The sequence below is a fragment of the Rhodoluna sp. genome, assembly GCF_024641065.1.
Taxonomy (GTDB): Bacteria; Actinomycetota; Actinomycetes; order Actinomycetales; family Microbacteriaceae; genus Rhodoluna.
On sequence record NZ_JAHEDV010000003.1, the window covers coordinates 1 to 115343 of the forward strand.

The following is a 115343-nucleotide window of genomic DNA, read 5'->3' on the forward strand; positions in this document are numbered from 1 at the left end:
CTTCAGAACGATACGGTCTGGGTCGTTGCGACGGTTCTTCTTGGTTACGTAGGTGTAACCAGTGCCTGCAGTCGAACGAAGCTTGATGATAGGACGGATGTCCTTGTCCTTCTTAGCCATGAGCTAACTCCTTAGATCTTCTCGCCGCGGGCAAGAATCTCGGCTACAACAGCCTCAATGCCACGTACGTCGATTACCTTGATGCCACGTGCGCTCAGCTGAAGAGTCACGTTGCGCTTCAATGAAGGAACGAAGTAAGTCTTCTTCTGGATGTTCGGGTTGAAGCGACGCTTGGTCTTGTTCTGGGCGTGCGAGACGTTGTGGCCAAACTGCGGCGCTTTCTCGGTGACCTGGCAATAAGCTGCCATTTCTTCTCCTTCAAGGGCAAGCCCTACAGCACCGGAATGGGCTGGCCGTTTAAGGCGGAGGCTTGTGTACAAAAATTGTGGTTGCGCTTGCATTAACTAGGCAACTGCTCAAGTTTAGGCGAGAGGTTAGTCCTTAAGCAAGTCTTGCAACTTAATTTCTAGGATTGACACGCCGTATTTTGCTTTATTGGCAGTTTTGACAGAGCCCAAAGATGTCAATTGTGTGGGTTGGGTTAGCGAATCCGTGCTCTTTTGCAACCTCATCGGCCCAACTTTCAACGCGGTGGGCTTCGATTTCAACGGTCAATCCGCACTTGCGACAAATCAGGTGATGGTGATGTTCGGTGGTGCAGGCGCGATAAAGCACCTCGCCCTCTTTTGATTGCAACGAGTCGGCCTCGCCCTGTTCAGCCAAATCAGATAGTGCACGATAAACGGTGGCCAGGCCGATGGTTGATCCGTGATTGCGCAAGACCAGGTGCAGTTGCTGAGCGCTGACGAAACCGATTGCCTCGGTCAAGGCATGACGTACTGCATCTTTCTGCCAGGTGTTGCGTTTGGCTGGGGTTGCATCCGTGTGTTTTTCGGTCATCTCTTCACCCGCTCAATAACTCGGCAAATCACATAAATCAAAAACGAAATTGTGGTGACGTAGGGGCTGATCGGCAGACCCGCGCCGAGAGCCAGCAAGATTCCACCGAGAACAGAAATCAAGGCAAAGCTCACCGACAAGATTGGTGCCAAAACCTGGGATGAAGTCACGCGCAGCGAGGCTGCGGCTGGAGTCACCAGCAGGCTGAGCACCAGTAGCGCACCAACAACCTGAACGCTGGCTGCAACTGCTAGGCCGAGAATCAACATAAACACAATCGAGAGTGCGCGGGTTGGCACGCCTCGCGCTGCGGCAACCTCAGGGTCTAGGCTGGCAAAACTCAGTGGTCGCCAGACCACTCCGAGGGTCACCAAAACAATTAGGCAAATAGTTGCTAGGCCGGCGAGCTGAGGATCATCCACGGCAATAATTTGACCGGTAAGTAGGCCGAACTTATTCGCCGCGCGACCTTCATATAGGGCCAGTGCCAAAATTCCTAAGCCCAGGCCAGCTGGCATAAGCACGGCAACAATTGAATTGCGCTCTTTAGCCTTAGCGCCAAGAACGCCAATAACTAAGGCGGCCAAAATCGAGCCAACCACCGAACCTAGAACCACGTTGAAACCGGCGAGAAGGGCAAATGCTGCGCCGGCAAAACTAAGTTCGCTAATTCCGTGAACTGCAAAAGACATATCGCGATTCATTACGAAAATTCCGATAAGCCCGCCAACCAGAGCAAGCAGACCGCCGGCGATGAGTGAATTGGTAATCAGCGGAATCAGTTGGTCATAGTCGCTGAAGTTGAAAATCGAGCCCATTAGTTCCACTCCTCATCTGGGTGGTGGTCGTGCTCGTGCGTGCCGACAACAACAATTCGTCCTTGGTTTCGAAGCACATCTACCGGCGTGCCATAAAGCTCGGTTAAAACTTCACTGGTCAGCACTTCATCCGGGGTGCCAATTTTGAACTTGCCGTTGGCGAGGTAAAGCACGCGGTCGACATAGTCAAGAATCGGGTTAACATCGTGAGTTACAAAAAGCACCGCTGCATTGTGCTCGCGTCGCTCGCGGTCGAGCAGGTCGGCAATGGTTTTTTGCTGGTGCAGGTCAAGGGCGCTCAGTGGCTCGTCGGCCAAAATCAAATCTGGCTCACCGATTACGGCCTGGCCCACGCGAAGACGCTGAAGTTCACCACCAGAAAGCTGACCGATGGTTTTCTTGGCGAATGCCTCTGCATCGACCGATGCCAGAACTCGATCAACTTTTTTTCGATTCAACACCGATGGCAGCCCGAACCCAAAGCGCTGACCGTCAAGCCCAAAACGAATTAGGTCTCTGGCTCTAAGGGGAGTGGCACCGTCAATTACGCGGTGCTGCGGAATGTATCCAACCTTGCCATTGCCGCGATGGATTGGCTTCGCGTTGATTTTGATTGTGCCGGAGCTAATTGGTTCTTGGCCGAGAATTGCCTTGAGAAGCGAGGTCTTGCCTGATCCGTTGGAACCAATCACTGCGATGAATTCGTGTGGTTGCACCTCAAGACTCAGGTTGCTCCACAACGTGCGTGATTCGCCCTGAGAGCCATTCACCTCAAAGGTTGCGTTGCTTATTTGCAACACCGGCTTTGTGCTCATCTCATAACCCCAACTTCAAAGTCATAAGACAGCTGTTGATGTAGCCAAAGTAATCTTTGTCACCAATTTCATAGGTGTCTGGGTCTTGACTCAGCAATTCATAGAAGCCCAACGATGCAGTCTTCTCGTTATAAAGGTTGTCAATTGCGGTCGCGCCGACGTTGTTGTGGGCGAATGCATAAATGTCACCTTGCTCAAGCAAAGCTTTTGTCTCGGCGATTGCAGCGGGTGGAATGTCTCGTTCTTCTTCGATCGCGCGTGAGACTTCGATTGGTGTGACGTCGATCAAGCCGATGTCTTCGAGCAAGTACGAAATAAGCGGTTCGCTCTGAATAACTTTCTTGCCGGCGAGCTTCGCTTTTAGTTCGGCTTCGGTTGCCGCCAGGGCATCCATGCTGCTGTTGAACTTGGCTAGGTTTTCGGTCAGAGCGGTTGCGAGCTCTGGGTGCAACTTGGCAACCTCAGCATTCAATGCAGCGCCAAATTGGCGAACTCGATCGATGTCTAGCCAAATGTGCTCGTTGCCGTCTTCTCGCGTGCCAACGGTTTCAAAGGCGTTGACCAGTTGGGGTTTGTTTTCAGCTGCGGCAACCAAGGTTGTCATGAAGTCGTCATAACCGCCGCCGTTCATAACCACTATGTCGGCTCGGTTGATCAGCAGTTGATCACGAGCAGATGCTTCAAACGAGTGCGGGTCTTGATTGATGTTGTAGATCAGGGCGTTTGAGGTGACCAGGTCTTGGCCAAGTGCCTCGGCAGCAATGCTCGCCCAAACGTTTGTGGTGGCAACAATTCTGATTTCACCTGTGCCAGCAACCCAGGCTTTGGGTGCGCTGTCAGAGCAACCGGCCAGGGCCAAGCTCATAAACAGGGCGGCAATCATCGCCACGAATTTCTTCATGGCTCAAGGCTAAGGCTTATTGATAATGAAAGTCAATAGCGATAGCGGCTTCAACTAGTCGAGCAGCAGCGCTGGCTCTTCAATAACCGAAGCTACGTCTTGCACAAATCGCGATGCAACGTCACCGTCAACGACTCGGTGGTCGAAGGTTGCACCAATGGTGGTTACCTGACGAACCTGAATCTCGTTGTTGACCACCCAAGGCTTAGGGCGAATCGAGCCAAGGGCAACAATGCCTACTTCGCCCGGGTTCAAGATTGGGGTTCCGGTGTCAACACCAAATACACCGATGTTGGTGATGGTGATGGTTCCGTCTTTCATGTCTGCCGGAGTCGTCTTGCCTTCGCGAGCAACAGCAGCCAAGTTTTCAATCGCCTTGGCCAACTCAAGCATCGACATCTTGTCTGCGTCCTTGATGTTTGGAACAATCAGGCCTCGCGGAGTAGCTGCCGCGATTCCGAAGTTCACAAAGTTGTGAACGATGATTTCTTCGTCGGTCCAGGTTGAGTTCACCATCGGGTTGCGGCGAACAGCCCAAATCATTGCCTTAGCCATGATCAAAAGTGGGGTCACCTTAACGCCGGCAAAATCGGTGGAGGCCTTGAGGCGCTTCACATATTCCATGGTGCGGGTGGCGTCAACGTCAACAAAGATGCTCACGTGAGGTGCGGTGAAAGCTGAAGAAACCATAGCGTTTGCAATAGCTTTGCGAACGCCCTTAACTGGGATGCGCTCTTCGCGTGCACTTGGTGCCTCAGGGGTAGAAAGGTTTCTGAATACCGATGCCTGCTGGGCCCCGCCCAAAACATCTTCGCGAGTGACTTCGCCAGCGAAGCCCGTTGGGGTGACGCGAGTCAGGTCAACGCCAAGGTCTTTTGCTAGCTTGCGAATAGGCGGCTTGGCAATCACCTTGTCTTCAGCGGTAACCGAAACAACGTTCACGAGTGAAGTTGCTGGGTTGGCTACAACAGGCAATGATGCGCTAGCTGCGGCAACTGCTGCTGCCGGCGCGGTCACTGGTCCACGGCGACGAGAACCCGCGTGGTTTGAAGAACCATAACCAACCAGGTTTGGCTGACGAGATTCAACAACAGCTGCCGCATTGTCGGCAACAGCGGTGTGCGCTGATGCAGCTTCGGCAACCGGATCAACCACTGGAATCGCTGAGGTGTTGGTGCTAACCGCGCCTACTGCGCCATCGGCTACAACGGCAGAAATCAGAGGCTTGCCGACTTCGATGGTGTCGCCCTCGGCTCCGTGAAGTTCTTGAATAACTCCAGCAAATGGGCAAGGCAGTTCAACCAAGCTCTTTGCAGTCTCGATCTCGACGATTACCTGGTTCACAGCAACTGTGTCACCCGGCTTCACCTTCCAAGAAACGATTTCAGCCTCAGTTAGGCCTTCACCAACATCTGGGAGGTTAAAAAATGCGATTTGAGACATGAGTTGATCCTTTGCCGAAACCTAGTAGGCCAATACGCGGTCGACTGCTTCAAGAATGCGGTCGGCGTCTGGCAAGAACTTTTCTTCAAGTTTTGCTGGTGGGTAGGGAACATCGAAGCCACCAACGCGAATAACCGGCGCCTCGAGGTGATAGAAAGCTAACTCGGCCACGCGAGCGGCAATCTCAGAACTGATAGAAACGAAAGTGCTTGCCTCGTGAGCAACGACCAAACGACCAGTCTTCTTTACTGATTCAAGGATGGTTGCAAAGTCGATTGGCGACATCGAACGAATGTCGATGACCTCAAGGCTGGTGCCCTCGCTGGCTGCAATTTCTGCAGCCTGAAGGGCAACGCTAACCATCGGCCCATAGGCGGCGATGGTTACTTGAGACCCCTGGCGAAGCACGTGAGCGGTGTGCATTCCGTCTGGAGCTTCATCCAAGTTCACTGGGCCTTTTTGCCAATAGCGACGCTTTGGCTCAAAGAATAGAACTGGGTCAGAACTCTTGATGGCCTGCTGAATCATCCAATAGGCATCGTTTGGGTTCGAAGGTGAAATTACTCGCAGACCCGGGGTGTGAGCAAAATATGCCTCCGGGCTTTCGCTGTGGTGCTCAACCGCACCAATGCCGCCGCCGAAAGGTACACGAATAACCACCGGCATGGTGGTGTAACCCTCTGAACGGTTCTGCATCTTGGCAAGCTGTGAAGTGATCTGGTTGAACGCCGGAAAAATGAATCCGTCGAACTGAATTTCGGCGACCGGTGAATAACCGCGCATGGCTAGACCGATTGCGGTTCCGATGATGCCCGATTCTGCAATCGGTGAGTTGAAGATTCGGTTCGGGCCAAATTCATCAAGGATGCCCTCGGTCACGCGGAACACACCACCCAGTTGGGCAACGTCTTCACCGAAAACCAAAACCTTCGGGTTGTCAGCCATTGCTTTGCGGATACCCGCGTTGATTGCCTTAGCAATCGACATTTCTACGACGTTAGCCATTAGTGAGCACCGCCTTCGCCAAATGATGCCTCATAGGCCTCTAGCCAAGCTAGTTGCTCTTCGATTAGCGGGTGAGTCTCGCTATAAACGTGCTTAAACATGTTCTCGATTGGTGGTTCACCAAGAGCAAAGGTCTTCTCGCGAATTTCGGCTGAGAGTGCCTCGCCCGCTGCCTCACACTCGGCGAAGAAATCGTCACCGATTCCTTGACGACGCAAGAATTTCTCGAAGCGAATAAGTGGGTCGCGGGCAGCCCAGTAATCAACTTCTGCCTGGTCGCGATACTTGCTCGGGTCATCTGAGCTGGTGTGGGCACCAATTCGATAGGTCAAAGCTTCAATCATGTACGGGCCGGCTCCGTTACGAGCGTCATCCATGTGCTTCTTGGTTACCGCGTAGCTAGCCAGGATGTCGTTGCCGTCGATGCGGATGCCCGGAACACCAAAACCAGAACCGCGCTGATAAAGCGGAACAGTGGTTTGGCTGTTCACCGGGCTCGAAATTGCCCATTGGTTGTTCTGGCAGAAGAACACAATTGGTGCCTGAGTGGTGGCAGCAAATAGGAATGATTCTGAGATGTCACCCTCGGCAGTTGCACCATCGCCGAAATATGAAATTACTGCGAGATCTTCGTCGTGGTTGCCTGAACCGACCTTGCCGTCAAATTTCACGCCCATTGCATAACCGGTTGCGTGCAGAACCTGGGTGCCGAGCACGATGCCATAGAGGTGGAATCGAGTTTCGTCAGGGTTCCAGCCACCGTGGTTTACGCCGCGAAGCATCTTGAGAATCGACATCAGGTCGATGCCGTGAGTTAGAGCAACACCGTGTTCGCGGTAGCTCGGAAAAATGTGATCGTTGTGGCCAACTCCGTGACCAGAACCGATTTGAGCAGCTTCTTGGCCGATCGCGGGAATCCAGAGACCCAGCTGCCCCTGACGCTGAAGCGCGGTGGCCTCGTTGTCAAAGCGGCGAATTCGAGCCATGTCGCGATAGAACTTTAGAAAGTCTGCCTCGCCAAGCTGGTCAATGTATTTGCCATATTCTGCGTATTCCGCAGGCACGCTGTATTGGCCCTCTGGTGAAAGCAATTGCACCATAGGAACGCGCGAAGCATCTTGAGCACTCATCCCCTCTAATTTACTTGCTAGATGGCACAATCGAGTCATGATTCGTTTTCTAGTTGGAACCGTTATTAATGCGATAGGTGTCTGGGCGGTAACTTTGTGCATCCCAGCAATCAAGCTTCAGCCGTATGGCGGCACTGATTTTTGGCAGGTAATTGGGTCATTCTTGCTAGTTGGCGCGGTTTTTAGCCTGGTCAACTCAACAATTGCGCCGGTAATTAAGGTTTTGGCTCTACCGCTTTACATTTTGACCTTTGGGTTGATTTCATTCTTGATCAATGGCGCGATGTTGCTTTTTGTCGCCTGGCTCTCAAGCCTGATTGGCAGCGAGATCTTCACCATTTATGGCTTCACCAGCGAAGGCCTGAACGTTGACTCACTCGGATGGGCAATTCTCGGCGCGATTGTCATGAGCATTACCTCGTTCTTTGGGCGCTGGATTTTCAAAATGCTCAAGTTGCTCTAAGCAAAAAGGTTTCAACTCGCCCTTTGCCGTTGGCAAAACTTGTAATTATTTCGCGCAGGCGCTGAAGCCCTGGGTTGAGGTTTTTGTCGGCAGCCTCGGTGATCTCTTGATAGCCCTTAAGTTCGTGAGCCTGCACTAATGGCGAATCTGAACTTTTGGGATCAATCACCGCCTCACTTTGAACCGTCACCCAATTTGATGCGTCTGGGTTTGGTTTTAAATCTAGTTTTGGCACCGAGTCGTTGGTGTGTTCTATCGAGAGGGTTGGCACCCTAAGGTTTGCCGCTTGCTGACTAACCGGTGCGCCAAAGGTTAAAACGCCGGCAACTTTGAATGGTTGTTTTCGTGATGCAATGTTGGCCGCAATAATTCCACCTTGAGAATGACCAACCAGCACTACTTTTGCACCGGCACCAACACCGGCTGCAACTAACGCCGATCGCACTGCGCGTTCACTTGCCGCTAGTTCAGGCGCTGCCATTGCATAAAGATTCGACCGCAGGTCTAGCGGATTCTCCCCCGGTTTCAGGCTCCAGTTTTGGGTGCCGGGGATGTAGACCAGAAATTTGTTTTCCCCGTAGCTTTCAATGCGAATAGTTGACTTATCGGTTGCGGTGTTTTCTAGTCTGGCGCGAATCGTCTCTAAGTTTGCCGGTGAACTAACGAGAATCTGACTGCCTTGACTGATTGCCTCGACCTGAGGGTTTGCACTGAGGCCAAACAGAGCGCCGGCAGCCAAGACTGTGGTGGCAATAAGCGGTGAGGGTGAATTCACGGCGATGCCACTACCCACTTTCTCGATTCCGGCGGCAACCTGAATTTCGCCGCCGAAATATTCGCTTGCGGCATGTTCGCAGGCGGTGATCAAAAATCTGAGGCGTTCGGCGACCGGTGGAATTTCTATTGCCAGGGCAGCCCGCTTTAGCGGGAGGTTCAGAATCTCGAGCGGCAACAGTTGCGATTCGAGCAGGCCTAAAGCACTGGCAATGCTCGATTGCACACGTTCAATTTCAAGACGAGTGGCAATTATTGTTGGCTGCCCGCCATAAACAATGAGTTCTGACACCTTCTACAGCACCCAAGATTCAAGCCGCTCTCGCAAGTTTTGTAATTCACCTGCCAGTTTTTCGAGGCCTTGGGCCAAACTGCTCGAAGCCAACCCGCCCCAAAGCGTTGGGTTTGGTGTTGCTGCCTGAAGTTGAGTCATGGCCAAAAGCAAACTGTGATCGATTTCATCCATGAATTGATGTTTGCGAATGTGGGCATGGATAACTGCCGAAACCCCTAATCTGTGCAGAACTTACGGCAATATAGAGGGGTGAGTAATCTTTCAATTCAGCCCCTTTCCCCGCTAGATGGCCGTTACCGTGCCGCAGTTTCTGACCTTGGTTTTCACCTGTCAGAAGCCGGTCTAAACCGTGCCCGTATTGCCGTCGAAATCGAATGGCTAATTCACCTTGCTAACCGCGACCTGCTTGGCACCTCAACCAGCATCAGCGAGCAAGAGGCTGCCGCACTTCGTGCAATTGTCACCAACTTCTCTGATGCCGACGTAGCAACTTTGGCCGAGACCGAGGCAACCACCAAGCACGACGTCAAGGCGGTTGAGTACTTTATCCGTGGCAAGCTTTCTGAGCTTGGTCGCAACGACCTGCTTGAACTTACTCACTTTGCTTGCACCAGTGAAGACATCAACAACCTCAGCTATGCAATCACCGTGCGCGATTCAGTCAAGGATGTTTGGTTGCCGCGTGTAGAGAAACTGATTGCAAAATTGCGTGAGCTCTCGGCGCAGTATGCCAACAACGCGATGCTTTCGCACACTCACGGTCAGCCAGCAACACCTTCGACCATGGGCAAAGAACTTGCGGTTTTTGTTCACCGACTTGAACGCCAGATTAAGCGCATCGAGGCCAACGAGTACCTTGGCAAGTTCTCTGGTGCCACCGGAACCTTCTCGGCTCACGTTGTTGCAGCGCCTTCGGTCAACTGGCCAGCAGAGTCTGAGGCTTTTGTTACCGGCCTGGGTCTTACCTGGAACCCGCTAACCACTCAGATTGAATCGCACGACTGGCAGGCAGAGCTTTACACCGCGGTCTCGCTATTTAACGGAATTTTGCACAACCTCTGCACCGACATCTGGACCTACATTTCAATGGGTTACTTCAAGCAGATTCCGGTTCCGGGCGCAACTGGTTCGTCAACCATGCCTCACAAGATCAACCCGATTCGCTTCGAGAACGCAGAGTCAAACCTCGAGCTTTCTAACGCAATCTTGGGCAGCTTGGCTTCAACCTTGATTACCTCGCGTTTGCAGCGTGACTTGACCGACTCGTCTTCACAGCGAAACATCGGTCTTGGTTTGGGCCACTCGCTCTTGGCAATCGATAACGTCACTCGAGGTTTGAATGAAATCGATCTTTCGACTGCGGTACTTGATGCTGACCTAAGCGACAACTGGGAGATTCTCGGCGAAGCGATTCAGACTGTTATTCGCGCAGAAGTTGCCGCCGGCCGCTCAAGCATCAGCGACCCATATGCTCTTTTGAAAGAGCTGACTCGCGGTAAGCGCCTAAGCGGCGATGACATGATCGCGTTTGTAAACGAACTTGAGATTGGCCAAGACGCGAAGGACCGTCTGCTGACCCTTCGCCCACACACCTATGTTGGTGTTGCGGCTGAACTAGCAGCTCGTATTCAAAAGTAGTTGCACCCATTCGGGTAATCAAAAAGGGCAGCCGATTGGCTGCCCTTTTTGTAATTCGCTCGACTTATTGCAGAGAGATCTAAAAATTACTTGAGTCTTGGCTCGTTTGGGTCGCCCGGGTTTTCTTTAACCGAAAGAGCCAAAGTTGCGATGGTTACCAACGAAACAATGAACGTGATTCCGGCCCAAATCAGCGTGCTCTCAATGTTTCGAACACCGCCCCAGACCAAAACGCCGACAAATGCTGCGGCAACGAATGCGAGGGTCAAATAAGTGCGCAAGCTTCGCGCTTCAACGATTTTCTTTGGGGTTTTTGCCATGGGTTAAGCCTACGCCTTCGGAGTTGCGGCTGAGATCCCCAAGTGAACTGCGCTGAAGATCAAAAAGGTGTTGAAAAAGCCCAGGATAGAAACTTCGTCGATTTGACCTGAACCAAACATCAGAACTAATGAAAGTGCGGCAGCAAGAATTACAGCAATTAGATTCTCTCTGCGTTCGGCTTTATTGCTTCGTTCAATGATCAGCAGGGCAACACTCTGGCAGACCACGAGAGTTGCAAATAGATGAGCAGCAAGTTCAAAGGCCTGATATTTGGCATCGAGATTCTGAATAGCAATCAAAACCACTAGTGCTAGGCCAGCAGCAATAACCAGCAACCACCAAGATTGCTTCTTGTTGTTGGAGGTGAAAAAAGCCACGATGTTAGCTGCCAACCAACCAAAGCCCACGATGATTAGTGAAATCAGGCCGATCCAATCGGTTCCAGTAATCTCACGGTTCGGTTGGTTGAAGGTGATGAAGATGGCGCCGGCCAAGGCCGAAGCAGACTGTATGGCCCTAACGATTCGCATAAACCTAGTTTTTCATATCCATGAAGCGTGAATACTGACCCTGGAAGGCAACCACGATGGTGCCGGTAGGACCGTTTCTTTGCTTGGCAAGAATGAGGTCAGCCTCACCTGCGCGCGGATGTTCACGCTCGCCAATAGCTTCACGGTGAAGCAAAATAACCACGTCGGCATCTTGCTCAAGTGAGCCAGACTCACGCAATTGTGAGATTTCTGGCTTTTTGTCTTTGGTTTGCTCTGAATTTCGGTTTAGCTGTGAAATCGCAATTACTGGCACATTCAGTTCTTTTGCCAAAAGCTTTAGCGCGCGTGAGAACTCAGAAACCTCTTGCTGACGTGACTCAACCTTTTTTCCCGAGGTCATCAGCTGGATGTAGTCGATGACAATCATCTTCAATGGCACTCGCTGAGTTAAACGGCGACATTTTGCGCGAATTTCGACCAGTGTCATGTTTGGGCTGTCATCGATGTACAAAGGAGCATCGTTGATCTGGCCGCGAACGGCAGCAAGGCGAGTCCAGTCGCTGTCGGCAATTGAGCCTTTTCGCATGTTCTGAAGCGGAATTTGTGATTCAGCCGAGAGCATGCGCATTGCGATTTCGGCTCGGCCCATTTCGAGCGAGAAAAAGACCGTCGCTCGGTTGTGGCGAACTGCTGCATTGCGGGCAAAGTCGAGAGCCAGGGTTGATTTACCAACTGCAGGGCGGGCAGCCAGAATAATTAGCTGACCTCCGTGAAGACCGTGGGTCATTTCATCAAGTTCGGCAAAACCGGTAGGCACACCAACCATGTCGCCACCACGGCTTTGAGCTTGCTCAATTTCATGGATGGCAGCTTCGATCGAGGTGTTCAGGTCAACGATGTCTTCTTTGGTGGCACCACGGGTTACTGCATAAACATCTGACTGGGCCTGGTTTACGAGGTCGATTACTTCACCCTCGTTGGCATAACCCGATTGTGCGATTTTGGTACCAACTTCTACCAGTCGGCGAAGAGTCGCCTTCTCGGCAACAATCTGTGCATAGAAACCAGCGTTCGCAGCGGTTGGAACGATTGAAGTAAGGGTGTGTAGATAGTCGGCGCCGCCAGCTTTGACCAGGTTGCCTGATTTTGTGAGTTCGTCAGTGACTGTAATTACGTCGGTTGGCTCGCCCTTGGCAAACAAAGCCAAAATTGCCGAGAAGATTACCTCGTGCTTTGGGGCATAGAAGTCTTGGCCGTTGACAACTTCTTGAACCTCGGCAACAGCTTCGCCTGAAAGCAGCATGCCGCCCAGTGCACTCTGTTCTGCCAACATGTCGTTTGGCAACATGCGCTCATTGCCACGACTCGGATCAACCGGTGGCGGTGACAAAAGTGTCATTAAATACTCCTAATTGCTGGCCTTTTTCAGACCTATACCTGTCTAGCATCGCCTACCGACAGCGAATCTAAAAACTGGGTTGTGAACAGTTTTGTGGATAACTACCTCGCCACGCCCTAATAACTTTGGGCAAAGTGTTGATAACCCTGTGCATAATATGTGGAAATACCCTCGAAACCAAATGAAACAAAGGGATTCTTGCGTGTGGATAACTATTCTGGTTAAACCCTAAACCATAACCTTAGGGTTGGGGATAACCGCAGGTAAACCTGCTAGACACGCCAGTGTTGGAGAGTTATCCACCGTTTATCCACAGGCTGTGGCGTGTTTTATGGCGTGTCGCGAACATTCTATTTTGACCACAAACCCAAAGGGGCAGGAACAAAAAAAGGGCCGCCCGAAGGCGACCCTCTTTGATAGCTAGAAGTTACTTCTTGCCAACAACCTGAAGGGTGATGGTAGCTACCACGTCGCCGTGTAGACGAACGGTAGCTAGGTGCTCACCTGCGTTGCGGATCGGAGCAACGAATGCAACCTTGCGCTTGTCTAGTTCACCTAGGCCGGCAGCTGAAACAGCAGCTACGACATCAGAAACCTTGACAGAACCGAATAGACGGCCACCAACGCCAGCCTTGACAACCAGGCGAACAGCCTTGGCCTCAAGAGCAGCCTTTAGTGACTGTGCTTCTTCAACAGTTGCAATTGCGCGTGCGTCGCGAGCAGCCTTGATTGACTCAACCTGCTTCTCGCCACCCTTGGTCCATAGAACTGCGAAACCGCGTGGAAGAAGGTAGTTACGGGCGTAGCCGTTCTTAACCTCTACAACGTCGCCTGCAGAACCTAGACCTGAGACCTCATTGGTCAGAATTAGCTTTGACATTTGATTTCTCCTTAGCGGCCAGCACCGGCGTAAGGCATAAGAGCCATTTCGCGAGCGTTCTTTACGGCACGGGCAATTAGGCGCTGTTCCTGAACAGAAACACCGGTGATACGACGAGCGCGGATCTTGCCGCGGTCTGATACGAACTTACGTAGGGTTGCAACATCCTTGTAGTCAATAACGCCAACCTTGATTGCCTTTGCAGGTACATCTTTAAGGTTCTTTGAGTTGCGCTTTGGCTTCTTACTGTTGCGAGGATCGCTCTTTGCAGCCATGATTTCTCCTAAATTTTTCTCTAAAGTCTTTTAGAACGGGGTGTCGTCGCCAGTTGAGGCGGTGCCTGGGTTTGCCCATGCGTCATCAGCAGGCTTTGAAGCCTTTGATGCGGCAGGTGCGTCACCCCATGGGTCACCGGCTACAGCTGCTGGAGCGCCACCTTCGCGAGCACGACGAGTGACCGATGCAGTTGCGTTACGCAATGACGGGCCGACCTCTTCGATCTCAAGTTCAAGTGATGCGCGTGCCTCGCCGTTTGCTGCCTGGTAGGCAGAAGCTGGCTTTAGGCGACCGGTAACAACAACACGGGTTCCCTTGGTGAGTGACTGAGCGATGTTCTCAGCTACCTCGCGCCAAGCGGTGCAGCGAACCCAAACGGTTTCGCCGTCATCCCATGTGCTGGTCTGGCGGTTGTAAGTGCGTGGAGTTGAACCCACGTTTAGTGAAACAACTGCGATTCCACCCTGTGTGTAGCGAAGTTCAGGGTCGTTACCTAGATTTCCAACGATTGTGACGTTGACTTCCCCAGCCATGAGACTTTACTCAGCCTTCTTGGTTGCGGTCTTTGCTGCAGGAGCCTTCTTAGCAGGCTTCTCAGCGGCAGCTTCTTCAGCAGAAACTTCAGGAACCTCTACAGGCTTGATGTTTACAACTGCCTCGTCTGCGCGTAGCACCTTGGTGCGAAGCACAGCTTCAGAAAGCTTTAGCTGACGGTCAAGCTCAACAACAGCGGCTGAAGTAGCAGTCATGTTAACAACTGCGTAAATGCCTTCTGAGTGCTTTGCGATTTCGTAAGCCAAACGGCGACGGCCCCAGATGTCAACGTTGTCTACAGTGCCTGAAGCATTGCGGATTACGTTGAGGAACTTGTCTAGGGATGGAGCAACGGTGCGTTCTTCGATCGTAGGGTCGAGGATCACCATGAGCTCATACTTATGCATAACTAACCCACCTCCTTTGGACTAGAGCGGCCACGGACTTTCCGTGACAGGAGGGTCTTGCATAGACGTTGTCGAAAACATGGGACATGGCCCAATAGACAACCTCTCTAGCCTAGCGGCTTTGCCACCACTCAAGCAAGCGTTTTTCGGCTTCTTCTGGCTCAAGCGGCCCATTATCCAAGCGCAGTTCCATCATGAATTTATATGCTTCGCCGACATCCTTGGATGGTTTCAAACCCAGGATGCGCATGATGTCTTCGCCAGACAGGTCAGGTCGAAGGGCATTCAGCTCTTCTTCTTCTTGAATTTTGGCAATTCGCTGTTCGAGATCGTCATAGGCGTGGGCCAGGCGATCGGCCTTGCGTTTGTTGCGAGTGGTGACGTCGGCTCGGGTTAGGGCGTGCAGGCGCAAAAGTTGGTCACCCGCATCGCGAACATAACGACGAATTGCCGAATCACTCCAGGCTTGGTCGCTGTAACCAAAAAATCTAAGGTGTAGTTCGATCAGCCTTGATACGGCCTTGATGCTGTCGTTGTCGAAACGCAACGCCTTCATGCGACGGGTTGCAATCTTGGCACCAACCATGTCGTGGTGATAAAACGACACAGCGCCGCCCGGCTCGAGGCGTCTGGTTGCCGGCTTGCCGCAGTCGTGCATCAGTGCAGCAAATCGCAAGATGAAATCAGCCTCGAGGTTGTAATCCTTTTCATAGTCGATTGCTTGCTCGACCACGGTGAGCGTGTGCTCATAAACATCTTTGTGGTGGTGATGCTCATCAGTTTCAAGCTTTAGCGCTGGCAGTTCAGGCAGAACCAGGGCAGCCAAACCACTGTCAACCAAAGCCGTCAGGCCGGCGCGAGGGTTGGCACCCAAAATCAACTTGGTCAGTTCAACCTGCACTCGTTCAGCCGAAATAATTTCAATGCGGTCAGCCATCGCCTGCATGGCTTCGAAAGTTGCCGGTTCAATCTCAAAGCCCAACTGGGATGCAAACCTCGCGCCGCGCATCATGCGCAGTGGGTCGTCGCTGAATGAGTCTTCGGGCTTACCCGGGGTGCGAAGAATGCCGTCGAGCAGATCTTGCAAACCTTTGAACGGGTCAACGAAAACCTTGTCAGGAAGACGAAGTGCCATCGAGTTCACCGTGAAGTCTCGTCTAAACAGATCGTCTTCGAGGCTCTTGCCAAAGGCTACCTCTGGTTTGCGTGAGTCGTGGTCATACTTATCGGCTCGATAAGTGGTGATTTCGATGGTTTCATCGCCCATGCGTGCGCCGATGGTGCCGAAGGCACGACCGATATCCCAGTGGGCGTCGACGTGAGGCTTGAGAATCGCGAGGGTTTCATCCGGGGTAGCCGAAGTGGTGAAATCTAGGTCTGGTGATTTGCGACCGAGGAAGGCATCGCGAACTGGGCCACCGACCAGCGAAATCTCATGGCCGGCTTCAGTAAAAATGCGACCGAGTGTGACAAATAGCGGACTATCGGTTGTCCGTTCAAGATTTGCCAAAGCTTCTGCCACAGTGCGCATGCCTTCAATCGTGCCACAGGGTTTTCTAACTCCCTGCCTTGAGCGCGAAGGTTTAGGCTTGCTTTATGAATGCAACCAGCGCCGCCGCCAACCGTGGTCGACGCTTGACGCGCGTCAACGAGACATCTGCCGGAGGGTTCGTTCTTTCGGCCGACGGCTCTGAGTGTGTTGCATTGATTGGCCGAACCAGCCGCGGCGGCCGTATTGATTGGTGTGTTCCAAAGGGGCATCCCGAGGGTGACGAGAGTCTCGAACAAGCGGCTATCCGTGAAATTGCCGAAGAAACCGGCCTTGAAGTTGAGATTATCGAGCCACTCGGCGAAATAACTTATGAGTTTTCAGCCGGAAGCAAGCTGATCACCAAGACCGTTCACCACTTTCTAATGCGCCAAATTGGTGGTTTCTTGACCGTTGAGAATGACCCTCAGCACGAGGCCGTGGATGTTCAGTGGTTCGAGGTCGAGGGTTTACAAAAATCCCTCGCTCACGATAACGAGCGTCGAATTGCCCGCGGTGTTCAAGAGTGGATTGCGAGACACAAGTAGTGCGTCGTCTGCTCGCTGCCGGCTCGGCAATGATTTTGGCCGCTGGAATTGCCATTGTTGGTTCATCGCCGGCAAGTGCCTTGCCAAGCAAGTCTGTCGTTGCTGTTTCTCCAAGCAGCGAGATTGTCGATGGCCAATGGCAAACTCCAAAAGGCATTTTTGTAGTTCGCGGTTCGAGCATCAACCTGGTTTCACGTGAATCAAAGATTCCGGTGCGTATTCAAAACAACTACGACACCGAGTTGCGCGTGCACGTTCACATCCGAGCTAATAACAACCGAGTTAGCTTGCCTAAAGCAGTTGAAATTGTCGTGCCAGCTTTCACAACCGTGAATGCGCAGGTGCCGGTTCAGGCGATTGCTAACGGTGAGGTCGCGCTTGAGGTTTGGCTAACCACTTTTTCTGGAATCAAGATCGGCGAATCGGTTGGTCTTGAGATGCAGGTTAATGCCGACATTGAATTTGTCATGCTGCTTGGTTTTGGTGCTGCGGTACTAACGCTCGGCACATTCGGCGTGATTAGAACCTTGCGCAAAAACCGTCGAACTCTCGCCGAGGCTTCAGTTTGAGCGTCGCAAGATCATCGATGTTGATGGCCGGTGGCACGGTCATTTCTAGAGTGCTCGGCTTTGCCCGGGCAGTTATTTTGGCATTGGCCATTGGCGTAACCACCGATGCCGCTGATGCTTTTGGTGTTGCCAATCAGCTGCCAAACAACGTCTACGCCATCATTGTTGGCGGTTTGCTAAATGCCGTTCTGGTTCCTCAGATCGTCAAGGCCAGATCTAACCAGGATGGCGGCAAAGGCTACATTGATCGCCTTTTGACACTGATCATCACGGTGTTTTTCGTGGTCACGCTGGCAGCAACCATTGCCGCACCGCTTTTGGTCTCGCTCTATACCAAGGGCTGGTCGGCCGATCAGCTGGCCCTAGCAACAGCATTTGCCTACTGGTGCTTGCCTCAGCTGTTTTTCTACGGGCTTTATGCCATCTTGGGCGAGGTATTGAACGCTCGAAGCGCATTTGGCCCGTACACCTGGGCGCCGGTGTTGAACAACCTGGTTTCGCTTCTGGGCTTGGCTGCCTTCGTTTTGATTTTTGGCGCTGACCCGACCGGTTCTCGCGCTGTTTCAAACTGGGATGCCTCGCAAATCGCCCTTCTAGCTGGCACTGCTACCGCGGGTGTGGCCGCTCAAGCCCTAATTTTGTTATTCGCCTGGCGCCACATTGGGTTGAAACTGAATTTCAACTTCAAGTGGAGGGGCTTTGGGCTTCGTCCTGCTCTTAAGGCCGCTACTTGGTCATTTGGCATGGTTTTGATCACGCAACTCGGTGGTTTGGTGCAAACCATTGTGGCCTCGGGTGCAGTCGAAGCCCGCGCTACCAACCCGGCCGTTGCCGGTGTAGCCGCGGCAGCGATTGCTTGGCTCATCTTCATGCTGCCTCACTCGGTTGCCACTGTTTCGATAGCAACCGCCTATTTCACAAAAATGTCGACTCACGTTCAAGATGGCAAAATGCACCTTTTAAAGGCTGATTTGGCAGCTGGACTTCGTTCGATTGCCGTGATTTCGGTTTTTGCAACCGTAGCGCTAATCGTGATGGCGTACCCGGTTTCGCGCATCTTCGTGGGCGAGTTTTTGGCAACAATCGCCCTTGGCAACGTTTTGATTGCCTTGATGTTTGGGCTCGTGCCATTCAGCTTTGTCTTCATGATGCAGCGCGCTTTTTACGCTCTTGAAGACACCCGCACACCGTTTCTATTCACTTCGATTCAAATCTTGATTCACGTCGCGGGCTCACTAACCATGGCTGTCATTGTTCCGGCTGACTCAATCGTCATGGCTCTTGGCGCCTTGACCAGCTTCACGCTGGTTATTCAGTCGGTAATCGCCTTCAAGTTGCTTACTCGGCAAATCGGGCCGCTGGGTGAACACAAAATTGCCGTAGCCGGGGTTCAATTCATCAGCGCCGCTGCGGTCTCTATGGTTGCGGGTTTCTCAACCATTCAGGTTCTAGGTGGCATCTCAGCTGGTTCGTTCGTGCTCGATTCTGTGATGTCTTCACTTGTTTCAATGATCATCATCGGCACCATCATGCTCGGTGTTTATGTAATGGTTTTGCGTTTGCTCAAAGTTCGTGAAATAGACACGGTCTTTGCTGGCATCAAGGGAATTTTGCGCCGCTAATATTGGCTATCTAAAGCGAATTCATCGTTTTATTACGAGCGAGTGCTCGAGGAGAATATTTTGCGCGACGTCATCATTATTGGTTCCGGCCCGGCTGGTTACACCGCTGGTATCTACACTGCTCGTGCAGGCCTCAAGCCGCTACTAATTGCCAGCTCGGTTGAAGCCGGTGGCGAGCTAATGAAGACCACCGAGGTTGAGAACTTTCCTGGATTTCCTGAAGGTCTTCAGGGCCCAGAGCTTATGGCTAATTTTCAGGCTCAGGCTGAGCGTTTTGGTACCGAAATTCTCTTGGATGACGTTGTCGAGGTAGACCTCAAGGGCGACGTAAAGATCGTTAAGACCGGTGGTGGCGAGACTTTCGAGGCCAAGACCGTGATTTTGGCTACCGGAGCTGCTTATCGCGAGCTTGGTTTGCCTCGCGAAAAAGAACTCAGCGGTCACGGTGTTTCATGGTGTGCGACCTGCGATGGCTTCTTCTTCCGTGAAAAGACCATTGCAGTTGTTGGTGGCGGTGACTCCGCGATGGAGGAAGCCAGCTTCTTGACTCGTTTCGCATCTAAGGTGCACCTAATTCACCGTCGCGACACCTTCAAGGCTTCAAAGATCATGCAAGACCGCGCTTTGGCTAACCCAAAGATCGAAGTCATCTACAACAGTGAAATCGCCGAGCTTCACGGTGACGCAAAGCTAGAGTCAGTGACTCTGCGCAACACCGTTGACGGCAGCACTTCAGAGTTGGCCTTGGATGGCCTGTTCATCGCTGTTGGTAACGACCCACGCGTTTGGTTGGTTGAAAACCAAATTGAACTAACCGCTGAGAAATTCATCCAGGTTGAGGGTCGCAGCTCAAAGACCAGCCTGCCTGGCGTTTTTGCCTGTGGTGACGTAATCGACCCGACCTACCGTCAGGCGATTACCGCTGCTGGCTCTGGTTGCGTAGCTGCCTTGGATGCAGAGCACTACCTGGCTAACCACTAGTTTTTGCAGAAGTTTCACGTGAAACTCTGTTATTAAAGTCGAATAACAAGAAATTTAGAAAAAGGGGCAACAAAAATGGCAAAAGACGTAACCACCGCAAGCTTTCAGGCTGATGTTCTCTCGAACCCAAAGCCAGTTCTAGTTGACTTCTGGGCTGAATGGTGTGGCCCTTGCCGTCAGGTTTCACCGATTCTTGACCAGATTGCTGGTGAATACGCAGACAAGATTGAGATCGTAAAGGTCAACGTTGACAACGAGCCTGGCTTGGCTCAGCAGTACGGCGTTACCGGCATCCCAGCGCTTCAGGTGTTCAAGGGTGGCCAGTTGGTCAAGGCTATGGTGGGCGCAAAGCCAAAGCAGATCTTGGTCAACGACCTTGCTGAATTCTTGGGTTAAGGCCTGTTTTTACTAGACTTATCGAATGAACGATAGCGAGCAGCAAGGAAACAACCTCGATCATTGGTTGGACGCCTACGCTGACCGCGCGCAAACCCTAGCCGTTTCTGAAGTTCGGGCCCTGTTCTCGGTGGTTTCTCGCCCCGAGGTAGTGTCACTTGCCGGTGGAATGCCTTTCGTTTCGGCTCTGCCACAAGAACTGCTTCAGCAGACCTACGAGGGCATGATGTCAAAGCGTGGTGCTCTTGCCATGCAGTATGGCAGCGGGCAGGGTGACCCTGTTCTACGTGACCAGATTCGCGACCTGATGGCTCTTGAGGGAATTACCAGTTCAATTGAAGACATCGTAATCACCACTGGCTCTCAGCACGGTCTTGACCTCCTTTCTGGTCTTTTCCTTGACCTTGGTGACGTGGTTCTTGCCGAAGGCCCTTCATACGTGGGTGCTTTGGGTATTTTCAACCACTACGAAGCACACGTTGAGCACGTGTACACCGATGATGCTGGTATTTCACCTGAGGCATTGTCGGAGGCAATCGACCGAATGAAGGCGCAGGGCCGCAAGATCAAGTTCCTTTATTTGGTCACAAACTTTGCGAACCCTTCTGGTGTGACGCTTTCTGCCGAACGACGCCCTCAAATTCTTGAAATTTGCCGTCGCGAGCACATTTTGGTGCTCGAAGACAACCCATACGGGCTTTTGTACTTTGATAAGCCGGTGCCTGACGCCCTTCGTTCCATGGATGAAGAGGGTGTTATCTACCTGGGCTCATTCTCTAAGATTCTGGTGCCTGGTTTCCGTGTTGGTTACGTGTTGGCACCGCCGGCTATCCGCGACAAGCTTGTTTTGGCCAATGAATCAGCCATTTTGTGCCCGACTTCATTCGGCCAGATGATGATCAGCGAATACCTATCGACCGCTGACTGGCAGGGTCAGATCGACACGTTCCGTGGTGTTTACCGTGAGCGTCGCGATGCCGCGCTGTCTGCAATGCAGGAATACCTTCCGAAACTTGAGACAACTCGCCCAGATGGTGGTTTCTACCTGTGGGTGACACTTCCAGAGGGCATTGACTCTAAGGCCATGTTGCCGCTTGCCGTCAAAGAACTTGTGGCATACACCCCTGGCACCGCCTTTTATGGTGATGGCACTGGCCAGAATAAGCTTCGAATTTGTTACTCATACCCAACGCCAGAGAACATCAACGTTGGAATCAAGCGACTTGCAAATGTCATCAACCTCCAGACCGAACTATTAGAAACCTTTTCTAAAAAAGGAAGCTAAAAATGATCCCCAAGGGCAAAGCCTCAGCCAAACTGAAGATTCAGGTACTCGCTGGAGGAATTTCCCATGAGCGAGATATCTCATTGAAGTCTGGTCGCCGCGTAGCTGACGCACTCACTGATTTTGGCGCGAGTGTTGTAATTCGCGAGCCAGACTCAAACCTGCTCAACAACATTCTTAAAGACAAGCCAGACGTAATTTGGCCTTGTTTGCACGGTGCCAGCGGCGAAGACGGCGCACTTCGCGATGTTCTTAGCCTTACCGGTGTGCCATTTGTCGGCGCAACCGCTTCTGCAGCTCGTCTAGCCTGGGATAAATCAATTGCCAAGGTTTTGGTGGCTAGAGCCGGCATTCTTACTCCTCCATCAATCACCCTTCCGAAAGAAACCTTTCGCGAACTAGACGCTGAGTCGGTACTAAAGGCAGTAACCAGTTCGATTGCTCTGCCGGTAGTGGTCAAGCCAGCCAGAAGTGGTTCAGCACAGGGAGTCACTATCGTGCATGAGCAATCTGAGCTAAACCGGGCCATGATTGACGCCTACGTCTATTGCGATGTGGCCTTGATTGAGAAATTTATCGAAGGTACCGAGCTGGCGGTTAGCGTAATTGACCTTGGCGCCGGGCCAATTGCATTGCCTGCCGTAGAAATTGAACCGGTTGCTGGGCACTTTGGTTATGACGAGCGCTATACCGCTGGTGAAACAAACTACTACGTGCCAGCTCGCCTAGATGGCGTTGCGGCTGAAAAAGCTTCAGCAATGGCAATTGCGGCGCATGAAGAACTTGGCCTTCGCCACATTTCACGAATTGACATGATTATCGATGGGCAGGGTGTGGCCTGGTTCCTTGAGGCGAATGTGCTTCCGGGGCTAACCGACACTTCACTTTTGCCTCAGGCGATCGTGGCTTCGGGCAACTCTTTGGGCGAGGTTTATTACTCACTCGCCGAAGCGGCCAGAAATAACCGCGGATAACCTCGTTTTAGGCTCCACAGGAGCCATTTTGCGGTGAAACCAGCGGGTTTAGTGGTTGGTTTCGATGCCCAATTCGCGCAAAATGCGGTTCAAATCGCCCACGGTTGCAAAATCGATGACCAATTGGCCCTTCTTTTTGCCCAAAACAATGCTGACTTTGGTGTCTAGTCGATCACCAACGCGAACAGCCAAGTCTTTCAAAGTGTCTTGACGACCACCTGGAGTAATCGAGGCCTTACCTGGCTTTGGGGTAGCGGGCTTGTCGAGAGCTACCAGTTCTTCAAGCGAGCGAACCGAGAGGCCCTCGTTGATTACCTTATTAGCAAAATACTCCATGCGGTTTGCGTCAACCACGCTCAAAATAGCGCGAGCGTGACCCGCGCTGAGCACGCCTGCTGCAACTTTTTGCTGAACTGCAACTGGCAGTTTGAGCAAACGAATGGTGTTGGTGATCTGTGGGCGTGAGCGACCGATCTTTTCAGCAAGCTGATCTTGGGTGATGCCAAAATCACTCAATAGTTGCTGATAAGCGCTGGCCTCTTCAAGTGCGTTCAAGTTTGCGCGGTGAATGTTCTCGAGCAACGCGTCTCGCAACATATTGTCGTCAGCGGTTTCACGAATTACCGCTGGGATGTGGGTCTTGCCGGCCTCTTTTGAAGCACGAAGGCGACGTTCACCCATGATCAATTCATAAGTAGGCTTGCCATCTTGCTCGCCAAGCGGGCGTACCACAATCGGCTGCAGCACACCAAATTCACGAACAGAGTGAACCAGCTCAGCGAACGCATCTGGTTCGAAAACCGCACGTGGCTGTTGAGGGTTAGGAATAATCGAGTTCAGTGCGAGGTGTCCGAAGCTGGCTCCAGGAACAGCAACAAGGCCAGAATCCGCGCCATTACTGGCCTCTGGGGTGGTTGATCCAGAGTTTGCGCCAAAGAAAACATCAATTGGGCGATCCGTTGCCGGTGATGCGCTCGGAATCAAGGCACCAATTCCGCGGCCAAGGCCAACTTTCTTATCTGCCATTTTGTGCTCCCTTGTATGCGATTTCGATTGCTGCTTCTAAGTATGAGATTGCGCCCGGTGAAGACGGATCGTGAGTGATCACAGTGCGACCAAAGCTAGGGGCCTCTGAAACTCGAACATTGCGCGGAATAACTGAATCGAGAGTTTGAGCCGGAAAATAGGTGCGAACATCTTCAACTACCTGTGATGCCAGGCGAGTGCGTGAGTCATACATGGTCAAAAGAATCGTTGAGAGAACCAACTGCGGGTTCCAAGCGTTTTGAATGCGCTCGATGTTCTCCATCAGCTGTGACAGGCCCTCAAGTGCATAGTATTCACATTGAATCGGAAGAAGCACCTCGGTCGCGGCTACAAATGCGTTGACAGTGAGCAGGCCTAAGCTTGGCGGGCAGTCAATAAAGATGTAGTCCGGCGCTTGGTGTCCTGAGTCTGGGGAGATGTAGGCATCCAGGGCGTTCTTGAGCAATAAGTGCCAGTTTGGGCGGTCTACCTCGGTGACAATCAATATTTCGGCACCAGCAAGGTCAATGGTTGCCGGAATGCAGGTCAAATTTGGGTTTTCAGGGCTCTGCTGCACAACCTCTGCAAAGCTAGCGCCATCAATGATCACGTCATAAATGCCCTTGGTGCCCTTGGCGTGTGGAATATTCAGTGCCGTAGAGGCGTTACCCTGTGGGTCAAGGTCAATAACTAGAACCTTTAACCCTTTACTTGCCAAAGCTGCGGCAAGGTTTACAGTGCTTGTGGTTTTGCCAACGCCACCCTTTTGGTTAGAAACCGAGATAACGCGAGTGCGGTTTGGCTTAGGCGGTTGCTGTTTAGCCAAGACCTGAAGGCGGCGAGTGGTATCAGCCAGTTCTCTGGCGAGGGGAGTGTTGTCAGCAAAACTCATTACTTGGATGCCCCCGAAGCAGAGATTTCAGATGTTTCACGTGAAACATTGAGCCAGCCAGTTGGCTCTGGGCTGGTTTCTTTTCGATCTGATGGGTAGCCCAAACCGGCAACAACAGTGGCGGCGGTTACTGCCGTGTGCTCTGCTGGCTGGCTGGCTTGCGATGAATTACTCAAAGATTCTCCAAAAGACTGTAAAAAATCAGACTAGCGTAGTTCGAACGACTCGGGTCGGTTCTTCTAGTTGCTGTGCGCCAGTGAGAACAATTTCAATACCGGCGATCTTCAATTTCTTCATCAGACCACGCGAGTCTTCAATTTCTTCTGCGGCCTTAGAGCCCTTTAGTGCAATGATTTCGCCCCCGTGACGGGTTAGAGGAACCGTCATTCGAAGCAATTTAGGCAGAGCGGATACTGCTCGGGCAGTCACAATGTCAAAAACCTCGCCAACTTCTTCGGCACGGGCACGCACCACACGCACATTGTCGAGCCCTAGCTCAGCAACCTGCTGTGATAGCCAATTTGAGCGTCGCTCCATTGGTTCGATTAGGACAAAACTGGCCTGCGGCTGGGCAATTGCCATAGGAATACCTGGCAAACCAGCACCAGAACCCACATCGGCAACACTCGCACCGGGTGGCACCAACTCGGCGACTACGGCCGAATTCAAGATATGGCGAGTCCACAGCTTGGGCATTTCTCGAGGACCGAGCAATCCAAGCTCGTCGCCGTCGCGGACCAGAGCTGCGGCATAACCACGCGCCTTGTCGATTCCGGCGCCAAATATTTTGGCTGCCGCGGCTGGCTCGACTTCAGGTGAAAAATCTTGAGAATCGCTCATAGTTCTATTTTCCTAAGAAAAACAAAGGGCCGGGGGATACCCGACCCTTTGTGAATAAACCGGAATGTTTCACGTGAAACATTCCTAGAAATTACTGTGCTGGCTTGATCACAATGTGACGGTCGCGACCTTCGCCCTCAGATTCTGACACTAGGCCAGCCTCAGAGATGATGTCGTGAACGATCTTGCGCTCGTATGAAGACATAGGCTTCATCGGCACAGTCTCGCCGGTGTCTTTCACCTTGGCGATTAGCTTGTTGACGATGCGGGTTAGCTCATCTACACGCGCCTGACGCGAGCCGCCAACATCCAAGATAAGACGGCTAAAGCTAGTGGTTTTCACCTGAACAGCCAGGCGGGTTAGCTCCTGGAGAGCTTCAACGGTCTCAGGCTCAGAAATCAAGCGCAGGTTGCTGTCTCCGTTAGCGGTTACCTCTAGATAAGCGCGGCCCTGACGAACGTCAATCTCGATGTCGCCATCAAGGTCAAAGATGTCTAACAGCTCTTCCAGGTAGTCAGCGGCAATCTCGCCCTCTTCTTCAAGAGCCTTTACTGAGTTCTCTTCAGCTGGTTTTAGTTCTTCTGCAGTCATGATTCCTACTTCTTGCTCTTGTTTGCAGGCTTCTTAGCGCGGGTTTTGCCTACCGGCTGAGTGCGCTGACGAGGCTTTTCTTCTTCAACTACTTCAACAACCTCGTTCTTGGTTAGCAAGCTGAGCTTGCCTTTCTTAGCGAGGCGCTCTTCACGAGCCTTGTGCGCGATTGAACCAGGGGTTGGCATGTTACGAATAACCAGGTACTGCTGACCCATGGTCCAGAAGTTTGACGCCAACCAATAGAACATAACGCCGAGTGGGAACGAGATACCGGAAATCATGAAGATGATAGGGAACAGGATCAACATGATCTTCTGAGTCTGCATGTACTGAGAGTTCATCACGTCTGGGTTCTGGTTCTTCGACATGATCTGCTTCTGAGTAATGAACTGAGACAGAGTCATCACGATGATCATGATTCCGGCAATCAACTTGACCTCAAGCTCGTTGCTTGAAAGGAAGGTGTCTTTAAGAGGAGCACCAAACAGGTCTGCGCCTGCGAAAGACTGGGCCAGGTCAAGGTTTAGTAGGCCAACGCCACCCTTGCCAGTAGTGGTCGAGTGCTGGGCATCGTTCAAAACAAAGAACAAACCAGAGAAAATAGGCATCTGAATCAGCAGCGGCAAGCATGAGCTCAATGGGTTAGAGCCAGTGCGCTTATAAAGCTCCATCTGCTCTTTGGCCATCTTCTCGCGTGAATCGCGGTCAGTCTTGCCCTTGTACTTCTTCTGAAGCTTCTGAATCTCTGGCTGCGCAGCCATCATGTTGCGCTGGCTCTTGATTTGCTTCACAAACACTGGAATGAGTGCCGCACGAACAACCACGGTTAGACCAATGATTGAAAGTACCCAGGTAATACCCTGAGCTGCATCCATGCCAATTGCGGTGAATAGAGTGTGAAAAGCAACCAGGATGAGCTCAACTGCCCACTTGATTGGCCATAAAAGATCTGGCATTTACTAACCCTTCTTAAGGTTTGGAACTACGAAACCTTTTTCGGTTACCCGAAAAAAGCCTGAACCGGGTTTTACCTCGTCGACGCCACCTTGCGACCACGGGTTGCAACGCAGAATGCGAAAAGCAGTTAGAACTGCTCCAGCAATCACGCCGCGTTGTTGGAATTGACCCAAGCCATATGCCGAGCAAGTCGGGTAGTACCGACAGACATCTCCATAAAGTGGAGAAATTGCTTTGCGATAGAACTTGATGAAAAGCACAACAAGATTTCTTGGCACTAACCAGATGCTTAGCAAAAGCCTCATCTATGCTTGCGCCTTCTTCACCGCTGTGAACACTGCGGATCTGAGTTCGTTTCTGAGCTGTTCCCAGTCAACTTCTGCAGCACCCGGGAGAGCCCGAACCACTATCGTGAACCCAGAGCCAAGCTCTTTGAGCAATTCACGAGCGATTTCGCGCATTCGACGCTTTACAAGGTTTCGCTTGACTGCGCCGCCCACGGTTTTTGCCACAACAAAGCCAAAGCGGGCCTGAGGCAATGCCTCATCCCGCTTCAGATAGATGACTAGGTGGTCTGAACCCGCTTTTCGACCAGTTTTCATAGTCGTACGAAAATCATCAGCCTTGATTAGCCGATTCTCGCGTGCCAACATGTGTTGACCTTTGGGGTTCTTTAGACCGGTTTAGGCAATAAGCCTGGACTAAGCAGAAAGCTCTGAGCGGCCCTTGCGACGACGAGCAGCCAAGATGGCGCGGCCGGCACGGGTCTGCATGCGTAGACGGAAACCGTGGGTCTTTGCACGACGACGGTTGTTCGGCTGGAAAGTACGCTTCGACATGGATTCTTCTCCGTTATTGGATCTTGCAAGTTTGAGGTTGGGAACAAAATTCGCTCGTGTTGGCTAACCAACTGAAGCTGCATCCGCCGTTCCCACTGCAGAGCAACCTGTTAAACCTACGCCACCTATAAAGGGTGGTCAAGTTTTTCAAGGTGTTTTCAGAAAAAAATCAAAAGTATTTCACAAACTAAGAAAAAAACTTAGATTCGACACACCGTCTTAATTTGCTTTTAAGCCACCGCCTTTAGTTGAATCAGTAGTCGAACTAGAAAACAGTTGTGTTTCTAGAAAGTGTGGTTATCCACATAAAGTGCACCTGGTGGATAACCCTGTGGACAACTGGCTATAGAGTAGTCAATTATTGGTAAAGCGCCGAGGGGAAGGAGAGTGCCGAATGCCAGATACTCAAGCAGTCGCCGGACTATGGCACTCACTTACTAACAAGCTAAACGGCGACGATCGCATCACTCCACAGATGCTCGGCTTTTTGAATTTGGTAGAACCAAAAGGTGTTTTGGGTGAAACCCTGTACATCGAGGTTCCAAACGAACTAACACGCGAAATGGTTCACCTTCGCATGCGTCCTTACATCCTTGATGCTTTGGCAAATAACGCTGACTTTGGCGGCCCAACAAACTTTGCAGCAGTGGTCAACCCTGAAATTGAAGCCGCTTTTGAACCTGCAGTCGCCGCGGTTCCAGAAATCAGTCGCCCACAGGCCATGAACCCACTTGGTTCACCGGTGGTTTTCAACGAGTCGGTTTCTGCCGGCGCATCAAACCCTGGAACTCAGGACTCTCGCTTGAACCCGAAGTACACCTTCGACAGCTTTGTTACCGGTGGATCAAACCGCTTTGCCCACGCTGCCGCTTTTGCAGTAGCTGAAGTTCCGGCCAAGGCCTATAACCCTCTATTCATCTATGGAGATTCTGGTCTGGGTAAAACCCACCTGCTTCATGCAATCGGCCACTATGCGCTGAACCTGTATCCAAGAATCAAGGTTCGCTATGTTTCAAGCGAAGAATTCACCAACGACTTCATCAACGCAATTCAGAACAACCGCACCAGTGCCTTCCAGGCTGAATACCGCGACATTGACGTTCTACTGATTGACGACATTCAGTTTCTGCAGGGTAAAGACCAAACCCAAGAAGCGTTCTTCCACACTTTCAACACGCTTCACGATCACAACAAACAGGTTGTAATCACAAGTGACCTGCCACCAAAGCAGATGACCGGCTTCGAAGATCGAATGCTTTCTCGTTTTGAGTGGGGTCTGATGACCGACATTCAGGCACCTGAGCTAGAAACTCGCATCGCGATCCTCCGCAAAAAAGCCGAAAACGACAAGCTACGCGTTGACGACGAAATTCTTGAGTACATGGCAGCTCGCGTATCTTCAAACATCCGCGAACTCGAAGGCACACTCATCCGTGTAAATGCCTTCGCAGCATTGAACCGTCAAAAGGTTGACATGCAGCTGGTTCAAACTGTTTTGAAAGACATTGTTCCGGTTGGCTCTGATCAAGTGATTGCCCCGATTGAAATCATCAATGCTGTGGCCACCTATTACAAAATCACCCCAGATGACCTTTATGGCTCATCTCGTATTGCTGCTATTGCTCTTGCTCGCCAGATTGCTATGTATATCTGCCGCGAACAGACCAACCTTTCACTCCCTAAAATTGGCCAGCTGTTTGGCGGAAGAGATCACACCACCGTGATGTATGCCCAACGCAAAATTGCCGAATTTATGAGCGAACGACGCTATGTCTATAACCAGGTCACCGAGATCATCTCAAGAATAAAGGCTGGCTCACGCGGCTAAATGTCTGCAATTTATCGTGACTCGTTTCACGTGCCACCTAAAAATAGATCTGCAACCACCAGCAATGGTGGTTTTTCTACATTTTGTTGAAAAATAAACATATGAACATATCTGTGGATAACTGTTGATAACTCTCGGATATCAGTGAACTAAAGCTAAATAGCTTGTGACCAGAAAAATTACTACTAACAGGCCAGGTAGTTATCCACAGAATATTCCACAGGTGTATAAACAACTTACATCGATGTGGTTCCGTTGAATCTAAAGCTATTAACAGACTTATCCACATTTTCCACAGGGGTTAATAGTGTTGTTTTAAATATTTAAAGATTTAAATAAATCGATAACTCTTTGGGTTTTCTGAATCTACGGCGCATCCCTGAAAAAAACTCATTTTAAGGCCAATCTGTGCCAAGATTAAGCCCTAGAAACCAATGCGCAACTACCTGCGCAGATTCGGGGAAAAGTCTTGAAGTTCCAAGTAAACAAGGATGTCCTTAGCGAGGCAGTTTCATTCGCTGTTCGTCTATTGCCACAGCGCACAACTTTGCCAATTCTTGGTGGAATTTTGATCGAAGCTGATGCCAATGCACTTCGTCTATCAGTGTTCGACTACGAAGTTTCTGCCCAGGCTGAGATTGTTGCAAAAGTAGAGTCATCTGGCCGAGTTTTGGTTTCAGGTCGACTGCTCTCAGAAATTGCCAGCAAGCTGCCTAACGCACCGGTTGAATTCGAAACCGATGGCTCAAAAGTTACCGTTTCTTGTGGATCAACCAAGTTCTCACTCTTGACCATGCCAGTTGAGGAGTACCCAACTCTTCCTGAGATTCCAGCAATTTCTGGAACTATCACCGGTGAAGCATTTGCACACGCTGTTCAGCAGGTTGCCGTTGCGGCTTCTAAAGATGACGTGACCCCAGTTCTTACCGGTGTTCAAATCGAGGCTGGCGAAAAGTCACTGTCATTTGTTGCTACCGACCGCTACCGAGTTGCTCTTCGTGAAGCTGCCTGGTCAGCAAACAAAGATGCAATCGGTGCTGTTGCATTGGTTCCAGCTCGCACTCTTCAAGAAGTAGCCAAGACTTTCGGTAATCAGGGTGAGATTTCAATTGCCATCGCAAAAAGCGATGACCGCGAAATGATTGCATTCAAGGCCAACAACCGATCAGTTACATCGCTCTTGTTGAAGGGTAACTTTCCTCCGGTTAAGAGTTTGTTCCCAAGTGACATAGAAAACTACGCTGTAGTAACCACTCAAGAACTAATTGATTCAACAAAGCGCGTGTCTCTAGTTCTAGAGCGCGAAAGCCCACTTCGTTACAGTTTCGAAGAGGGTTCGGTTTCACTTGAAGCCACCGGAAACGAAACCGCACAGGCCTCTGAAAACATCAACTCTGAGCTTTCAGGCAAAGAAATAGTTGTTTCTCTAAAGCCTCAGTTCTTGATTGACGGTCTTGGCGGCGTTCACAGTGAATTCGTGAAAATCGCTTTCACAAACAACGACAACCCAAACAAGCCAGGACCAGTTCTTATCTCGAGCCACGGTTCAAAAGAGAAGACTGAGTCAGACAGCTATCGCTACTTGCTTCAGCCAAATCTTTTGGTTCGCTAAATCAACTAGCTGGGCATAAATAAGTTAACGAAAAGGGCGGGCACGGATGTACATAAAGCATCTGTCGCTCGCCCATTTTCGTAACTACGAAACGGCCGAGGTAGAGCTAAAGCCAGGCGTAAACCTTTTGGTTGGCCCTAATGGCCAGGGCAAGACCAACCTGGTCGAGGCTATTCGCTACTTATCAACACTCAGCAGTCACCGAGTTGCTGGGTATGTTCCGATGATTAGGCAAGAGCAGCCGCAGGCGGTAGTCAGAGCATTAGCTAGTTTCGATGATCGAGACATGTTGATTGAGCTAGAACTGAACCGAACCACCCCGAATAAGGCCAGGGTCAACAAATCTCCGGCCGCACGGGTAAGGGACATCCTTGGTTATGTGAACTCGGTCACTTTTGCACCTGAAGATCTAGACATCGTGAAACGCGACCCCAGCAACCGAAGAGCCTTCATTGACGAATTGGTGGTGCAGGTCTGGCCGAGATTTGCCGGCGTTTATTCAGACTACGAACGTGTGCTCAAACAGCGAAACACCCTGTTGAAGACAGCCAGACAAACAGGCGCCAAAGGTTCGGCGCTCAGCACTCTCGATGCCTGGGATCAATCGCTGATCAGTTATGGATCAGAAATCATCGCTGCAAGGCTTGATTTGGTTGAACGACTGCGTCCGCATCTGTTTGAGGCCTACCAATCGATTGCAATTGCAAATAATGAGCCGAAAATTTTGGTCCGTTCGAGTTTGCTTGGCTCGGCGATTGTGCAGAGTGACGAAGATGCTGAAAATCTAGAATTCATCACCATCACAGATCGTCAAGAAATTGAAGAGCTTTATCGCAGCAAATTGACCCTGGTTAGACCTAAAGAGCTTGAGCGCGGAATAACCCTGGTTGGCCCACATCGAGATGACTTGGTGTTGATGCTCGGCACCCTACCGGCAAAGGGTTATGCAAGCCACGGCGAGTCATGGTCTTATGCGCTCGCATTGCGTTTGGCATCAATTGCCCTACTCAGGGCAGAAACCCGCTCGGGTGACCCAATTTTGATCTTGGATGATGTCTTCGCCGAACTCGATGCCGGTAGGCGTGAACGGCTGGCAGCTATGGTTGCTAACAATGAGCAGGTGTTGATCACCGCTGCTGTGGCCGAGGATGTGCCACAGCAACTTATTGCCACTGTTTTTAGAGTTGCGTCGGGTCAGGTAACCAATGGATAAGCGAGATTTCGCCCAAGAGTTTTATTGGCAGATGCGCGAGGCGGTTACCGGCCGATTGACTCGCGAGGCAAAGCGCATCGCCGAAAAAGCCAAGCAAACCAATTCGGTTCCGTTTGGTAAGGGTCGCGACCCGATCAAGGCTGGCGATAGCCTGGACGGCTTGTTGAAGTCATTCAGGTGGGAAAACCAACTGGCCGAGGCCGAACTGTTTTCAAATTGGTCTCAGATTGTCGGTGAGACCAATGCGGCGAACTCACACCCTGAAACTCTGGTGAATTCAACCCTCACGGTTCGATGCAAATCTACGGCTTGGGCGACTCAGTTGAGGCTGATGCAAATTCAGATTCTAGAGAAGATAAACGAGGGGTATCCGAGCCTGAAAATCGATGCTTTAAAGCTGCTCGGACCAGACGCTCCAAGCTGGAAAAAAGGCCCAAGATCGATACCTGGCCGAGGCCCTCGCGACACCTACGGATAAACCTTCGTTGATGTACCCAAAATCCCCGTCGTGACGCGGATTTTTGCCTTTCGACACAGTTCACAAATCAGGGGTTTTGTCACCCCAAAAAGGTAGAATTTGAGGTAGTTAGTTACCCCGAATATCAGCCGGTTTTAACGCCGCTTTTCCTTGGGCCTAACCACGTGAATAAGGAGCAAAACCGATAATGACAGATAACACTTACGACGCCGGAAATATCCAGGTCCTCGAGGGCCTAGAAGCGGTTCGCAAACGTCCCGGAATGTATATCGGTTCTACCGGTCCACGTGGTTTGCACCACCTGGTTTATGAGATCGTCGACAACTCAGTTGATGAGGCTCTGGCAGGTTATTGCGACAGCATCAAGGTGACCATCACCAAAGATGGCTGGATCCGCTGTGTTGACAACGGCCGAGGCATTCCAGTTTCTGTACACCCAACCGAGGGAATCTCAACCGTTCAGGTGGTTTTGACCATTCTTCACGCCGGAGGAAAGTTCGGCGGTGGCGGTTATGCCGTTTCAGGTGGTCTGCACGGTGTGGGTGCATCCGTGGTTAACGCTTTATCAACGAAGTTGAAGGTTCAGGTTGCTCGCGAGGGTTACCTGTGGAACCAGAGCTATCAGATTGGTGTTCCTGACGCCCCGCTCGAAAAGGGCGAACCAGCTGACTACACCGGTACCACCATTGAATTCTTGGCTAGCCCAGAGATTTTCGAGACTGTTGAATATGACTACGAAACTTTGCGTCAGCGTTTTCAGCAGATGTGTTTCTTGAACAAGGGTTTGCGCATTTCGCTTGAAGACGAGCGAACCGGCCGCACCGACACCTATCACTACGAGAACGGCCTTCGCGATTACGTTGAGTACCTCAACGTGTCAAAGAAGAACGAGATCGTGAACGAAGAGATCATCTCTTTTGAGTCAGAGACCAAAGAGAAAAACCTTTCGGTTGAAATTGCCATGCAGTGGACCAACGCCTACAACGAAAGCGTTCACACTTATGCAAACACCATCAACACTCACGAGGGTGGAACCCACGAAGAGGGTTTTAGAGCGGCACTGACCTCGCTTTTGAACAAATATGCCCGTGAGAAGAACCTTCTAAAAGAGAAGGATGAAAATCTTTCGGGCGATGACTGCCGCGAAGGCCTAACCTGCGTGATCTCGGTCAAGCTTTCAGAACCTCAGTTCGAGGGTCAGACCAAGACCAAGCTGGGTAACACCGAGGCCAAGGCATTTGTTCAGCGCGTGGTCAACGAAGAGCTGGGCGACTGGCTCGGACGCAACCCAAACGTTGCCAAAGACATTATTCGCAAGGCCATTCAGGCAGCCACTGCTCGTCACGCTGCCCGCAAGGCACGTGAAGCAACTCGACGCAAGGGCTTGCTTGAATCAGGCGGCATGCCTGGCAAGCTTCGCGACTGCTCAAGCCGCAAGCCAGAACTTTCAGAAATTTACCTGGTAGAGGGTGACTCAGCGGGTGGTTCTGCCGTTCGAGGCCGCAACCCTGAGACTCAGGCGATTCTTCCGCTTCGCGGAAAGGTGCTGAACGTTGAGAAGGCTCGACTAGACAGAGCTCTTGGCAACGCTGAGGTTCAGGCAATCATCACAGCATTCGGCACCGGAATCGGCGAAGAGTTTGATGTGAGCAAGGCCCGCTATCACAAGTGCATTTTGATGGCCGACGCCGATGTTGACGGTCTGCACATTCGCACCCTGATTCTGACCCTGTTGTTCCGCTACATGCGCCCGCTTATTGAGCACGGATACGTCTACCTTGCACAGCCACCGTTGTTCAAGATCAAGTGGTCTAACTCAGAGCACCAATACGTCTATTCAGACGCAGAGCGCGACAAGGCTCTGGCCGATGGTGCCGCAGCGGGCAAGCGTATTCCTAAAGAGAATTCAATCCAGCGCTACAAGGGTCTGGGTGAGATGGACTACGACGAACTTTGGGACACCACCATGGATCCTCAAAAGCGCACGCTTCTTCAGGTAACTCTTGAAGACGCAGCGCTTGCCGACGAAGTATTCAGCACGCTGATGGGCGAAGACGTGGATGCACGCCGCACCTTTATTCAGCAGAACGCAAAGGATGTCCGATTCCTAGACATCTAGGAAGAAGGCAACCGAGAGATTTAGAGAAGAGAAATCATGGCTGAAGAAACTACCAACGTGCCAGCACTTAGAGACAACGTAGAGCAGGTCGACCTTCAGGTCGAAATGCAGCGCAGCTACCTCGACTACGCAATGAGCGTTATCGTCGGTCGAGCGCTGCCAGATGTTCGTGACGGCCTAAAGCCAGTTCACCGTCGCGTGATTTATGCGATGTTTGACGGCGGTTACCGACCAGACAAGCAGTTCTCAAAGTGTTCCCGCGTTGTCGGTGACGTAATGGGTCAGTTCCACCCTCACGGTGACAGCGCAATCTATGACACCATGGTGCGTTTGACTCAGGATTGGAACCTGCGCTACCCACTGATCTCAGGCCAGGGAAACTTCGGTTCTCCGGGTAACGACCCTGCCGCTGCTCCTCGTTACACCGAGTGCCGCATGGCTCAGTTGGCAATGGAGATGGTTCGCGATATCGACGAAGAAACCGTTGATTTCCAAGACAACTACGATGGCCGCACTCAAGAACCAACCGTTCTTCCGAGCCGAATTCCAAACCTGCTAATCAATGGATCGATTGGTATCGCGGTTGGTATGGCCACCAACATACCACCTCACAACCTTCGTGAGGTTGCCGATGGCGCTCAGTGGTTCCTGAAGAACCCAGAAGCAACCCAAGAAGAGCTACTTGAAGCGCTGATTGAGCGAATCAAGGGCCCAGACTTTCCAACCGGAGCACAGATTCTTGGCCGCAAGGGCATCGAAGACGCATATCGCACCGGCCGTGGTTCAATCACCATGCGCGCGATCATCAACGTTGAAGAACTTCACGGCCGCACCTGCTTGGTAGTTACTGAACTTCCATATCAGGTGAACCCTGACAACCTCGCTGAGAAAATCGCTGGTTTGGTCAAAGAAGGTCGCTTGAGCGGCATCGCCGACATCCGTGACGAGACTTCAGGTCGTACCGGCCAGCGTTTGGTGATTGTTCTTAAGAAAGACGCCGTTGCTCGCGTTGTTCTGAACAACCTTTATAAGCTGACCCCGCTGCAAGAAAACTTCAGCGCCAACATGTTGGCTTTGGTTGACGGTGTTCCTCGCACTTTGAGCTTGGATGGCTTCATTAGCAACTGGGTTACTCACCAGGTTGAAGTTATTGTTCGTCGCACCCAGTTCAGACTTCGCAAGGCAGAAGAACGCGCACACATTCTTCGCGGATACCTAAAGGCTCTCGACGCGCTAGACGCCGTAATTGCTTTGATTCGCAAGAGTGCAAACGTCGATGAAGCTCGCGACGGTCTGATGGAACTTTTGACCATCGACGAGCTTCAGGCTCGCGCAATTCTAAACATGCAGTTGCGCCAGCTTGCAGCACTTGAGCGACAGAAGATCATTGACGAAGCCGCCGAGCTTGAAGCGCAAATCGTTGATTACAAGGCCATCATCGCCGACCCAGTTCGCCAACGAGCAATCATCAGCGAAGAGCTAGACGAGGTTGTAGCCAAGCACGGCGACGACCGTCGCAGCGAAATCATGATGGGCTACGGCGGCGACGTATCAATGGAAGACCTGATTCCTGAAGAGGAAATGGTTATTTCATTGACCCGCGGCGGTTACATCAAGCGCACCAAGAGCGACAACTACCGCCAGCAGCACCGCGGCGGCAAGGGCGTTAAGGGCGCAAACCTTCGTGCCGATGACGTAGTTGAGCACTTCTTTGTTACGACCACTCACCACTGGTTGTTGTTCTTCACCAACAAGGGCCGCGTTTACCGCACCAAGGCATACGAAGTTCTAGAGGGTGGCCGCGACACCAAGGGCCAGCACGTTGCTAACCTGCTAGCTCTGCAACCAGATGAGCAAGTTGCTCAGGTTCTTGACCTCAAGAACTACGAGGTAGCTCCTTATCTAGTGCTTGCCACTCGCGAAGGCCTAGTCAAGAAGACTTCACTTGAGGCTTATGACACCGCCCGCACCGGAGGCATCATCGCTATCAAGCTTCGCGAAGGCGATGAGTTGGTTTCAGCGATGTTGGCTTCAGAGGCCGACGACCTGCTCTTGGTATCTCGCAAGGGTATGTCGATTCGCTTCTCGGCAAGTGACGAGTCACTTCGCCCAATGGGCCGCGACACCTCAGGAAACATCGGCATGAACTTTAGAGAAGGCGACCACCTGCTCTCAGCCAGTGTGATCAACGACACCGATGAATCATTTGTGTTTGTTGTGACCGAGGGCGGCTATGCCAAGCGCACCGATGTCTCTCAATACCGCGGCCAGAACCGCGGTGGTTTGGGCATCAAGGTAGCCAAGCTTGAAGAAAAGCGTGGCGACCTGGTTGGCGCCATCATTGTGGCCGAGGATGACGAAGTGCTCGTAGTTCTAGCTTCAGGCAAGGTTGTTCGTTCAGCAGTAAACGAGGTTCCGGCTAAGGGTCGCGACACCATGGGCGTTGTCTTCGCTCGATTCGAAGAAGATGACAACATCATCGGTCTCGCAAAAAACACCGAGCGCAATCTCGAAACTAATGAGATTATTGACGGAGCAGAAACCGAAGCTGACGACAGCACCCCCGAAGGAGCAGCAGAGTGAGAGAAAAGATTGCACGACTAGCTAACAAAAACTTGCCTGCCGTAAAGCAGGTAAAGCTCAAGCTGGTTCACATTGACTTTTGGTCAGCCGTGAAAGCTGGTTTTCTAGTCACTCTTGCCATGGGAATCGCCACCGTGGTCGGCCTATTCGTGGTTTGGTTGGCAATCAGCAGCACCGGTGTCTTTGATAGCGTAAGTCAGCTAATCAACGGCGTTGTCGGAACCGAATCAGGTTCTGGCGCGGTTGACGTTGGTCAACAGTTGAGCTTGCCAAAGGTTATGACCTTTGCATTCACCATCGCACTGTTCAACATTGTGATCGGCACCATTCTTACCGGCGTATCAGCCCTGATCTTCAACGTGATCGGCCGCATTACCGGTGGAATCTCTGTGGGTTTCACAAACAACTAAGGTCAATTCCAGGGTTATTTTGACCTTGGGCAAAAAACCTTGTATTCTTGTGAGAGCTACACGGGCCTATAGCTCAGGTGGTTAGAGCGCTTCACTGATAATGAAGAGGTCGGAGGTTCAAGTCCTCCTAGGCCCACCAGGAAGCCATCTCCACAAGAGAAGGCTCCCGAACGGGGATTTAGCTCAGTTGGTAGAGCACCTGCTTTGCAAGCAGGGGGTCAGGGGTTCGACCCCCCTAATCTCCACGCAAGTGGAAACACCCTCCAGAAATGGAGGGTGTTTTTCTTTAACCAGATTTATTAGTTGCCGGGCTTGGAGACTTTGTTTCCCGCACCGGTGGCGAAGATAAAAGTCATAACCAGAGCCGCAACCAGCACTAACAACATGTTTGTCGCACCCCAGGCGTGAGCCAAGAATCCGAGGCTCGGAGGGCCAACCAAGAACGCCAGATAGCCGGCGCTGGCCACAAAGGCAACCTTGCGGGCAGGGTCTTCACCCTCACCTGCAGCTGAGAGATAAAGCGGAAAGCCAAGTGCAACGCCGCAACCCCAAAGCAAGGCACCAAACCAAGCTAGGTAGAGGTTGCCGCCAAAGATGATTAGCAACAGGCCAAGGATTCCGGCTGCGGCCAAAACCTGCAGGGTGCGAGCCTTTCCGAAACGGTCAGCCAGGTTGCCGCCGAAGAAGCGGGTCAGGGTCATTGCAGCCAACAGAATTGCATAGCCGATTCCGGCATTGGTGTCTGATGCTGAGTAGTCGTCAACTAGAGCAATGGTTAGCCAGTCATTCGAGGCACCCTCAGCAACAGTGATGCCGAGAATTCCAAGAGCTAAGAAGACAATGCGTCGGTCACTCCAGACAGCCTTGGCCGATTCCGGCTTATCTGTTGAGCCAGGGGCATCCTTGGGAGTCTTAATTTCAATACCGTTGCCTGGTGGCAATAGGCGAGCAGTTAGCAGAGGCACAGCAATCGTGATTGCACTGAGAATGTAGATCTGCCAGAGCAACGAGAAATCGATGGCAGCAGCACCGATGCCGATGGCTGCACCGATGAGTGAACCGATTGAGAAACCCGCGTGCATCTTTGGCAGGGCTGTTTTTCCCGTGGCTGTTTCGATAGCCGCTCCGTCAACGTTGATGCCAACGTCGGCGATGCCCATGCCTAAACCAGTGAAAAGGGCAAGAACCGCATAGCCAATCGGTAGCCCAGCGCTGATGAACGAAACCTGACCCACAAAGCCGATTGTCACAATGGTGATGCCGGTGAGAATCGCGATGCGGGTGCCGAATCTCGCGATGAACTTGCCTGCGAGGGTGACAGAAACAATCGAGCCGATCGAACCAAAGAACAGAATCAGCCCAAGCTCGGCCGTAGTGACATGAACCAGTTCACGCACCAGCGGAAATCTCACCATGAGTGATGAGAAGGTCATGCCAAAAATGGTGAAGTAAACCAAAATGGTGATGTGCCAGGCGCGAACCGCTTTGGCAGAGAAATCTGCAGCAAAAGTCATGGCTAAAGACTAATACCTTTCAAATGATTGGTGTTTATCAAATTAGGTGAATTAACTGAGGTCGGTGAACGCCAAACTGAATGCAATTGCAAGCATTACGGCCGCGATTGCAAGATCGAGCACTCGCCAAAAGATGGGTCTGGCCATAAGCTTTGAGGCTGCCCGAGCGCCAAAACCGATGGTGCAGAACCAAAGCACTGAAGCGGCCGCGGCACCGGCACCGAATAGCCAACGCGAATCTCCGAACTGTGCCCCGAGGGTTCCTAGAAAAAGCACGGTGTCGAGATAGACATGCGGGTTTAGATATGTGAGCCCCAAAACAGCGATGGCCACAGCCCAGGCAGATTTAGGTTCAGCCTCAGACGGCAGTAGAACCTCGGTTTTGAAAGCGCTAACTGCTGATCGAATCGCGAATAACAATAAATAGCCGACGCCAACAACTCTTAGAATTTCGAGAACCAGCGGCATCTGACGAATGATTGTGCCGAAGCCGCCAATGCCCAAGAAAATCAAGAGAGCATCAGAGACGGCACAAATGAGAACTACAAGAAAAATATGATTTCGAGCAAGACCCTGACGCAACACATAGGCGTTCTGAGCGCCAATCGCCACGATCAGCGAGAGCCCAGTTAGAAAGCCGGTCAGTAAAACGTCCATCAAGCGAGTCTAGCCAAACACTCACAGCGAACGCCCAGACATCCGTGCTTAATTGAAGTCATGAATAAAACCTCGAAGCGTTCAAAGTTCATTGCGATTTCTATTGCCACCGCGGCTACCGCAACTTTGCTAACCGGATGCACGATTAACATCAATCAGCCAAACGCAAGCAGCATGAACGGAATGCACCAAGGTCACGGTACCTATTCGGGCACCGATGTAATGTTCGCGCAAATGATGATTCCTCACCACCAGCAGGCAGTCGATATGTCGGTGCTGGCTGAGACCAACACCACAAATCCCGAAATTTTGGCTTTGGCTAAGCAGATTAAAGAAGCTCAGGCCCCCGAGATCACCCAAATGAAAAAGTGGCTGACCGATTCAGATGCATCCATGGATATGGGTCACGACATGGGAATGAACGGGATGCTCTCAGACACGCAAATGGATGCCCTAAAGGCTGCCAAGGGCGCTGATTTTGACAAGCTCTATCTCGAAGGAATGATCGAACACCACAAGGGTGCAATTCAGATGGCCCAGATGATTGCGAACTCAGATAATGATGAGGCCCGCGCGCTTGCCGAGGCAATCACTAGCTCACAAACCGAAGAAATTGAATACATGCAAGGTTTGCTCGGCCAATAACCCACAATAGAGCCATGGATGAATCTGCCTATTTGGCGCTCTTCACAGTAATTAGTTTCACAATGCTGTCACTTGGTTCACTGGTGCTTGCGTTGATTACCCGGCAAGCCGAGGGCAATCGCAGCTTTGCGATCATCCTTGCCCTGTTTTCGATGATTCTCGGCGGCTATGTTGCAGTGGCAATTGACCAACGCGGGGTAATTGCCGCTCTAGTTGGCGCAGTTGCGCTGATTATTTCGCTTAGACGATCTCGGCGCCAATAAGCCGAATTACTTCGGCGCAAACTTCGAGGTTTGCAATTGAGTCGGCGTGTGATTCGTGAGGCGACTCAAGTAGCCCCTGCTCAATGAAGCTAGCCATGGCAGTGGCTTGATATGAGAGACCCTCATGCCCGATTTTGTTTGGGTCAACCCAAAGCTCAGGTTGAGCATAAAAATCAACATCGGCAATGGCCACCGATGAAGGAATGCAGAATTCAGGTCCCACAGTCAACTTGGCCTTGGATCCGGCAACTTGCCCGATGCCGGTGATAGATGCGCGCGCTGAAACCAGGATGTAGGCACGGGCGCCAGATTCGTAGTTCAACTGAACTGAAACTTCTTCTTCGATTCCATTCGGGTGAAGAACGCCTTGCGCGGTGATTGAACTTGGGTTTCCCAAGAAGCTTTGAACGAAGCTCACCGGATAGATACCCATGTCGAAAAACGGGTCACCGTGGCCCTTCTTCCAGAGACGAGGAATCTCTAGGTTCGCCTGGCACATGCTCACGTTCACCATGTCGATTTCACCTAGAGTTCCATCGGCAATTACCTGGCGAATGATGTCGTACTGAGGGAGGTAGCGAGTCCACATCGCCTCCATTGCCAAAACTCCGGCAGCTTTCGCGGCAGCAAAAATCTCTTTAGCCTCTTCGACATCCAAGGTGATTGGTTTTTCAATCAGCACGTGCTTGCCAGCTGCAATTGCCTGAAGTGCGTGATCGCGGTGTTGGGTTGGCAGCGTTGGAATGTAAACCACGTCGATGTCTTCGCGCGCAAGAAGGTCTTCATAGTTGTCATGAAATTCAATGCCGAATCTTGCAGCGAAATCTTCAGCCTTGCCAGGTGTGCGAGAGGCCACGGCAACAATTTGCTGTTGCGTGTGCTTTTGAACGCCTGAAACGAAAGCTTCAGCGATTCCGGCGGCACCCATCACACCCCAGCGCAATGAAGGCACTGATGCAGGGTCGATGATGTTTGGCTTTGGCAGACTAATCATGAGTTGATTGTATGCCACTTTGTTAAGACAAAGACCTCGAAATAATCTCTCGCGCTAATTCATAATCGAGGCGACGGCGCCGGCGACCAGTCTTCATGTTTCCTTTGAAAGGCGCCAAAACCAGGTCGTGAGATTGCTCTCGAATTTCGTTCAGTAACTTATTGGCACGAACCACAAAGCCTGGCAGATCTTGGTCGGCCAGCGTCGGCAACTCGATGTAAGTCATGAGTCTTGAACTAACTTTGATTCGATTTGCCGGGTAATCGAAATCTTCGGCCAGCATGAAAACAATTGGGGTTTTGCCGTCAGCACCGTCAACTGCCCTCAGGCCGATTCGGCCATCAGCAACATTGAACACAGCTGGTTTTCCACGGCGACCACCTTTGCCACGGCAGCTCATGATTTGGCTAAGCGTGCCGATGAGTCGTTCATTGATAAAAACATTTCCGGCTCCTTCAACCCCTGCCGGACCAAAACATGCCACCAGCGCAGGGGCATCTGTGTCATCAAAAAGCTCACCTTCGATTACCGAGATAACCGCAAGTCGGTCTTTGGCAAAAGTCGAAAGCAAAAAGGTCTCGGGCAAAATGGCAACCACATAATCGGCTGACGCCAGACAGCGATCTAGAGCGAGCTTCCAGAGATTGTCGTAGCCCTGCTTGAAATAGCTGGCCACCAATGAATTCACACCCTTGCGCTTAGCCGAGTGGTTAGCGAGGTAGGGCGGGTTGGTCACGATCACTGACTTCTCAGAGTTTGGCACCTGCTTGAGCGAGTCATTCTTAGGCCAAAGGTCGTTCGAGATATCAAGACCATGAACACGGATGCCGTATTCGCCCGCAATTAAATCAAGTAGGTGACCATCACCAGCGAAAGGGTCGAGAACCGAGGCAACTTGGCCTGCAGAGGTTTGATTGAGAAAGGCGAATGACAAGAATTCGCGCACCGGCTGATTTAGCCAAGCCGCATCGGTAGTGAAAAAATTGCCGCGAGAAACTTTATCGGCATCGATTTGAACCGTTCGACCACGATTGGCCGAAACCAGCATCTCGCCTAGCGAACGCTTATTCGGCATCCTCTGAATCAGTCTCGGGTTCAACCGGCATCCACTCAGAATCTTCAGCAGCTTCTTTGTCTTCAGGCTTCAGCAGCGAATAAGCAATAACAGCTGCAGTTGCCGCAACCAAACCAATTGCAACCCAACCGACTACCGGATTCTTGGCCTCTTTGGCAATTCGCTTGGCTACTTTTTTGCCTTGGCGACGGGAGGTATCCCAGGCGTCGTCAAAGTAGTCGCCAAAATCGGGGAGTACCTCGAGAAGGTCGTGCCAGTTCATTTTCTTAGCCATGCCTCTAGTCTGCCAGAGACCAAGCCGTGAGAGAATAAGAGAATGACTGCACACACTTCAGTAGCGACCATTCACACAAACCATGGCGCCATCAAAATCAACCTTTTCGGTAACCACGCACCTAAGACCGTTGCAAACTTCGAGGGTCTAGCAACTGGTGAAATCGAGTGGAAAGACCCACGTTCAGGCGTGGTTCAGACCAACAAGCCGCTATACAACGGCGTGATCTTTCACCGCATCATCTCTCAGTTCATGCTTCAGGGTGGAGACCCAACCGGCACCGGAATGGGTGGCCCTGGTTACCAGTTCGGCGACGAGATCAACGCAGAGTTGAACTTTAACGAGCCTTATAAGTTGGCTATGGCTAACGCTGGCCCGGGAACCAACGGTTCACAGTTCTTCATCACCACCGCTCCAACCACTTGGCTTTTCGGCAAGCACACCGTTTTTGGTGAAGTTGCTGACGAGGTTTCTAAGAAGGTTGTCGACAAGATTGAAGGCGTTGACACCGACAGCCGCGACAAGCCACTTGTTGACGTGATCATCGAGTCAATCACCATCGAGAAGATCTAGTTTTTTGAATTTTCTTCGTAATTCATACAGACAAGCGCCGCTAACCACGGCGCTTGTCTTATTGAACGTGGTGTTGTGGCTACTTCAGCTGGTTCCTGGGCTTTACCTAACCGACCGCTTGGTATTCACTCCGCTGGCTATGGGTTCTTCTGAGCCATGGAGAGCCATCACCGCTGGCTTCATTCACAGCCCCGACCTGCCGTTTCACCTGTTGATCAACATGTATTCGGTTTACATCTTTGGCCAGGTGCTTGAGCCGATGCTTGGCAAAGTTCGATTTGCCGCGCTTTATCTGATCTCTATTTTTGGCGGATCAGTCGCAGTTATGTTCTTGGCACCTGCCATGACTTTTGTGTATGGCGCTTCGTCAGCTGTGTTTGGTTTGATGGCGGCATATCTTGTAGTTCTTCGCTCACTTGGCGGCAGCTCACAAGGCATGGTTGGTCTAATTGCACTAAACCTTGTTATCGGCTTTATCTTGCCGGGCATCAGCTGGCAGGCGCACGTTGGCGGTCTGCTTGCCGGAGGCGCAGTTGCTTCGGTTTATGCGAACACCCGTGGCCCAAAGCAGCAAACCGCTCAAAAGATTTCGGTTGTAGTAATCGTCATTATTTTTATTGCGTTGGCGATTTATCGACTGCAACAAATAACTTCCGGGTCGATGCTGTCGTTCTGATTTAGCTAAGGCTTAAAACAAATCCGCCCAACCAAAAAGTTGGGCGGATTTTTAAATTCACGGCTGAATTACTTCCAGCGGGTTGCCATCATGAAGCCCACCATCGAGATTCCGAAACCAATCAGAATGTTCCAGTTCTCAAGGTTCCACGGGGTGCCGGCACCTAGAGGAAACTGTGCGCTGGTCACGTAATAGGTGATGATCCAGACCAGACCCAAAAGCATGAAACCAAACATGGTTGGTTTGAACCATGCAGGGTTGACCTGTTCTTCTCGGCGCTCGGCGCGAACCTTTGGGGCCTTTAGTTTCTTTTCAGACATGCCCCAATTCTAGCGGGAGTAGGCCTGTTGTCGCATTGCGAAGTAGGCTTAACTCAACATGGTCAAGATTCTGGTACTCGACAATTACGACAGTTTTGTCTACACACTTAACGGTTATCTGCAGCAGCTAGGCGCAGAGACTGAGGTTTTGCGCAACGACATCGTGAGTGAAGCCGATCTTCCTGAATTGCTAGCCAAGTATGACGCCGTGCTGCTTAGCCCAGGCCCAGGCACTCCGGCCGAAGCGGGTTTGAGCATCCCAGTGGTAAAACAAGCACTCAAAACGGGCCAATCAGTTTTTGGCGTTTGCCTTGGCCACCAATCGATCGCAGAGGCAATGGGTGCAACGGTTACGAGCGCCGAAGAGCTAATGCACGGCAAGACCTCTCAGGTTGCCCACGACGAATCTTTGATTTACCAGAACGTTCCAAACACCTTCACAGCCACTCGCTATCACTCGCTTGCAGTGGTCGATTCAACCGTTCCAGAAGATTTAATTGTCACTAGTCGCACGGCCAAGGGTGAAAACTCAAAGGGCGGAGTGATTATGGGTTTGCAGCACAAGACCCTGCCAATTTATGGAGTGCAGTTTCACCCTGAGTCGGTGCTAACCCAGGGCGGTTATCAAATGCTCGGAAACTGGCTCGAGTCGATTGGCCTAAAAGGCGCAGCCGAGCGTGCAAAATCGCTTAGCCCAATGGTTCGGTTCTAAATCAAGCTTGTCGATCTAAAACCTACTGGGTAGGTGATGGCGAAGGCGAAACGGCAGCTGCGCCAACACACTCAAGGAATAGCGTGACCGGTGTGCCTTGCGGAACCAAGCCTGGCTCAGGAGACTGACGAACAACGAGGGTTCCTTGTTTGCCGGTGCAGCCAAGTTCAACCTGGCTTGTGTAAGGCAAACCAATACCCGGAGCCGATACTGCCTTTTGCGCAGCGGCAAGACCAAGGTTGATCACGTTCGGCAGCATTACCTGACCGTCAGAAACCACAATGTTCACAGCACTGCCCTCGGCAACCGGCGAGTTTAGAACTGGAGCAGATTCAATTACCTGGCCCTTCGGCACGGTTGCACTGTTTGCCTGCGTGATTGTTCCAAGCACAAGCTTTAGCGCCTCAAGTGCGGTTTTTGCATCGGCTTCGGTCATGCCGGCAAGGTTAGGCACCTTCACCGTGTTTGCACCGCTAGAAACATAAAGGCTGATCGTGGTGTTCTTGGCAACCTTGGTGCCTGGGGCTGGGTCGGTGCGAATAACGCTGTTGGCCGGCACTGTGTCGCTGGCCTCCATCACCTTGGCAACCAGAAGACCCTGCTCGGTCAAGGTTGAGAACGCAACGTCATAGCTCAGGTTAGAAACGTCAGCAACTGAGATTCCGCCGCCATTGGGGTCGATAGGCACAGTGTCATTGCTGATAGTTACTAGCCAAACCAAGAGTCCGATTAGCAACACCACGATGCCAGAACCGACACCCCAAAGAACATTCTTGGATGGTCGGGTCAGGTTTGCCATCAGTGCTGATGGCCCGGTGTTGCTTGGCAACTCAATGCCCAAAGTGTTGAACGGATTGGTAGCTGGGCCGGCTGCGGTGTAGTTCGCAGGCTTTTCATAAGACTTAGCTTCTGCCTTGGCGGTTACGTCAATTGGCGGAGTGGTAATCGCAGTGGTGCGATCAAAACCGGCACCGCCCAATAGAGCTTCGAAGTCGTCATCAGCGACATCCATGACCTCAGTCAAGTCAGTTGCGCTGGCAACCGGAGTTTCTTCGACAGTCGGTTCGGCAAAAAGATCTTCGATTGATGAAAGGTCTGATGCATCGGCTTCAACCGGAGCCTCTGCCTCAACAACTGGAGCAGCCTGAACAGCGGCTTGAAGTTCGGTGGCCGGAGAACCGTTGAATGCTGCAATTAGGTGCTCGCGGAACTCTTCAGCTGTCTGAAAACGCTCTTCGCGATCTTTAGCAAGCGCGCGAATCACAACTTGGTCGATCTCAGGTGAGATGGAATCATCCAATGTCGAAGGCAAAATTACAGCCTCAGAAACGTGCTGGTAAGCAACTGAAACTGCGGTTTCACCCTTGAATGGCGGGCGACCGGTAAGCATTTCATAAAGCAAGACACCGGTTGAATAAAGATCGGTGCGCGAGTCAACTGTCTCACCCTTGGCTTGCTCTGGTGAGAAGTATTGAGCGGTGCCAACGATTCCACTGGTGTGCGCCATGGTTGCAGAAGAATCTGAAACCGCACGAGCGATTCCGAAATCCATGACCTTAACCTGGCCGGCCTCATTGATCATGATGTTGGCCGACTTGATGTCGCGGTGAACTACACCGGCGCGGTGCGAGAACTCAAGGGCGGTGAGCACGCCACTGGTGTACTCGAGAACTTCTTGCTTGGTTAGGCGACGCTGGTGCAGCAAGTCTCGAAGCAATTCGCCACGAACGTATTCCATGATGATGAACGGAAACTTGTGCTCATTGCCGTGAATGTCTTTGGTGGTCTCTTCGCCGGCATCGTAAACACGAACGATGGTTGGGTGAGACATGCGTGCTGATGCCTGTGCCTCTTGGCGAAAACGAGTTTCAAAAGAAGGGTCGTTGGCTAGGTCAGACTTGAGCAACTTAATCGCAACAGTGCGACCGAGTCGGGTGTCGACACCCTCGTAAACGTCGGCCATGCCACCTCGACCAATGAGGCTTCCTACCTCATAACGGCCGGCGATAATGCGCTGGTTCTCAGTCAATTCATGCTCCACTCGTGTTCAGCGTTGTCTTAAGTCTAGTGATTAGCAGTTTGCCAATTCTGGCTACTGCGTGGCGGTTGGGCTTGGGCTCGGGCTTGGCGAAATGCTCGGGCTCGGGGTTGGTGTTGAGGTGTCGGCAACATAGTAGGTGATGGTGATTTCGGTACCCACTGGGATGCTTCCGGCAGGCGACGCATCGTAAACCGTCATGACTCGTGAGTCACCGGCAGGCACGGTAAGACCTGGCACGGCAGTGACTTTCAGGCCAAGGCCGCTCAACTCAGCCGAGACGTCTTGCACCTTGCGGTTTTGTAACTCAGCCAACAGAACTACAACATTCTTAGGGCCGGTGTAGGTAGGGCTTGGAGTTGCACTCGGCGAGGCTGAACTTGTTGCACTCGGGCTTGGGCTCGGGTTTGCGTCTGGCTGAAGAGAGGTTATGACAATGGCAACCACAACCGAGATTGCGGTCAGGGCAAGCAGACCAATGACCAAAAGCCAAGGCCAAACTGCAGGCGGCTTCTGACCAGGTGCAGTGTCAGTGCTCACTTCAATCACGGCAGTTTCATCTGTGACCCGAGGTGTGGTCAAGAGTTGGGTCGCAGCAGAATCAGCTGGTGCCGATGACATCAGTGACTCAGCACGTTTTGCCAAAGCCAATGCGCTTTCAGGGCGTTGATTTGGTTTCTTTGCCAAGCAAGACATGATCAGGTTGGCAACTCGAGGGTCAATAGTGTCAGGCAGTGGCGGCGGCGACTGGTTGATCTGCGCCATCGCGATTTCCATCTGCGAGGTTCCGGTGAATGGTCGCTTGCCGGCAAGAGCCTCGTAACCGACGATGCCTAGTGAATAAATATCAGTAGACGGGGTCGCGGGTTTTCCGGTGGCTTGCTCTGGAGCGAGATACTGAACTGTTCCCATAACCTGACCGGTAGCGGTTAGGCCAACCTGGTCGGCAACGCGGGCGATTCCGAAGTCAGTGATTTTTACCTGACCCTCAGGCGTGATTAGGAGGTTTCCGGGTTTTACGTCACGGTGAACCAAGCCAGCCTGGTGTGCTTCATAAAGTGCACGAGCAGTTTGAGCAATGATGTCGAGCACTCGCTCGGCTGGCAGTGACTTTTCAATTTCAAGGATGCGCGCAAGCGAATCACCTGGAACTAGCTCCATAACCAGGTAGGCCGAACCGCCGGACTCACCGTAGTCATAGACATCGGCAATGCCCTCGTGGTTAACCATGGCAGCGTGACGCGCTTCGGTTCTAAATCGCTCCAAGAATCCTGGGTCACCCATGAACTCTTGCTTCAAAATTTTGATGGCTACATCTCGCAAGATGATTTCATCCGTGGCATGCCAAACCTCACCCATGCCGCCAATTGCAATTCGGCTGATTAGTTTGTATCTGCCGCCGTAGGTCTGGCCTTCTTCTGGCTTCACTTACGCAACACCGCCTCCATTACCTTTCTGGCAATCGGAGCAGCAAGCGAGTTTCCTCGACCTGACTGACCTAGCCCCCCACCATCGGCGACCACAACAGCAACTGCAACCTTTGGATTGTTTGCTGGAGCGAATCCGGTGAACCAAAGTGTGTATGGCTCACCCTTACCGTTTTGCGCTGTGCCGGTCTTGCCGGCAACCTCAATCCCACTGATTTGCGCGTTCCCCGAGACTCCGCGCTCAACAGCGCCAACCATCATTTGACGCACAATTGCCGCTGTCGCTTCAGACATCGGTTGTGAGAAAACTTCTGGGGTTGGCTGATTCAGGATTGAAAGATTTGAAGTGACCACGTTCTCGATCAGGTTTGGCTTGAGCAGCACGCCCTTTTTGGCAACTGCCGCACTGACCATGGCCATTTGCAACGGGGTGACGCGAACGTCAAACTGGCCGAAAGCTGAAAGACCGGTCTGGGCTTCATCCATGCCCTTTGGGTAAACGCTCGCGGTTGAGGTCATCGGAAACTCTAGGTTCTTGCCGAAGCCGAAAAGTTCAGCCTGGGCACGAATGCGGTCTTGACCAAGTGCGATGCCCAATTGCGCGAACGGCACGTTGCAAGAAAGGCGCAGCGCATCGGCGATGCTCACATTCTTGCCACTACCGCACTTGCCTTCGCCTGAGTTCATCACATAGGTGTCTGTGCCCGGAAGTTTGAACTTAGTTGGGTTCGGAAAAGTGCTTTCGGCGGTGTAAAGGCCGCTCTCGATAGCGGCACTAGCCACAATCACCTTGAAAACAGAGCCAGGTGCATAAAGCTCGCTGTAGGCACGGTTTAGCAGTGGGCCATTTTTGTCTTCAAGCAAAGCCTTGTAATTTGCGTTCGATTCTTCGCCATCGTGAACGGCAAGTTCGTTGGCATCGAATGCTGGCTTAGAAACCATAGCCAGGATGTTTCCGGTGCTCGGATCGATGGCAACTACGGCACCCTTTTTATTGCCGAGGGCATCCCAGGCAGCTTTTTGAACCACTGGATCGATGGTCAATTCAATCGATGCACCGGTAACCGGGTTACCAGAAAGCAAGGCGCTGATCTGCTCGAAGAATTGCGATGAGTTTTGGCCGGTGAGGTAGCTGTTGCTCGCTGACTCAAGACCGGTCGCACCCTGATAGAGGCTAAAGAAACCAGTAACCGACGAATACATCTCGCTCGAATATTTGCGGGTGTATTGGTAGACGTCATCACTCGGCAGAGACTCGGCGATTGGCTGACCGTCAACCAGAATGGCGCCTCGCTGAGTCTTATAGCTGTCATAAATGGCGCGAACATTGCGCTGATCGTCGCTTACGTCACCGGCGCTAATCACCTGAATTCCAGTGCCAGCAACAAACAGGCTTAGGAACATCACCGTGATGAATACGCTGACGCGCTTTAGTTCGCGGTTCATGCGGCCACCTGCTTTTCGCCGCGGTCAGCGGTGTCTGAGATTCGCAAGAGCAAACCAACAATGATCCAGTTAGCCAATAGTGATGAACCACCGGCGGCAAGTAGCGGAGTGGTCAAACCGGTTAGTGGAACAACTCGGGTTACGCCACCGATAACGATGAAGCACTGAAGTGCGATTACGAAAGATAGTCCGGTGGCCAAGAGCTTTGAGAAATCATCCGAGTGATTAAAACCAATGCGAATACCGCGGGCAACCAGCAATAGATAGAGGCACAAGATTGCGAACAGGCCAATTAGGCCAAGTTCTTCGGCCAGTGAGGCAATGATGAAGTCGCTCTCGGCCAGCGGAACCAACTGCGGAACGCCTCCGCCAAGACCAGTGCCGAGCAGTCCACCGTGGGCCATGCCAAAGATTCCTTGGGCCAACTGGTAGCTGCCGCCAACCGCGTCATAGTTTTCTGGGGCAAATGGATTTAGCCAAGAGCCGATTCGCCCTGAGACATATTCCATTAGTCGGCCGGCAACCAAGGCTCCGGTGAAGAACATGGTTAGGCCGACAATTACATAAATCGAGCGACCGGTTGCCACATAAACCAGCACGATAAAGATGCCGAAATACAACAGGGATGTTCCAAGGTCGCGCTGCAACACCAACACCAAAAGGCTGGCGGCCCAAATCATCAGAATTGGCCCAAGCTCGCGCGCTCGCGGAATGCGAATGCCGATGATCTTTCGACCAACGATTGCCAGTGATTCGCGACGGGTCACCAGATAACCAGCAAAGAAAACGGTCAGCGCAATTTTTGCTAGCTCACCCGGTTGAAAAGTAAGCCCGCCAATTGAGATCCACAGTTGAGCACCGTTGATGTTTTTGCCAAGGCCAGGAATGATTGGCGAGATCAAAAGCACGATACCGACGACCATCGAGACATAAACATATCGACGCAAGAACAGGTGACTTTTCACCAGGATGATCACTGCCGCGGCGATTGCCATTGCAATGACTGTCCAGATAACTTGCTTGTCAGCAAACAGCTCGGTGCCGCCGCTTCGGATTGCGGCTAGGTCTAGGCGGTAAATCATCGCGATGCCAAGCCCGTTAAGAGCCAACGCAATCGGCAGAATCATCGGGTCGGCTTCACTTGCGCGTCTGCGCAAAATTACATGGATAACCAGAGCCAGAATTGCAGGTGGCAACAGGTACTTGAACACATCCAAGGTAAGAATTTCGAGCGTTGAAAGTTGAATCTGGCAAAGCTCAAATGCGTTCAAGCCAATCGCAAAAAGCAACAGCGCGGCCTCAATGTTTCGGCTGCGCGGAACCACCCGAACAATCTTCGGTAGAGCTGCGGCTACGGCGCTGTTCACTTGGCCTCTTTAGAAACGGTGGCTTCGATGGTTGCCACAATGCGGCTGGCATCTTCAATGTTCTCGGCCGAGATGCTGCTTTCGAGCAGATGCTGATAGTAGGGGCTCAAATCATCTAAGTTGATGTTGGTTTCTTGATAAACCGAAGAGAACTTCAATGGGCCGAGCGCCTCTTTGATTCCTTTATAAATCGTGACGTGGTTGTTCTGAACACCAATGTAGAAACGTGTTTGGGTGTATTCGTAGGCCTTGAAAATCAGGAGGCCTGAAAGTGCAACAATCAAGAACAGGGTTGAAATCTGACGAATCAGGCGCCAACGAATGCGGTTGCGAGTCTCGCGAAGAATCTTCTCGAGGTATTCGTCAGATTCAGGAACATAACCGGCTGGGTCTTCAGGCTTTCTGAACAAATCGGCAATGTGTAGCGGGTTCAAAACTCGAAGAACGCGACGACCCTTGCGCTCATCAATCACAATGTCGTTTGCGCTTGAACCAACGAAAGTTGGTTGTGCAACAAAGTCGGTCTTTAGGGCTGCACTGACAACATCAACCACCACAACAGTGACGTTGTCTGGCGCACCGAATTCAAGAGCTTCGCCAATTAGAAGCTCGGTAGCTTCGTCGGCGCCAATCTTTGAAGTCAGAATTCCGTTCATGATGTGCTCAGGAACGACACCAGAAAGACCATCAGAGCAAAGCATCCAGCGGTCACCCGGAAGAGTTTCGAGAACCTGGGTGTCTACATCAGGAAAATCTTCAACATCACCGAGCACGCGCATCAAAACTGAACGACGGGGGTGCACCAAGGCTTCTTCGGCGGTGATGCGGCCGGTGTCAACCAAACGCTGAACAAAGGTATGGTCAACGGTTATCTGGGTGACCTTGTCGTCACGGCACAGATAAATTCTTGAGTCACCGATGTGGCCCACTGTGACTTTGTCGCCGGTGAAAATGATGCCACTGAAGGTAGTACCCATTCCGGCAAGTTCAGGGTGAGCCTGAGCGGTTTCGCCCAGCACTCCGTTGGCCTCCCAAATCACATCGATGAGTGATTTGGTTGCCTCTTCGGGAGTCTCAAAAACTGAGTCGATTCGAGCAATGCGCTGTGCACAAAGTGCCGAGGCAATGTCACCGCCGGCGTGACCACCCATGCCGTCAGCCACGAAGTGCAGGTTGTAACCGCTGTAACCCGAGTCTTGGTTGCTCGAACGGACCCGACCAATGTCGGAGCCCGCGTAGCTCAGGGTTTTAATCGGCACTTGGATGTTCCCTAGGCTCGCAGCTCAAAAACGGTTTTGCCCACTCGAACCGGGGTGTTCAATTTCACAACCGCCGGTGTACCAACGCGGCCACCATCGAGGTAGGTGCCGTTGGTGCTGTTCAAATCTTGGATCAACCAGTCATTGTTAATCAAAACTAATTTGGCGTGGTTGGTTGATGCATATTCGTCGTCAACCACGAGGTCTGAATTGTCGGCGCGACCGATGGTGAGTTCGCGACGATCAAGAGCTATTTTTTGCCCAGTTCGTTCGCCTTCGATGATTACCAGTGTGGTTGCATTGCTGCCGTTTGCATCCATGACCAGAGGGGCAGACGCTGAGGATGGAGCCGAAGGAGCAACCGGCGTTGAAACCACCTGGGGTGCATTTGCCTGAGCCACGCGGCTGACTACCTTTTGACCGAATAGGTCGGCGCGAATTACAGAGATGATGCTGAAGACAAAGATCCAGAGCACGGCCAGAAAGCCTGCTCGCACCAGAAATAGGGCCAGTTCACTCATTAGTTAGCCTCCGCTGGGCTGATGGTTCTTGCCACTAGACGAAACAAGAATTCGCTGCGCCCGGCTTCGATGATGGTGTCTGGGTTGATGCCAACTTCGGTGATTGGGCGGCCGGCAATCTTGGTGCCGTTGGTGCTGCCCAGATCTTTGACAGCGGCATTTTTGCCGTTCCAGATGATTGCAAAGTGGGTGCGACTCAAACGAGTGTCGTCGATTTGAATATCAGCGATGGCGTCTCGACCAACCGTGGTTTCGCCAACTCGCAGAATGAATCTTTTGCCCGCAATGTCTAGGGTCGGCATCCACTCGATCTCGTTCTTGACCGTGGTTGAGTGAACCTGTACTTGACCTAGGTTTAGGCTGCTGTCTTCTCTAAATTTGATTAGCAACTCTGAACCAAACTGAAAGCCCTGTTTTTTGGCGTGCTTATTAGCGGCCTCGGTTAGCTCAACAATTAGGTCGTCACCCAGCGATGCCAGGCGTTTGAAGTCTGGGGTGGCCAAACTAACCGTGAAGGTGTTTGGCGCGAGAATGCGATCGCGACTGATGATCGAGGCCTTGGCGTCCATCTCTGATCGGATGTAGCCTGAAATTTCTACTGGCTGAAGCTCCGACTTAAAGGTCTTGGTGAAAGCGCCATTAACGACACGTTCCAAACCCTTTTCGAAGTTGTCTAAAAAGCCCACGTCATCCTTATTAGTAGAGGCTTTAAGTTTATCTGTCGCCTACTAAAAACGGTTCAGTCGAGGGGAATCTGTGCTTCGAGGCGAATGCCCTTAGGGCCTCTTTTTAGCGACCAACTGGTGGTTAGCTGATCCAAAAGTTTCGATCCGAATCCGGGAGTTAGGTCGGCGTTCTCGCTCACGCCGTCGTTATCAATTCTGATGGTCATGGTTTTTGCCTGAGGGCCATTCAAAATCATTGAAATATCAATGGTTTTTGCCTGCCCGTGTCTAACGGCATTTGAAATCGCTTCGCGAATAATCTCGACCGCGACCATGTTGCCGGTTTCATCCTTGCGGAGTGAAGCTAGCGCGTCATCGCTCTCATTGACATTGATTTTTAGAGTGCCGTGCCAAAGCTCTTTGGCACCTGCCAAGAACTCGTCGATAGTCTCAGGGTTTGAGTTTCCGCTGAGCACTGACTTGCAATAGGCAACCAGTTCGGCAATCTTTTGGGCCGCCTCTTCATCTGAGGCTTGGTGATATCTAAGGCTCAGTGCCACGGCGGTAATTCTCGACTGAACATCACCGTGAACCAACTGGGCAAGGTGGCGTTGCTGAGCCCAAGCCATTTGACTCAAACGGGCAATGGCCCAGCTGTTTCTTTCAACCGCGTCGGCAAGCTGGCGAAGAGTTGAGTTTCGCTGGCTTGCAATCGAACCACTCAGTGCAACGAATGAAAATACAAAAACATCGAAGGCCATGATGAGAGCAACATTGGCCTCAGGCACTGCGGCGAAGGCAGGAAAAAGCCTCGTGATAATTGCATCGACAAAAGCGATGGCCAACCAGGCCAGCCAAAGTCGAGGAACCAGCACAAAGTTAGGGAATCGCTTGGTTGTGTATCGACGCACGTGAACGAATGCGCTTAGGCCGAGATAGACCAAAAGTGCCGATGAAGCCGCACTGCTGCAGGCAACCAGCCAACCACCCAGCAAGATCTTTAGAGGCAAAAGGGTCATGCCAACCAGGGCTGCTGCCAATGCCGGAAGGACCGGTCTTGAAATAAACAATCCCGCAAAAACCTCGCGCACACGATTGCGGGATGGTGAAACGTTTGGGGTCAGCGATTCAAGCAATTTTCGGGTTTGGCTGGCTTGGTCATCTAGCTGGTTAATCAGCGGTCGAACTACGTCTTTTACTAGCGCATCGAGTCTCGCAGCCAAGATCGCCGGCTGGTTTGAACCGTCAATCGTGGTTGTTTCTAGGCGGGCACGGATGAGCGCCTCTACCTCAGCAGTCGCGGTTTGGTGAAGTGCAGCGATTTTCTGCTGGCCGTTTTCGAGAATTGAAGATTCAAGTTCGAGTTGGTGCTTTAGGCGATTGGCTGATTCACGAAATGACCTGGTTGCATCGACGGTGAACGCCACGACCGAGAACCAGAACACAGCAAGAACTGCTCCGCCCGGCACTCGATAAAAGAGATTTACATCTGATTGCAATCCGAAGGCATTAAGTAAGAATCCGATGGATACGCCTCGAACCGCACCCGCAAAGGCAAAGGTGGTCAGCGCCGAAAACGGGCGAGGCTTTCGATCGCCCGCATGCAAATAAGTGCGCTTGGCAATGATGAAGATTAGCCCGACTGGAAGTTGAGCCAGCAAAGGCAACAGCACCCACAAAAACCATTGGTTTGGATCAGAAAGATCGTTGCCCGGAATGGTGAGAGTGATGGTGATTGACCAAGGCAAAAGAATCAACCATTGAGTCAGTGAAATGGCGTTTGGGCCACCGATGCGTTTGAACCAGTTCACCCTGGCCTAGTTTCGCGGACTGCCGGCGATGGATGTGTAAATTCGAGCCGCCTTAATTCGACGACTGCTGCGACCTTCGTTTTCAATGCCAAGGGCAACATAGGTTCGCTTGATCAACTGTTCACTGGCATGCAGTGAGGTGCCACGCAGTTCGGCAATTTCAACGTTGCTCAAGCCTCGAGCAAGCAGACGCAGAATTTCAATCTGACCCTTGGTCAGCTTTGAGAGCACATCTGATTGCTTGAGCGGGAACGAAGCGCTGGTATCGCGATCGGTCAAAACTGAATTCAGCGCTTGCACCAACATGTTTGGGTCGCTCACGTCTTGCTTAGGCAAGAATGCTGCTTTGCGCAGGTGGCTGATCTGTTCTTTGGTGGCCGAGTAGTTTGAGAGCACGACGAATGCCAAATGCGGCTTGCTGACCTGCAGAACCTGAATAAGTTCAAGGCCGGTTGGGCCTGGCCCTAACTCGATGTCTACTACAAGTGCGTCTGGGTCAAAACTGGCAACCAGTTTTTTAGCCTCTAGAGCACTTGAGCAACCCCTGACATCAAAGCCAGACTGTGAGAGCTTTTCTTGGATGAGTGAACGGGTGAGCTGCTCGTCTTCAACGAGTAGAACTCGTCGAGTGAAGCGCTCATTACCGTTCGCCGCCACAATAAAGCTTTCTATGTTCCCCGAATTACTGTTTTCCCTAAACCTGACCCTATGACCAGTGAAAAAACAGGCATATAGAAATGTTGGGTTTACCCAACACTCTCTTGGCGGCGCTTGCCGCGGGTGTGAGTGTCTTTGTGCTCTGAGGTTGCAGGGTCTGCGTAGCAGGTGTCACACAAAAGAACTAGGTCTTTGCAACCAACGTTGGCGCAGTTTCTAAAACTGTTGGTTGCACCACCGCAGTTTTCACACTCGCCGATGACCTTGGCTTCATCGCTGAAGTCTTGAACCATGCGGTCGTCAAAGATGTAGAGCGAGCCTTCCCAAAGGCCCTTGTCTTTAAAGGTCTCGCCATAGCGAACAATTCCGCCATCGATTTGGTAAACCTCTTTGAAGCCACGGTTGATCATTACTGCTGAGAGAATCTCGCAGCGAATTCCACCGGTGCAGTAGGTAACCACAGGCTTGTCTTTTAGGTGGTCGTATTTTCCAGATTCAAGTTCAGCAACAAAGTCGTGAGAGGTCTGAACATCAGGAACGATGGCGTTTTTGAATTTTCCGATTTTGGCTTCGAAAGCGTTGCGACCATCGAAGAACACAACATCATCGCCGCGCTCTTCAACCAGAGCATTAACCTGAGCCGGCTTTAGGTGCTTGCCGCCATTGGTTACACCTGAGCGCTCAACTGTGATTTCATCCGGGGTGGTGAATGCAACCAGCTCTTCGCGGTTCTTCACTGAAAGGCGTGGAAAATCATTGCCGGTGCCGTCAGACCACTTGAAGTCGATCTTGCCGAAGCCAGGGTATTCACGAGTTTGGCGCACATATTTTTTGAGTGCCATCATGTCGCCACCGAGGGTGCCGTTGATGCCGTGCTTAGAAACGATGATGCGACCCTTTAGGCCAAGCGACTCACACAGGGTCTTCTGCCAGAGCTTAAGAGCTACTGGGTCAGCAACAGGCGCAAAGCCGTAATACAAAATAATTTTCTGAAGGTCCACGCCTTAAATTCTACCGCTCGGGGCGATTTAGGATAAGGGCATGAGTATCAACCCAAACCTTGACCCAGCCGAGTTCGACCAGACCATTCGCCCTCAGGACGACCTGTTTCGATACACCAATGGCAAGTGGCTAGCCGAGACTGAGATTCCGGCTGACAAGGGCATATACAGCAGTTTTCACATGCTGGCCGATGACGCTGAAGCCGCAGTGCGCGAAATTCTTGAATCGGCCGCAGCTGACCCGAAGCCAGGAGTGAGTCAGCAAATTGGCGACCTTTATGCCTCGTTCTTGGATGAAGAACGCGCCAACGAATTAGGCGCAGCACCGATTGCCGCCGACCTCAAGTTGATCTCAGAAATTCGTCAGATTGACGACGCCACCAAGCTTTTGGGTGAATACGAGCGCACCGGCGTGAGCGGTTTGTTTGGTCTTTGGGTAGATAACGATGAGGGCAACCCTGACCGTTATATCGTGAACCTTTCGCAGGGCGGCTTGGGCTTGCCTGACGAGGCTTATTACAAAGATGAAAAGCACGCCGAGATTCGTGAAGCTTATGTGCCGCACATGGCTCAGATGTTCGAGCTTGCCGGTTGGTCAGGCGAAGAAGCTGCCGAGGCAGCAAGGCACATCCTTGCATTTGAATCGTCACTGGCAGCAATTCACTGGAACAACGTTGACAGTCGCGATGCTGAGAAAACTTACAACCTGACGGCCCGTGGTCACCTAGACAAACTGACCCCAAGCTTTGACTGGGATATCTGGTTGGCGGCAGCTCGATTCAAAACTGAAGTTTTGGCTGAGGTAAATGTTTGCCAGCCGAGCTTCTTCGAAGGGCTTGAAAACCTCTGGAACAGCGAGAACCTCGAGCAGATCAAACTTTGGTTGGCCTGGCAGGTTATTCGCACCACCTCGAGCCTGCTAAGTGATGACTTTGTGAACGAACGCTTTGCCTTCTATGGAACCAAGCTTTCGGGTACTCCGATGAACCGTGCTCGCTGGAAGCGCGGAGTCTCACTAGTTGAGGGTTCGCTAGGTGAGGCAATCGGCAAAATTTATGTTGAAAAGCACTTCTCTGAATCAGCTAAAACTCGCATGGATGAGCTGGTCAAGTTTGTTATTGAGGCCTACCGCGAGAGCATCAAGAATCTTGATTGGATGACCGAAGAAACTAAGGTCAAGGCGCTGGCCAAACTAGACACCTTCAACCCAAAAATCGGTTATCCGGTTAAGTGGAAGGACTACAGCAGCATTGTCATCAAGCGCGATGACCTGGTTGGTAACGCCCGCCGAGTTTCGGCATGGGTGGCAGACACCGAGCTTGCCAAAATCGGTTCAAAAATTGATCGTGACGAATGGTTCATGAGCCCTCAGACCGTCAACGCCTACTACAACCCGGGCTTCAACGAGATTGTGTTCCCGGCAGCTATTTTGCAGGCACCATTCTTTAGCCCGGATGCCGACGACGCCACAAACTTTGGTGGAATCGGCAGCGTAATCGGGCACGAAATTGGCCACGGTTTCGATGACCAGGGTTCAAAGTATGACGGCGACGGCAAGTTGGAATCTTGGTGGAGTGAGGCTGACCGCAAAGCTTTTGAAGCGCGAGCAGCCAAGCTGATTGCCCAGTACAACGAACTAACCCCGTTGCAACTGACTGACAAATCTCAGAAGGTCAACGGCGAGCTAACCATTGGCGAGAACATCGGTGACCTTGGTGGCATCTGCATCGCATTGAAGGCTTATGAGATGAGCCGCGAGGGCAAGGCTGATGAAATCATCGACGGCATGACCGGTGTTCAGAGAGTGTTCCTTTCATTGGCACGAATCGAGCGAGCTAAGGCTCGTGATGAGACTGTCATTCAGCGCTTGGCAACCGACCCGCACTCACCGCCTGAGTTCCGCACGAATCAGATTGTTCGCAACGTAGACGCTTTCTACGAAGCCTTCGATGTGAAGCCTGGCGATGCCCTTTGGCTAGCCCCGGCCGACCGCGTTTCGATCTGGTAATTCGGTGAACCTCTGGATTCGCCTTGCCTACGCTCTGCTCTCGTGGAGATTTAGAGCCAAACTCGATTGGCAAGCTGTTGGTCGCCGAAACTTTAGAGTTTGGCCAACCGACCTAGATGTTTTTAGACACATGAACAACGGCATCTTTTTGTCGCTGCTTGATTTGAGCCGCTTAGACCTGGCCTATCGATCGGGCGCTTGGCAAAAGTGGAAGAAACACGGCTGGTACCCGGTGGTTGTTGCCGAGACCATCACCTTCAGAAAGTCGCTGATGCCTTGGCAGAAGTTTGCGATGGAATCAAAAGTGATTGGCTGGGACGACCAAGCCTTTTATTTTGAGCAGCGATTTGTGGTTGGCGAAGAGATCTACACCCAGGCGATTGTGCGCATTCGATTCTTGCGAAAAGCCCGAGGCATTTTGACGCCTGAACAGGTGATTGCCGGAACCGCCCCTTGGCACGGCCCGAAACCAGAACTTCCAAAGTGGGTTAGTGATTGGGCAGCGACAACTTCTTTGCCGAAGGGCAAAGAGCCTGCCCCAAGCATCTGGCTATAACTCTGGTTTAGCGAAGAGTTCGATCACACCTGGCGTGCCAGTAATTTGGCCATCGGCAAAAATGAAGAGTGCTTGAATGTCAGGCACTTCAGTTAGATGTGAAACCGCGCGGATGCCTTCGGCAAATGCAGCAGTAGCCCAGACATCTGCGGTCACTAGGTCTTTGGCGATAACGCTCACCTGCAAAAGTTCTTGAGCAGACTCTTTGCCCGGGGCTTTCGGATTCCAAATGTGCAAACCACGCTCGGCGCTTCCGCTGGTAGCCATTGAATTGAAACCCGTGCCTTTTAGATCGAGCACAGTTAATACCCCAGCTTCGGGTGAAGCAATCGAGACAGTTTTAGAAATTCCAATTCGCCAGTTAACCGCATCGGTAACCCCATCGGCAATGAAAATGTCACCGCCGGCATTGAGTGTGAAATCTCGCACGCCAGCATTGAGCAAAACATCGGCGGCCAATTGAGCTGCCCAAGTCTTGACTAGGCCGGATGGATCAAAAGTGTTTTGCGGAGTCATGGCGCTGAAGAAACCGTTCGTGGTTTTCTCCCACTGGTCACAGGCATCCCAGATTTCACTAACCACCGGTGGGCAACCCGCCAGATTGGTTTTGCCAGCGGCAAGTTGGCTGAGCGGTGATTCGGGTTTGTAAAGACTGAAGATTCGATCAGCCTCGTGCAAGATTGCGCAGGCTTGTTCGATTAGTTGCTTGGTTTCAACCGGCGGTAAAGCCGAGTTGCCAGCAAACCGAAATACGGTGCCCATGCAAAGCTCGGTGTGGTCAAAGGTGTGCATTATTGCAACTTAGAAATTGCGCTGGCCAGCGCTTCGCGATAGGCCTCTGAGCTAAAAGTCGCTCCTGAAAGATTCGCAAAGCTGGTTCCCTGGGCCGCAATTGCGTCATCGTGCAGATACGGAAAAGCGGTGTCATAACCGGGTGAAGCGGTCGCGACCTTCTCGGTTATGGATTTAATTTGTCCGCCGGTGGTTGTGATTTCAAGTTGAATTTCGCCATAGCGATAACTGATGGTGTCACCCGTGACGGTTTGGGTTCCGGTGGAGCCCGATGCATCGGCAGTTGAAGTTGGCGGGTTCAAAAAGAAGTTCACCCCAACACCTGCACCAACACTGAGCAAGCCGATCACGGCAGCGCCGGCTTTCCATCCGCGCTTTGGTTCAATCGGGGTCAGTTGAAAATTAGAACTTTGCAAGAGCCGAGTTCACCGCCTGCTTATATGCATTGGTTGTAAGAGTGGCGCGAGAAATGTTGCCAAAGCCCGAACCGTTTGCATCGATCGTTGCTTGAATCAGAGACGGAAAAGCCGCCTGACGGCCATCGGTTGCTGTTCCTCTATCGAGATTCACGGCGGTAATGGTGCCACCTGATTTGGTGATCGTCACCTGAACAACGCCGTACTCATAATTGATCAAACTCGACTGCTTGCTAACCGTCTGCGTGGCTGCCGGAGTCTTAGTCTCTGCTGGTGCCGGGGTTGCTGAAGCCGTTGGTGTGGTGTCGGCCGGAGTTTTAGTGGTTGAGCTCGAAGGTGAACTGCTCGGTGAACTCGAGCTAGAAGCCGATGACGAAGGCGATGCCGATGCGCTTGGCTCGGTGGCTGCAGGAGTCTCGCCGGTTGCCGTATTCGTCGCCGGGGCGGCCGCGCCAAAACCAGTCTCTGCTGCAAGACCAACCTGGTAGCTGCCGACAAATAGGCCAAGAGAAACTAAGCCAAGGGCTGTTTTTGTTGAAGTTCTCACCAGGCATACTCCTCTGCGTGAATTTGCTCGGCAGGGGTGCCGGCACGAACAACTGATTTCACAACTAGCTGGGTCCACGCTTCTGGTCCACAGACATAAACATCTGACTCTGAAATCCAAGGGGCCATCATGGTGAGTCTGGCCTGGTCAGGAACATCCTGGCCATTGGCATTCATCCATGAATAATTGCTTGCTCGAGGCCCAGCCAAGACAAACAGGTTGAAGCCGCGAACGCGACAGATTTCGGTGACCTCGGCTAGCAGCGAAGCATCTTGTTCGTTGCGAACTCGATAGATCACTGTGATGTCTTGCGGGCGAGCGGCCATCGATTCGGCTAGAGCGCGAACCGGTGGAATGCCGATGCCCGAAGCAATCAGTACAACTTTTTCTTTGGTGCGACGCTCTTCGGTGAACACACCGTAAGGCCCCTCGACCATCACTCTTGTGCCCGGCTTGATGTTCTGAAGCGCAGCGGTGTCATCGCCTCGGTTGCCAACGGTGAAACGCACAAATTGGTTGTTTGGCGCTGCCGAAATTGAGAATGGGTGAGGGCGCCACCACTGCTTAGGTGTCAGAACGCGAAGCATGTAGAACTGCCCAGCCTGACCGCCCAGTTGGTCTAGCTTGCGGCCGGTTAGATAAATCGAGGTGGTGTCACTTGATTCAGGCACAACGGCCTGAACCTTTAGACCAACACCTAGACCACGGATGATCGGTGAAGCAACTCGATACCAAACGATGTTGCCGGCAACAAATAGGTAAAGCGTCACCCAGAAAATGGTTTGCACTGGTTTGCCGGCGATGTCACTGCCGGTGTTGAAGATGTGTGGCACTGCCAACAGCACAGCGGCATAAGACATCACGTGAACGATGTACCAGGCCTCATAGCTCATCTTGCGGCGAGCAAAATTAAGCGAAGTCACAACCACCAGAATCATCAGAGCAAGCGCGAGAGTAGCGGTGAGCATATCTTCAACGCTGGTCACCAGGTAGACAAGCTCATCCAAGATGTTCTTGCCTTCGGTAATTGCCAAGGCAATAAGTGAGGCCAAGAAGTGAGCGACGATGAAGTACAAGACCGGCTTGCCAAGTTTTTTGTGCGCCAGTGTGGCTTTGTCATGACCATAGAACTTGTCGATCCATGGCACACGAGCAACGAGCAACATGTGAATCAACAGAAGGTCGGTGCCAATCAGCGAAGTCAGGCGGCTAATTGCCTTCAACGCTGATGGAAGGTCGGTGACGTCTTTGAGTCCACCGGCAATCAAAAACATTGCAATCACGAACGCGACGGTAGCCCAAGCAATGGCCTCGATAACGTCTTGGGCTCGCTTCAGGCGGAGTGCCTTGAAAGCGCCAAGTCGCACGCGGCTGTTTGGCTTTGTTAGTCGAAGTTCGGTGTGCATATTCCTAATCTGGCGTAGCTGTCTGGATGTTTCCTGTGAGGAGGCTGGGATAGACCTCCGAGATGAAAACATCCAAGTTAATTCTCTAGCCTGAGACAACCTCGAAACACCGCGGCAACAAGCGCTGGCTAATTTTTAGTCATGGGAGATCTATTCGAGCAGTATCCAGTTGCTGTTGACCCCGTTTCTGGGGGCAGAAGCAAAACTCGCGCGGCATTCGACGAAATGTTTTCAGCGCCAAATGAAGTTCGCTTCAGCTATCAAAAAATTCATGAAGTTCTAGGTGGCATGACCCAGGATGAACTTCGCGGCAGAACCAAGGCGCTCGCCGACTCTTATCTCGCTCAGGGCGTGACTTTTGACTTTGCCGGCGAAGAACGCCCGTTCCCACTTGATGCGGTTCCGCGCGTGATCGAAAAAGCTGAGTGGAATGTTTTAGACGCCGGTGTGAAGCAGCGCGTGAAAGTTCTAGAAGCTTTTCTAGCTGACATCTATGGCCCGCAGAATGCTATCCGTGACGGGGTTATCCCAGCCTCACTCGTTGCATCTTCGGCTCACTATCACCGTGCCGCCCATGGCATCGACCCAGCAAATGGAGTTCGCATTCAGGTGAGCGGCATCGACCTGGTTAGAGATGAATACGGTTCTTGGCGTGTGCTCGAAGATAACGTTCGAGTGCCTTCTGGCGTTTCTTATGTAATTTCAAACCGCCGAGTGATGGCGCAAACTTTGCCTGAGATTTTTCAGCAGATGAAAATTCAACCGGTGGGCGAGTACCCGAATAAGCTGCTCGCTGCCCTAAGAGCATCAGCTCCATCAGGGGTCACCGACCCTGTTGTCGTTGTGCTCACACCCGGTGTCTACAACAGCGCCTACTTTGAGCACACTCTGCTTGCTCGATTAATGGGGCTTGAGCTGGTTGAGGGTCGCGACCTATTTTGCTCGGGCGGCAAGGTGTTCATGCGAACCACCGCCGGTGCCCGTCGAGTCGACGTTATTTATAGGCGAGTCGACGATGAATTCTTAGATCCACTGGCGTTCAGGGCTGATTCGATGCTTGGCCCACCTGGCCTGCTGACAGCCGCTCGCCTAGGCAATGTGACCTTGGCAAATGCGGTGGGCAACGGTGTGGCTGACGACAAACTGGTTTACACCTACATGCCCGACTTGACCAAGTATTACCTCGGCGAAGATCCAATAATCGAGAACGTAAAAACTTGGAGACTGGAAGAGAGAGCCAGCCTCGAAGAAGTTCTAGATCGCTTAGATGAGTTAGTGGTCAAGCCGGTTGATGGCTCGGGCGGCAAGGGTCTGGTAGTTGGCCCTCGCGCCAGCAAGAAAGAACTCGAAGATCTGCGCAAACGCTTGATCAAAGACCCACGCGGATGGATTGCCCAGCCGGTGATTCAACTGTCTACGATTCCCACCTTGGTTGATGCGGGCCTTCGCCCGCGTCACGCAGACCTTCGCCCGTTTGCAGTGAACGATGGCAAGGATGTTTGGGTTCTTCCGGGTGGCCTAACTCGTGTGGCCTTGCCAGAGGGCGAGCTCGTGGTGAATTCATCGCAGGGTGGTGGCTCGAAAGACACCTGGGTGGTTGGGCTAGACCGACCAAACGAATCACAACTTTTGAACACCAACTCAAGAGTTTCTTCAGTGGTTGCCGGGCAAACCTCAGGCGACTCAGGCTTTAGAAGCCAACAGGAACAACAACAGCAGTCGTTATTGGAGGCACAAAACAATGCTTAGTCGAATTGCTGAATCGCTGTTCTGGATCGGCCGCTATGTTGAGCGGGCTGACGGAACCGCTCGCCTGCTAGATGTGCATCTGCAGTTGCTGCTCGAAGACCCGTGGGTTGATGAAGACACTGCCTGTCGCTCACTGCTTCACGTGATCGGCGCAAGTTCGGAATACCCCGGTCAACTTGATCGCCAGTCCCTGCTGAACATTTTGTCGGTAGACCGCGGCGAAGGCAGTTCAATTGCCTCATCGCTAAATGCGGCTCGTGAAAATGCCAGAAGAGTTCGCGAAATTGTTTCGACCGAACTCTGGGAGTGCCTGAACACCACTCGATCTCGCATGCCGAGAAAAGTCTCGATCGACCGCGCTCACGATTTCTTTGGTTGGGTTCGTGAACGAACTGCGCTCGCCGTAGGAATCGTCGAGAGTTCAACTTCGCGAGATGAAGCCTGGACCTTCTTTACTCTTGGTCGCTCGCTCGAACGCGTTGACATGACCGCACGACTGCTGGCAACCTCAGAGCTAACCGAGGCTAGCGGGCCATCTTGGACCACAATTCTTAGAAGCTGTGGCGCCTATGAGGCATATCTGCGCACCTATCGAGGCGTACCCTCGGCAACCAATGCCGCCGAGTTTTTGCTGCTAGATCGAATTTTTCCGCGGTCGGTCACCTTTGCGTTGAGCCGAGCCGAGAAATGCCTTGCTGATCTAGCTCCGAGTTCAGATCGAGTTGGAGTCAGCGATCAGGCGCTTCGTCAGTTGGGTCAAATTCGCACCAATCTTGAGTATCGATCGGCACCAGACATCCTGGCTAATTTGACTCAAGAAATGCTTGGTTTGCAAGGTGCCATCGGTGAGATTTCTGAATCGATTCGAGCCAGGTACTTTCCGGCGAACGCGATGCCAACTTGGATAGGGGAGGTTTCATGAGTCGCTATCGAATCGTTCACAGCACCGGGTTTAAATATGAAGGCGAGGTCGTTGCCTCGTATAACGAAGCTCGATTGCTGCCAACCCGCGATGACCATCAGTTAGTTTTTGCTTCGAAACTAGATATTGAGCCCACGGGTGCGGTGCACGAATATTTTGATTACTTCAAAACTCGCGCGGTGATGTTTGAAGTTCTTGAGCCTCACCGCCAGTTGAACATTACCTCGACCTCGGTAGTTGAAGTCAGGCCAGAAATCAAACCAGCACCAGGCCTAACCTGGGGAGATTTGCAACCCGAGATCACCAGTTCACTCGAGCTAACCGATGTGGTTGCGCAAACCAAAAGAACCCAGCCCCCGGCCGAATTGGCCAAGTTTGCCAAGAAGCTGGCCGAGACCTACACGCCTCACGAGACTGCGCTCGAGGTTTGCCGAAAAGTCTTTAGAGAGATGACCTATCAGCACGGTGTTACCGGAGTGCATTCGATTGCCACCGAAGCTTGGAACGCCAAAATCGGCGTGTGCCAAGACTTTGCCCACATTGTGCTTGGTGCGCTGCGAACAGTAGGAATTCCCGCTCGCTACGTGAGCGGATACTTGCATCCGAGCATTTCGCCAGTCCTCGGCGAGAAGGTGATTGGCGAGTCGCACGCCTGGGTTGAATGGTGGGCGGGGTCATGGTTTGCCTTTGACCCGACTAACGACGTGCATGTTGAGGAGCGTCACATTGTGGTTGGTCGAGGCCGTGACTATGACGATGTTCCACCATTGCGCGGTGTTTATGCCGGACCATTCTCGAGCGAACTATTTGTAACTGTTGAGATAACCAAAGAGGCCTAGTCGAATTGCGAGAGTAGCCTGAAGATATGACTGAACTTCCGCTAACCCGCAGTTTCAAAGATGCCCAAGGAATCGACATCACTTTTTATGAGTGGCCGGTTGCACACCCAAAGGGCGTTGTTCAATTGGTGCACGGTTTGGGTGAGCACGCTCGCCGCTATGACCACGTGGCCGAGGCATTGAATCGTGCGGGTTTTAGCGTTTATGCCGACGACCACCGCGGTCACGGTGTTACCGGGCAGCGAATGACCGCCGAGGGAATTACAAAAAAGCAGGGCAATCTTGGCCCCGGTGGAATGGCTGCGGTCTTTGCCGGCACGCGCGCACTCAGCCACCTGATTGTTGGTGAAAACCCTGAGGCGCCATTGGTTTTGATCGGTCACAGTTGGGGTTCAATGGTTTCCCAGCGACTTTTCAATAAATACTCGGATGAATACGACGGCCTAGTTCTCAGTGGTTCAACCCTGCTGCTTCCGGGTGTTCTGCCGAGCTCTGGCTTCAACAAGAAGTGGGATAAAACCGAGAACTCATCAGGCTATGAATGGCTAAGCCGCGATGCCGAAGTTGGCCGTGGTTTCTTGGCTGACCCAAAGAATTTTCCTGAGACGGCTATCCAGGCATTTGGCATCACAAACGTGCTGCAGTTGTTAGGCACCCCGAGCAAATCAATTGATTCGCACGTGCCGGTGCTATTGATGGCTGGTTCTGACGACCCGCTCGGTGGCGAACGCGGAAACAAGTTGTTGCTTGACGCTTATCGTCGGGCTGGTGTGCAAGACACCGAATGCGTGATTTATCACGATGCTCGCCACGAGATTTTCAACGAAACTAACAAAACTGAAGTTCTTGCTGACTTAGTCAAGTGGCTAAATGATCGACTCAACCCAACCCAACATTTAGACGAGGTTTAACCATGGCCAAGAAGCAAAACCTATTTCAGCGAGTTTTCAAATACATCGCATCGATGTTCAAGGCTTCAGGAAAGGTTTTGCTGAAGGGCGAGGCCTCTGATGCCGGCGGCGCAGCTGCATCTGTTGCAATGTCGATTAACCCAGGTGCCACCGGGGGTAGCACTGGCACTGGTTCATCAGCGGGCCCGGGCAGCGCAAGCTAGCCGAGGCTTCAAACCGCTAGGCGGTAGGCGGCTTTAGCCCTAGTTTTTCACTTGCCTTGGCAACGTTTGGCAGGCGACAAGCTGCTGCTGCCTCATCAATTGGGTTCAATAGCAGGTCGTGGGTCTCAGGGCGTTTCTCCATGTAGCGAACTACATAAGAGCAAACTGGAACAATCTTTGCCTTGCCGGTGGCGCGAACATCGGCAATGGCTTCGCGCATCAAAATTGCGGCAAGATTCTTGCCTTGCTGAGCCGGGTCAACCTCGGTGTGCACAAAGTGAATCTCGCCAGGCATCAAGCTGTAGTCAGCATGGCCAACTTTTTCGCCGTCAAGCCAGATCTCATAACGGTGCAAATCTGTGTTGTGACGAACCTCTGGGTTGTTAACTTCGGTGCTCATGCTGTTAATCTCTTTCTGTGCCGGCAAATAACAGACTCTACTTCGGAGATAACCTCTCCATCTTGAAATCTATGCCCGCTGAGTCAGTTCAACTAATTTACATCGACCCACCCTTCAACACTGGCCGCACTCAAAAACGCGGGGCCAGCACCACCAAGCGAGTTGAAACTGGTGGTCGAGTTGGTTTCAAAGGTCGTCAATATGAAACCGTTCGCAAAATTGTTTTGTCTTATGACGACGAGTTTGCTGACTATTGGGCCTTCTTAGAACCCAGACTCGAAGAAGCTTGGCGACTACTAAACGAGACCGGAACTTTGTACTTGCACCTCGATTATCGCGAGGCTCACTATGCCAAGGTCTTGCTTGATGCGTTGTTTGGCCGTGACTGTTTTTTGAATGAAATTATCTGGGCCTATGACTATGGCGGCAAGAGCACCAAACGCTGGCCATCAAAGCACGACACCATTTTGGTTTATGTAAAAGACCCGGCCAAGTACTACTTCAACTCAACCGAGGTAGACCGGGAGCCATACATGGCCCCAGGTTTGGTGACCCCCGAAAAAGCTGAGTTGGGCAAACTACCCACGGATGTCTGGTGGCACACGATTGTTTCGCCAACCGGAAAAGAGAAGACCGGCTACCCAACCCAAAAACCAATGGGTGTTTTGCGACGTGTAATTCAGGCCTCTTCAAAACCTGGCGATGTAGTTCTAGATTTCTTTGCAGGTTCTGGAACCACCGGTGCAACCGCAGCCTCACTTGATCGTGAATTCATTCTCATCGACCAGAACCCAGAATCAATCGATGTGATTACCGAGCGCTTGAAAAAAGCCGACGTGCCTTTTGAACTTGTTGGCGAAGGCTAGGGCGCTTTCGCAAACTGACTGCAAAAACCATCGCTAGGGTTAGCAAAATCAAACAAGCGCTAACTGCCATTGCCATTCCATAGTTGGTTTGACCCGGTCTCGAGATAAGGGCAAATAACACGGTTGGCAGAGTTGCCTGGTCTCCGTATGCCAAAAGCGAAGCGGCACCGAATTCACCAATCGAGACAATTAGGGCATAACCAATCGCCGTCAAAATTACATTGCGAATCATTCGCGATTCAATGTGCCACCAGGTTTGGCTGGCGTTTGCGCCAGCGGTTGAGGCAGCCTCGCGATGGTCGTTGCCGATAGACAACAGAGCAGGGTAAACCAGGCGAATAACCAGGGGCAATGCCATCAGCGCTTGAACCAGTGGAATGACCAGCCAACTTTCACGAAGTGGAATTGGGCCCGAACCAAAGCTGACTAGGTAACCGAAACCGAGCACCACTGATGAGATGCCCATTGGCAGCAGGAACAAAACATCCATGCCTTTTTGAATGAAGTGCTGAACCCGAGTTTTGCTTGGGCGTGAAAGCAGCCAAGCGGCCAAGGTGCCCAACCCAACTGCCAGGCTGGTTGAAATCACAACATTTCTAAGTGTGTTCAGTGTTGCCTGGGCAACGCTGATGTTGAGCAGCTGACGGTCGCCTCGGGTTGAGAGATTCACAAAATTTTGAATGCTGAATGCCCCGTCAAACATGAACGCCTTGCTCAGCACCAAAGAAAGCGGCGAGACAATCAAAATCAGCAGCGGCAGAACAGTGAATGCCACCGCTGCCCAGTCTCGGCGATCGATCGATGGCTTTGGGCTGCCCTCGTCAACCTGTTCGATGCCAATCGAAGTCTTCACGATGTTCTCGCTAATTGTGAATGCCACAACCGTGAGCAAGGTTTGAAACAGCGCCAGAGCTGAGGCTTTCGGTAAGTCAAGCAATTGCACGGCCGAGAGCGCGATCTCGGTTTCAACCGAGTGAACCAGACCGCCACCGATGACCAAAATAATGCCGTAGCTAGTTGAGCAAAACAAAAATGTGAGTGCGGCTGCCGACACTACGGCTGGCTTAAGTTGCGGAAGGCTGATCGAAATCAGGGTTCTAAATCGGCCAGCACCGGCAAGCTCGGCAGCCTCTTCGGTTTCGTTATCCATGGTGGCCCAAACCCCGCCGATGGTTCGAACCGTAATCGAATAATTCACAAATACGTGCGCTGCAATAATCACTGGGATAGCTGGCAAATCGCGAAAGTTGCTAAAGGCAATTGCAACGATGATGGTCGGCAAAACCAGCGGAATGGTGATTAGCGCGCGAATAAATCGCTGCCCAAAGAACCGGCGCCGATAAAGAATGTAGGCGCCTGGAATACCCAGCAAAAGGCAAATTATTGTCGATAGTGCAGCCTGCCAAACGGTGAACCAAATGGCGTCTGCAGTTTCAGATTGAAGAAAGATTTGCAGCCAATCGCTGCTTAGACCGAGGCCCAGAATTCGGCCTAGCGGCAAGTAGAACAGCACCGCTACGAAAAGTAGCGGCGCTGCCCACAGTGCCAATTTTTTGGTCATGAATTCAATCTACGGTGATTACTCACCCAAGATTGCAGACCAGTTCTCAAGCCAGGTCTTGCGATTAGCAGCGATGTCTAGCTCGCCGCCAACTGGTGCGCTGGCAGCTGGTGCCCAGGTTGACCAGGCCTCAGGCAGCGCCACCGAGTCAACTGCAGGGTAGACATACATGGTGTCTGGCAGTGTTGCCTGAAACTCAGTCGAGGTCAAAAACTCGATGAACTTGGCAGCGTCGCTTGGGTTCTTGGCATTTGCAAGAACGCCTGCATATTCGGTCTGTCTAAAGCAGCCATCCATTATTGATTCGGTTTGGCTCTCGCCGTTGTCTCGAACTTCAAAGGCTGGTGATGACGAATAGCTCAGAACGATCGGGTAGTCGCCTGCGCCTGATGAACCAGAGAAGTCAGTGAAATAGGCGTCTTCCCAGCCTGCGGCAACCTTCACGTCGTTGGCTGCCAATGCACGCCAATACTGTTGGTAGCCCGAATTGCCGAATACCGAAACTGTGGCAGCCAAGAAAGCCATGCCAGGTGAAGAAGTTGCTGGGTTTGTCACAACAGTAAGACCCTTGAACTCTGGCTTGGTCAGGTCGCTGATTGAGGTGGGTGCAGCCTGCTCATGGGTGCTGAACCAGGTTTTGTCATAGTTGAAGCACACATCGCCAAAGTCGATCGCGGTCATCTGACCATCGACAATTTTGTTTTCATCAGCAACGCTCGCAAAGGTGTTGTCGATTCCATAGAACAGATCACCAATCGGGGCATCTTTGGTGAGCACCAATTTGTTGGTCATCGCACCAGCATCGCCGGCTTTAACCTGCGTTACTTTGATGCCGGTTTCTTTGGTGAATTTTGCCAACAGGGTCTCGTCAAAAACAGCCGAGTCATGAGTGACGACTGTGATTTCGTGATTGATTGGTTCGGCCGCTGCGCAGCCGGTTAGTGATGCCACTGCCATCGATGCGATGCCTGCGGCGATGGCGATTTTCTTAAATGCGTTTTGCACTGTCGTGCCCTTCTAATTGGAATAGGGCACGGGTTAGAGGTCCTCCCTGCGCTGGCATTACCCAGATCAGGTTTGACGGTCGAAGATTACGGAATCTTCCTCTCAGTCAGCTGTTAGCTAACTCCCGTGTAGTTCAAGGATAAAACAAAGCCGGCCCCAGGTAAATCAATACCTGAGGCCGGCAAAGTTATTTGTTGATTAACCCATTGATTCGAGACGAGCTTCGGCAGCCTTGGCAGCAACGCCAGACTGGGTGCGAAGCGGAATCTCTTTGACAAACCATGAGAGAACGAAGGCAACTGCAATCACCGCGGCTGCCGAGTTGAATACAACTACGCCCGCCTGTGTAAAGGCAACCAAGATTGGCTCAGAGATCTCTGGCGAGATGGTCTGCAAGAACGATGAGTCTTTTGCAACCAAATCACTTAGACCACCAGGGCCGGCCTGGGTTAGCACTGCGTTTTCAGGGAGGCTCATCAATTCAGGCTTTGCCTTTAGAACTGCGGCAATCTGCTCACCAATCCAAGTGCCCTTATCGGCAAGAGTGGCGAACAAGATTGATAGGAACACTGCAACACCAGCGGTTCCACCCATTTGTCTGAAGAAGGTTGATGAAGACGTAGCCACACCAATGTTGGCTGCCTCAACCGAGTTCTGAGCGGCAACGGTCAAAGTCTGCATCAACTGACCCAGACCTAGACCAAGCACAACCATGCCGATCGAAATCTGCCAGACCTCCCAGTCATAAGTCATCTGACCGAAGTAGATATACGAGATAGTCATCAGGCCGGTTCCGCCGATCATGAAGATCTTGTACTTTCCGGTGCGACCGGTGATGATTCCTGAACCCATCGATGCGGTCATCATTCCGATGGTCATCGGAATCATTAGTAGACCTGCTTCGGTTGGGCTTGCGCCGTCAACAATCTGAAGGATCAATGGAATGGTCATCATTCCACCGAACATTCCAACACCCACGATTACACCCATGATTGTGGTCATGCTGAAGGTGCGTGACTTGAACAGGTGTAGCGGCAAGATCGCATCCGTGCCCATTTTGCGTTCAATCAAAATGAAGGCCACGATACCGATTGCGCCGGTTACATAAAGCGCGATTGAAGACGAGCTGTCCCAGCCCCAGTCGCGACCGTTCTCGGCAACCAAAAGCAATGGAACAACAGCCACGATGATTGCAGCCGCACCCCACCAGTCAATGCGTGACTTGCGAGCGGTGTGAGGCACGTGCAAGAACGCGACCACCATAAGCAATGCCACGATTCCGATTGGCAAGTTGATCAAGAAGATCCAGCGCCAGCCATCAATAAACAAGAAAGTGTCGATGTCTGCGAACAGACCACCGATAAGTGGGCCAAGCACCGATGAGGTGCCGAACACAGCCATGAACATGCCCTGGTAGCGCGCACGCTCTCGCGGCGGAACGATGTCGGCGAGGATCGTTAGTGACAGGGTGAACAAACCACCGGCACCGATACCCTGGAACGCGCGCCAAGCGGCTAGCTCAAACATGCTGTTTGAGAATGCACCGGCAACCGAGCCAACCACGAACACGATGATTGCGAAGATGAATAGGCGACGACGACCAAAAATGTCACCGAGCTTGCCATAAAGCGGGGTGGTGATAGTTGAGGTGATGAGGTAGGCGGTGGTTGCCCACGCCTGAAGCTCAAGACCCTGAAGGTCATCGGCAATGGTGCGCATAGCGCTACCAACCACCGACTGGTCAAGGGCTGAGAGGAACATTCCAGACATCAAACCGGCAAGTACCAGCATGATTTGTCTGTGGGTCATAACACCGGTTTTAGCCGATTCGGCCGCAGCGGCCTTGCGTTCTGCACGCGCCATAGGGCGGTTCTCGTTTCATAAAAAGTTAGGCTTGAATTTATGTTCAAGCCTAGTCAAAGCAAATGGAAAGTATTTCTAGCTTTTCCAACCCTGCTTTGCGTGGTTTTATTTCCGGCTACAGCAAGTTCTGCGGTTGATTCAACACCGAGCCCTTCGCCTTCGGTCAGCCCGACTATTGAGCCTGCGGTTAGCCCAAGCCCAAGTGTTTCACCTAGCCCAACGGTGTCACCGAGCCCTAGCCCGAGCCCAACTCGTGATGCCAGATTTATCGGTGACTTCAACCACGCCTCTTCGCTTCAGGTTGTTGTAAATAAGCAACGGCGCCTGAGCCCGGTTACCTACAACCCGGCAACCATTAGGTATTTCACCGGCACACCAATTTCAATTGATGCCTATCAGCCACTCAAGCGCATGGCCGCGGCTATGAAAGCCGAAGGCGCCGGCACGCTGGTTCTAAACAGCGGTTATCGCAGCTATGCAACCCAGGTGGCAATTCACAATCAAAAAGTTGCCCAGCTGGGTCAAACAGCTGGTGAGCGTTTGGCAGCAAGACCTGGTCACTCCGAACACCAAACCGGGCTTGCCGCAGATGTGAGTGCAACTGGCCAGGGTTGCGTGATCCAAGTTTGTTTTTCAAGCACCAAGGGCGGCAAGTGGCTGGCCAAGAATGCTCATCGATTCGGATTCATTCTTCGCTACCAAAACGGTTACACGTTTTATACCGGTTACCAATTTGAGCCTTGGCACTTTAGATACGTTGCCACCGATGTTGCCACCGACATGTTCAACCGCCGTTTCAAAGTGCTTGAGCGGTACCGCGGCCTGCCAGCCGCCCCAAACTACTAACGGCCAACAGTTTTTGGTTGCCGATTAGCCAAGTACTGAATCAACCAGAGTCTTGGCCTCGGCTTGAACCTGAGTCAAGTGCTCTTCACCCTTGAACGATTCGCCATAAATCTTGTAGACGTTTTCAGTTCCTGATGGGCGAGCGGCAAACCACGCGTTTTCGGTCTCAACTTTCAAGCCACCCAGGGCTGCACCGTTACCCGGAGCATGAGTCAAAATTGCTGTGATCTTTTCGCCAGCTAACTCGCTTGCTGTCACCGCATCTGCCGAAAGTTTGCCCAACTTAGCTTTTTGTTCAAGCGTTGCTGGGGCATCAATTCGCGCATATGCCGGTGCACCGAACTTTGAAGTTAGGTCTGCGTAGTGTTGGGTCGGGGTCTTGCCAGTAACAGCGGTAATTTCAGATGCCAGCAAGGCAAGAATTAGGCCATCTTTGTCAGTCGACCAAGCCTTGCCATCCAGTCTCAAGAACGAGGCGCCTGCAGATTCTTCGCCACCGAAGCCCACCGAACCATCGATTAGCCCTGGCACAAACCACTTGAAACCAACTGGCACTTCAATCAGCTTTCGACCGAGATCAGCAACCACGCGGTTGATGATTGAAGACGAAACCATGGTCTTGCCAACTGCAGCATCTGAGGCCCAGCCCGGACGGTTGCGGTAGAGGTAATCGATTCCGACAGCCAAGAAGTGGTTCGGGTTCATCAAGCCACCGTCGCGAGTCACAATGCCGTGGCGGTCTGCGTCTGCGTCGTTTCCCGTTGATATATCGAAACGGTCGCGACCCTCAATCAACGAAGCCATCGCAAATGGGCTCGAGCAGTCCATGCGAATTTTTTCATCCCAGTCAAGGCTCATGAAGCCGAACTGAAAATCAACATTCGGGTTCACTACGGTTAGGTTCAGGTTGTAGCGCTCGCCAATTGCACCCCAATAGTCAACCGAGGCACCACCCATTGGGTCAGCGCCGATCGAAACGTTGGCATCGCGAATTGCATCCATGTTCAAAACATCGCCGAGCTGCGAAACATAGTTGTCTCTGAAGTGAAATTTCTGAGCGTTCGGGGTCGCTCGCTTCACCGCACGAGAACCATCCAGGATGATTTCGTTTGCGCGCGCAGCTACCCAGTTGGTGGCATCTGAATCGGCCGGACCACCGTGGGGAGGGTTGTACTTGAAACCACCGTCAGTCGGCGGGTTGTGGCTAGGTGTGATTACCAATCCATCGGCCAGGCTTGGGTCGTCAAGAGCCTTGCCCTCGTTGTGATTGATGATGGCAACCGAAACTGCCGGAGTCGGAACGTAGCGATCTTCGGCATCGACAAAAGTAGGGATGTCATTGCCGGCCAGCACCTCGAGCGCGGTTTGCTCGGCCGGTCCTGAAAGCGCGTGGGTGTCTTTGCCCACATAAATTGGGCCATGGATGTTCTCTTTGCGACGGTACTCAACAATCGCCTGGGTGATCGCCGCAATGTGGGCCTCATTGAACGAACCATTCAGCGAGGTGCCGCGGTGACCGGAGGTTCCAAAAGCCACCTTTTGTTCGGCGGTGGTTACATCCGGGTGGATTTCAAAATAGGCGTCAATCAGTTTGTTGATATCGACTAGATCAGATTGTTGGGCTTTTTGGCCGGCACGAGCACTCATACATACATTTTGGTCGTTAACCTTTATGTATGTCACCTGATGCAAATAACAGTTCGGAATCAAAGACCTACGCCTACCTCGGGCCGATTGGTACTTTTACCGAGCTCGCGCTCGCTCAGGTTACCGAAGCCAAGGGTGAACACTGGTTGCCGGTGGCACACGTGCAAGAGGCTATCGATGCGGTTATCGCAGGTGAATCCTTTCGCGCGGTGATTCCGGTTGAGAACTCAACCGACGGTGGCGTGACTGCTACCTTGGATGCCCTTGCGGCCACAGACAACATTCACATCTATGGCGAATACCTCGTGCCGGTGACCTTCAACTTGGTTGCCCGACCAGGCACCAAGGTCTCAGACATTCGAACTGTCTCGACCCACCCGGTTGCATATGCCCAAACTCGCAAGTGGCTTTTTGAGAACGTTCCGGGTCACGCATACGTTCCGGCTAGCTCAACCGCTGCCGCGGCGGCCAACCTGCTAGACGAAAACTCAATTGCTGAGGCTGCCATTGCGGCTCCAAGCATTACCTCTCACTACGCGCTTGAGACTTTGGCCGAAAACATTGGCATTCACAAGCACGCCGAAACTCGCTTCTTGCAGATTGGTCTTGAAGCCACAGAAGACGACGCGCACTCAGCGCCAGCCAGAACCGGCCGCGACAAGACCTCGGTGATTGTTGAGCTGCCCGACGACCACCCCGGCGCCCTGCTCGAAATGCTGCAGCAGTTTGCCTCACGAGGCATCAACCTAACTCGCATTGAGAGTCGACCTATTGGCGACCGCCTTGGCCGTTACCGTTTCAACTTGGATGCCGAAGGCCACATTGCCGACCCAGAGATGGCGGCAGCACTGAAGGGGCTTGAGCAGTTCAGCCCGAAGGTGTTGTTCTTGGGTTCATACCCGCGCGCTCAGAAAAGCGCCTAAAAAGTTTGACTTCGCCTAAAGGCGCATAACAATTGCGCGTGGTTGAACTTCGAATTCAACCTCGCGAATCATTCCGATTGAATCGCCGTCGATTTGCATGTGAACTGGGCGATCAGGGGTGACGCGAATTTTTGTTCCGCTCAGGTTCTCAATAGTTTTCACGTTTGCTGATGCTTCTAGCAATTGTTTGCCAACGCGACTCAGTCGCAACAGTTGATTGCCCCAGGTCACTCGACCCCAAAAGCCAATCCAGTTCCAGAACCGGCGCGGACCAATCGCGGCTACGTCGAGACGCCCGTCATCCAAGCGCGCATCTGGCATCAGCGAGAGATTGCCCGGCAACCAACCAGCGTTGCCGATGAGCAACGAAACCACCTTCACGTGGCGAGGTTCACGGTTATCAACTTGAACCTTGAGGTTCTCAAACAAAGTTGGCAGCGAACGCAGGCCGCCCTCAACATAGGCAAACCAGCCGATGGCTTTCTTGAGCCGTGGGTCAGTCTTGGCAAAAATTTTGGCATCGAGGCCAACTCCGCCCATGACCGAGAAGATTAATTCGGTGCGAGTGCCATCATCTTTGATCACTCGGGCAAGCCCCAAATCAATCGGGTGACGATTGCCGGTAAGCCCGCGAATAACCGACCGGCGAAGATCGGTTAGGTCAAGGCGCAGGTTGCGAGCCAGCACATTGCCGGTTCCGGCTGGAACGATGCCAACAGTTATTCGGCGGGTGTCGTAATCTTCGGTTTTAGTTAGTGCCTCGAGACATTCGCGAACTGTGCCGTCGCCACCAACAATCAGCAATCGGGTAGCTCCCTGGGCCAACGCTCTGAGCACCTGAACTCCGCCGGTTTCATCCTCGGATGTAGGCAACCACAAAGTTGGTTCCCATCCAAGTGGAAGAACAGTCATGTCGACTGCGGCAGAAAGTTTTTTGCGATCAACGCGGCCCGGAAAATAAATCACCGCCGCACGCTTCTTGGTGCTCATGTCTTTAGCCTAGTCAGGGGCAGCAGGTAACCTTGAGGGGTGATTGATCTAAACCTGCTCAGAGATAACCCAGACGCAATTAAGGCATCTCAGCGTGCCCGTGGCAATGACGAATCAATCGTCGACCAGGCCATTGAAGCCGATGCCACCTGGCGCCGCTGCTTGCAAGAGTTCGAGAACCTGCGCGCCGAGCAGAATGCCGCTGCCAAGTTGGTCGGCTCAGCCTCAAAAGAAGACCGCCCTGCGCTAATTGCAGCTGGTCAGGTTTTGGCCGACAAGGTGAAGGCCGCCCTAGAGATCGCCAATGCTGCGCAAGCGAGCCTTGATGCCATCATCTGGAAGATCGAGAACGTAGTCATCGAAGGTATTCCTGCCGGTGGCGAAGAGAACTTCACCGTAATCAAAGAGGTTGGAACCAAAGCCAAGTTTGATTTCGAACCACGCGACCATGTTGCCCTTGGTGAACTGCTTGACATCATCGACATCGAGCGCGGCGTCAAGGTTTCTGGCTCACGCTTCTATTTCTTGAAGGGCTGGGGTGCACGTTTAGAAATTGCCATGATGAACCTGGCTCTAGATCTTGCAGCAAAAAACAACTTCACAGCACTGATTACTCCAACCCTGGTTCGACCAGAGGTTATGGCTGGCACCGGTTTCTTGGGTGAGCACGCCGACGAAATCTATTACCTACCGGCAGATGATCTTTATCTAACCGGCACCTCAGAGGTTGCGCTCGCCGGATACCACCGCGACGAAATCATTGACCTTTCAGATGGCCCACTTCGCTATGCCGGCTGGAGCACCTGCTACCGCCGCGAAGCAGGCTCAGCTGGTCGAGACACCCGAGGCATTCTTCGGGTTCACCAGTTCAACAAGCTCGAGATGTTTAGCTACATCAAGCCTGAAGATGCCGAACAAGAGCACCTAAACCTCTTGGCTTTTGAAGAGGCAATGCTTCAGGCCTGTGAGCTTTCATACCGAGTGATTGACACAGCAGCCGGCGACCTAGGCTCATCAGCGGCTCGCAAATATGACTCTGAAGCTTGGGTGCCAAGCCAGCAGACCTATCGCGAGCTAACCTCGAGCTCAAACTGCACCACCTATCAGGCCCGTCGTTTGAACGTTCGATACCGCGATGAAAACGGCAAGACCCAAACTGCCGCAACTCTCAACGGAACCTTGGCGACAACCCGTTGGTTGGTAGCAATTCTTGAAACTCACCAGCAGGCTGACGGTTCGGTGCGCATCCCAGCAGCACTTCGCCCTTACCTTGGCGGCACAGAAGTCATCTCACCTAAATGACCCTTGCGACTGGCGATGATCGTTGGCTAATTGCCATCGACATTGATGGAACCCTGGTTCACGACGACGGCTTTTTATCTGAGGCGGTAAAAACCGAAGTAGCTCGTGTGCGCTCACTTGGCCACGAAGTTGTTGTTGCAACCGGCCGAAGTGCAGCCAACGCGGTTCCTGTGGTTCGTGAAATTGGCATTCACCACGGATTCAGCGTCTGTTCAAACGGCGCAGTGACTGTTGAAATCAAGCCAGAAGATGAACGCGGCTTTGTGCCTCACGAGGTAATCACCTTTGATCCACGTCAGGTTTTGACCGAACTAATCGAATGGGTTCCTCAGGCGCACTTCGCTGTAGAAGATGTCGACGGCAGCTATCGCTTTCACAAGCCTTTTCCGGCTTATGCCCTCGGAGCTGAAAACCATGAGACGCCGCTTGAAGAACTTATGAACCACCCAGTTTCACGAGTTGTGGTGCTTTCACCAGAGCAAGAGGTTGAAGAGTTTTTGAGCCGCATTGCCAACGTTGGCCTGCACTCGGTTTCGTATGCCATCGGTTACAGCGCTTGGCTAGACATTTCTCCTTCGGGCGTTAGCAAAGCTTCAGCACTTGAAAAGCAACGAGCCGAACTCGGCATCAAGCCAAACCAGGTGATTGCCATCGGCGATGGCCGCAACGACATGCAAATGTTCGAGTGGGCTCAGTCTGGCGGCGGCCTAGCCTTCGCTATGGGCCAGGCTCCAGAAGAAGTAAAACTGGCGGCAACTGCAGTGACCTCGGCGGTCGAAGACGACGGTGTTGCCCATGTTCTGTCTGGCTTTGAGGGCATCCTCTTCGCTCGCTCAAACTAGCCAATTTACAGGCGCCAATTTTTCAGGTAAACTAACTCATACGGAAGCGTGCCGGAGCGGCCGAACGGAACAGTCTTGAAAACTGTCGTAGTTAATAGCTACCGTGGGTTCAAATCCCACCGCTTCCTCCATTCACAAAAAACCTCTCGATTTGTCGAGAGGTTTTTTGCTTAACCTCGAGGCTCGATTCCAAGCTTCAGCTATCTTCCAAACTTGCTGAGAATCTGCCGGCGCCCTTGTTGATGGCGGGGCTGGCTCTTAAACTAGAAGCAATGAAGAAATCACCCCGCACCCCAAAATCTGAGGGTTTTGCTCGTCACGGCCGCATCCGTGTTCAGACCAAACCTCGCGCCTTTGCCAGCCTCGCTTTCAAGGCTTTGGGTTTGCTCACCGCTGTGGCCATTGCAATTGCGGGCCTCTCTTTCTGGGAGATCAGCAACACCATCAAGGGCAACAACATTGTTCTTGCCGGCGCTAAAAAGATCACCGCTGAAGACCTAAAGGGACCAATCAACATGCTTTTGGTTGGCAGCGATACTCGAGCTGGTCAGGGTGCTGGCTACGGTAACGACACATCTGTTCTTGCCGACGTGATCATTCTTTTGCACATTTCTGAAGACCGCAAAAATGCAGTTGCACTGAGTTTTCCGCGCGACCTTCTAGTTCCGTGGCCAGCTTGCCCAAGCACATCTGGCGGCCCTGGCTACCTGCCGCAGAGCCTCGGCCAGATCAACGCGACCATTGCCAACGGTGGCCCGGGTTGCACGTTGTTGACCGTCGAAAAGCTAACCGGTCTGAGCATTCCTTATTTGGCAATGATCGACTTCAAGGGCGTTATCGAAATGTCTAACGCCATCGGTGGCGTTGACGTTTGTGTTGCCGAAGAAATCAGCGACCCATACACCCAGACTTACCTTCAGCCAGGCGAATACAACCTCAAGGGCAAGGCTGCTTTGCAGTTCTTGAGAACCCGTCACGGCGTTGGCGATGGTTCAGACCTTGCCCGCATTAGCAACCAGCAGACTTTCTTGACCTCACTGGTTCGCAAGGTCAAATCTGAGGGCGTTCTTTCAAACCCGGTTTACCTTTATTCACTAGCTTCGGCTGCTGCCCGCAACATGCAGTTGAGCGAGAGCCTGACCGACGTAAACGTGATGGTTGCCCTGGCAAGTGCGCTCAAGGATGTTGAGCTTGACGCAATCACCTTTATGCAGGTGCCTAGCCGCGGTGGTTTGCCAGCACCATATTCGGGTCGAGTTGCCCCGGTTTATGAAACCGCAAACGTGATTTTCTCGAAGCTTGTTAACGACGAACCAATCTTGGTCGATGGCAGCAACACCGGCACCGGTTCGGTGGTTGCCTCACCTAGCCCAAGCCCAAGTTCATCAAGTAGCGCTTCGGCAAGCCCATCGAGTTCAGCTTCTCCATCGGCAAGTTCTTCACCGGTTGCCACCACCGATGGGCGCGGAACCAACGCTTCAATCACCACCTGTTCTGGCTAGATTTAGTCGGCCGCAAACGCCACTAAAATAAATTTTTCACCCGCAAATAGTTAGGCAATCCCAATGGCTGAACACACTTTCCTACGCGGTCCGAAAGACTGGTGGCGTCAGGCTGTCGTCTATCAGATCTATCCACGCAGCTATGCTGACCAAAACGGTGACGGCATCGGTGACCTAAAAGGCATCACCTCTCGTGTGCCTTACCTAAAAGAACTTGGCGTAGATGCTGTTTGGCTGAGCCCGTTCTATCCATCAGAGCTTGCCGACGGCGGTTATGACGTTGCTGACTACCGCAACATCGACCCACGCATTGGCACCCTAGAAGAGTTCGATGTCATGCTCGAAACTCTTCACGCAAACGGCATCCGTGTGTTTGTTGACGTCGTGCCTAACCACTCTTCAGACCAGCACGAATGGTTCCAGGCGGCACTAAAGGCAGCTCCTGGTTCACCAGAGCGCGACCGCTACATTTTTAGAGACGGCAAGGGTGAGAACGGCGAGATTCGTCCTTCTGAGTTGGTTAGCCACTTTGGCCCTACCGCCTGGACTCGCATCACCGAACCAGATGGCACCCCTGGCCAGTGGTACATGCACCTCTTTGCAAAAGAGCAGCCTGACTTTAACTGGGACAACCAAGAGGTTCGCGACGACTTCATCAAGACCATGCGTTTCTGGTCTGACCGCGGTGTCGATGGTTACCGCATCGACGTTGCTCACGCATTGGTCAAAGACCTAAAGAATGGCCACTTGCCAGAGCGTCAGTCTTATGACGTTTCAGTCATGAAAGACGATGGCACCGATGACCTATTTGACCGTGACGAAGTTCACGAGATTTATGCATCATGGCGCCAGGTTTACAACGAGTACGACCCACCGCGCGTAGCTGTTGCTGAGGCATGGGTTCACGCCAACCGTCGCGCTGCGTATGCGAGCGAGAAGGGTCTTGGCCAGTCATTTAGCTTTGACCTTTTGGGCACACCTTGGAACTCAAAGAAGTTCCACGACACCATTGATTACAACCTAAAGGCGTCTTCTAAGACTGGTTCATCAACCACCTGGGTGTTCTCAAACCACGACGTGATTCGTCACGCAACCCGCTTTGGTTTGTCTGATGAAATCAACAAGAACCTGCCAAAGTGGTTCCGTTCGGCTGATCGCGAAAGCCAGATCAACTTCAAGCAGGGCCTCGAGCGCGCACGTGCCGCGACCATGCTGATTTTGGCACTGCCTGGTTCGACCTACCTTTACCAAGGTGAAGAGCTTGGCCTGCACGAGCCATTGAACATTCCGTCTGACCAGATGCAAGACCCGCAGTGGTTTAGAAGCGAAGGCTCAATCAGCCGCGATGGTTGCCGCGTTCCAATGCCATGGACCTCAACCGGTTCATCATTCGGCTTTGGCCCTGGTGGCGCGCACCTGCCTCAGCCAGACTGGTTCAAAGACGTCAACGTTGAAAAGCAAGACGGCGTCAAGGGCTCAACTCTAGAGATGTACCGCGATGCTCTTCGAATTCGCAAAGATCTAGTCTGCGAAGAGAAGCTCACTTGGGTAAAGCACTGGCTAAACAGCAATGTGCTTCACTTCAAGCGCCCGAACGGTTGGCAGTCAATCACCAACTTCGGCACCAAGCCAATCAAGCTTCCTAAGGGCCAGGTTCAGATCAGCAGCCAGCCATTGGTTGACGGCAAGATTGCACCAAACACCACCGTTTGGTTGCAGAGCTAGTCTCAGCAGCCAACCAACAGCTTCAAAGAGGTTAGGCGAACCGATATCAACATGGATGTCGGTTTTTCGCGGCCTCGGGTTTACAAGTGTCGAAAGACAAAGTAAACTAGCAAAGTTGCCTCGGCAACGCCCACCAAAATTGCGTAGCAATTACGCGTTTGTAGCTCAACGGATAGAGCATCTGACTACGGATCAGAAGGTTGGGGGTTCGAGTCCCTCCAAGCGCACCAAATCAAGAGCCCCGAGAAATCGGGGCTTTTTGTTTCTGAAAGTCGCTGAGCGATTGTGTTATTCGCAAACAAAAGAAGGCGCTATAAGATTGGCAACAATACTTATTTGGTTTCAATAATCGTTCGAACGAGAGCTTCGTGCTCAGATTCAGATTATTGATATGACAGAGGGCTCATGAGTAAAAAATTCACTTTATCGATGGCGATTTTTGCCACTTTCTTTTCATTGTTTGCTGGAACGCAGTCTGCGTCAGCGACAACTGCACCCGAGTTTCCAGCATCCGAGCAATTGAATGCATTCGGATACTACAAAGCGGACGACACTCAATATGCGGTGTTGCCGCACTACGGCCAAGTTCCAGCGGTTATTGAGCCGGTTACCGGCGGCGTGACTGTAACACCTGAAGATAGAACCGAATTGGCGTCGCCGTCGGCTTCAGAATTGACTAACGCTGGTGCAGATTCTGCAACCGGAACAACCTGGGCCCTATATCGTGACTGCTCGCTCTGGAGCATTGACGCCGATGGCACAGTTGCGTCATTTGATCTTCAAACCAAGCTTTCGGCAACCGATGCCTACGACTGCTTTGCCTTCATGATTCGCGATGATTCAACAGCTGTGGTCTTCGGCAACATCGACTTGGGCAGTGGAGCAACAAAATCAGTATTTGAACTTGATCTGACAGACGTTTCACTCATCTCGGGAAGCATTAAAACGGTCAACTTCTACATTGGTGGAATGGCTACCGACCCAACTACCGGAGACATTTGGGTTTCTGTAGTTTGGGCCGATGGTGACAGCGGAATCTATAAGTACGACATGGCTTCAGGCATCGACATGGCTAGTCACATCGCGACCACTGACCTTTGGGGCATGGCGTTTGACTCAACTGGAACTCTTTGGGCAACCGACTGGGGCAATCGTTCAGGAGGACTTGACTGTGCCAACTATTCCTGCCTGTCATACCTGATTCCGACAGCTGCCGATGCGCTTAACACCTTCGGAACCGTTGGAGAGATGAAAGATTCAGCCGGAAAGTCTTTCGTGAGCTCAGGCATCTGGATTTCTCAGAAGGAATCGACGGTTGTTGACTCAGAAAAGGGCGAAACTCTTGCCGACACGGGCGCGAGTGACTCACGCGGCCTGTATGCGCTCTTCGCAGCTTTACTTATCGCAAGCGGTCTTCTAATGATGAACCGTTCGCGTCAAAAGGCGCGCAAATAATTGGCAAAGGCCAAGATTAGCCATAATAAAAAGGCCCCCAATCGGGGGCCTTTTTATTTAGCTCAACCGACCGGCGAAAATTCCAAATTCTAACTCAGGGAATTAGCGGTCAGGATTTGAGATTGCTTCAAGAGGAGGAAAAATGAAGAACAATACTTTGGCAATGTTGGCAACAATTTCGTTGGTTTTGAGCGTTGCAGTTTTGATTGGCTACATTGATCCTGCTGTGTGCGCCGGCAGCGGCATTCAGTCGCTAGCAGTTTGCCAGCAAGAAGCGTCAACTCACCTGTGGGGCTTTGTTGCCTTTTCGGCGTTCGGCGTAATCACCCTGGTAGTCGGCACTCTTCGAAACAAGCGTGCATCCAAGCGCAATTAGTTAATCTTGCGCTCAGCCTTTGGCTGCGGATGCAAAGACTCTTGGCCAAGACCGCTCAAGATGAGTGCGATTCCCGCGGCAAGTGCATCCTGGTTGTTGGCTGACGCGATAGACGAGCTCGTGGTTTCGGCCACCCCAAAAACTACACCTAAGCTGTCGGCAGCCATTCGCTGCTGTTGGTGCCAAACCTGGCCAAGCACTAGAAACACGATAGATTCTGTGGCAACTCGAACTAGGTCATCGGCAAGGCCTGATTGCATAAGTGGCCTACGAATGCGATCAAACGCAGCTTCGGCACCTAGGCCAAGGGCAAGAGTTGAACTAACAATCTCGGCTCCGTCGCGATAGGCAAGAAGCGAGTCGCGCAGCGCGCAAGCCGCGATGAGACTTTGCTCTTGCCAAGTCAGGCTTGAATCTTCTTCAGGCACTATGTGATCGACAATGTGATCAGAGAGTCGGGCAAACAGGGTTTGCTTGTTTTCAAAATGCCAATACAGACCGCTTGGTTGCATGTCTAGTTTGGCGGCCAACCGGCGCATGCTTAGGTCAGGCAAACCCACTTCATCAAGAAGCTGCAGGGCAGAGGCAAGGATGTCGGCCCGATTTAATCGACCGAGCTTCACTGAATTTGCATCTGGGTTGCTCATAACGGGTTGAGCCTACTAGTATCTTGAACAGTGTTCAAGTAGATGAACAGTGTTCAAGTTAAGTCGACCAAGGAGCAACTTTTGGCAACCACACCCCGTTTCAGCATCAACGACCTGACCAAAATTGCCGTATTTGCCGCAATCATTGCGGTTCTAGGCCTACCTGGTTCGATCAACCTGGCCGATGGTGTGCCAATTACTGCTCAGACTTTGGGCGTGATGTTGGCCGGAGCCGTTCTTGGCAAGTGGCGCGGTGCTGCGGCAGTTGTACTTTTTGAAGTGCTAGTTGCAATTGGTTTTCCACTGCTTTCGGGTGGTCGTGGCGGCCTTTCAGTTTTTGTTGGCCCGTCAGTTGGTTTCTTGATCGGTTGGATCTTCGGTGCTTTCGTAATTGGCCTAATCGCTCACCGCAAGTCAGCAAAGCCGAACCCAGTCTCACTGGTAATCGGTTTGGTTTTGGGCGGAATTGCAGTGGTTTACTTGTTCGGCATTCCGGTTATGGCGGCAATCACTGGCATGCAGCTTGAGGCTGCCGTTGTCGCATCAGCGGTTTACCTACCCGGAGACCTAATCAAAGTTGTGATCGCCACCGTGATCACCCTTGCCCTGTGGCGAGCATATCCAAAGGCTTTCAAAAACTAAGTGACTTCATCTGCGCTTGAATTTATCCGAGGCGAATCGGTTGCTGAGGTAGCAGCCAAGGTTGCTGAAGCAAGGGCTGGCCAACGGGTGCCTTTGGTCGGTGATTCACGCTGGACCGACGAGTATTGGCAAGGAGTTTGTGACACCTGGCGCGCAATGCCGTTGCCAGAGGGTGCAGCATGGGCCGCACTTAGCTCGGGAACCACCGGCAACCCGAGACTAATTTTGCGCAGCGAAGAATCTTGGAGCGACTCTTTCGAGGCGCTCAACAAGTTGCTTCAGGCTTCAGCCTCGGATGTTTTTTACATCCCAGGGTCACCGGCATCATCATTGGCCTTATTCACTTTTGCTCACGCTGCAGCTCTTAGAGCCAAGGTGGTGGGCGAAGATCAGCTGGCCTCAGCAACCATCTTTCATGGCACTCCTTCGCTATTTAGGTCAACACTTGCGAAGCTCTCTAACACTGAGTCTCCAAAGCTAAGGGTTGCCCTGATCGGCGGCGATTCACTTGATGATCACACGCGTGCACTTGCCGCAAAGCATTCGATTCGAGTCATCAGTTATTACGGTGCAGCCGAACTGTCATTCGTGGCAGTGGATGTCGATGGCGGCGGATTCAAACCCTTTGATGGTGTTGAACTGAAAATTATCGACAACCTACTCTGGGTGAAATCTCCATACTTGGCTCTCGGTTATCTTGGCGTTGGTGGTTCTCTGAAAGCGACCCCAGAGGGTTGGGCAACTGTCGGTGACCTAGCCAGTTTTGAAAACGGCTACCTGAAAATTCATGGACGTGCCGACTGTGCGATTCAAACGGCTGCTGTAACAGTGGTGCCCGAAGATGTTGAGCAGGCTTTGCAAAACCTTGAGGTAGTGAAGCAAGTGGTGGTGTTCGGTCTGCCAAACGAGTCAATTGGCAATTTGGTAGCTGCGGTTTTGGTCTTCGACGAAAAATTCGATGCTGACCTACGATCACTTTTGGCCGTTGAGGCTCAAGCGGCAAAATTGCTCTCGCCAACGCATCGCCCTAGAGTTTGGTTTGTAGCCGAATCTGTGCCTGTAACCATTAGTTCAAAGCCGGCTCGCAAACTTATTCAAGCCGCCGCTATAGCTGGGGAGTATCGCAAACTTGTCTAACTCACAGCCACCCACTCGAGTCAACGCCTCAACACCAGTTGTGGTTGCCGTGGCCAGAACGCCATTCACCACTCGCGGGGCCCAGTTCGCTAATATCGGCGCCGAAAAATTGGCCGGTGTCGCGATTGCTGCTGTTGCTGAACGAGCCCACAAGGCACTTGATGGCAAATCTGATCTCGAGATTGACGGCGTATATCTAGGCAATTGCATGGGCCCCGGCGGAAACCTTGCTCGAGTCAGCACCCTGGCAGCCGGTCTGCCTGTTGAAACTCCAGCAATGACTATTGACACTCAATGCGCAAGTGCTTTGACCGCCATCGTTGTTGCCGGTCAGTCGATTACCTCTGGCAACGCACAGCTTGTAATTGCTGGCGGTAGCGAAAGCGCATCAACTGCTCCGGTTCGCTCAATCGACGGCGTGCCATACGCGCGTGCTCCTTTTGCACCTGATGGATTCGATGACCCTGACATGGGCCCTGCTGCCCAAGCCTTGGCAATTCGAAACCAAATCACACGCACCGAACAAGATGCATATGCAATTCGAAGCCACCGGTTGGCTCTGGCCGCAGTCGAAGCCGGAGTCATTGACGCCGAACTTATTGCGGTTGGCGAGACCGAGACCGACAAGTCTTTGAGTGCCAACATCGGCCAAATGATCGGTCGTCTGAGCCCGCTTTATGTTGATTCAACCGAGGCAGAGTTTGCAGTTACGGGAGGCAACTCCAGCCGAAATTCTGATGGTGCCGTGGTTGTCGCGCTAACTTCTGAATCGAATCGAAACCAGGCGCCAGGCCTAGCTTTGATCGACTCGGTGACCCTCGGCAAGTCAACTGATTTGCCAGGCATTGGTCCGGTCGGCGCGGTACAGAAACTGCTTGCCCGCAACAATTTATCCATGGATGAAATCGAAGCATTCGAAATCGTCGAAGCCTTTGGCGCTCAGACCCTATCGGTATTGAAGGCTCTTGGTTTGGCTACTGAGAAAACTGTGGATGACCGCGTTTGCACACAGGGTGGATCACTCGCCTTCGGTCATCCGTGGGGTGCAAGCGGGGCGTTTGTTGTGACTCGATTGTTCTCGCGCTTGGTCAACGGAGGTTCGCCAGCCGGAAGCCTTGGTTTAGCAACCGTTGCGGTTGGCGGAGGCATGGGCGTGGCTGTTCTATTCGAGGTGGTTCGCTAGTGGGTTCAATCACTCTCAAAGACGTCGAAGTTCAGTTTGATGGCAAGACTGTTTTAGCCATCGATGATCTATCGCTCACCGCCAACACAATCGCAGTAATCGGTGCGAATGGCTCCGGAAAGTCAACTTTTGCTCGCCTGCTAAATGGCCTGGCTAAACCAAGCACCGGGCAAGTTCTGGTTAATGAAATAGATGTTGTTACCGAACCCAAGCGAGCAGTCAGCCAAGCGGGTTTTATTTTTTCAAACCCCGATGTTCAGATTGTCATGCCAACGCTCATTGAAGATGTTGAATTTTCGCTTCGGTCGGTCGGCCTCAGTAAAGCTGAACAAAATGCGCAAGCTATGGCAGCGCTCGATGCGGTCGGTCTAAAGCACCTGGCCGATGCTCCCGCGCAGTCGCTTTCGAGTGGGCAAAAACAGCTGCTAGCCATAGCGGCCATCACTGTTCGAAAACCGAGTTTGGTGATTGCCGACGAACCCACCGCTTTGCTTGACCTCGGCAATGCCAAGCAAATAGCCCAGCTCTTGTTGTCCCCGGTTGCCGACCAGGTTGTGTTGGTGACCCACGACATGAAATTGGCTGGCTTGTGTGAGGTGGCTGTTCATTTCGATCAAGGTCGTTTAGTTTCGGTGGGTGCGCCGAAAGATGTAATTGCGCGATACGAAAAGATGTTTGCGTGATCTCGCTTTATCGACCAGGCAATTCTTGGTTGCATCGAGCCCCGGTGGCAATAAAGTTTGCCGCTCTAGTTTTGGGCTTGCTGGCCATTTCGATTTTTGCCAAGGATGTCACCTCGGTTTTGAGCATTCTGCTGTTTGCGATTCTCAGCTTTACCCTCATCGGAACAAACGCTAAACAGATTTTCTCGATGCTTTGGAGCCTAAAGCTTGTGGTCTTGCTGGTTCTGTTGCCTCAGCTGTTGTTCATGGATTGGTCGCTGGCCCTAGTGAACGTCACCCGACTTGTTGCCTGTATTTTGTTTGCTATGTTGTTCACCTCAACGACAAGAAACCAAGAAATTCTCGAACTGGTTGAACTGCTTGCGAAGCCACTCAAAGCGTTGGGTATTCGCCCGAACACAATTGCTTTGCTCGTGGCAATGGCTCTGAACTCCATTGCACTTCTAAACAAGTTCGTCGCCGATATTCGCGAAGCTCAACTTGCCCGTGGAATGAAGCCAAAACTGCATCTGCTCGTGTTGCCGGTTTTGGTGCTTTCACTAAAGCACGCCGATGACCATGCCGAAGCTCTCTTGGCTAGAGGCGTAGAGGTTTAGGCGAAACACCAAGAGCCCTAAACGGCTCTTAGAACCTTCTCCATCGGCCGGCCTTTATAGAGGTCGTCGACAAGCTTGTCGAGATAGCGAATTTTCTGCATCAGGGGATCTTCAATTTCTTCGATGCGCACGCCGCAAATCATCCCAGTGATTTTGATTGCGTCAGGATTGATGGCTGCCTGAGCAAAGAACTCTTCGAGCGTCACATTTGTGTCGATTAGGTCTTGAAGTTTCGAGTCTGAAAAGCCAGTCAGCCAGGTGATTACTTCGCGAAGCTCAGCAATGGTTCGACCCTTGCGTTCAACTTTGGTCACATAAAGCGGATAGATTCGCGAGAATGCCATTGAGTAAATCTTGTGCATGGGTTCACTCTAGAACAGCAATGGTCGTAGAGTTCAAACATGCAGTCACCGGCCGCTTTCATTCGTGGGGTAAAACACCCAGAGGCTTTTCACGGCCAAGGCAAGACCACCAACTTCTTTGAAGGTTGGTACATCAAAATCGTTAGCGCCGATAAATCTCAGCGGTGGGCAGTTATTCCGGGAATCTTTAGAGGCCTAAAAACGGGTGACGGGAGTTCCTCTGATCAGGCGTTTGTGCAGGTGCTTGACGGCCAAACGGGTCGCTCGTGGTTTCACGAGTTTGCCGTCGAAGATTTCAAAGCCGACACCAAAAGTTTTGATGTCACAGTCGGTGAGAACCACTTCAGTTCTAGAGGGGTGAAGCTCGACCTGCCGCAGCTAAAGGGCGAGCTGACTTATTCATCTGAGGTCGACCCTTGGCCAGTAACTTTCGCTTCGCCAGGAATCATGGGTTGGTATGGGTTGGTGCCGTTCATGGAGTGCTTTCACGGAATCGTTTCATTCGGTCATTCGCTCGAGGGACGCCTCGACATAGAGGGAACAGAACACGATTTTGCAGGTGGCCGAGGATACATCGAGAAAGACTGGGGTCAGAATTTTCCGGCTGGTTATGTGTGGCTGCAAAGCAACCATTTTGAAGCCGAACCTGAGGCTTCGCTCGTTGCATCGGTCGCAATCATCCCTTGGCTTCGAAGCGCCTTTCGCGGTTTCATAATCGGGTTCAAGCACCACGGCAAACTTCACAAGTGGACAACCTACAACAAGACAGTTGAGCAGCAACTGACAATCGACGACAGCCATATCAGATGGAGCCTTAGCGGCCCAGATGGTGTTTTAGAAATCAGAGCTGAACGAGCATCGGGTGGATTGTTGCATGCTCCACTGAGAACCGAAATGCAAAAGCGGGTAGAAGAAACCATGCTTGCCAAAATCGAAGTCAAGCATTTCGACAAAAACGGCCAACTGGTCTTTTCGTCAATCGGTGATTGTGCCGCGATGGAAGTCTTTGGCGACCTGGAGCGTTTGCTGAATATTGACTAAGCTCGGGCCTCAAGAATCTGGTTGAAGGCCTTTACGAAAACATCAGGGTTCTGCGCACCTGAAACACCATATTTGCCATCGATAACAAAAAACGGAACGCCGCTGATGCCATAGGCCTGCGCCTGAGCGAGGTCGGCTTCGAAGGCTGGCAAAAACTCTTCAGATTCTAGAACGCGCAAAACCTCAGCACGATCTAGGCCTACATCAGAAGCTAGATCTGCCAGCACTTCGGCGCGGCCAACATGCAATGCCTCCACAAAGTGAGCCGACATGATTCGTTCTTTCATCTCGACCTGTTTGCCCTGAGTTTTCGCATATTGCAAAAGCTGGTGAGCCAGCACCGTGTTTGTCATGTGCATGTGCCCCATGTCGTAGTCGAGACCAACATCCTTGGCAATTGCAACCAAGCGCTCGGTCATGGCAATTACTTGGTCGCGAGGCATGCCTTTGTGTTGGGCCAAGTAATCAGTCTGGCCACCCTCATAATCAACGGGCATGTCTGGGTTCAAAAGATAGCTGTGATACTCGACCTCGACTGGCGCAGTCGAATCTTGGCTAGAAAACTCGCGGATAGCGCTCTCGATTTTGCGCTTGCCGATGTAGCACCACGGGCAAGCCACGTCTGACCAAATGTCTACCTTGATTGGATTACTCATTCCGTAAGCCTAAGTCGACTGCTTACTGACCAGATCCCTAGACCGATAAGGGCCAAAATAGCACCTATCCATTGGATGCCAGCCCAACCGAGTGTCGACCACAAGATCGCTGTGAGAGCGGAACCGAGAGCGGCACCAATGAAGTTCACAGTTACATAGCCAGCATTAATTCGGCTTCTTGCCTCCGGAAAAGACGAAATTAGCTTGGTTTGGTTGGTGACACCGATTGCCTGAAATGCGGCATCCATTACGAACAATTGGATAGCCAGAAAAACCAGCGAAACCTCAGCAAACGATCCAATCACCATTGCGGCTGAGTTAGCTATCCATGCAATTTTGGTTGCGATTTCGGCTTTGCCTGAATCAATAAGGCGACCGGTATTTCGGGCACCGATTGCACCCACCAAACCAAATAGACCCCAGAGTCCGATTTCGGTGGTCGACATTTTGAACTGAGGCCCTGAAAGCAAGAAGGTTAACGAGGTCCAAACTGAACTAAAAATAAGCATCCCGATGCCGTTGCTAATCATCACACGCAGCACCCAGCGGTGTTTGGCAATGAGCGAGAAAATCCCTGCCACCAATCGGTGATATGCCACTTTGGGCTTTGTATCCAGCACCGGGATGCTTCGGTAGAGCGCGAAGGCCAACGCGAGGTTTGCCAAGCCGATAATGCCGAACGTTACCTGCCAGCTGGTTAGGTCGCTCAGGCCTCCGCTTATTGTTCGTGCTCCGAGAATTCCGATCAGAATTCCCGAAACCACGAAACTCACGTTGCGCCCGCGGTGAGACTCGTCACTTAGTTCATTAGTCAATGGAATAAGAATTTGGCCTGAAATGGTTGTGAAGCCGACTAAAAACAAAGCGATTATGAGAGTCAGGTAACTCGTGCTGGCACCTACCGCGATCTGGCCCAACCCGGCCAGCGTTACCATTACTGGCACAAAAATCTTTCGCGAACGAACATCTCCAAGCGGTAATAGAAATACGATTCCTGACGCATAGCCAAGCTGAACCGCAGTGACTAGCCAACCGTTTTGGGAAGCAGTTGTGTTTAGGTCATTTGAAATTTCGGCAAGCAGCGGCTGGATGAAATAGAGATTGCCAACGGCAAAACCTCCGGCAATTGCAAAGAGCAAAAGGGTTGATTTCTTCACTTGCTCAATCTATTTGAGCTCAAGGCACTTCGCCCGTCATTTGGCAGGCACCGCTGGTACCTGCTTCAGTCGGATACCCGAACTAAAACTTCGTTTCTTCTGAATAGAGGCGGTGTCAGTGGCGGGTTATAAATTGCACTCGAAATTTCCCCAACGGGCTTGAGTCCAAATTTTGTTACCGCTGCTAGAAGCTCAACACTTTTGGCTTCGAAAATTTCCTGATTCCAGACTCCTCTATAGCGCAGGGCGGCAAAACGACCACCTTCAACTTTTCGAAGTTCGATACTTACATTTGCGGGAGTCGGGATGCCATCGGCGGCAACCTGCTTTGGAACCACAAACGAAACTTTCCATCCTTGCTCGCTGGGCACCTGTTGCACCGGAGATGTCATCGAGATTTTTTGCGCCGCAGAATTCTCGCCACTGATGTATCTAAATAGATTGTTGAACGCACGGTTCGATGCAATTCGAAGATCTGCCGTGGCACTTACGTCACACTCAGCAAGCCAATGTTCGTCATAGTCGCGCAGCTCTATGCCGAAGCCTGAACCGATCGCTCGGTATGCGGGTTTCTCAATAGCCATTCTTGCCTCCTGAGCGAAACTATACAATCGTCACATGTCTGCTGATGAAGTTACCGCCTACATTGAGGCACAGGATGAACCCAAACGCTCTACTCTTTTGGCAGTGCGTCAGAGCATCCTAGAAATTGAACCATCGCTTGAACAGGTAATTGCCTGGAATTCACCTCAGTTCAAATTCAAGGGCAAATATGCCGTGGGGCTATGTGCTTTTAAAAATCACTTGACCTTCTCGCCGCAGAGCCCCGATGTAATGATCGAGCATGCCGCTGATCTGGCCGATTATGTGACTTCAAAAAGTTCATTCCAATTTGCGATTGACCAGCCCTTGCCAAAGACATTGCTGTCAAAGTTGCTAAAGGCGCGTTTGGCTGAACTCTCAAAGTAGGGCTCAAAGGGGGTACTAGCGTCACCTGCTGAGGGCAACAAAAACCACATTTTCAAAACCAATCAAGCAATAGACTTTCGACACATTCTCGATTCGAAAGCTTTTCCATGTCTGAACAACTGAAGCACCCCAACTTGGTTTTGGGCATAATCGCGCTCAGTTATTTGATGCTGGTGGTCGACCTTTCGATTGCCATAACAGCCCTTCCGCTCATCCAGGCTGACTTGGGTTTCAGTACTGCATCGCTTTCTTGGATTCAGAATGCATACACGCTGATTTTTGGCGGATTACTCTTGCTCGGTGCCCGCATCGGCGATCTCTTTGGCCGTCGCCGCATGTTCATCGGGGGACTCGGGTTTTTCATGGGTGCCTCACTTTTGGTGGGCCTCGCAACTTCAGCCGAAGTCATGATTGTGGCGCGAGTACTTCAAGGCGTGGGCGCTGCTGTTCTAGCGCCTTCGACTTTGGCGCTGCTCAGCACAAGTTTTCCGGTGCAACCAGAACGAGGCAGGGCGATGGCCATTTATGGCTCGATCACCGGCATCGGCACGAGCCTAGGTTTGGTTCTGGGCGGTTGGGTAGCCGAAGCTTTTGACTGGCGCTGGGCGTTTATTGCTAACGTGCCCCTGGGCATCGCCCTCATGATTGCCGCTCGCGCTTACCTGGTTGAAACTCCAAGACAAACTGGTCGCGTCGATGTTTGGGGTGCGGCGCTTTCGACCGTCGGCATGACCGCAATTGTTTATGCCCTAATTCTTGCTGCTGAAGAAGGCTGGCAACAAAACATCACTTGGATGCTTTTGCTGGTCGGCATCATCTCAATCGGAGCATTCATCCAGGTAGAAAAGAAGGTAAAAACGCCTCTGGTTCCGCTGCGACTGTTTAGGAGCGCTCAACGCTCAGGAGCCAACCTAGCCAGAGCCTTATTTGTGGGGTCAATGGCGGCATTCTGGTTCTTCGTTTCGCAGTTCCTGCAGGTTGCAAAAGGATTGAATCCACTCGAAACCGGACTAGCCTTTTTGCCGATGACGCTCGCTAGTTTTGCAATTGCATTCTTTGTTCCGCGCCTCTCTCGCCGTTTCGGTGACACACCGTTTCTGGCTGGTGGTTTAGCAACTGTTGCGATTGGCACTATTTGGCTTAGCCAATTCACTGCCAATGGGTCTTATCTGTGGCAGGTGGCTGTGCCGATGGTGCTAGTGGGTATTGGCCAGGGGGCCTCAACCATTCGTTTGACAACCGCGGGAATAGCTGGAGTTTCAGCTGAGGATTCTGGAGTGGCTTCGGGCATAGTCAGCACGGCTGTTCAGCTCGGCAGCTCACTTGGCCTTAGTGTTCTGATTGCCTTGGCCGCAGTAGTTGAAGTTGGTGGGCTTTCGGCCGGTGAGGCGATCTCGAAGCAGGCAAATATTGCCGTTTTCGGCGGAGGGATTCTTTGCGCTATCGCACTGGCTATTGTTCTGGTTTTTGTCTTGCCAAAGAAACTTCAGCTGGGCGACTAAGAACAAAATTAGATATTAAAAAGCTTCTAGTAAATTTTTGCGGTAAGCCACTAACCTGACATCAAGAAATGATTGTCAGGGGGCTTTAGGCAAATGACGAATAACCAAATTGAAAAGCAGATCAAGCTCTATAAACTCGCGCTAATTCTTCTGGCCTCAGCTACAGGAATCACGATTGCTGGCTTCTTTCAAGTCTTGGCGATGCAGTCGTCGAATGGCGATCTAAGTTTTAGCCATGCACTCGCTGGCAACGGTTTATTTAGCCCATTGGCAACACTAATTGCAGACCTAATTGCCGCTCCCGGCATGATCTGGCTTTATCGCTCATCCAAGAAATTAGCCACTTTGTCGCCTGAAGGTGCGAGAACCAAATATCGAGCAATCTGGGCGTTTCAACAAATAGTCGGAACCATCGTGACCGCTGGCGCAGTAGTGATGATTCCTGGCTCGCTGATGGCAATTCAGATGTTGTTGCCTGGTTTCGCCGTAGTCTTTCCAATTTTTGCCGGCGCATATATTCACCTGCGCGCACGGGCCTTGAATCGAGAGTATCGACTCGCAGAGAACACGCCGCCGGCTGTCCAAGCTGAACTAGAGGTCGACAACAAACCAGAGATCACAACAGACCCTAAATCTGGAATGGTTCCGTTGGTCATAACTGGCCTTTTACTAGCAATCAATGTTGTTGGTGAAATAAGTTTTTACAACGATTTTAGAAGTGATCCGGGGTTCTCTACGCTCGGATCGAGCATGTATCCATCAAGCATGATGCTGGGACTGGCTCAATTCCTCGACATATTTGTAATCGACCTCATTGCGCTTGTGTTCATGATTATTGCTATCAAGGCTCGGGCAAGGTATCCAAAAGGCCGAATGCGCCTAATCGCAATTTTTACGATCGCAAACCTGGCAATATTTCCGGGAGCATTTGCAACACCTTTGGCTTTGTCTGCAGGCCCTAATGCGGCAGCCAGCCAGCTTGTGTCACAGCAAAAAGACTCCTACGAGACAATGAATTATTTGCAGAACCAGCCTCTCCCAGCTGGTTTCGGAATGATCGACGAGTTCAGTTCTTGCCTCGATGCCGGCTGCGGTCAAGAAGTGAATTCGTTTTGGCGCACTGGGGTTTACAAACTCGAGGATCCTGCCATTCTCGAAACCTGTGAGGCAGTAATTAGTTATGGACTCAACCTTGGGTTAGACAACTATTCGGCAGGTGAGAATGGCGAAACTCTGCCTCTCGGCGATGGTGTTGAGGCTGCATCGGTCTGTGCCAAAACCATGGATGAATACCCCCGTCTGAAAGTTCAGCAATATGAGGCAATTTCGCCTCGGTTCACAATTTCGGGAACGGCTAATTTTGGGGCAAGAAGCCCATTACAACTCGAGCTCATGTTGATGAAAGCCGGCAAACTGTCTGAGGTTCCAAACACCTGGGGTTACGACTTTTCAATCGCAACGACTTATAACTCAAGCCCTGCTGATGCAGGTAACGGAGGCCTTTCTCAGGGCACGGTTGAGATTAACGCTTTGCTCGAAGCATTTGGCCAAGCCCGATTGGCCGAACCCGATCGCAACCCAACCGATCCAAAATTCGTCAAAGAAATTCTCGCCGGTTATGAATATCCGGTCGACATTACCGTGGTCGAAAGCTCGCCAGGTGTTGCAAATCGCCTAGACCTAACTAACTCTGATCGCGCTCACATGTGCCTTTCGATTGACGCCCGGGATGAGGAATACATGGGAAGCCCCGATCCTGGAACTGGCTATGGGCTCGGATACATGAACGATCTTGAAGTTCTCAAAGGATTCGGAAACGCTGTTGAGGGCGGATGTTAAAGTAAGGGCATGCCCCGATTAGCCCAGACCAAGAATGGCCACCCGCCGAAAATTTGTGAGCGCTGCGGTTTGCCGTTTGAATGGCGCAAAAAATGGGAGCGAGACTGGGCAAATGTGAAGTTCTGCTCGCAGAAGTGCAAGGGCTAAATGGCTCGAATTCTCTATGTGCCTTTTGATCACCTGAACTTCGACTTCGGAGTTCTAAAGGGCGCTGACCCTGCATCTGATGTCATAGCCATGGTCGAGAGCCAACGAATGGTAACCGGCCGGCCCTGGCATAAAGAGAGGCTCTTTTTTCTGATTGCTTCGGCCAGGCATTTTGCAGCAGAGGCCCGCAGGCGGGGTTTCGAGGTTCACTACATCCAAGCCTCAAGCACCATCGAAGGCCTAAAGCAAATAGCTACCAATCTAGTGGCTGAATCAACTTTTCATTGTGCCGAGCCGTCTTCTTTCAGGCAGTATCAACAGCTAAAAGATTTTGGCGTCGAGTTCGTTGAAAATGATTTTTTCATGACCACTCGCAAGCACTTTTTTATGTGGGCAGAGCGTCAAAAAACTTTTGTGATGGAGAACTTCTATCGGGCCCAACGTGTTCGATTAGGCGTTTTGGTCAACGGCAGTGACCCTGAGGGCGGCCGGTGGAATTACGATTCTGAGAACCGCCTGCCACCTCCAAAAAATTATGTGTGGCCGCCATACCTGTTGCACGAGCGTGATGTCATCGACGCCGAAGTAGCTGCCGAATTGAACTTTGAGCCGAGCAAAACTTGGGCGACAACCAGGGCAGGCGCTCTGGCTCAACTAGATAACTTCATCACTAATCACCTGCAAAGCTTTGGCCCTTATGAAGACGCTATTGCTGAAGACAACTGGGCGCTTCATCACTCGCTTCTAAGCCCATATCTGAACAATGGCTTATTGAATGCGCGCGAAGTCGTTGAAGCAGCGGTCGTCGCCTACGAGTCAGGCGCAATTGCCATTCAGTCTGTCGAGGCTTTTATTCGGCAAATAATTGGCTGGCGCGAATACATCCATGGCATGTATTGGTTTCTTGGCGAGAGCTATCGCGAACAAAATCAACTAAGTGCAAATCGCCAACTGCTGCCCCTGTTCACCGACTCATCAAAAACACGAATGAACTGTGTGCGCTCTGTGGTTTCTGACATTGAGACTCGGGCTTGGGCTCATCACATTCCACGTTTGATGGTGCTGAGTAATCTTGCCCTGACCACCGGCGTCAACCCTCAAGAATTTCTTGACTGGATGCGTGAAAATTTCGTGGATGCAAATGAATGGGTAATGGTGCCAAACATTATCGGCATGGCAACTCATGCCGACGGCGGAACGCTAATGACTAAGCCTTATGCTGCCGGCGGCGCCTATCTGAATCGGATGACCCAGCACTGCAAAGGTTGCGCCTATGACCCGAAAAAGCGAATCGGCGATGATGCCTGCCCATTCACTACTTTGTACTGGGATTTTCTCGATCGGCACAAAGATTTGTTCGCGAAAAATCATCGGATGAGTCAGCAGATTGCTGGGCTAAATCGACTGGGCGACTTGCACGAAGTTCGGGCAAGGGCAGCATCAGTAATCAATGGCCTCGAGCAAGGAATCATATAGTCGGCTGTGCACAAAATTCACCAGCCCAGAGGCTGACTTTCTAGAACTGAATTATTTCGGCTAAACTAATCAAGTTCTAGGAGACGTCGCATAGCCCGGTCGAGTGCGCCTCACTGCTAATGAGGTAGGGATCTTAAAGTCCCTCGGAGGTTCAAATCCTCTCGTCTCCGCTCTAAACAAATACCCCGTCAGGTTTGACGGGGTATTTTTTCGTTTAACCGAAGTTTCATGAACCCGTTTCTGGCCCGTGTTTGCACTATGTGGGGTTAACCCCAAATTCAAGTAGCTTCAAAAATGCCGAACTCTATCCTGAACTTTGCTGGTTGTACTGTGCCCAAATTGGGGCGCCCGAGCCATGCCGCAAGTAATAGAGAAAGTGTTTTTACATGTTGTCTTTGAAGTTCATCCGAGTATCAAAGCGAGTAGCTGCAGTCGCTGCAACCCTTGCCCTGTCATTCGCCGGCTTAGTTGCTGGCGTTGCGGCTCCAGCAAGCGCGACCACAACGAATGCTCGCCAGGTTGGTGGAGTAACTCTACTTTCTACCGGGTCAGTTGATCGAGTGGTCGAAAAAGACGGCTTCATTTACATGCTCGATGGCGGCAACAGCAGCGGCAAGCTTTTCCGCGCGAGTGCAACCGATGCTTCGATTGCTCCAACTTTGCTAGTTGACGTGGATCCAAACATTGATGACTATTCGACGAGCTCATGCCGCACTCGGGCAGCACTTGGCGACTCAGTCACAATATTGGCTAATCCAACTGCCATGACAGTTTTTGGCAACGATCTCTATGTTCTTAACTGTGCTTCTAGCACAAACAACAGCGTGGTTAAGTTTTCACTTTCAGACACCAGCGCTACTTCTTTGACCGGTACGGTAGTTGCCAACAGCAGCTCAATAGGCACTTATGTCTACTACACCGACATTGCTATTGCTTCAAACGGACGTCTATTGCTCGCCACCGCACCAACTTACTCGACTGGTTCTATTGAGACCGTGCCGCTAGACGGAAACGGCCAATACTCTACAACCAAGTCAACTTTTGTTACAGCTCCTACAAATGAAGGGCCGGCACGATTTGCCAAGGATGCAAACGGAGACCTGTTTGCAATCAGCATTCCATGGCAGAGCCCTCGCACTTTGGCTGCGCGTTTCTTTGAGATTACGACCCCAACCGAGGCCACCGGGTCAATGGATGAGCTTGCGACCGTAGCAAGCTCCCGAGACGCCGATCCTAACTTTGCTATTGATCAAGCAACTGGTGATTTTCTTTACACAATCAACTACGGCACCAGTGCTGAATCAGGCAAAGTTCACCGTTTAGTAAAAGGTGCAGCCACTGACTGGGCAACCACAGAAGTTGCTGTTCAACCGACCGGCGCTGTTGCACCAGTTTCTACAATCACTCTTGATACTGTCAACGCGATTTCAAACAAAACTACGCTCGATGTAGTTACCTCAAGCGCAATTAATGTGGCAGTAGGCGACAGGGCAAACTCGGGCAGCTTCTCGGGAACAGGAATGTACCCTTCAAGCTTCAACGGGGCTACTGTAATTGCTGTCACTGACTCAACTCACTTCAAGATTCGAACCGATTACGCGCTTTCGAACACTACTTACACCGGTTTTACATTTGACATCGGAATTGAACGCAGACTCGGTTATGTGTCAGCCTTGGCTGCAACTTCTAACGGCATTTTTATGGGTCTCAGCTCATACATGTATGACGCCGCAACCAGTACTTACAAATCGGGCGTTATGCGTTCAGTTGCTCTACAAGCACCTCGAGCTTTGAAGGCCTCAACAGCAAGTGCTTTCCACCGTGGATTGAGCGTCAGCTGGTCAACCGGCGCCTCGGTTCTCGGCATTGATTCGATAGAAGCTCAGATCTGGGCTGGTGCGACAGCCGATGCTTCGCTAGCAGCCGCTACATCGGCATCCACTTCTCCAGTTGCCACTTGTGTACCGAGCAGCGCACTCTCGGCGAATAACACATTGTCTTGTGCCATTTATGAAGGTCTAGAGACCGGCAAGTACTACACCACACGAATCAAATCAACTAACGCTGCCGGATCCACTTTGAGCGTTGCTCCAGTAGCGACAACCACACCTTATATTTCTCACCCGGCAGTGCTTGTAAGCGACCTCGCGCCAACCGCAACCTTGCCAGCTGAATCACCAACTGGCACTGGCCCTGGTTACGCTCACATTTCAACCACCGGCAGCGGATCAGCGATTGCTCTGCTTCGATCGGCAAGACCGCGCAAGAGCGTTGCTGACGGCCAGGGTGGCGTGTTCTATGCAATTCAGTCGGGTACATCAGCCGCCAGCGCAGTGAGCATCGTTCACCTACTGGCTGATGGAACGATTGACACCACTTTGGGCTCTGGCGGTGTTCAAGACTTTGCTCAAGAGAACTCCCTAAGGACCATCACTTTGGCTACATTTGGTTCGGGTGCTGATGTCAAGTGGGCCGTGCAGGAGTACTTCTCCAGCACAGGCGTGATCAGAATTACTTCGCAAACCTCAGCCACCACGTCTGAGACTCTTACATACACAGTCAGCGACTTGGCTTCGATGTGTGTTGCGCAGTTTACAAACGCGAACCCAACTCAGTACAACACTGCACGTAATACCGGCACCCCGCAGCTTATTTCGACAAGCGCATCGGAACCGATGATTTTAGCCAACTGCTACGTTCCGTATACTTTTGCAACTCAAGCGGGCTCCATCAACAACATGCCCGTATTGGTAACTGTAAGTGCTGATAACACTGTTGAGGTTTTCAGCTCGCTACTTGGTGACCCAACCGCTGCCGAGCTTGAAGCTTCTGGAGCCAAGCCATGTTTGGGCAGTCTGCAGGCAAGCTTTGCTGCAGCGAGCGGCACCACCGGCAAGGTAGCGACCTTGCTTTACCCTGCATCAAGCATGGCAAGCGCAATGTGTTCTTGGAATGCAGCTTCATCAACCGGTTACGCGTTCCAGATTGCTGACGATGGTGCCGTAACCAAGGTTTCAACCGGCAAAACCTATGACAACATGTCAAACTACCCACCGGCATTTGGGCAGACTTTTGCTGGCCTAGATGGCGAGACCTACCTCAGTAATAACTCTGGCATGTCAAGCACCACCTACTTCAAATTGAAGGCAGATGGAACCTGGGATTCAAGTTTTGGTTCTGCTGGAAGCCTTACCGTGGCTGGCCCTTCATGTATGGCTGCTATTTCTCAGGTAGTTGGAGTAGTCGAAGGAGCGCTTGGTCGTAGGTATCTCGCTGCCTACTCGATTGTCAACGGTGTCAGTTCAGGCTCCACTCCTGCACCTAAAAAGGTAACTCCAATCGGAATTCTGGTGAACCCTGGAACTACTACCGATCGTGTTGGATCGACCGTTATGGGTGTAACTGTTGAGATGACCAACTTAGCTAGCAGTTACAGTAATGCTGCTGACGGCGGAGTTGTCTTCAACAACTTTGGTGCAAACAGGTCATCTGGTGAAATGTATTTTGCCTATTTCAAGAGCGATGTAGCTGGTGTTGCCAACGTGACGTGGGACAGCTTTGAATCTGCATTGCCTGCCGGTGATGACCCGATTGAATGTGCACCTTCTCCGTTTGTGAACACAACCAACGGAACCACAGGTTTCTATGGTCAAAAAACCACGGTGCCCATGTCTGGCGGTAAATTCTTCATCGCTGGTAACTCAGGAAGCAATGGTGGAAAGCAGGAGATCTTCAACCCTGGCTCAGACCCAGTTGCCGGTACTTTCTCCTTCACCACTGGTGCACCTGTAACAGCTCGAGACGGTGCTATCGTTGCGCCGCTACAGGGCGACAAAGTGCTGATTGCAGCTGGAAGCTATTGGAATCCAGACACCAGCTCGAGCCAGCGATTGGCCACAGCAGAAATCTACAACAATGCAACTGGTCTCTTCACTGCCACCACAGGCAACATGACCAAACACCGCAACGGTGCAGCTGTTCAATTGCTAGCCAATGGCAAGGTGCTCATCATGGGTGGTGACGACGGAAACTACATGAGTACGCCGGTTAGTTACACCGACGCCGAGCTTTTTGACCCAGCAACGGGAACATTCACTGCTATTTCGACTGGCCCTGGCGCAGTGCGCCCATCGATCGCCGATCTCGGTGGCGGCAAGTGGTTGGTAACGGGCGGATATTCAAATATCACTTCGGCTACCAAAATCTACGACGAAGCAACAAATACATTCACCGCTGGACCAACCTTAGGTTCTACCCGAAGAGCTTCAACTGTGGTTTCATTGGGTGGCGGTCGAGTCTTGATTGCTGGCTCTGCATCTGTTTCCATGGTCGGAGGAGTTCCGAACTCATTCCTCGCAGAGGTGTGTACCGCAACTGCGTGTACTCCACTCGGTTCAGCAGCACCGCGTTCTCTTCACAGCGCATCTGCAGTAGTTCTTGCCAGCGGCAAGGTGCTATTTATGTTCAGTGGCATTTCAACATTGAAGTTGAACCCGTCGACTGGCGCATATACAGCTGGCGAAGACCGTGCAATCGACACATCGCCAGGTCGCGCTTACTTGCTCCCATCTGGCAAGGTGCTGCTCACCGATGAAATGAATACGTCTAACTATCGACCGCTATCAAAGTTCACCGTTTACACTCCACCGGCAGAAGCGGTGGCACCGGTGATGACTACCGCGCCTCGCGTTCTAAAGGGAACCACTGGTTCAGTAACCTTCAGGCTCGAATCAGCGCTAACGACCGCGAAGACATCTGTGGTGTTTAGCAACGCAACCGGTTCAAACGTCTTGATTGCACCTGTGACCATCGCAGCATCAAAGGTGGTTCTAAGTGCTGATAAGAAGAGCGTTACCGTGTCTCTCCCGACAGTGGCACAGCTAAAGAAGGTCGGCACGGCCTATCAGGCTGGCCAAGTTGTAGTGACGATCAAGTCAGGTGCAACCGGTGTTGATATCGCCGGTACCAGCGCTGTTCAATACATTGACACCTTGGATGTTCCAGTGATCAATGCCACTTTGGCAGCAAGTTATGATCACAACACATCTACGGTTTCAGTTGGAGCCACTGCGGTTCTAGGCGGCGGACTGCCATCAACAGTCACCTACGCCACTGCAACTTCAGCGGTTTGTACTGTCTCATCGGCAGGTGTGGTAACTCGTGTCGCTCGTGGCACCTGTACCATCAACGTGACCGTAGCTAAGGGCCTTGGCAACTCAGCAAAGACTCAACCGTTCAGTTTCGTGTTCGCAAAGACACCGCAGACCGTGGCATTCGATGTTGCTACTCCAACAACATTGCCGTTGGTCGAAGACCCAACCGAGATCAACGCCGTTGCAACCTCGGGTCTTGCTGTTGACTATGAGATTGCCGCCGACAGCGATGAGGTTTGTGGCATCGACGACGAGGGCATGCTGACTGCTCTAACTCTTGGAACCTGTGTGGTTACCGCGGTTCAGGCTGGAGATGCAACATATGCTCCTGCAACCTTGGTAAGCACCACCATCGAGATCGCGAACCCATCAGCCCCAGTCGTTGATACCCCGGGTGCAGTTATCGGCGATGGTGTCTTCGGTGCGATCTTGCCTGGTGACACCATGGCCTCAGTTGAAGGCGGCCTTCGCTTTACAGTGGCCAAGACCATGAACTTTGGTCGTGGATTCAAGGTCAAGTATGTGCCAACCGTCAAGTCTGGAAAGGTCACTGCAATCACGCTGACTCCGAGCATTACCTCGGCTTACGCTGGCTCAATTGTGACCACGTTCTCAGTGCCTTCCTCAGTTTCAGCGACTGTTCCGGCCGGCTGGAAGAAAGTAGGCAGCACCTACACATGTACTCCAGCAGATTATGGAGTCAAGACCCGCCAGTCGGTTGCCAAGACTAAGACATACCTAGGAAAGTCTTGTGTGCTCACTCCATCAAAGGTGATTACCGCTGGTTTGAAGGTAACCGTGAAGAATGTCTGGAAGCGCACCAATGCAAAGACTCAGGTCTCTGTCGGTGACCAGAAGCGAACTGCAGTAATTACCCTTCGCACGAGCTAAGAACCACAATTAAGAAACCCCGCTTGGCCAAGTGCCAAACGGGGTTTCTTATTTGCTAAATTATTGAATTACTGTGCTGAACCCAGCGCTTCGACTGAGTCGTAGCTACGAGTGCCAGAGCCATCTCTGACTGAGATCTCGAACTTGGCTGCCCCAACAGCAGTTGAGAAGCGAAGTTCGATTGAGTCTGATCCGTTAACCCAACCTAGACGCATTGAGTCTTCGCCGGTGACCTCATAGCTGAATTGACCTTCGAACACAGGCAGCTTGCGCAGGCGGGCAAGAGCAATGATGGCCTGGGTTACTGGCTGCTTCAAAGCAACTTCAATCTCAGCCGGGGTGTAGTTGTGACGGTTAACATCGCGACCCTGACCGGTCTTATTGAAGAGCTCAACGTCATCTTGGCCGTTAAGAAGACCTACGTAATAAACCTGAGGCTCGCCTGGCAAGAAGAACTGCACTGCACGCATGATTGTGTAAGCAGTGTCGTCGGCGACGATGTTTGGCAAGGTTGCGTTGATTTGGTGAGGCAAGCTAAACCACTGTGGAATCACCGAGGCGATTGCTGAGTGACCGTTGGTGTTCTCTTCAGCCTTCTTGAAAATGAATGCCATTTCATCCTGGGTAATTAGCCCTGGGCGACCGTTGATTGGGCCGCCATCAATAACGCCATAACCGTCGTGAGTGTCAAGAACGTTTAGGCAGTTATCTGGGCGAATCTCGAACCAGTTCTTTAGACGGTCAACAGTGCCGGTGAAGAATGAGTGCAAAAGTAGCGGTGCAGTCTGAAAGTCATAGATCAAGTCGACCAGCGGGGCGATGTCTAGCTGCTGTGTGTAGTGGGCGTGAACCTCAACTAGCACGCGCATGCCGTATGACTGAATCAGTTCGGTGATTTCTTCAACGAACTTTAGAGTCTCTGGCGTCATGAACGAGTCAGTGCCTGGGGTCTTAACTGCGTAGCCCACTGCATCAAGGCGAACAACTTTTACGCCACCCGACTGCAATGCCTCAAGAACACTCTTTAGGTATGCCTGACCCTTTTCGTGGTTGATGTCAATGTCAACCTGAGAAGGCATAAAGGTGGTCCACACCAAACGGCGCTTGCCAGCAACTTCATATGCGGTGAATGGCATGCCTGGGCGTGGTCGGTAGAAAGATGTGATGCCGGCTTCGGTGCCACCATCTGGGAACACGGTGTCGAAAGTTAGGAACAGGCCGGCGTAGTCAGAAGCATCGCCCTTTTCTTGCCAGTCGATAAATTCTGGTGAGAGAGCTGACGCGTGGTTAACAATGAGATCTGCGGTGAGTTCGTGAGTCTGTGAAATGCGCTTGAAGTCAGCCCAGTTGCCTAGGCGTGGGTCAACAATCTTGTGGTCGATTGGGTCGAAGCCAGCGTCGTCGCCGTCATACGGGTGAAAGAAGGGCAGAACATGGATGCCGTTGAAATCTTTCAGTGGGCCGGCAAGCAATTTTTCGATTTCGCCAAGGTTGCCGCCAACGCGTTCGGCATAAACCAGGATGCTCGCACCAGTCATTTTTCCTCCATTTGTCAGCGCTTTCAGATTCAAGAGAGCGCGCAACGAAACCAATTGTTCTTCGCTAATGATATAGGAATATAAGGGCTTACATTTCTGAAATCAATGCATCGTTTGGCTAACGTTATCTGCCCATTCCCATTTGCTGATTCACGGGTAAAATTGCAGTGTTGCCTTCGCAACTTTCAACCCAAGGAGCACTCGATGTCTGAACTACGCCAGGTGCGACCTAAAACCGAGGGCTGGAAGCAGAAGAAAGACGCTGACGGAAAACCTCTGCTGATGTTCGCCGAACCTAAGCGAGGAAAGCCTCCGGTTCACCTGGTTGACCTAACCGCCGAAGAGCGCGCCGAACGCATGAAAGAACTGGGTGTTCCAGCTTTTCGAGCCAAGCAAATCGCCGCTCACTATTTCTCTAAATACACCAGTGATCCAGCCCAAATGACCGACCTTCCGGCTGCTGGCCGCGAAGAACTCGTCTCTAGCCTGTTGCCACCGCTGCTTACTGAAGTCAAACGTCTACAGACAGACAACGGTGACACCATCAAGTTTTTGTGGCGCCTATTCGATGGTGCTTTGGTCGAATCAGTTCTCATGCGCTACACCGGCCGAATCACACTTTGTATTTCATCCCAGGCCGGTTGTGGCATGAACTGCCCGTTCTGCGCAACTGGCCAAGCCGGCCTTACCCGCAACATGTCTGCCGGTGAAATCATCGAGCAAATTGTTCGCGCCAATCAAGTAATTGCTGCGGGTGAGCTTGGTGGCAGCAAGGCAAAACTTGCTGATTCACCAGACCGCGTCAGCAACATCGTGTTTATGGGTATGGGCGAGCCACTGGCCAACTACAACCGCGTCATGACCGCTGTTCGCACGATGTTGGCACCGCAACCTGAGGGCCTTGGCATGTCAGCCCGAGGTGTCACGGTTTCGACTGTCGGCCTGGTGCCAGCAATTCACAAGCTTGCCGAAGAGAACATCCCAGTGACATTCGCGCTGTCTTTGCACGCCCCAGACGACGAGCTGCGCGACGAACTCATTCCCGTGAATTCAAAGTGGAAGGTTGATGAGGCTCTCGATGCCGCCCGCAACTATTTTGAGAAGACTGGCCGTCGAGTCTCAATTGAATACGCACTGATCAAAGACATGAATGACCACGGATGGCGCGCCGACCTGCTCGCCGAAAAGCTGAACGCGCGTGGCAAAGGTTGGGTGCACGTCAACCCGATTCCGCTAAACCCAACCCCGGGTTCGATTTGGACAGCATCTACTAAAGCAACCACAGATGAGTTTGTGCGTCGCCTTGAGAAAGCCGGAATTCCGACAACTCTTCGTGATACCCGCGGCAAAGAAATCGATGGCGCCTGCGGTCAGTTAGCTGCCGCTGACTAAGACCAAGATGTTGTTGTCGTCATCTGATGGCGGTTGCTTACCGGAGTCTTTATCTTTCAACTTGGCCTTGATCTCGGCAATGTCGAGTCGGTTGGCCTGAAAGCCATTTACCGCCGCGTCTGATGGGTAGCCAATGGCAAGCCCACACAGCAAGCGATATTGCGTTGGAATCTCGAATTCATCGCAAATTACATCTGCCCAAATACCGACCGCTCCCTGAGCGCAGGTGCCTAGCCCGCGAGCGTGTGCTCCAAGCATTAGGTTTTGCATGAATAAGCCGGCATCGCTGGTGGCATAGCCGCCGAGTGCCTTGTGGGTGAAAATGAACAGCTCAACCGGTGCACCAAAAAATTCGTAGTTGCGTGCCCACTGAGCATCGCGGCCTTTTGCATCACCGCGTGCAACTCCGAGCATTGAATAGAGTTCGCGCCCGACTCGTTGAGCACGACCCTTTAGGTCGGCAGGGTAGGGCTTGGCAATTATTGCGTTGCTGGTTGGTAGGCCAACGCGCGTGACCGCCAACTTTAACTTCGCCAATACACCGCCGGTTCTTGCAGCCGAAAGCGCGTTCCAGCGGCGCAAAAACTCGGCGCTTATTCGGTCACGCACTTCATCCGTGGCGATTGCCACCAGGTATGGCCGAGTGTTCGACCAACTCGGGGCCGTCATGCCATCGGTCAATAGCTCGTCGATGATGGCAGGCGAAACCGGCGTCGAGAGAAAGTCGCGGGTTGATCGGCGTGAGGCGAGAAAGGCAGAGAACTCGGCTGGATTCATTTTTTCTGGCATAAGCCAAACCTACCCGTTAGGCTGGGAACAAAACTTATCAAGAGGGCATTGACTAAATCGTGAATAACTTTGATGACATCCAGTTTGGCCTAGACACTTTCGGCGACATGACTGTCGCAATCGACGGAACTCCCGATTCTGCAGCCCAGGTGATTCGCAACATCGTGGCCCAGGCTGTGCTTGCTGATGAACTCGGCATTGACGCCTTCAACGTTGGCGAACACCACCGCGATGACTTTGCGGTTTCAGCACCCGACACAGTTTTGGCGGGCATCGCCACCGTTACCAAAAACATCAAGTTGGGCACCGGCGTCACAGTGCTCTCAAGTGAAGACCCGGTTCGAGTTTTTCAGCGATTTGCAACCTTGGATGCCCTGTCTAACGGCCGAGCCGAAATCACAGCTGGCCGTGGTTCGTTCACCGAGTCATTCCCGCTCTTCGGCTACCAACTGAGCGATTACAACATCTTGTTCGAAGAGAAACTAGAACTGCTGGTTGAGCTCTTTAAAGAGGGGCCAGTTACCTGGTCGGGCAAAACTCGAGCCTCATTGAACAACCAAGAGGTTTATCCAAAAACTGAGTCAGGTGCGATGGCCATGAGAGTTGGCGTTGGCGGCAGCCCTGAGTCGGTTATTCGTGCAGCACGACTGGGCATTCCAATGGCACTCGCCATTATTGGCGGCGACCCGGCTCGTTTTGCCCCATTCGCGAAGCTCTATTACGACGCTCTTGAAAAGTTTGAGCGCCAGCCATTGCCAATTTCGATTCACTCACCGGGTCACGTTGCCGAGACTGACGAGGCTGCTGCTGAACAACTTTGGCCTTATTACGAGGGCTTTATAACTCGTCTCGGTAGTGAACGCGGCTGGGGCCCAGCCAGCTACCAAACTTTCATGGGCGAGGTTCAGCACGGATCGCTTTATGTGGGCTCACCTGAAACCGTTGCTCAAAAGATTGCCTATGCCATCAAGGCGGTTGGTGCTTCTAGATTCGATCTTAAATACGCAAGCGGGCCAGTGCCTCACGAATACCTGATGCGTTCAATCGAACTTTATGCAACCCAGGTAATTCCTCGCGTTCGCGAACTGCTATCAAAGTAGTTCAGCGCTAGCTCTAGAGCTCTAAAGGGTTTCTAAGAACTTAACCATCACCGGGTAGGTTGCCTTGATGCGGTTGGTGCTTTCGAGAACTGCAGCACCCTTGGTGTCAAAGTGTTTGCGAACCGCGTCGAGCACAACCTGAGCGCCGGTTCCGGCCATCAGCATTTCGCCACCAAGTGAAGTGGTCTGGCCAACACCGCGAGAATCCTCGTTGATTAGCAAACTTGCTGACTGGTGCGAAAGTGAATAGATGTGTGAGTGCACTCGGTAGCCAAGGTGAAGATCGGCCGAGTCATAAAGTTCGCGAAACTTATCTAGACCGTCGGCGATGCTCATGATCTTCCAACCCCGAGCAACTGCGAATGCCATCACCTTGAGGTGCCACTTGAACATCTCGTTGCCCTTTACGCTCTTTGAAGGGCGCCATCCGTGGTGCATCGCCAAAACTTTTTCAGCCTTCGGAAACTCTTTGCTCAAACCCGCAATGATGCCAAAGGTGTCTTCTTGAGGTTTGGCCGGCAAGCTAAAGGCAATCTTGGTTGCCGTCGGCTTGAAAACATATTCGTTCTCAAGATTCTCTAGGTCATACCAAGCTGGGCAGCCGGTCATGCTCACGTTATTGATGCCCATGCCCTGAATAACCTCTAGGGTCAGTGCATCGCGAACCGAAGAAACCTCAATCTTGCTGTGAACCTCACGGATGAACTTCTCAGCGACCTCAGGAAACTTGAAGTCTTTAGGTGTCTGTGAAAGGTTGCCCTTCCATCCCAGCCCCATTGGAACAACCTTGCTGGTGATGCGCTCAAGGGTTATCGGAAAAACCTTGGGATAAATGCCAGCTTGGTAAGCCGGGCCACCACACAAAATCACAGCACGTGCCTGGTTGAAGATCTCATAGCTGTCTTCGAAAATGGCCCGTCGATCGATGTTGACGATATCTTGGTCAACGTGCTTGCGAAGCAGGGCTCGTGCTCGGTGCCCGATTAGGTGATCGCCTGCATTTCGGTATGCGCCAGTAAGGGTCACGATCATTCGAACCATCTCCAATCGGGGTAAGCCTTGCAATTCTCTCACATGTGGTTTCTCGGCCTAATAGGCTACGCAGCGTGCTGCGATTAGAGTTAAAACCAGTCTGTTCAGGCTGAAAATTGTTGAAAGTTGGGTAGTGCGATTGAATAAGTCGGCTGTGCTTGGGTTGCTTGAACCTCGCCGACTTTTCGGCATCGTTTCGCGTCGTCGAGCAATCGTTCAGCAAACCTTGGTCTATCGAGCCGAACGCAAAAAGCCACTGCTCGAAGCAGCCCTTTTTCAATCTTTTGAAGGCGCAACCGTCGGCGACAGCCCGTTGCAAATTGCACTCGAGCTTGCCAAACGCAACACCGGGCTTGAGTTGTTTTATGTAGTCAAACAACCAACCCAGCAGGTTCCGGCAGGTCTGAGCAAAGTCATTTTTGGTTCACAAAAATGGTTGAGTCTCGTGGCTCGTGCAAAATACCTAACTGCGAATAACAACCTGCCAGAGTTCTTCAGTAAGCGCGACGGTCAGACCTATGTTCAAACTTGGCATGGCACACCGCTAAAGCGACTCGGCCGAGACATTGAAACCAACGCGGCTTCACCGTTTTATATCGCTGCCATGGCTCGCGAAGCTGCCGGCTGGAACTACCTGATTTCACCAAGCAACTACTGCACTCAAATTCTTCCGCGTGCGCTCGGTTACCAAGGTGAGGTGCTTGAGGTCGGTTACCCGCGCAACGATCACCTGAGCGATTTGCATGCGGCAGCTATCCGTGCAAAATTGCGTGATCAACTTGGCGTAAAAGTTACCGAGACCCTCGTGCTTTATGCGCCAACCTGGCGAGACACCAAGCGCACTTCAACCGGTGCTTGGGCCGGGGTCAACTTCTTTGGCTCGGCTTCGAACCTGCCACAGGGTTTTCGTCTCGCTTTTCGAGGCCACAACAACACTGCAAAAAACAACAGTGGAAAAACCGCCAACGGAGCCATTGACGTCACCAGCTACCCAGACATCACTGAGCTTTATTTGGCCGCAGATATTTTGGTCACCGACTACTCGTCATCAATGTTTGATTTCAGTGTGACTGGCAAGCCGATGATGTTTCTGGTGCCCGACCTCGAAGAATACGAAGCTAATCGTGGCTTCTATTTTGATTTCAGATCAGAGGCGCCGGGCAAGCTTTATGACAATGCCGAAGCGCTGATTGCTGACCTGCCGAAGGCCAAGCAAATAAACGCCGAATATGCCGGCAAATACGCCCAGTGGCGTCAAATGTTCAACCCGCTCGAAGATGGTCACGCTGCCGCTCGAACCGTAGACAAAGTTTGGGGCACCAAAGCATGAGCCTAATTATTAGAAAACTTAAGGTGCGCCTTCGCGAGCTAATCAAGTGGGTGCTCTTGGTCACTCCACTGCGTTCGGTCTTGCGCTTCTTGGTTATGCGCCCGCTGTGGTTCATTATCTTCAAAACCACCAAGCAAAACCCGGCGCTACCAAAAGTTTCGATCGTTATGCCGGTTTGGAATAACAAAACTTTGGTTGGCGATGCCATTCGTTCAGCGCGTGCTCAGAGCTGGGCCAACATTGAGATTCTGATCACCGACGATGGCTCTACCGATGGCTCGGGTGCAATTCTCGATCGATTCGCACTCAAGACTCCGCAGCTTCAGGTTTTTCATCAAAAAAATGCTGGCCCGGGTGCCGCTCGAAACAACTCAATCAAGCACATCACCGACAGTGAATACCTAGTCTTTTTAGACTCGGATGACTTGCTGCCTATCCATGGTGTTCGCCGTTTGGTTGAGAGTGCCGAGCAGTCGGGTTCGCCGCTGGTTATCGGAAAAATCGAGCGCTTCGACGGTGTTAGACGTTTTCAGCGTCGCGACAACATGCACGTTTATCGCGAGAGCCGTCAGGCAATCTCGATTGACGATGAACCCGAAGTTCTCTCAGATGCAAACATCAGCGCCAAGTTGTTCAACATGCAGTTTTGGAACGATCACAAACTCAGCTTTCCTGAGGGCGTTGTCTATGAAGACATGACGGTTGTGGTCACCGCATATCTCACCGTAAAGCAGTTTGACATTGTCTCTGATTGTGTAAACCTCTGGCGCGTGCGTGGTGAGGGGCAGTCAATCACCCAGCGTCGCACCGAACTCAAATCGCTGGCCGATCGCCTAACCGCCATTGAACGCATTGCATCGCAGGTTAGCGTCGAACAGAATGCCGGTCGCATCTCGGCCAATGTTCTTCGCAAATATCTAACACGAATCATCACGCTCGACTTGCAGCTCTTCGTGATTTCGATTGCCGGTGCCAGCCCCGAATTCTTTGACGAGTTCAAAACCCGCGCAGGCCAGCTGCTTGCATCTGCCACGGATGAAATCTGGGCGGCAGCTAAGGGAGCACACAAAGATTTGGTTCGCCTAGCTGTCACTGGCTCGCGCGAAGAGGTTATCCGAGCAATTAGGGCACGTGGGCTATGAAGCACCGTAGAGAAATAGATGGCCTCAGAGCCTTTGCAATTTTGCCAGTTTTGTTTTTTCACGCTGGCTTCAGCTGGTTTCAAGGCGGCTTTTTCGGCGTAGATGTCTTCTTTGTGATCAGCGGTTTCTTGATCACCGGAATCATCGTGAACGAGTTGCACACCCGCAACGGTTTCAGCATCGTCAATTTCTATGAACGCCGCGCTCGCCGAATCATGCCAGCGCTGTTCTTGGTGATTGGCGTGAGCTTGCCGCTGGCTTGGTTCCTTCTGTTCCCAGACCAATTCAAGACTTTCTTGAAGAGCCTGGTTTCGATTACCTACTTTGGCTCCAACTACTTCTTCTTGGGCGAGACCGGGTACTTCGACCCGAATATCGATCTAAACCCGATGCTTCACACCTGGAGTTTGGCCATCGAAGAACAGTTCTATGTGTTCTTTCCACTCATTCTTTGGGCGCTCTGGAAGTTCGTAAAAGAGCGCTACTGGATTCCGATTCTTGCCTTGTTCGGCATCGCCAGCCTCTTGGCCGCTCAGAACAACTGGTTCATCGACTCATCAAGCACTTTCTACCTTTTGCAGTTCCGCGCTTGGGAGCTCATAGCCGGAGCAATCGCTGCAATCTTCCTATCGCACCGAAAGCAACCTGTCTATTCAAAGCAAATTCCGAGCTTGCTCGGAATGGCCATGGTGGTTTACTCGATGTTCTTCATCGGCAGCGACCTACCTCATCCAGGATTCATCACTCTGGTGCCGATTATCGGAACCGTTCTGATTATTCTTTTCGCTGGCCCTGGCACAATCGCCAACAAGATTTTGAGTGGCAAGTTCTTCGTCGGCATCGGCCTAATTAGCTACAGTGCTTATCTGTGGCACCAGCCGTTGTTTGCCTTCTACCGTGTGGCTCAAACCCATGAGGCAAGCCCATGGGAGTTCATCCCGATCATGCTCTTGGTCATCGCGCTGTCAGGTCTTTCCTGGAAGTACGTTGAAAACCCGTTCCGCAATCGCAAGCGCTTTGGTCGCAAATCAATCTTTATCGGCACAGCAGTTTTGGCCATCGGTTTGCTAGGCGTCACCTTCGTCGCATCTAGGGCATCAATAAACAACGCTCGAACCACAATCACCGGCGGCAGTTTTGTTTCGGTTGAAGACCGAATCGCAACTAACCGTGGCCTGAGTGACACCTGCCGCATCTTTGTTGGCGACAACCCAGATTGTGCCACCGGCGACAACCCAGAGGTTCTGCTGTGGGGTGACTCTTATTCAATGCACTTGGCTGATGCCCTAAAAGCCAGCCCAACAAAATTGGCCTTTAGCCAGCAGACACTTTCGGCTTGTGCGCCGGTTCTAGGCCTCGCCCATCAAAATGCAGGTTACGGAATCGCTGATGGCGAAGAGTGCATCAAACACAACGATGATGTTTTCGCCTGGCTCAAGACCAAGTCGAACATCAAATACGTGATCATGGCTTCACCTTGGTCAGATGCACTGTGGCCAGAAGGTGAAAGCTTGAACCGCGATGGGCAAATTGTTCCTAATGGCAGC

Annotated in this window: 117 protein-coding genes, 5 tRNA genes and 1 riboswitch (1 of these 123 running past the window's edge); of the genes, 60 read left to right on the top strand and 62 right to left on the bottom strand. The window is 52.0% G+C overall.

Annotated features, from left to right (window positions below):
• The 9 genes from rpmG to Q0L26_RS03140 form a co-directional block, all read right to left on the bottom strand.
• Positions 1-120: 50S ribosomal protein L33 (rpmG, locus tag Q0L26_RS03100; protein WP_296647693.1), on the bottom strand; the 120-nt coding region annotated here is incomplete at its 3' end.
• 11 nt (positions 121-131) lie between these two features.
• Complete coding sequence (gene rpmB / locus Q0L26_RS03105) at positions 132-368, bottom strand: 50S ribosomal protein L28 (RefSeq protein WP_296647232.1); 237 nt, start codon at positions 366-368, stop codon at positions 132-134.
• A gap of 184 nt (positions 369-552) precedes the next feature.
• Entirely contained in the window at positions 553-960 is a 408-nt protein-coding gene (locus tag Q0L26_RS03110; RefSeq protein WP_296647236.1) for a transcriptional repressor, read from the bottom strand.
• Positions 957-1778: a metal ABC transporter permease gene (locus tag Q0L26_RS03115; RefSeq protein ID WP_296647238.1), complete on the bottom strand. Its 822-nt coding sequence runs from the start codon at positions 1776-1778 to the stop codon at positions 957-959. Before Q0L26_RS03115 ends, Q0L26_RS03110 begins: the two co-directional genes overlap by 4 nt.
• Positions 1778-2593, bottom strand: a complete 816-nt coding sequence (locus tag Q0L26_RS03120; RefSeq protein ID WP_296647241.1) for a metal ABC transporter ATP-binding protein — start codon at positions 2591-2593, stop codon at positions 1778-1780. The genes Q0L26_RS03115 and Q0L26_RS03120 overlap by 1 nt, the downstream gene beginning before the upstream one ends.
• A 1-nt stretch (position 2594) precedes the next feature.
• Positions 2595-3494 (bottom strand): zinc ABC transporter substrate-binding protein, encoded by a 900-nt coding sequence (locus Q0L26_RS03125; protein WP_296647243.1) that lies wholly within the window; start codon positions 3492-3494, stop codon positions 2595-2597.
• Between the two features lie 54 nt (positions 3495-3548).
• Entirely contained in the window at positions 3549-4937 is a 1389-nt protein-coding gene (locus tag Q0L26_RS03130) for a dihydrolipoamide acetyltransferase family protein (RefSeq protein ID WP_296647246.1), read from the bottom strand.
• A 21-nt stretch (positions 4938-4958) separates the two neighbouring features.
• Positions 4959-5942 carry an alpha-ketoacid dehydrogenase subunit beta gene (locus tag Q0L26_RS03135; protein WP_296647249.1) on the bottom strand — a complete coding sequence of 328 codons (984 nt, stop codon included), beginning with the start codon at positions 5940-5942 and terminating at the stop codon, positions 4959-4961.
• The gene (locus tag Q0L26_RS03140; protein WP_296647251.1) at positions 5942-7072 is read right to left on the bottom strand and encodes a thiamine pyrophosphate-dependent dehydrogenase E1 component subunit alpha; all 1131 of its coding nucleotides are present in this window, start codon (positions 7070-7072) and stop codon (positions 5942-5944) included. The genes Q0L26_RS03135 and Q0L26_RS03140 overlap by 1 nt, the downstream gene beginning before the upstream one ends.
• Positions 7073-7109: 37 nt before the next feature.
• Here Q0L26_RS03140 and Q0L26_RS03145 point away from each other — a divergent pair, with 37 nt between their 5' ends.
• On the top strand, positions 7110-7535 hold the full coding sequence (locus tag Q0L26_RS03145) for a phage holin family protein (protein WP_296647254.1): 426 nt from the start codon (positions 7110-7112) through the stop codon (positions 7533-7535).
• Here the strand turns inward: Q0L26_RS03145 and Q0L26_RS03150 are convergent.
• Positions 7522-8601 carry an alpha/beta hydrolase gene (locus Q0L26_RS03150; protein ID WP_296647257.1) on the bottom strand — a complete coding sequence of 360 codons (1080 nt, stop codon included), beginning with the start codon at positions 8599-8601 and terminating at the stop codon, positions 7522-7524. The genes Q0L26_RS03145 and Q0L26_RS03150 overlap by 14 nt on opposite strands.
• A 3-nt stretch (positions 8602-8604) precedes the next feature.
• Positions 8605-8775, bottom strand: a complete 171-nt coding sequence (locus Q0L26_RS03155; protein ID WP_296647261.1) for a hypothetical protein — start codon at positions 8773-8775, stop codon at positions 8605-8607.
• A gap of 78 nt (positions 8776-8853) precedes the next feature.
• Here Q0L26_RS03155 and purB point away from each other — a divergent pair, with 78 nt between their 5' ends.
• Complete coding sequence (gene purB, locus Q0L26_RS03160; RefSeq protein ID WP_296647268.1) at positions 8854-10242, top strand: adenylosuccinate lyase; 1389 nt, start codon at positions 8854-8856, stop codon at positions 10240-10242.
• Between the two features lie 86 nt (positions 10243-10328).
• Here the strand turns inward: purB and Q0L26_RS03165 are convergent, their stop codons facing one another.
• The 8 genes from Q0L26_RS03165 to Q0L26_RS03200 form a co-directional block, all read right to left on the bottom strand.
• Positions 10329-10562 (bottom strand): hypothetical protein, encoded by a 234-nt coding sequence (locus Q0L26_RS03165; protein WP_296647298.1) that lies wholly within the window; start codon positions 10560-10562, stop codon positions 10329-10331.
• A 9-nt stretch (positions 10563-10571) separates the two neighbouring features.
• Positions 10572-11093: a hypothetical protein gene (locus Q0L26_RS03170; protein WP_296647300.1), complete on the bottom strand. Its 522-nt coding sequence runs from the start codon at positions 11091-11093 to the stop codon at positions 10572-10574.
• 4 nt (positions 11094-11097) lie between these two features.
• Positions 11098-12453, bottom strand: coding sequence for a replicative DNA helicase (gene dnaB, locus Q0L26_RS03175; RefSeq protein ID WP_296647306.1), 1356 nt, complete (start codon positions 12451-12453; stop codon positions 11098-11100).
• 427 nt (positions 12454-12880) lie between these two features.
• A complete protein-coding gene (gene rplI / locus Q0L26_RS03180) occupies positions 12881-13333 on the bottom strand; it encodes a 50S ribosomal protein L9 (RefSeq protein WP_296647308.1) in 453 nt (150 codons plus the stop codon).
• Positions 13334-13344: 11 nt separating this feature from the next.
• Positions 13345-13608: a 30S ribosomal protein S18 gene (gene rpsR / locus Q0L26_RS03185; protein ID WP_296647311.1), complete on the bottom strand. Its 264-nt coding sequence runs from the start codon at positions 13606-13608 to the stop codon at positions 13345-13347.
• Between the two features lie 30 nt (positions 13609-13638).
• Positions 13639-14142: a single-stranded DNA-binding protein gene (gene ssb, locus Q0L26_RS03190; RefSeq protein WP_296647313.1), complete on the bottom strand. Its 504-nt coding sequence runs from the start codon at positions 14140-14142 to the stop codon at positions 13639-13641.
• Positions 14143-14148: 6 nt separating this feature from the next.
• Complete coding sequence (gene rpsF, locus Q0L26_RS03195; RefSeq protein WP_296647316.1) at positions 14149-14550, bottom strand: 30S ribosomal protein S6; 402 nt, start codon at positions 14548-14550, stop codon at positions 14149-14151.
• Positions 14551-14662: 112 nt separating this feature from the next.
• Positions 14663-16081 carry a CCA tRNA nucleotidyltransferase gene (locus tag Q0L26_RS03200; protein WP_296647318.1) on the bottom strand — a complete coding sequence of 473 codons (1419 nt, stop codon included), beginning with the start codon at positions 16079-16081 and terminating at the stop codon, positions 14663-14665.
• Positions 16082-16146: 65 nt separating this feature from the next.
• On the opposite strand from Q0L26_RS03200, the gene Q0L26_RS03205 reads away from it, so the two are divergent.
• From Q0L26_RS03205 to Q0L26_RS03235, 7 genes are all read left to right on the top strand, one after another.
• Positions 16147-16626: an NUDIX hydrolase gene (locus tag Q0L26_RS03205; RefSeq protein ID WP_296647320.1), complete on the top strand. Its 480-nt coding sequence runs from the start codon at positions 16147-16149 to the stop codon at positions 16624-16626.
• Positions 16626-17195, top strand: coding sequence for a DUF6049 family protein (locus tag Q0L26_RS03210; RefSeq protein WP_296647323.1), 570 nt, complete (start codon positions 16626-16628; stop codon positions 17193-17195). Before Q0L26_RS03205 ends, Q0L26_RS03210 begins: the two co-directional genes overlap by 1 nt.
• On the top strand, positions 17192-18817 hold the full coding sequence (murJ, locus tag Q0L26_RS03215) for a murein biosynthesis integral membrane protein MurJ (RefSeq protein WP_296647326.1): 1626 nt from the start codon (positions 17192-17194) through the stop codon (positions 18815-18817). Before Q0L26_RS03210 ends, murJ begins: the two co-directional genes overlap by 4 nt.
• 60 nt (positions 18818-18877) lie before the next feature.
• Entirely contained in the window at positions 18878-19798 is a 921-nt protein-coding gene (gene trxB / locus Q0L26_RS03220) for a thioredoxin-disulfide reductase (RefSeq protein WP_296647329.1), read from the top strand.
• Between the two features lie 75 nt (positions 19799-19873).
• Complete coding sequence (gene trxA, locus Q0L26_RS03225; protein WP_296647332.1) at positions 19874-20194, top strand: thioredoxin; 321 nt, start codon at positions 19874-19876, stop codon at positions 20192-20194.
• Positions 20195-20219: 25 nt separating this feature from the next.
• Positions 20220-21479 (top strand): PLP-dependent aminotransferase family protein, encoded by a 1260-nt coding sequence (locus Q0L26_RS03230; protein ID WP_296647335.1) that lies wholly within the window; start codon positions 20220-20222, stop codon positions 21477-21479.
• A gap of 2 nt (positions 21480-21481) precedes the next feature.
• A complete protein-coding gene (locus tag Q0L26_RS03235) occupies positions 21482-22453 on the top strand; it encodes a D-alanine--D-alanine ligase (protein ID WP_296647338.1) in 972 nt (323 codons plus the stop codon).
• Between the two features lie 48 nt (positions 22454-22501).
• Here Q0L26_RS03235 and Q0L26_RS03240 read toward each other — a convergent pair whose 3' ends face one another.
• The 9 genes from Q0L26_RS03240 to rpmH form a co-directional block, all read right to left on the bottom strand.
• On the bottom strand, positions 22502-23479 hold the full coding sequence (locus Q0L26_RS03240; protein WP_296647340.1) for a ParB/RepB/Spo0J family partition protein: 978 nt from the start codon (positions 23477-23479) through the stop codon (positions 22502-22504).
• Positions 23469-24371 (bottom strand): ParA family protein, encoded by a 903-nt coding sequence (locus Q0L26_RS03245; RefSeq protein ID WP_296647343.1) that lies wholly within the window; start codon positions 24369-24371, stop codon positions 23469-23471. The genes Q0L26_RS03240 and Q0L26_RS03245 overlap by 11 nt, the downstream gene beginning before the upstream one ends.
• On the bottom strand, positions 24371-24547 hold the full coding sequence (locus Q0L26_RS03250; RefSeq protein ID WP_296647346.1) for a hypothetical protein: 177 nt from the start codon (positions 24545-24547) through the stop codon (positions 24371-24373). The genes Q0L26_RS03245 and Q0L26_RS03250 overlap by 1 nt, the downstream gene beginning before the upstream one ends.
• A gap of 25 nt (positions 24548-24572) precedes the next feature.
• Positions 24573-25211, bottom strand: a complete 639-nt coding sequence (rsmG, locus tag Q0L26_RS03255; protein WP_296647348.1) for a 16S rRNA (guanine(527)-N(7))-methyltransferase RsmG — start codon at positions 25209-25211, stop codon at positions 24573-24575.
• A 91-nt stretch (positions 25212-25302) separates the two neighbouring features.
• Positions 25303-25803, bottom strand: coding sequence for a R3H domain-containing nucleic acid-binding protein (locus tag Q0L26_RS03260; protein WP_296647350.1), 501 nt, complete (start codon positions 25801-25803; stop codon positions 25303-25305).
• A gap of 5 nt (positions 25804-25808) precedes the next feature.
• A complete protein-coding gene (yidC, locus tag Q0L26_RS03265) occupies positions 25809-26762 on the bottom strand; it encodes a membrane protein insertase YidC (protein ID WP_296647353.1) in 954 nt (317 codons plus the stop codon).
• 3 nt (positions 26763-26765) lie between these two features.
• Positions 26766-27068: a membrane protein insertion efficiency factor YidD gene (gene yidD / locus Q0L26_RS03270; RefSeq protein WP_296647356.1), complete on the bottom strand. Its 303-nt coding sequence runs from the start codon at positions 27066-27068 to the stop codon at positions 26766-26768.
• On the bottom strand, positions 27069-27416 hold the full coding sequence (gene rnpA / locus Q0L26_RS03275; protein ID WP_296647359.1) for a ribonuclease P protein component: 348 nt from the start codon (positions 27414-27416) through the stop codon (positions 27069-27071). It lies immediately after the preceding gene.
• Positions 27417-27464: 48 nt separating this feature from the next.
• Positions 27465-27602: a 50S ribosomal protein L34 gene (rpmH, locus tag Q0L26_RS03280; protein WP_138276009.1), complete on the bottom strand. Its 138-nt coding sequence runs from the start codon at positions 27600-27602 to the stop codon at positions 27465-27467.
• Positions 27603-27996: 394 nt separating this feature from the next.
• Between rpmH and dnaA the strand changes: the two genes are divergently transcribed.
• From dnaA to Q0L26_RS03325, 9 genes are all read left to right on the top strand, one after another.
• Positions 27997-29430: a chromosomal replication initiator protein DnaA gene (gene dnaA / locus Q0L26_RS03285; RefSeq protein WP_296647366.1), complete on the top strand. Its 1434-nt coding sequence runs from the start codon at positions 27997-27999 to the stop codon at positions 29428-29430.
• 469 nt (positions 29431-29899) lie between these two features.
• Entirely contained in the window at positions 29900-31042 is a 1143-nt protein-coding gene (dnaN, locus tag Q0L26_RS03290; RefSeq protein WP_296647369.1) for a DNA polymerase III subunit beta, read from the top strand.
• Between the two features lie 46 nt (positions 31043-31088).
• Positions 31089-32255: a DNA replication/repair protein RecF gene (recF, locus tag Q0L26_RS03295; RefSeq protein ID WP_296647370.1), complete on the top strand. Its 1167-nt coding sequence runs from the start codon at positions 31089-31091 to the stop codon at positions 32253-32255.
• Positions 32248-32733: a DciA family protein gene (locus Q0L26_RS03300; protein WP_296647372.1), complete on the top strand. Its 486-nt coding sequence runs from the start codon at positions 32248-32250 to the stop codon at positions 32731-32733. Before recF ends, Q0L26_RS03300 begins: the two co-directional genes overlap by 8 nt.
• Positions 32734-32920: 187 nt before the next feature.
• Complete coding sequence (gyrB, locus tag Q0L26_RS03305; protein WP_296647375.1) at positions 32921-34852, top strand: DNA topoisomerase (ATP-hydrolyzing) subunit B; 1932 nt, start codon at positions 32921-32923, stop codon at positions 34850-34852.
• A 36-nt stretch (positions 34853-34888) separates the two neighbouring features.
• Positions 34889-37435: a DNA gyrase subunit A gene (gyrA, locus tag Q0L26_RS03310; RefSeq protein ID WP_296647378.1), complete on the top strand. Its 2547-nt coding sequence runs from the start codon at positions 34889-34891 to the stop codon at positions 37433-37435.
• Positions 37432-37845, top strand: coding sequence for a DUF3566 domain-containing protein (locus tag Q0L26_RS03315; protein ID WP_296647380.1), 414 nt, complete (start codon positions 37432-37434; stop codon positions 37843-37845). The genes gyrA and Q0L26_RS03315 overlap by 4 nt, the downstream gene beginning before the upstream one ends.
• Positions 37846-37907: 62 nt before the next feature.
• Positions 37908-37984, top strand: a tRNA-Ile gene (locus Q0L26_RS03320).
• A gap of 33 nt (positions 37985-38017) precedes the next feature.
• Positions 38018-38090, top strand: a tRNA-Ala gene (locus Q0L26_RS03325).
• A gap of 54 nt (positions 38091-38144) precedes the next feature.
• Here Q0L26_RS03325 and Q0L26_RS03330 read toward each other — a convergent pair.
• On the bottom strand, positions 38145-39359 hold the full coding sequence (locus Q0L26_RS03330) for an MFS transporter (RefSeq protein WP_296647383.1): 1215 nt from the start codon (positions 39357-39359) through the stop codon (positions 38145-38147).
• A gap of 51 nt (positions 39360-39410) precedes the next feature.
• Positions 39411-40016: a LysE/ArgO family amino acid transporter gene (locus Q0L26_RS03335; RefSeq protein WP_296647386.1), complete on the bottom strand. Its 606-nt coding sequence runs from the start codon at positions 40014-40016 to the stop codon at positions 39411-39413.
• 60 nt (positions 40017-40076) lie between these two features.
• On the opposite strand from Q0L26_RS03335, the gene Q0L26_RS03340 reads away from it, so the two are divergent.
• Complete coding sequence (locus tag Q0L26_RS03340; RefSeq protein WP_296647388.1) at positions 40077-40661, top strand: DUF305 domain-containing protein; 585 nt, start codon at positions 40077-40079, stop codon at positions 40659-40661.
• A 14-nt stretch (positions 40662-40675) separates the two neighbouring features.
• Complete coding sequence (locus Q0L26_RS03345) at positions 40676-40924, top strand: hypothetical protein (RefSeq protein ID WP_296647390.1); 249 nt, start codon at positions 40676-40678, stop codon at positions 40922-40924.
• Here Q0L26_RS03345 and Q0L26_RS03350 read toward each other — a convergent pair.
• The 3 genes from Q0L26_RS03350 to Q0L26_RS03360 are packed head-to-tail and all read right to left on the bottom strand — an operon-like array spanning position 40902 to position 43267.
• Entirely contained in the window at positions 40902-41918 is a 1017-nt protein-coding gene (locus Q0L26_RS03350; RefSeq protein ID WP_296647392.1) for a Gfo/Idh/MocA family oxidoreductase, read from the bottom strand. The genes Q0L26_RS03345 and Q0L26_RS03350 overlap by 23 nt on opposite strands.
• A 22-nt stretch (positions 41919-41940) precedes the next feature.
• Positions 41941-42993, bottom strand: a complete 1053-nt coding sequence (locus Q0L26_RS03355; RefSeq protein ID WP_296647395.1) for a hypothetical protein — start codon at positions 42991-42993, stop codon at positions 41941-41943.
• A complete protein-coding gene (locus Q0L26_RS03360; protein ID WP_296647397.1) occupies positions 42983-43267 on the bottom strand; it encodes a hypothetical protein in 285 nt (94 codons plus the stop codon). The genes Q0L26_RS03355 and Q0L26_RS03360 overlap by 11 nt, the downstream gene beginning before the upstream one ends.
• 42 nt (positions 43268-43309) lie before the next feature.
• Here Q0L26_RS03360 and Q0L26_RS03365 point away from each other — a divergent pair, with 42 nt between their 5' ends.
• Both Q0L26_RS03365 and Q0L26_RS03370 read left to right on the top strand, forming a co-directional pair.
• A complete protein-coding gene (locus tag Q0L26_RS03365) occupies positions 43310-43840 on the top strand; it encodes a peptidylprolyl isomerase (RefSeq protein ID WP_296647400.1) in 531 nt (176 codons plus the stop codon).
• Positions 43841-43844: 4 nt separating this feature from the next.
• Positions 43845-44516 carry a rhomboid family intramembrane serine protease gene (locus tag Q0L26_RS03370; RefSeq protein ID WP_296647403.1) on the top strand — a complete coding sequence of 224 codons (672 nt, stop codon included), beginning with the start codon at positions 43845-43847 and terminating at the stop codon, positions 44514-44516.
• Between the two features lie 68 nt (positions 44517-44584).
• Here Q0L26_RS03370 and Q0L26_RS03375 read toward each other — a convergent pair whose 3' ends face one another.
• Positions 44585-44836 (bottom strand): cell division protein CrgA, encoded by a 252-nt coding sequence (locus tag Q0L26_RS03375; RefSeq protein ID WP_296647406.1) that lies wholly within the window; start codon positions 44834-44836, stop codon positions 44585-44587.
• Between the two features lie 58 nt (positions 44837-44894).
• On the opposite strand from Q0L26_RS03375, the gene Q0L26_RS03380 reads away from it, so the two are divergent.
• On the top strand, positions 44895-45548 hold the full coding sequence (locus Q0L26_RS03380; protein ID WP_296647409.1) for a gamma-glutamyl-gamma-aminobutyrate hydrolase family protein: 654 nt from the start codon (positions 44895-44897) through the stop codon (positions 45546-45548).
• Positions 45549-45570: 22 nt separating this feature from the next.
• Here the strand turns inward: Q0L26_RS03380 and pknB are convergent, their stop codons facing one another.
• The 10 genes from pknB to Q0L26_RS03430 all read right to left on the bottom strand — a co-directional run bounded on the left by pknB (position 45571) and on the right by Q0L26_RS03430 (position 57740).
• Entirely contained in the window at positions 45571-47577 is a 2007-nt protein-coding gene (pknB, locus tag Q0L26_RS03385; RefSeq protein ID WP_296647410.1) for a Stk1 family PASTA domain-containing Ser/Thr kinase, read from the bottom strand.
• Between the two features lie 63 nt (positions 47578-47640).
• Positions 47641-49014, bottom strand: coding sequence for a protein kinase (locus Q0L26_RS03390; RefSeq protein WP_296647413.1), 1374 nt, complete (start codon positions 49012-49014; stop codon positions 47641-47643).
• Positions 49011-50459 (bottom strand): penicillin-binding protein 2, encoded by a 1449-nt coding sequence (locus tag Q0L26_RS03395; protein WP_296647416.1) that lies wholly within the window; start codon positions 50457-50459, stop codon positions 49011-49013. Before Q0L26_RS03395 ends, Q0L26_RS03390 begins: the two co-directional genes overlap by 4 nt.
• The gene (locus tag Q0L26_RS03400) at positions 50456-51826 is read right to left on the bottom strand and encodes an FtsW/RodA/SpoVE family cell cycle protein (protein ID WP_296647419.1); all 1371 of its coding nucleotides are present in this window, start codon (positions 51824-51826) and stop codon (positions 50456-50458) included. The genes Q0L26_RS03395 and Q0L26_RS03400 overlap by 4 nt, the downstream gene beginning before the upstream one ends.
• The gene (locus Q0L26_RS03405; protein ID WP_296647421.1) at positions 51823-53085 is read right to left on the bottom strand and encodes a protein phosphatase 2C domain-containing protein; all 1263 of its coding nucleotides are present in this window, start codon (positions 53083-53085) and stop codon (positions 51823-51825) included. Before Q0L26_RS03405 ends, Q0L26_RS03400 begins: the two co-directional genes overlap by 4 nt.
• Before the next feature lie 11 nt (positions 53086-53096).
• Positions 53097-53606: an FHA domain-containing protein gene (locus Q0L26_RS03410; protein ID WP_296647424.1), complete on the bottom strand. Its 510-nt coding sequence runs from the start codon at positions 53604-53606 to the stop codon at positions 53097-53099.
• The gene (locus tag Q0L26_RS03415; RefSeq protein ID WP_296647427.1) at positions 53606-54292 is read right to left on the bottom strand and encodes a DUF3662 and FHA domain-containing protein; all 687 of its coding nucleotides are present in this window, start codon (positions 54290-54292) and stop codon (positions 53606-53608) included. The genes Q0L26_RS03410 and Q0L26_RS03415 overlap by 1 nt, the downstream gene beginning before the upstream one ends.
• A gap of 53 nt (positions 54293-54345) precedes the next feature.
• Entirely contained in the window at positions 54346-56082 is a 1737-nt protein-coding gene (locus Q0L26_RS03420) for a hypothetical protein (protein ID WP_296647430.1), read from the bottom strand.
• A 6-nt stretch (positions 56083-56088) separates the two neighbouring features.
• Positions 56089-56739: a response regulator transcription factor gene (locus Q0L26_RS03425; protein WP_296647431.1), complete on the bottom strand. Its 651-nt coding sequence runs from the start codon at positions 56737-56739 to the stop codon at positions 56089-56091.
• Between the two features lie 89 nt (positions 56740-56828).
• On the bottom strand, positions 56829-57740 hold the full coding sequence (locus Q0L26_RS03430; RefSeq protein ID WP_296647433.1) for a rhodanese-related sulfurtransferase: 912 nt from the start codon (positions 57738-57740) through the stop codon (positions 56829-56831).
• A gap of 40 nt (positions 57741-57780) precedes the next feature.
• Here Q0L26_RS03430 and Q0L26_RS03435 point away from each other — a divergent pair, with 40 nt between their 5' ends.
• The gene (locus tag Q0L26_RS03435) at positions 57781-59748 is read left to right on the top strand and encodes a M13-type metalloendopeptidase (protein WP_296647436.1); all 1968 of its coding nucleotides are present in this window, start codon (positions 57781-57783) and stop codon (positions 59746-59748) included.
• 4 nt (positions 59749-59752) lie between these two features.
• Positions 59753-60304: a thioesterase family protein gene (locus Q0L26_RS03440; RefSeq protein WP_296647439.1), complete on the top strand. Its 552-nt coding sequence runs from the start codon at positions 59753-59755 to the stop codon at positions 60302-60304.
• On the opposite strand, the gene Q0L26_RS03445 is transcribed toward Q0L26_RS03440, so the two are convergent.
• From Q0L26_RS03445 to Q0L26_RS03455, 3 genes are read right to left on the bottom strand one after another with little or no spacing between them, the layout of a single operon-like run.
• A complete protein-coding gene (locus Q0L26_RS03445) occupies positions 60299-61096 on the bottom strand; it encodes an FAD:protein FMN transferase (protein ID WP_296647443.1) in 798 nt (265 codons plus the stop codon). The two genes, Q0L26_RS03440 and Q0L26_RS03445, sit on opposite strands and share 6 nt — an antisense overlap.
• On the bottom strand, positions 61096-61512 hold the full coding sequence (locus Q0L26_RS03450; RefSeq protein WP_296647446.1) for an FMN-binding protein: 417 nt from the start codon (positions 61510-61512) through the stop codon (positions 61096-61098). Before Q0L26_RS03450 ends, Q0L26_RS03445 begins: the two co-directional genes overlap by 1 nt.
• Positions 61499-61732, bottom strand: coding sequence for an FMN-binding protein (locus Q0L26_RS03455; protein ID WP_296647449.1), 234 nt, complete (start codon positions 61730-61732; stop codon positions 61499-61501). Before Q0L26_RS03455 ends, Q0L26_RS03450 begins: the two co-directional genes overlap by 14 nt.
• Before the next feature lie 25 nt (positions 61733-61757).
• On the opposite strand from Q0L26_RS03455, the gene Q0L26_RS03460 reads away from it, so the two are divergent.
• A complete protein-coding gene (locus Q0L26_RS03460; RefSeq protein ID WP_296647453.1) occupies positions 61758-62000 on the top strand; it encodes a hypothetical protein in 243 nt (80 codons plus the stop codon).
• Positions 62001-62055: 55 nt separating this feature from the next.
• Here Q0L26_RS03460 and Q0L26_RS03465 read toward each other — a convergent pair whose 3' ends face one another.
• Positions 62056-63465: a ferric reductase-like transmembrane domain-containing protein gene (locus tag Q0L26_RS03465; RefSeq protein WP_296647456.1), complete on the bottom strand. Its 1410-nt coding sequence runs from the start codon at positions 63463-63465 to the stop codon at positions 62056-62058.
• Between the two features lie 141 nt (positions 63466-63606).
• Between Q0L26_RS03465 and Q0L26_RS03470 the strand changes: the two genes are divergently transcribed.
• The 5 genes from Q0L26_RS03470 to Q0L26_RS03490 are packed head-to-tail and all read left to right on the top strand — an operon-like array spanning position 63607 to position 68089.
• Positions 63607-65214, top strand: a complete 1608-nt coding sequence (locus Q0L26_RS03470) for a circularly permuted type 2 ATP-grasp protein (protein ID WP_296647459.1) — start codon at positions 63607-63609, stop codon at positions 65212-65214.
• A complete protein-coding gene (locus Q0L26_RS03475; protein WP_296647461.1) occupies positions 65207-66136 on the top strand; it encodes an alpha-E domain-containing protein in 930 nt (309 codons plus the stop codon). The genes Q0L26_RS03470 and Q0L26_RS03475 overlap by 8 nt, the downstream gene beginning before the upstream one ends.
• Entirely contained in the window at positions 66133-66975 is an 843-nt protein-coding gene (locus Q0L26_RS03480) for a transglutaminase family protein (RefSeq protein WP_296647463.1), read from the top strand. The genes Q0L26_RS03475 and Q0L26_RS03480 overlap by 4 nt, the downstream gene beginning before the upstream one ends.
• Positions 66976-67001: 26 nt before the next feature.
• Positions 67002-67886, top strand: a complete 885-nt coding sequence (locus tag Q0L26_RS03485; protein WP_296647465.1) for an alpha/beta hydrolase — start codon at positions 67002-67004, stop codon at positions 67884-67886.
• A gap of 2 nt (positions 67887-67888) precedes the next feature.
• Positions 67889-68089: a hypothetical protein gene (locus tag Q0L26_RS03490; RefSeq protein ID WP_296647468.1), complete on the top strand. Its 201-nt coding sequence runs from the start codon at positions 67889-67891 to the stop codon at positions 68087-68089.
• A gap of 16 nt (positions 68090-68105) precedes the next feature.
• Here Q0L26_RS03490 and Q0L26_RS03495 read toward each other — a convergent pair whose 3' ends face one another.
• The gene (locus tag Q0L26_RS03495; protein ID WP_296647470.1) at positions 68106-68489 is read right to left on the bottom strand and encodes a GNAT family N-acetyltransferase; all 384 of its coding nucleotides are present in this window, start codon (positions 68487-68489) and stop codon (positions 68106-68108) included.
• 17 nt (positions 68490-68506) lie between these two features.
• On the opposite strand from Q0L26_RS03495, the gene Q0L26_RS03500 reads away from it, so the two are divergent.
• Positions 68507-69355 (top strand): site-specific DNA-methyltransferase, encoded by an 849-nt coding sequence (locus tag Q0L26_RS03500; protein ID WP_296647473.1) that lies wholly within the window; start codon positions 68507-68509, stop codon positions 69353-69355.
• Here the strand turns inward: Q0L26_RS03500 and Q0L26_RS03505 are convergent.
• The 3 genes from Q0L26_RS03505 to Q0L26_RS03515 form a co-directional block, all read right to left on the bottom strand.
• The gene (locus tag Q0L26_RS03505; protein ID WP_296647475.1) at positions 69300-70916 is read right to left on the bottom strand and encodes an iron ABC transporter permease; all 1617 of its coding nucleotides are present in this window, start codon (positions 70914-70916) and stop codon (positions 69300-69302) included. The genes Q0L26_RS03500 and Q0L26_RS03505 overlap by 56 nt on opposite strands.
• 18 nt (positions 70917-70934) lie before the next feature.
• On the bottom strand, positions 70935-71921 hold the full coding sequence (locus Q0L26_RS03510; RefSeq protein ID WP_296647477.1) for a thiamine ABC transporter substrate-binding protein: 987 nt from the start codon (positions 71919-71921) through the stop codon (positions 70935-70937).
• Positions 71922-71947: 26 nt separating this feature from the next.
• Positions 71948-72059: riboswitch (TPP riboswitch) on the bottom strand.
• Positions 72060-72119: 60 nt separating this feature from the next.
• Positions 72120-73784 (bottom strand): MDR family MFS transporter, encoded by a 1665-nt coding sequence (locus tag Q0L26_RS03515; protein ID WP_296647479.1) that lies wholly within the window; start codon positions 73782-73784, stop codon positions 72120-72122.
• Positions 73785-73823: 39 nt separating this feature from the next.
• On the opposite strand from Q0L26_RS03515, the gene Q0L26_RS03520 reads away from it, so the two are divergent.
• Positions 73824-74630: a M15 family metallopeptidase gene (locus Q0L26_RS03520; RefSeq protein WP_296647481.1), complete on the top strand. Its 807-nt coding sequence runs from the start codon at positions 73824-73826 to the stop codon at positions 74628-74630.
• Positions 74631-74654: 24 nt separating this feature from the next.
• Here the strand turns inward: Q0L26_RS03520 and pgm are convergent, their stop codons facing one another.
• Positions 74655-76277: a phosphoglucomutase (alpha-D-glucose-1,6-bisphosphate-dependent) gene (gene pgm / locus Q0L26_RS03525; protein WP_296647483.1), complete on the bottom strand. Its 1623-nt coding sequence runs from the start codon at positions 76275-76277 to the stop codon at positions 74655-74657.
• A 29-nt stretch (positions 76278-76306) separates the two neighbouring features.
• Between pgm and pheA the strand changes: the two genes are divergently transcribed.
• The gene (pheA, locus tag Q0L26_RS03530; protein ID WP_296647486.1) at positions 76307-77200 is read left to right on the top strand and encodes a prephenate dehydratase; all 894 of its coding nucleotides are present in this window, start codon (positions 76307-76309) and stop codon (positions 77198-77200) included.
• Between the two features lie 15 nt (positions 77201-77215).
• On the opposite strand, the gene Q0L26_RS03535 is transcribed toward pheA, so the two are convergent.
• On the bottom strand, positions 77216-78190 hold the full coding sequence (locus Q0L26_RS03535; protein ID WP_296647488.1) for a diacylglycerol kinase family protein: 975 nt from the start codon (positions 78188-78190) through the stop codon (positions 77216-77218).
• A 39-nt stretch (positions 78191-78229) separates the two neighbouring features.
• Between Q0L26_RS03535 and serS the strand changes: the two genes are divergently transcribed.
• The 8 genes from serS (at position 78230) to Q0L26_RS03575 (ending at position 85392) form a co-directional block, all read left to right on the top strand.
• On the top strand, positions 78230-79492 hold the full coding sequence (serS, locus tag Q0L26_RS03540) for a serine--tRNA ligase (protein ID WP_296647492.1): 1263 nt from the start codon (positions 78230-78232) through the stop codon (positions 79490-79492).
• Positions 79489-80334, top strand: a complete 846-nt coding sequence (locus Q0L26_RS03545; RefSeq protein ID WP_296647494.1) for an HAD family hydrolase — start codon at positions 79489-79491, stop codon at positions 80332-80334. Before serS ends, Q0L26_RS03545 begins: the two co-directional genes overlap by 4 nt.
• Positions 80335-80376: 42 nt before the next feature.
• Positions 80377-80465 (top strand) — tRNA-Ser (locus tag Q0L26_RS03550).
• A gap of 141 nt (positions 80466-80606) precedes the next feature.
• Positions 80607-81836 carry an LCP family protein gene (locus Q0L26_RS03555; RefSeq protein WP_296647497.1) on the top strand — a complete coding sequence of 410 codons (1230 nt, stop codon included), beginning with the start codon at positions 80607-80609 and terminating at the stop codon, positions 81834-81836.
• A gap of 63 nt (positions 81837-81899) precedes the next feature.
• The gene (locus Q0L26_RS03560; RefSeq protein ID WP_296647499.1) at positions 81900-83561 is read left to right on the top strand and encodes a glycoside hydrolase family 13 protein; all 1662 of its coding nucleotides are present in this window, start codon (positions 81900-81902) and stop codon (positions 83559-83561) included.
• 154 nt (positions 83562-83715) lie between these two features.
• Positions 83716-83791 (top strand) — tRNA-Arg (locus Q0L26_RS03565).
• A gap of 175 nt (positions 83792-83966) precedes the next feature.
• Positions 83967-85016, top strand: a complete 1050-nt coding sequence (locus tag Q0L26_RS03570; RefSeq protein WP_296647502.1) for a hypothetical protein — start codon at positions 83967-83969, stop codon at positions 85014-85016.
• A gap of 142 nt (positions 85017-85158) precedes the next feature.
• Entirely contained in the window at positions 85159-85392 is a 234-nt protein-coding gene (locus Q0L26_RS03575; protein WP_296647505.1) for a hypothetical protein, read from the top strand.
• Here Q0L26_RS03575 and Q0L26_RS03580 read toward each other — a convergent pair.
• The gene (locus tag Q0L26_RS03580) at positions 85389-86039 is read right to left on the bottom strand and encodes a TetR/AcrR family transcriptional regulator C-terminal domain-containing protein (RefSeq protein ID WP_296647507.1); all 651 of its coding nucleotides are present in this window, start codon (positions 86037-86039) and stop codon (positions 85389-85391) included. The genes Q0L26_RS03575 and Q0L26_RS03580 overlap by 4 nt on opposite strands.
• An 81-nt stretch (positions 86040-86120) precedes the next feature.
• Between Q0L26_RS03580 and Q0L26_RS03585 the strand changes: the two genes are divergently transcribed.
• From Q0L26_RS03585 to Q0L26_RS03605, 5 genes are read left to right on the top strand one after another with little or no spacing between them, the layout of a single operon-like run.
• Complete coding sequence (locus tag Q0L26_RS03585) at positions 86121-86681, top strand: biotin transporter BioY (RefSeq protein ID WP_296647510.1); 561 nt, start codon at positions 86121-86123, stop codon at positions 86679-86681.
• Positions 86682-87818, top strand: coding sequence for an AMP-binding protein (locus Q0L26_RS03590; protein ID WP_296647513.1), 1137 nt, complete (start codon positions 86682-86684; stop codon positions 87816-87818).
• Entirely contained in the window at positions 87811-89001 is a 1191-nt protein-coding gene (locus Q0L26_RS03595) for a thiolase family protein (protein WP_296647516.1), read from the top strand. Before Q0L26_RS03590 ends, Q0L26_RS03595 begins: the two co-directional genes overlap by 8 nt.
• A complete protein-coding gene (locus Q0L26_RS03600; RefSeq protein WP_296647520.1) occupies positions 89001-89684 on the top strand; it encodes an ABC transporter ATP-binding protein in 684 nt (227 codons plus the stop codon). The genes Q0L26_RS03595 and Q0L26_RS03600 overlap by 1 nt, the downstream gene beginning before the upstream one ends.
• The gene (locus Q0L26_RS03605) at positions 89681-90280 is read left to right on the top strand and encodes a CbiQ family ECF transporter T component (protein WP_296647524.1); all 600 of its coding nucleotides are present in this window, start codon (positions 89681-89683) and stop codon (positions 90278-90280) included. The genes Q0L26_RS03600 and Q0L26_RS03605 overlap by 4 nt, the downstream gene beginning before the upstream one ends.
• Positions 90281-90297: 17 nt before the next feature.
• Here the strand turns inward: Q0L26_RS03605 and Q0L26_RS03610 are convergent, their stop codons facing one another.
• On the bottom strand, positions 90298-90642 hold the full coding sequence (locus tag Q0L26_RS03610) for a DUF2200 domain-containing protein (protein WP_296647527.1): 345 nt from the start codon (positions 90640-90642) through the stop codon (positions 90298-90300).
• A 39-nt stretch (positions 90643-90681) separates the two neighbouring features.
• On the opposite strand from Q0L26_RS03610, the gene Q0L26_RS03615 reads away from it, so the two are divergent.
• Positions 90682-91683, top strand: coding sequence for a tocopherol cyclase family protein (locus Q0L26_RS03615; RefSeq protein WP_296647530.1), 1002 nt, complete (start codon positions 90682-90684; stop codon positions 91681-91683).
• On the opposite strand, the gene Q0L26_RS03620 is transcribed toward Q0L26_RS03615, so the two are convergent.
• The 3 genes from Q0L26_RS03620 to Q0L26_RS03630 form a co-directional block, all read right to left on the bottom strand.
• Entirely contained in the window at positions 91680-92339 is a 660-nt protein-coding gene (locus tag Q0L26_RS03620; protein WP_296647535.1) for a DsbA family oxidoreductase, read from the bottom strand. The genes Q0L26_RS03615 and Q0L26_RS03620 overlap by 4 nt on opposite strands.
• Positions 92336-93496, bottom strand: coding sequence for an MFS transporter (locus tag Q0L26_RS03625; protein WP_296647539.1), 1161 nt, complete (start codon positions 93494-93496; stop codon positions 92336-92338). Before Q0L26_RS03625 ends, Q0L26_RS03620 begins: the two co-directional genes overlap by 4 nt.
• Before the next feature lie 65 nt (positions 93497-93561).
• Positions 93562-94080: a heme-binding protein gene (locus Q0L26_RS03630; RefSeq protein WP_296647542.1), complete on the bottom strand. Its 519-nt coding sequence runs from the start codon at positions 94078-94080 to the stop codon at positions 93562-93564.
• A 34-nt stretch (positions 94081-94114) separates the two neighbouring features.
• Here Q0L26_RS03630 and Q0L26_RS03635 point away from each other — a divergent pair, with 34 nt between their 5' ends.
• The 7 genes from Q0L26_RS03635 (at position 94115) to Q0L26_RS03660 (ending at position 105473) form a co-directional block, all read left to right on the top strand.
• Positions 94115-94465, top strand: a complete 351-nt coding sequence (locus tag Q0L26_RS03635; protein WP_296647546.1) for an iron chaperone — start codon at positions 94115-94117, stop codon at positions 94463-94465.
• A 107-nt stretch (positions 94466-94572) separates the two neighbouring features.
• Complete coding sequence (locus Q0L26_RS03640; RefSeq protein ID WP_296647549.1) at positions 94573-95967, top strand: MFS transporter; 1395 nt, start codon at positions 94573-94575, stop codon at positions 95965-95967.
• 93 nt (positions 95968-96060) lie between these two features.
• The gene (locus tag Q0L26_RS03645) at positions 96061-97806 is read left to right on the top strand and encodes a hypothetical protein (protein ID WP_296647550.1); all 1746 of its coding nucleotides are present in this window, start codon (positions 96061-96063) and stop codon (positions 97804-97806) included.
• Between the two features lie 9 nt (positions 97807-97815).
• Positions 97816-97953 (top strand): DUF2256 domain-containing protein, encoded by a 138-nt coding sequence (locus Q0L26_RS07135; RefSeq protein WP_366518393.1) that lies wholly within the window; start codon positions 97816-97818, stop codon positions 97951-97953.
• Positions 97954-99429: a cryptochrome/photolyase family protein gene (locus tag Q0L26_RS03650; protein ID WP_296647553.1), complete on the top strand. Its 1476-nt coding sequence runs from the start codon at positions 97954-97956 to the stop codon at positions 99427-99429.
• 79 nt (positions 99430-99508) lie between these two features.
• Positions 99509-99599: transfer RNA gene (locus Q0L26_RS03655), tRNA-Ser, on the top strand.
• A gap of 216 nt (positions 99600-99815) precedes the next feature.
• Entirely contained in the window at positions 99816-105473 is a 5658-nt protein-coding gene (locus Q0L26_RS03660; protein ID WP_296647555.1) for a hypothetical protein, read from the top strand.
• Positions 105474-105541: 68 nt separating this feature from the next.
• On the opposite strand, the gene Q0L26_RS03665 is transcribed toward Q0L26_RS03660, so the two are convergent.
• Positions 105542-107011, bottom strand: coding sequence for an alpha-amylase family glycosyl hydrolase (locus Q0L26_RS03665; protein WP_296647558.1), 1470 nt, complete (start codon positions 107009-107011; stop codon positions 105542-105544).
• 204 nt (positions 107012-107215) lie between these two features.
• Between Q0L26_RS03665 and rlmN the strand changes: the two genes are divergently transcribed.
• Positions 107216-108403 (top strand): 23S rRNA (adenine(2503)-C(2))-methyltransferase RlmN, encoded by a 1188-nt coding sequence (rlmN, locus tag Q0L26_RS03670; RefSeq protein ID WP_296647560.1) that lies wholly within the window; start codon positions 107216-107218, stop codon positions 108401-108403.
• Here the strand turns inward: rlmN and Q0L26_RS03675 are convergent.
• Positions 108386-109192: a nitroreductase gene (locus Q0L26_RS03675; protein WP_296647563.1), complete on the bottom strand. Its 807-nt coding sequence runs from the start codon at positions 109190-109192 to the stop codon at positions 108386-108388. The two genes, rlmN and Q0L26_RS03675, sit on opposite strands and share 18 nt — an antisense overlap.
• Before the next feature lie 59 nt (positions 109193-109251).
• Between Q0L26_RS03675 and Q0L26_RS03680 the strand changes: the two genes are divergently transcribed.
• Positions 109252-110292 carry an Atu2307/SP_0267 family LLM class monooxygenase gene (locus Q0L26_RS03680; RefSeq protein ID WP_296647567.1) on the top strand — a complete coding sequence of 347 codons (1041 nt, stop codon included), beginning with the start codon at positions 109252-109254 and terminating at the stop codon, positions 110290-110292.
• A gap of 21 nt (positions 110293-110313) precedes the next feature.
• Here the strand turns inward: Q0L26_RS03680 and Q0L26_RS03685 are convergent, their stop codons facing one another.
• Positions 110314-111324, bottom strand: a complete 1011-nt coding sequence (locus tag Q0L26_RS03685; protein WP_296647569.1) for a polysaccharide pyruvyl transferase family protein — start codon at positions 111322-111324, stop codon at positions 110314-110316.
• Positions 111325-111463: 139 nt separating this feature from the next.
• On the opposite strand from Q0L26_RS03685, the gene Q0L26_RS03690 reads away from it, so the two are divergent.
• The 3 genes in view from Q0L26_RS03690 to Q0L26_RS03700 are tightly spaced (each overlapping or abutting the next) and all read left to right on the top strand, a layout consistent with a single transcriptional unit that may run on beyond the window.
• On the top strand, positions 111464-112654 hold the full coding sequence (locus Q0L26_RS03690; protein WP_296647571.1) for a CDP-glycerol glycerophosphotransferase family protein: 1191 nt from the start codon (positions 111464-111466) through the stop codon (positions 112652-112654).
• Positions 112651-113796 (top strand): glycosyltransferase family 2 protein, encoded by a 1146-nt coding sequence (locus Q0L26_RS03695; RefSeq protein WP_296647573.1) that lies wholly within the window; start codon positions 112651-112653, stop codon positions 113794-113796. The genes Q0L26_RS03690 and Q0L26_RS03695 overlap by 4 nt, the downstream gene beginning before the upstream one ends.
• Positions 113793-115343, top strand: partial view of an acyltransferase family protein gene (locus tag Q0L26_RS03700; protein WP_296647575.1) — the 5' portion only. 390 nt of this gene lie beyond the right edge of the window; the window shows 1551 of its 1941 coding nt (coding positions 1-1551); the start codon lies at positions 113793-113795; its stop codon lies beyond the right edge, outside the window. The genes Q0L26_RS03695 and Q0L26_RS03700 overlap by 4 nt, the downstream gene beginning before the upstream one ends.

Coding starts and splice junctions, on each gene's coding strand:
- rpmB (WP_296647232.1), bottom strand. CDS start 368: ATGGCAGCTTATTGCCAGGTCACCGAGAAAGCGCCGCAGTTTGGCCAC.
- Q0L26_RS03110 (WP_296647236.1), bottom strand. CDS start 960: ATGACCGAAAAACACACGGATGCAACCCCAGCCAAACGCAACACCTGG.
- Q0L26_RS03115 (WP_296647238.1), bottom strand. CDS start 1,778: ATGGGCTCGATTTTCAACTTCAGCGACTATGACCAACTGATTCCGCTG.
- Q0L26_RS03120 (WP_296647241.1), bottom strand. CDS start 2,593: ATGAGCACAAAGCCGGTGTTGCAAATAAGCAACGCAACCTTTGAGGTG.
- Q0L26_RS03125 (WP_296647243.1), bottom strand. CDS start 3,494: ATGAAGAAATTCGTGGCGATGATTGCCGCCCTGTTTATGAGCTTGGCC.
- Q0L26_RS03130 (WP_296647246.1), bottom strand. CDS start 4,937: ATGTCTCAAATCGCATTTTTTAACCTCCCAGATGTTGGTGAAGGCCTA.
- Q0L26_RS03135 (WP_296647249.1), bottom strand. CDS start 5,942: ATGGCTAACGTCGTAGAAATGTCGATTGCTAAGGCAATCAACGCGGGT.
- Q0L26_RS03140 (WP_296647251.1), bottom strand. CDS start 7,072: ATGAGTGCTCAAGATGCTTCGCGCGTTCCTATGGTGCAATTGCTTTCA.
- Q0L26_RS03145 (WP_296647254.1), top strand. CDS start 7,110: ATGATTCGTTTTCTAGTTGGAACCGTTATTAATGCGATAGGTGTCTGG.
- Q0L26_RS03155 (WP_296647261.1), bottom strand. CDS start 8,775: ATGGATGAAATCGATCACAGTTTGCTTTTGGCCATGACTCAACTTCAG.
- Q0L26_RS03165 (WP_296647298.1), bottom strand. CDS start 10,562: ATGGCAAAAACCCCAAAGAAAATCGTTGAAGCGCGAAGCTTGCGCACT.
- Q0L26_RS03170 (WP_296647300.1), bottom strand. CDS start 11,093: ATGCGAATCGTTAGGGCCATACAGTCTGCTTCGGCCTTGGCCGGCGCC.
- dnaB (WP_296647306.1), bottom strand. CDS start 12,453: ATGACACTTTTGTCACCGCCACCGGTTGATCCGAGTCGTGGCAATGAG.
- rplI (WP_296647308.1), bottom strand. CDS start 13,333: ATGTCAAAGCTAATTCTGACCAATGAGGTCTCAGGTCTAGGTTCTGCA.
- rpsR (WP_296647311.1), bottom strand. CDS start 13,608: ATGGCTGCAAAGAGCGATCCTCGCAACAGTAAGAAGCCAAAGCGCAAC.
- ssb (WP_296647313.1), bottom strand. CDS start 14,142: ATGGCTGGGGAAGTCAACGTCACAATCGTTGGAAATCTAGGTAACGAC.
- rpsF (WP_296647316.1), bottom strand. CDS start 14,550: ATGCATAAGTATGAGCTCATGGTGATCCTCGACCCTACGATCGAAGAA.
- Q0L26_RS03200 (WP_296647318.1), bottom strand. CDS start 16,081: ATGCGCACTGTGGCAGAAGCTTTGGCAAATCTTGAACGGACAACCGAT.
- Q0L26_RS03205 (WP_296647320.1), top strand. CDS start 16,147: ATGAATGCAACCAGCGCCGCCGCCAACCGTGGTCGACGCTTGACGCGC.
- trxA (WP_296647332.1), top strand. CDS start 19,874: ATGGCAAAAGACGTAACCACCGCAAGCTTTCAGGCTGATGTTCTCTCG.
- Q0L26_RS03230 (WP_296647335.1), top strand. CDS start 20,220: ATGAACGATAGCGAGCAGCAAGGAAACAACCTCGATCATTGGTTGGAC.
- Q0L26_RS03235 (WP_296647338.1), top strand. CDS start 21,482: ATGATCCCCAAGGGCAAAGCCTCAGCCAAACTGAAGATTCAGGTACTC.
- Q0L26_RS03240 (WP_296647340.1), bottom strand. CDS start 23,479: ATGGCAGATAAGAAAGTTGGCCTTGGCCGCGGAATTGGTGCCTTGATT.
- Q0L26_RS03245 (WP_296647343.1), bottom strand. CDS start 24,371: ATGAGTTTTGCTGACAACACTCCCCTCGCCAGAGAACTGGCTGATACC.
- rsmG (WP_296647348.1), bottom strand. CDS start 25,211: ATGAGCGATTCTCAAGATTTTTCACCTGAAGTCGAGCCAGCCGCGGCA.
- Q0L26_RS03260 (WP_296647350.1), bottom strand. CDS start 25,803: ATGACTGCAGAAGAACTAAAACCAGCTGAAGAGAACTCAGTAAAGGCT.
- yidC (WP_296647353.1), bottom strand. CDS start 26,762: ATGCCAGATCTTTTATGGCCAATCAAGTGGGCAGTTGAGCTCATCCTG.
- yidD (WP_296647356.1), bottom strand. CDS start 27,068: ATGAGGCTTTTGCTAAGCATCTGGTTAGTGCCAAGAAATCTTGTTGTG.
- rnpA (WP_296647359.1), bottom strand. CDS start 27,416: ATGTTGGCACGCGAGAATCGGCTAATCAAGGCTGATGATTTTCGTACG.
- rpmH (WP_138276009.1), bottom strand. CDS start 27,602: ATGTCGAAGCGTACTTTCCAGCCGAACAACCGTCGTCGTGCAAAGACC.
- dnaA (WP_296647366.1), top strand. CDS start 27,997: ATGCCAGATACTCAAGCAGTCGCCGGACTATGGCACTCACTTACTAAC.
- recF (WP_296647370.1), top strand. CDS start 31,089: ATGTACATAAAGCATCTGTCGCTCGCCCATTTTCGTAACTACGAAACG.
- Q0L26_RS03300 (WP_296647372.1), top strand. CDS start 32,248: ATGGATAAGCGAGATTTCGCCCAAGAGTTTTATTGGCAGATGCGCGAG.
- gyrB (WP_296647375.1), top strand. CDS start 32,921: ATGACAGATAACACTTACGACGCCGGAAATATCCAGGTCCTCGAGGGC.
- gyrA (WP_296647378.1), top strand. CDS start 34,889: ATGGCTGAAGAAACTACCAACGTGCCAGCACTTAGAGACAACGTAGAG.
- Q0L26_RS03330 (WP_296647383.1), bottom strand. CDS start 39,359: ATGACTTTTGCTGCAGATTTCTCTGCCAAAGCGGTTCGCGCCTGGCAC.
- Q0L26_RS03335 (WP_296647386.1), bottom strand. CDS start 40,016: ATGGACGTTTTACTGACCGGCTTTCTAACTGGGCTCTCGCTGATCGTG.
- Q0L26_RS03340 (WP_296647388.1), top strand. CDS start 40,077: ATGAATAAAACCTCGAAGCGTTCAAAGTTCATTGCGATTTCTATTGCC.
- Q0L26_RS03345 (WP_296647390.1), top strand. CDS start 40,676: ATGGATGAATCTGCCTATTTGGCGCTCTTCACAGTAATTAGTTTCACA.
- Q0L26_RS03350 (WP_296647392.1), bottom strand. CDS start 41,918: ATGATTAGTCTGCCAAAGCCAAACATCATCGACCCTGCATCAGTGCCT.
- Q0L26_RS03355 (WP_296647395.1), bottom strand. CDS start 42,993: ATGCCGAATAAGCGTTCGCTAGGCGAGATGCTGGTTTCGGCCAATCGT.
- Q0L26_RS03360 (WP_296647397.1), bottom strand. CDS start 43,267: ATGGCTAAGAAAATGAACTGGCACGACCTTCTCGAGGTACTCCCCGAT.
- Q0L26_RS03365 (WP_296647400.1), top strand. CDS start 43,310: ATGACTGCACACACTTCAGTAGCGACCATTCACACAAACCATGGCGCC.
- Q0L26_RS03375 (WP_296647406.1), bottom strand. CDS start 44,836: ATGTCTGAAAAGAAACTAAAGGCCCCAAAGGTTCGCGCCGAGCGCCGA.
- Q0L26_RS03380 (WP_296647409.1), top strand. CDS start 44,895: ATGGTCAAGATTCTGGTACTCGACAATTACGACAGTTTTGTCTACACA.
- Q0L26_RS03395 (WP_296647416.1), bottom strand. CDS start 50,459: ATGAACCGCGAACTAAAGCGCGTCAGCGTATTCATCACGGTGATGTTC.
- Q0L26_RS03410 (WP_296647424.1), bottom strand. CDS start 53,606: ATGAGTGAACTGGCCCTATTTCTGGTGCGAGCAGGCTTTCTGGCCGTG.
- Q0L26_RS03435 (WP_296647436.1), top strand. CDS start 57,781: ATGAGTATCAACCCAAACCTTGACCCAGCCGAGTTCGACCAGACCATT.
- Q0L26_RS03445 (WP_296647443.1), bottom strand. CDS start 61,096: ATGCACACCTTTGACCACACCGAGCTTTGCATGGGCACCGTATTTCGG.
- Q0L26_RS03465 (WP_296647456.1), bottom strand. CDS start 63,465: ATGCACACCGAACTTCGACTAACAAAGCCAAACAGCCGCGTGCGACTT.
- Q0L26_RS03470 (WP_296647459.1), top strand. CDS start 63,607: ATGGGAGATCTATTCGAGCAGTATCCAGTTGCTGTTGACCCCGTTTCT.
- Q0L26_RS03475 (WP_296647461.1), top strand. CDS start 65,207: ATGCTTAGTCGAATTGCTGAATCGCTGTTCTGGATCGGCCGCTATGTT.
- Q0L26_RS03480 (WP_296647463.1), top strand. CDS start 66,133: ATGAGTCGCTATCGAATCGTTCACAGCACCGGGTTTAAATATGAAGGC.
- Q0L26_RS03485 (WP_296647465.1), top strand. CDS start 67,002: ATGACTGAACTTCCGCTAACCCGCAGTTTCAAAGATGCCCAAGGAATC.
- Q0L26_RS03490 (WP_296647468.1), top strand. CDS start 67,889: ATGGCCAAGAAGCAAAACCTATTTCAGCGAGTTTTCAAATACATCGCA.
- Q0L26_RS03495 (WP_296647470.1), bottom strand. CDS start 68,489: ATGAGCACCGAAGTTAACAACCCAGAGGTTCGTCACAACACAGATTTG.
- Q0L26_RS03505 (WP_296647475.1), bottom strand. CDS start 70,916: ATGACCAAAAAATTGGCACTGTGGGCAGCGCCGCTACTTTTCGTAGCG.
- Q0L26_RS03515 (WP_296647479.1), bottom strand. CDS start 73,784: ATGGCGCGTGCAGAACGCAAGGCCGCTGCGGCCGAATCGGCTAAAACC.
- Q0L26_RS03520 (WP_296647481.1), top strand. CDS start 73,824: ATGTTCAAGCCTAGTCAAAGCAAATGGAAAGTATTTCTAGCTTTTCCA.
- pgm (WP_296647483.1), bottom strand. CDS start 76,277: ATGAGTGCTCGTGCCGGCCAAAAAGCCCAACAATCTGATCTAGTCGAT.
- pheA (WP_296647486.1), top strand. CDS start 76,307: ATGTCACCTGATGCAAATAACAGTTCGGAATCAAAGACCTACGCCTAC.
- Q0L26_RS03535 (WP_296647488.1), bottom strand. CDS start 78,190: ATGAGCACCAAGAAGCGTGCGGCGGTGATTTATTTTCCGGGCCGCGTT.
- Q0L26_RS03545 (WP_296647494.1), top strand. CDS start 79,489: ATGACCCTTGCGACTGGCGATGATCGTTGGCTAATTGCCATCGACATT.
- Q0L26_RS03555 (WP_296647497.1), top strand. CDS start 80,607: ATGAAGAAATCACCCCGCACCCCAAAATCTGAGGGTTTTGCTCGTCAC.
- Q0L26_RS03560 (WP_296647499.1), top strand. CDS start 81,900: ATGGCTGAACACACTTTCCTACGCGGTCCGAAAGACTGGTGGCGTCAG.
- Q0L26_RS03570 (WP_296647502.1), top strand. CDS start 83,967: ATGAGTAAAAAATTCACTTTATCGATGGCGATTTTTGCCACTTTCTTT.
- Q0L26_RS03575 (WP_296647505.1), top strand. CDS start 85,159: ATGAAGAACAATACTTTGGCAATGTTGGCAACAATTTCGTTGGTTTTG.
- Q0L26_RS03580 (WP_296647507.1), bottom strand. CDS start 86,039: ATGAGCAACCCAGATGCAAATTCAGTGAAGCTCGGTCGATTAAATCGG.
- Q0L26_RS03610 (WP_296647527.1), bottom strand. CDS start 90,642: ATGCACAAGATTTACTCAATGGCATTCTCGCGAATCTATCCGCTTTAT.
- Q0L26_RS03615 (WP_296647530.1), top strand. CDS start 90,682: ATGCAGTCACCGGCCGCTTTCATTCGTGGGGTAAAACACCCAGAGGCT.
- Q0L26_RS03620 (WP_296647535.1), bottom strand. CDS start 92,339: ATGAGTAATCCAATCAAGGTAGACATTTGGTCAGACGTGGCTTGCCCG.
- Q0L26_RS03630 (WP_296647542.1), bottom strand. CDS start 94,080: ATGGCTATTGAGAAACCCGCATACCGAGCGATCGGTTCAGGCTTCGGC.
- Q0L26_RS03635 (WP_296647546.1), top strand. CDS start 94,115: ATGTCTGCTGATGAAGTTACCGCCTACATTGAGGCACAGGATGAACCC.
- Q0L26_RS03640 (WP_296647549.1), top strand. CDS start 94,573: ATGTCTGAACAACTGAAGCACCCCAACTTGGTTTTGGGCATAATCGCG.
- Q0L26_RS03645 (WP_296647550.1), top strand. CDS start 96,061: ATGACGAATAACCAAATTGAAAAGCAGATCAAGCTCTATAAACTCGCG.
- Q0L26_RS07135 (WP_366518393.1), top strand. CDS start 97,816: ATGCCCCGATTAGCCCAGACCAAGAATGGCCACCCGCCGAAAATTTGT.
- Q0L26_RS03650 (WP_296647553.1), top strand. CDS start 97,954: ATGGCTCGAATTCTCTATGTGCCTTTTGATCACCTGAACTTCGACTTC.
- Q0L26_RS03660 (WP_296647555.1), top strand. CDS start 99,816: ATGTTGTCTTTGAAGTTCATCCGAGTATCAAAGCGAGTAGCTGCAGTC.
- Q0L26_RS03665 (WP_296647558.1), bottom strand. CDS start 107,011: ATGACTGGTGCGAGCATCCTGGTTTATGCCGAACGCGTTGGCGGCAAC.
- rlmN (WP_296647560.1), top strand. CDS start 107,216: ATGTCTGAACTACGCCAGGTGCGACCTAAAACCGAGGGCTGGAAGCAG.
- Q0L26_RS03675 (WP_296647563.1), bottom strand. CDS start 109,192: ATGCCAGAAAAAATGAATCCAGCCGAGTTCTCTGCCTTTCTCGCCTCA.
- Q0L26_RS03685 (WP_296647569.1), bottom strand. CDS start 111,324: ATGATCGTGACCCTTACTGGCGCATACCGAAATGCAGGCGATCACCTA.
- Q0L26_RS03695 (WP_296647573.1), top strand. CDS start 112,651: ATGAGCCTAATTATTAGAAAACTTAAGGTGCGCCTTCGCGAGCTAATC.